This is a genomic window from Sphaerisporangium siamense, assembly GCF_014205275.1.
In the GTDB taxonomy this organism is placed as follows: Bacteria; Actinomycetota; Actinomycetes; order Streptosporangiales; family Streptosporangiaceae; genus Sphaerisporangium; species Sphaerisporangium siamense.
Map to the genome: position 1 here is coordinate 4669277 of NZ_JACHND010000001.1, position 115343 is coordinate 4784619.

Here is a 115343-nt window from a genome sequence, read left to right on the forward strand (position 1 = left end):
GTGGGCCACGCCGACGTGATCTCCACGACCACGCACAAGACGCTGCGCGGCCCGCGCGGCGCGATGCTGATGGCCTCCGACGAGGAGCACGCCAAGGCGCTGAACAAGGCGGTCTTCCCGGGCCTGCAGGGCGGCCCGCACAACCACACCACGGCCGCCATCGCCGTGGCGCTGAAGGAGGCCTCGGGCGACGACTTCAAGGCCTACGCCCACCAGGTGGTCGCCAACGCCAAGGCGCTGGCCGACGAGCTGGCCGCGCGGGGCTTCGAGCTGGTCTCCGGCGGCACCGACAACCACCTGATCCTGATCGACCTGACCTCCAAGGGCGTGGCGGGCAAGCCGGCCGCGCAGGCGCTGGACCGGGCGGGCCTGGAGACCAACTACAACACGGTCCCGTTCGACCCGCGCAAGCCGTTCGACCCCTCGGGCCTGCGCATCGGCACGCCGTCGGTGACCAGCCGCGGCATGGGCGAGGCCGAGATGCGCCAGATCGGCGCCTGGATGGACGAGGTCGTCACCGCCCTGGCCAAGGGCGACGACGCCGAGGACGTCATCGCGCGCGTCCACGGCGAGGTCAGCGAGCTGACCTCGCGGTTCCCCGCGCCCGGCATCGGCTGAGCCGCCCGCCGCGCGCCATGGCGTAAATGTGTTGCCCCGGGAAGCCGGGCCCGCGATACAGTGGGCCCGGCTTCGCCGTCTCGGAGAGAGGCGGCCACGACATCCAGGAGGTGAGGAATATGCGGGTCTTCTTCGTCATGCCCGTGTCCATTTCCTCCTGGGTGCCGTCCGCGCGCTGAAGCCGCGGCACCCGTTCCCGAAGGGTGCCTGAGTTGACCACTCCCGGTCACGATCTTTCTTCTCTGGGCTGGAACGAGTCCTTCGCCGCCGACCTGCCGGCCGGCGCCGTCCCCGCCCGCGTCGCCCGCGTCGATCGCGGCGCCGCCGAGGTCATCACCTCCGGCGGACATCTCCAGGCCGTCTACTCCGCGCCGCTGCGGCGCGCGGCGGCCGAGGACCCCGTGGCCCTGCCCTGCGTGGGCGACTGGGCCGCGCTCACCCTGCTCGCCGAGGGCCGCTACGAGCTGGCGTCGCTCCTGCCGAGGCGCACGGCCTTCGTCAGGGGCGGCGTGCGCCGCGACTCGCGCGGCGGGCTGTCCGGCGACTCCCAGGGCCAGGTGCTGGCCGCCAACGTCGACGTGGTGTTCGTGGCCGAGCCGTCCGTGCACGGCGGCGACTTCGCCGACCTCGGTCGCATCGAGCGGCTGCTCGCCCTGGCCTGGGAGAGCGGCGCCCAGCCCGTCGTGGTGGTCACCAAGGCCGATCTCATCGGCGAGCACCTCGCCGACCTGCTCGCCGACGTCGCCGCGGTGGCGCCCGGGGTGCCGCTGCACGCCGTCGCCTCGCTCCTGGGCGAGGGGCTGGAGGTCGTCAGGAGCCACCTGAGCGGCTCCCGGACGGCCGTGGTGCTCGGCGCCTCGGGCGCGGGCAAGTCGACGCTGGTCAACGCGCTCGCGGGGGAGGCGGTCATGGAGACCCAGCAGGTGCGCGCCGGCGACGGCCGCGGGCGGCACACCACCGTCCACCGCGAGCTGATCCGGCTGCCGGTCGGCGGCCTGATCATCGACACGCCCGGGATCCGCCGCGTCGGCCTGTACGACATGAGCCAGGGCGTCGACATGGTGTTCTCCGACATCGAGGAGCTCGCGGAGCAGTGCAGGTTCGACGACTGCGCCCACGAGAGCGAGCCCGGCTGCGCCGTGCTGGCGGCGCTGGAGTCGGGGGAACTGCCGGAGCGGCGGCTGGCGAGCTGGCGCAAGCTGCAGCGCGAGGCGCAGTGGATGGCCGGCCGCGCCGACGCGCGCGTGCGCGCGGAGCAGACCCGCAAGTGGAAGGTGATCCACAAGTCCATGCGCGGCCGGTCACGGCCGTGACGTGAGGGGGATGTCCCCGCTTGCCACCCAGGTCGAGGGGTACGAAAGGGGCATGAGCGCTAGCCGGCGCCTGTCCCTCCCGTTCGCCGACCGGGAGCAGGCGGGGACACTGCTCGCCGAGATGCTCGCCGACGCGGGCCTGGCCGACCCGGTGATCCTCGCTCTGCCCCGCGGGGGAGTGGCGGTCGCGGTGCCGGTGGCCGAGCGGCTCGCGGCGCCGCTGGAGGTGCTGGTGACCAGGAAGATCGGCCACCCGCTGCAGCCGGAGCTCGGCCTCGGCGCGATCGCCGAGGGCGGTGAGCCGGTGTTCGACCAGGGGCTGCTGGAGCAGCTCGGCGTGGAGGAGGACGAGTTGGCGCCGATCGTGGCGCGCGAGCGCGGGGAACTGGCCCGCAGGGTCCAGGCCTACCGGGGCGACCGCCCGCTGCCCGCGCTCGCGGGACGGGACGTGGTCGTCGTCGACGACGGGCTGGCCACGGGCGGGACGGCACGCGCGGCACTGCGCGCCGTCCGGCGTTCCAAGCCCGGGAGAACGGTGCTCGCCGTGCCGGTCGGGTCGTCGAGGACGGTCACGGCGCTTCGCGACGAGGCGGACGAGGTGGTCGTTCTCGCCACCCCGCCCGGCTTTCACGCGGTCGGTCAGTGGTATGTGCGATTCGGGCAACTGACCGACGCGGACGTCCTGCGCTTGTTGCGGCAAGGACGGTGAAACGGATTTTCGCCTTCATCGGGGCCGGGGGGAATTCGGGTCCCCCGTCGCCGGGAGGAACCCGCACGATCATGCGGCAATTTCGGCCCTGGAGGCGTACAGGAGCGGAAAAGCCGCATGATCATCGCGTGGCGGAAAAGTGCCGGTGGAGGTTCAGGCAGCACTGATGCCGGCGCTTGCGGCACGCCGCATGCGACGACGACGCTCGGACGCGCGCTCGTCCTCGTTGAGCCCGCCCCACGTGCCGTACTTCTCGGGACGTGAGAGGGCGTAGTCGAGGCACTCCGCGCGGACAGGGCACTGGGCGCAGATGGCCTTGGCCTTGCGCTCGCGGATGTCGCGCTCCGGCTGACGCTCGCCGTCAGGACCGAAGAAGAGCACAAGGTCCTCTCCCCGGCACGCGGCATCATCCTGCCAACCCCAGCTGGGGCGCGGGCGGGCGATCTGCCGACGTACCTGAGACATGAGAAACCACCTTAGGTGAGATGTATTCGGTGTTTGTGCCGCTTTGGACGCGTATGACGTCCCTCGTTCCAACGCCGAATAAGCCCGTGGTGTTCCCGGGCCCCTATAGGGCCCCTAGGTCAGCACGGGCGTGCCGCACTGGAGAGGCTCCAGCGCCGCCCGCCTGTAGGTCATGATCGTCTCGGCGCACGCCATGCCGCACGGCGCGAACACCGTGCGTTCGACCACAACCCGGAACCGGACGTCCCCATGGCGCACGATCGCCTCGGTGACGTCACCGTCCGACCTGGTGGATTCCACGGCCACTCCGCCTACCGACAGCTCGCCCGTGTGTGCCCGGACGAAATGCTCGGCGGCCTGCGATGGCTCAGGGATGCCTGCGCGTCCCCGGAAACGATCGAGGACGACCTCGCCGCGCCGGTACGCGTTTGCCGCCGCGATCGCGGCAGCCTGAGACATGCTGCCGTAGTAAAGCCCGTGTGGCAAGCACACGAGGTTGGCGGCGTATCGATCGCCGCCGACATGAGTGGTTTCCCACACTCTTCCCGGCTGGCTCTCACCCAAAACCCGTGCCAGGGGAAGCCCGAGTCGGGCACAGCACGCATTGCGCTTGGCATGCGTGCAGACCAGGAACACCGGCTCCTTCACCAGTATGCAGGACTCAGGCACCACTCCGCGCACGAGAGATCCCAGGTCAAGATCTCGGACGTCCTCGAACCGGCCCTCTGCGGCCCACGGGACCCGGGCCGTGGTATCGGCCACCATCACGTGGCGCGGGACCGGGGTCGCGGTGCGGCGGCCCGGGCGGCGGATGAGCTGCGGGCGGACGCCGAGCTCGGTCGCGCGGCCGATCAGCGCGTGGACGTCCTCGGGCAGGTCGCAGTCGGGAAGGTGGGACGCCCAGGGGCCGGTGTGCTCGATGAGCAGCCAGAACCGGGCGCCGACCGTCGCGCTCGCGTGCGCCGGCACGGCGCCCGAGTGGCATCCGGCCAGGTGGTCGCACCCCCGAGCCCGGTCCTCCGTCACGCGTCCCCCTTCGAACACTTAGGTAAGACTAACCTAAACGGTCGCGACAGTAACCCGGTCCCCGGGACGTCCGTTCCGGCCTCCGCCGGCGCGGTGTGCGCTGCGGCGGAGTGTGTGAGATTAATCACGATCCGTTTTTCCGAGGTTCGCTTGCCGGGCGATCACGCGTTGGCTAGGGGCCGTCACCGGGGCGGACCACCCAGGCCCGCGTGCTCGCGCAGCACCCGCTCGGCGGCCGGCAGCGCCGCGGCCCGGTCCTCCGGCACCAGCCCGACGCGGGTGCGCCGGTCCAGCAGATCGCCCGCGTCCAGTGCGCCCTCGTGCCGCACCGCCCACACGAGCTCGGCCACCGTCACCCCGGTAGGCAGCGTCCCGGCCGCGGCCGGGTCCCGCAGGGCGATCTCGTGCACCGCCGCCGCCTCCGCGCCGTACCGCGCGGCCAGCCGTGCCGGAACGCCCGCGCCGGCCCCGCCGCGGGCGCCCACCAGCGGCAGGCGCGCCGTGCGGCTCGGCGGGGCCGAGGGGAACGCCGCGTCCACGGCGTCGGCCGCCATCGCGCGGTAGGTCGTCAGCTTCCCGCCCACGATCGTCACGACGCCGTCAGAGCCCTTCAGGACCGTGTGCCTTCGCGAGAGATCAGCCGACCGCCCTTCGCCCGCCAGCAGCGGCCTCAGGCCCGCGTAGGCCCCCGCCACGTCCGCGTGGACGATCGGCGTCTCCAGGACGGAGTTCAGGACGCCGAGCAGCGCCGCGACGTCCGCCTCCGGCGCCACGGGGACATCGGGCACCGGCCCGTCCAGGGGCTCGTCGGTCAGCCCGACGTACACGCGCCCGTCGGGCTGGGGGAGCGCCAGCGCGAAGCGCGCCGCCTCGCCGGGGATCGGCACGTGCAGGCCCGCCCGCAGATCGCCCAGCACGCCGGGGCGCAGCACCAGATGCGAGCCCAGGGACGGCCGCAGCTCCACCGACGGCGACAGCGTGCCCGCCCACACGCCGGCCGCGTTGACCACCCGGCGGGCCCGCACCGCGAACGTCTCGCCCGTCAGCTCGTCGCGCAGCTCGGCGCCGTCGCCCGCCAGCGCCAGCGCGCGGCACCGGGTCAGCACGCGCGCGCCGTGCGCCGCCGCCGTCCTCGCGATCGCCACCACCAGCCGCGCGTCGTCCACCACCGCACCGTCGAACGAGACCAGCCCGCCGCGCAGCCCCCGCGCGCGCAGCGCGGGCGCCAGGCCGCGGGCGCGCGCGGCCGTCACGCGGGACGGCCCCGGCAGCGCGGCGCGCGGAGTGCCGGCGCAGGCGCGCAGCGCGTCGCCGAGGCGGTACCCGGCCATCAGCGCCGCCGCCTCGCCCCGGGAGACCTCCGGGGTCAGCGGCAGCAGGTACGGCCGGGCGCGCACCAGGTGGGGAGCCGTGCGGGTCAGCAGCACGCCGCGCTCGGCCGCGCTCTCCCAGGCCACGCCGACCTGCCCTCTGGCCAGGTAGCGCAGACCGCCATGGATCAGCTTGGAGCTCCAGCGGGACGTGCCGAACGCCAGGTCATGGGCGTCCACGGCGGCCACCGACAGCCCGCGCGCGGCCGCGTCCAACGCGACACCCGCTCCAGTGGCGCCGAGGCCCACCACCAGCAGGTCCACCACGCACTCGCGCACCTCGGCCAGCTCACGAGCCCGCCGCGCGGCGTTCAGCGAGGAGCCGGGAAGCGCGGGACGGCCGGTCGGCCGATCGTCACGTCCGATGGGGGAAGTGGAGTGGGGAAGTGCCGGTCGGCCGGTCGGCGGGTCGTCACGTCCGGCGGGGGAGCAGGTCACGGGCTCGCCCCCTTCCGGTGGACGCCCGGCCGGGCCGTCGCGCGCCGGGCGTGTCACAGTTTAGGGCGTGGAGATCCCCGACACCGCGGCCGAACCGATGCTCTGGTCCGGCTGGGGCGACCCCGCCAAGGCCGCCGGCCTGCTGGAACCGGTACGCGGCCTGCTGCGCGAGCTGCTCGGCGTGCGCGAGCCCGCCCGGCCCGCGGCCACGTTCGGCGAGGTCCGGCTGAACGCGCCGGCGCTCACCGCGCCGGCGCTCGCGAGCCTGGGCGCGGCCGTCGGGGACGGGCACGTCCGCGCCGACGACGACGCGCGGATCCGTCACACCCGGGGCAAGTCGACCCCCGACCTGCTGCTGATGCGCGCCGGGGACGGCTCCGACGCCCCCGACGCCGTCGTGCTGCCCGGCTCGCACGCCGAGGTCTGCGAGGTCCTGCGCGTCTGCGCGCGGCACAGGATCGCCGTCGTGCCCTTCGGCGGCGGCACCTCGGTCGTGGGCGGCCTCGTCGCGTCCCGCGAAGGGTACGCCGGGGTGATCGCCCTGGACCTGCGCCGGCTCGACCGGCTGCTGTCGGTGGACGCCGAGTCCATGATCGTCGACGCGGAGCCGGGCCTGCGCGGCCCCCAGGCCGAGCGGCTGCTCGCCGGGCACGGGCTGACCCTCGGCCACTTCCCCCAGTCCTACGAGTACGCCACCCTCGGCGGGTTCGCCGCCGCCCGGTCCAGCGGCCAGGCATCCTCCGGGTACGGGCGCTTCGACGACATGGTGGTGGGCCTCACCGTCGCCACCCCGCGCGGCACGCTGGAGCTCGGGCGGGCGCCCAAGTCGGCGGCAGGCCCCGACCTGCGCCAGCTCGTCCTCGGCTCCGAGGGCGCCTTCGGGGTGATCACCTCGCTGCGGCTGCGCGTGCGGCGGGCGCCGTCCGGGCGGGCGTACGAGGGCTGGCGCTTCGCCTCCTTTCCCGAGGGCGCCGCCGCGCTGCGGCGCCTGGCCCAGGACGGGCCCGCGCCCACCGTGCTGCGCCTGTCGGACGAGACCGAGACCATGGTCGGGCTCGCCAGGCCGGACGAGATCGGCGCCCTCCCGTCCGGCGGCGGCTGCCTGGCCGTCCTCGGGTACGAGGGCGAGCCCGGCGAGGTCGCCGCGTGGCGCGAGCGCACCGCCGCCACGCTGTCCGCCCTCGGCGGCGTCCCCCTCGGGCCCGAGCCGGGCGAGGCGTGGGCGCGCGGCCGGTTCGGCGCCCCGTATCTGCGCGACGCGCTGCTGGAGGCCGGCGCGACCGTCGAGACGCTGGAGACCGCCTGCTTCTGGTCGGGCGTCCCCCGGCTGTACGACGCCGTGCGCCGTGCGCTCGCCGCCGCGCTCACCACGCCCGGCGGCGTCGGGCCGCTGGTCATGTGCCACATCTCCCACGTGTACGCCACGGGCGCCTCGCTGTACTTCACCGTCGTGACCGCGCAGGCCGCCGACCCGCTCGCCCAGTGGGCCGCCGCCAAGCGCGCGGTCAACGAGGCGATCGGCGTGACCGGCGGCACGATCTCGCACCACCACGGCGTCGGCAGGGACCACCGCGACGCCTACGCCGCCGAGATCGGCGCGCTCGGCGTCGAGATCCTGCGCGCGGTCAAGGAGCGCCTCGACCCGGAGGGCATCCTCAACCCGGGCGTCCTGATCCCCTGACACGCGCCCGATCCGTCCGGAAAGCCCGGTGGGTTCGGCGATCCGGTGTGCGGGCGGGGACGATCATGGCGAAGATAGGGGCATGGTCGATGTGGAACGGGCGGCGGAGGCCGGCAGGCGTGGCTCCTCACGGGTCTCCGAAGAGGGGGCCGGCTGGTCATGCGCGCAGGTCGGCACGTTCCAGGACCTGCGGCCGAGCCGCAAGGGCTTCTCCTGGCTGCGGCCCGCCGTGTTATGGCGCTCGCGCAACGAGATCCTGGCCCAGCTCTTCGGGGACCCGTCCAACGAGGTCCGCGCGCGCTGGGTCGCGGCCCGCCGTGCGCAGGGCGCCGACGCGGGCTTCCGCATCCGGCCGCCCGTCGGGGACGACTACAGCTTCCTGATCGTCGGCGACACAGGCGAGGGCGACGCCTCGCAGTACGCCGTCGTCCCCGGCCTGCTCAAGATCGGCGCGGAGACGTCCTTCGCGGTCATCGCCAGCGACGTCATCTACCCCACCGGCTCGGGCAACGAGTACGCCGACAAGTTCTTCCGCCCGTACAAGGACTATCCCGCGCCGATCTACGCGATTCCCGGCAACCACGACTGGTACGACGGCCTCGGCGGCTTCATGCGCGTCTTCTGCGACGCCCCCGCCCTGGAGGCCAAGGCCGCGGGCTTCTCCCTCTCGCCCGCCGGGGTGCGCGGGCTGCTGTGGCAGAAGCCGGAGCCCATCGACGAGGCCCGGCTCGCCGAGGCCCGCGCCCTGCGCCCGCGGCCGGAGCAGCGGGCCGCGCAGCCCGCGCCGTACTGGGTGATCGATCTTCCCGGCCTGCTGGTCGTCGGCATCGACACCGGCATCCGCGGCACCCTCGACCGTGAGCAGGGCGAATGGCTGCGCGAGACGTCGCGCGCCGACCCCCGTCCCAAGATCCTCGTCACCGGCAAGCCGATCTACGACCGCAACACCTACCACCCGTGCCCCATCGACGGCGGCGGCACGGTGGACGAGATCGTCAGGGACCCGGCGTGCAACTACGTCGCGGCCATCGGCGGCGACACCCACAACTACCAGCGCTATCCCGTCGACGTCGGCGGGCGCGTCATCCAGTACGTCGTCTCCGGCGGCGGAGGCGCGTTCATGCACGCCACCCACACCATCCCCCGGGTGGACGTGGGCGGCGTCCACGAGGACGACTTCCGCTGCTACCCGCTGCGCGGCGACTCGCTGTCGTTCTACAGCAAGCTCTACCGCGAGCGCCTGCGCCTGCGCTGGCTGTACCTCACCCCCGACCAGGGCCTGGTCCTGATGTCCCGCCAGATCGGCAACACCCCGCCCCGCCGCCCGGGCACCGGCGAGGCCCCCGCGACCGGCGCGGACCCTCAGAACTCTCAGACCGCCCAGGACGGCGAGGCCCTCTCCGACGGCCGGGCCGCTCAGGCCGGTCAGCCCGGGTCGCCGCCCGCGCGGGGCCCGGTGAAGATCACGACCCGCATGAAATGGGCGGCCCGCGTGCTCGGCGGCTGGCCGATGCCTCTCCGCCTCCCGGTGGGCCGCACCTTCCACCGCTGGTTCTCGGAACTCTCCGACTGGGACACCCCGCCCTTCTTCAAGAGCTTCCTCCACCTCTCGGTAGAGTCGGGCGTCCTGCGCATCCGCTGCTTCGCCGCCACCGGCTGCCTCCCTCAGGAGATCGATCCGCCCGTGGAAGACGAGTTCACGATCCTGCTTTAACGGCGCTCCGCTTATGGCGCGTCCTCCGGCCGCGCGGCGTGAGGGCGCGGGCTCGGAATCGGGAATTAACAGCTGGCCTTGAACTGGGGTGTCAAGAGCCGGCTTTGAAGCTGCTCCATAGGACGGCCATGGTCTGGCGGGTGTCGGGTTCGTCCCATTCGGCGTCCGGGGCGGTGAAGGTGACCTGGTAGGCCGTGTCGCGGTCGACGGCGACGTGCCGGGTGATCGCGTGGGTGGTGACGTTGTTGAGCGCGGTGTAGGTGTACTCCCAGACGCTCGCCTTCCAGGGGCCGTCCCCGAACGGCGAGGACTCCAGCCGGATCTGGCCGTAGTCGGTGAGCGTGGTCTGGTCCTTCATCTGGGTGAGCGCGGCGAGGCCGTCGTCGCCGGTGGCGGGCACCTTCCTGACCTGGACGCGCCGCCCGGAGTTCTTGGGCCCGACGTAGGTCACCGCCTGGTCGGAGGCGGAGGCCGTCCAGTCCTGCGGGACGGCGATCGTCACGCCCGCGGCCGTGCGCGCCTTGAACCCGGCGGGGATCTCGCCCGAAGCGGGAACCTCCTCCGGCGGGGCCGTGGCGCCCGCGTCCGGCACGGCGGTGCCGAACGGGTCGGCGGTGGTGGGCAGCGGGGCGGCCTCCTCGGGAGGCGGTGTCGCGGACGGCCACAGGACGAACAGCAGCGCGGCGATCACGCCGACGATGCCGACCCCGGCCAGCAGGATCAGCACGGGGGAGCGGCCCTCGCGCGCGTCGTCGCCGTTCTCGCGTGCGGCGCGCGTGCGGATGTCGGGGTCGTCCGCGCGGCGGGTGCCGGGGGCGGGCCGCTGCGGCCTGGTGAAGAGGTTCTCGCTCGCGATGTCCTTGGCGAGCCGGTCGGCGAGGTCGGGGGAGGCGGTGGCCGGCCAGATCCGCGAGCCGGTGGTCCCCGCCACGAGCGCGTCGCGGGGCGAGCCGGTGCCGGCGGGCGGGTCGAAAACCGCGTCCGGCCGCGACTCGGCGGGCTTCCTTAGCGCCTCGTGGCGATCCTGCGGCCCCGATTCGTAGGGGTTCGCCGGGTGATCTGAGGGACTTCTGAGCGCGTCGTAGGGGTTCGGCCGCGAGCCCGAGGGGCTTGCGAACGCGTCGTACGAGTCCCCCGGTGGTCTCAGCGCGTCATAGGGATCCGGCTGAGGTCCTGACGAGCTGCGCAGCACGTCATAAGGGCCGGGCTGGGCGCCCGAGGCGCTCCTGAGCGCGTCGTACGGGTCCGGCCGAGGGCCCGAGGAACCGCGCCGGGCATCGTAGGGATTCGGGTCCGTGCCAGAACCGCCGCCGAACGCGTCGTACGGCTCACGCTGCGGCCCCGAAGAGCCGTTCGGACCCTCGTACGGATTCGGCTGCGCTCCGGAAGCGTACGGGTCCCGCGCCCCGGACGGACTGCTCAGTGCGTCGTAGGGATCGGGCCGCGCGCCCGGGGAGTCGTAGGGATCGGGCCGCGACCCGTTCCCCGGCACCTCGTACGGCCCGGCGGCGCCGCGCAGCGCGTCATAGGGGTCCCGGGAGGCCCCGCTCCCCACGGCGTCGTGAGCCCCCCGCCACGCCTCCGTCGCGCCGCCCATCGTGTCGTACCCGGCCCCGGCCTCCGCGGGCAGGCGCACCGGCCCCGACGGCGTCTCGATGACCCGCGACGCCGTCCTCGGAAACGGGTCCGGCGTCGCCGCGGGCGCGGCCTCGCCCCGCGTGGGCAGCGGCGCCGACAGGTGGCGCTCGCCGTCCCGCACCGCAAGCCCGGACCCGTGGTTGCGCAGCACCCGCTCCAGCAGCTCCGCGGCCTGCGCGGCGGGCATGCGGTCGGCGGGGTTCTTGCGCAGCAGTCCTTCGATGACGGGCAGCAGCACCCCGGCCCGCTGCGGCCGGTTGGGCTCCTGCGTGAGGACCGCTCCGAGGACGGCCACCGCGTCGGGCCCCTCGTACGGCGGCCGTCCCTCGACGGCGGCGTACAGCGTGGCGCCGAAGGACCAGAGGTCGGCGGCGTGCGTGATCGGACGGCCCTGCAGCCGCTCGGGCGGGATGTAGGCGGGCGAGCCCATCAGCAGCCCGGTCTGGGTGATCGTGACGTCGCCCTCGATCGCGGCGATGCCGAAGTCGGTGAGCACGACGCGGTCGGCGGTCAGCAGCACGTTGCCCGGCTTGACGTCCCGGTGCAGGATCCCCGCGGCGTGCGCGTGGCGCAGCGCGTCGAGGACGCGGACGCCGATCTCGGCGGCCTGCACGACGGGGAGGGGCCCGCTCTGCAGCACGGCCTGCTCCAGCGACCAGGCACGGACCAGTTCCATGACGATCCAGGGACGGCCGTCCTCCTCGACGACGTCGTGGACGGTGACGATGCCCGGGTGGCTGAGGCGGGCGGCGGACCTGGCCTCGCGCAGCATGCGCCGGTGGGCGACCTGCTTGCCCGCGTGGTCGAGACCGTAGGGGAGGATCAGTTCCTTGACGGCGACGTCACGGTCGAGGAGCACGTCGTGGGCGTGCCACACCATGCCCATGCCCCCGCGGCCGACCGGCGACAGCAGGCGGTAGCGCCTTCCGACCAGCCGGCCCTGGCCTTCCGGGGCGACCCCCGCGCCCCCCAAGGGGTTCGTTCCCTCCGGCATGGAGGGTGGCCTCCCGAGCGCGCGATCCGACGTCATACCGCGGTCCCCAATTCAGGCTCGTCCGCGTCATATCCCCAGTTTGGATCATGTATCGAGGTTTTCGTCACCATGACGCTGACCCACGATATTAGGGTCAATCAAGGGTCAAAGGGAATTCGGTCTTCCTTTACCCGGCGGCCAGCGCGACCAGCGCCGCGGTGAACGCCTCCGCCGGCGGGCTCACCAGACCCGCCCCGACCTGCCCCGTTCCCGCCACCCGGCCGGCGATGCCCGTGTTGACGACCGGCAGCACCCCCGTCCGCGCGACCAATGCCACGTCGACGCCCACCGGCGTCCCCCGGAACCCCAGCCCCGGGATCTGGTACGCGGGGTGCTCGGCCAGCGTGATCTCGTACATCGCCCTGGTCGCGGCCACGGCGTCCGCCACGTCCCCGCCCACGAAACGGACGATCGCCGGGGCCGCCGCCATCGCGAACCCGCCGAGCCCGGACGTCTCCGTGATGGTCGAGTCGCCGATGTCGGGGTTGGCGTCCCCAGGCCCGTACGCGCCCAGATAGAGGCCGTCGGGAACGCCCGCCGGACCGGTGAACCACCGATTACCGAGCCCCGACACCTGGATCCCGAAATCGGTGCCGTTGCGCGCCATCGCCACCACCAGTGAGGACCCCGGCACGTCCCGCGCCGCGTCCGCTCCGACCTTCCCCGCGGCCATTCCCGCGTTCAGGAAGAAATGGTCGTTGCCGTTGATGAAACGCAACACCTCGGCGGCGCGGCCGGGCGCGGCGTCCACGATCGCCGGGGCGAGCTCGCGGACGAGCAGGGACGTCGCGGCCCGGTTGCGGTTGTGCAGCTCGTCGCCCATCTGCAGGGCCTGCGCGATCAGCGCGCGCAGGTCCACCGGCCCGCTCAGCGCCAGCGCGGCGGCCAGCGCCGGGCCGAGCACCTCGCCCATCCAGCGCAGCCGCTCGACCACCTCGGGCCCGTAGGCGCCGTACCGCAGCACCTTGCCCAGGCCCTCGTTGAGCGAACAGTACGCCGTGCCGCCGTGCTCGGCGTCGGCGACCTCGAACATCCACATCGACGGGCTCACCACGCCCGCCATCGGCCCCACCGCCCGGTGGTGGTGGCAGGAGTCCAGCGTGACGCGGCCCGAGGCCAGCAGCCGCGCGGCCTCCTCGGCGTCCCCGGCCAGGCCCTCGAACAGGACGGCGCCGATCAGCGCGCCGCGCATCGGCCCCGACGCCCGGTCCCAGTCGATGGGCGGCCCGGCGTGCAGGAACGTGCCGGACGGCAGGCCGAGCACCTCGCGCGCCGGCCGCACGCCCACCAGGTGCGGCCGTGCGGAGATCAGCCTGCCGACGGCGATCTCGTTCGCCCGCGCCCGCCGCGGATCGGCGACCACCTTGCCCAGCGCCTCGGCGGTCCCCGGCAACGGCGGCCGCCACTCGACGCCGACCCGCGGCACCGCCTGCCGATCGAGCGCCTCGGCCAGCACGGCCACCCCGACGCTGATCACCCGCGGCTCCCCGCCCAGCAGCGCCGCGGCGGGCGTCGCGGACGGTCCGGACGGTCTGGATGACATGAGCGACATCACCCCGCGCTTCCGGCCAGGGCCGCGGCGTGCCGTGCGGCGGCGGCGTTGGAGACGAACACCGACGCTCCGGCCTCCACCAGCGCGTCCGCCTGCCGGCGCAGCCCCTGCGGGTCGGAGTCGGTGCCGACCAGGGCCACGACCACGTCCACGCCGCGTTCCCGCGCCGCACGGACGGCGGGCACGAGCCAGGCGGCCGGGTCGGGGTCGGCGGCGTGGCCGAGCACCACGTCCATGAGCACCACGCCCTCCGCGCTCGCCAGCGCCTCCAGCCGCAGCGACGGGTCGATCATCGGATGCGCCCGCCCACGGGTGTACGCGTCGTCCCCGTAGTCGGTGAACACCCCCGCCCCGGCGACGATCCGCGCCTCCTCGCACAACGTGCCCCCCGAGTAGATGCCCCACAGCCCGCGCCCCGGCCCGGCCCGGCCATCGGGCCCGGCCTCTCCGTCGGGCCCGGCCTGCGGTTCGTCGGGCGCGGTCGCCTGTGCCGCCGTCCAGGACGGCCAGCGCGGGACCGGCACGCCGAGGGCGCGCAACGCCTTCTCGGTGGCCGTGGTCAGGTCGTCCGCGCCGGGGCCGAGCAGGGCGAAGACGACGGGCGTGCGCAGGCCCGCGACGAAGCGGCGCACCTTCTGGGCGATCTCGGGCGCGGGCGGCTTGGAGATCAGCACGATCAGGTCGGTGGACGGGTCGGCGTCCAGGGCCGCCAGCGCGGCCAGCGTCGAACGGCCCCTGACCGCCGCGGACAGGTCCCTGCCGCCGACGCCGAGGACGTGGCTCACCCCGGCGCCCGCAAGGTCGAGCAGGCAGGCGACCTGCTGCGCCCCGGTCCCCGACGCCGCGACCACGCCGATCCGGCCGGGCCGCACGACGTTGGCGAAGCCCAGCCCCGCGCCGCCGACGATCGCCGTGCCGCAGTCCGGGCCCATCACGAGCACCCCGCGCTCGCGGGCGCGCTCCTTGAGCAGGACCTCCTGCGCGACGGGCACGTTGTCGCTGAAGATCATCACTGAGAGCCCGGCCTCGACGGCGTCCATGGCCTCGGCGAAGGCGTGCTCGCCCGGCACCGACACCAGCGCCAGCGTCGCGTCGAAGCCCCGCGCCGCCGTCCCCGTCGTGCGCGGCGCTGCCCCCGCCGTCTCGAAACCGCCGCCCCCGCCGCCGGTCAGCGCCGCGAACTGCCGCTCAAGCTCCTCGGCGGCCTCGTCCAGATCCGCGGCCGACCCCGCGCGGATGGCCACCAGCAGGTCGGCGGGCCCCGCCGCGGGCACGGCGAACCCGGCCTCGCGGGCCAGGCCGACGTTCAGCTCCGTCGCCATGGCCACCACGGCGACGTCCACCCCGGGACGCGCGGTCAGCGCCTGGCTGACCCGCATGAGGCTCACCGAGTCGTGGTAGACCCCGGCGCGCACCTCGACAAGATCGGTGCCCGTGGTCAACGGCCCCCACCGCCCTCCGCCTTCACATCCTCGCCCGCGCGCCGCGGCGCCTCACGCCCCCGCACGCGCCTTCTCGCCCAGGGCCAGCACCGCCGCCACGCCGGTCCGCAGCCCCCAGGCCAGGTCGGCGCCCGAGGTGTGGCCGAGCTGCAGCAGCCGCCGTACGGCAGGGCCAAGGGGATGGTTCCCGGTCACGCCGCGCAGCACCGTCACCGCGTCCGCGCACGCCTCGCCCTGGGCCGCGTAGTGCAGCAGCGTCGCCGAGATCGGCGTCGTGCGGGTGCGGGCGTCGAAGGCCACGGTCGCCGCGAGCCAGTCGGCCAGCCACACGGCCCGGTCCACGCCCGCCGCCTCCCCGAGCCTGCGCAGCGCCACCAGCACGCCGGCGAGCATGTCGTCCCCGCTGGGGGTCAGCCCGGGACCGAGGCCCATGAGCTGCTCGGCCGCGCTGATCGCCGACACCAGGGATCCGTCCGCGCATCCCTGGGCGAGCAGCGCCGGGCACCCGTCGGCATCCAGCCCCGGCCTGCGCGACGAGGCCGCGCACACCTCGTCGAACCGGGGGAGCACGGCGGCCAGCCGCTCCAGGGCCACCGTGCCGAGCGGCGGCGCCGGATCCCACCAGCGGCGCACCCGCACGGTCACGCGGCCGATCTCGATGCCGCCGTCCCCGACCGCCGCCTCGTCGCCCGCCACGGCGCGCGGCAGCGGGTCGGCGAGCACCACGGCGTTCGGCAGCCGCGTCGCCTCGCCGGTGATCACGGCCAGCACGGACGGCTCGACGTCCGTGCGGACCTCCAGGTAGATGCCGAGCGGGAACACCGCCAGCACCCGGGCGGGCCGTCTCGGCGCGTCCAGCGCCGCGCGAAGGGATGCGCTCGCCGCGCCGAACGCCTCGATGTGCGCAGGCGCGTGCGCGCGTGTACGCGTACCCAGAGTCACTCGGCCTCCCGCTGGTCTGGGGAGAACGTAGAACGGTCCCACACACCCCCCGTACGGAGAAAGGTGCCAACAGTTCCCCGGAGAGTTGGCTCTTGTTGACAGAGATGATGTTCCGTCAGAATCACCCAAACGGCGCTTCACCCTGGAGCATGACCATGACTGCGGACCCATCACCCCCGGCGATGCGTTTGGCCTCCACGGGCACGATCATCCACGGCGTGTCCGTGGGGGAGGTGCTCGGCGTCTCCACCCTGGCGGGAGCCCGCCTGATCGGCGGCAGGAGCGGCCTCGGCCGCATCGTCCAGCGGCTCAACGTCATGGAGGTCCCCGACATCCTCGCCTGGGTCAAGCCCCACGAGCTGCTCCTCACCACCGGCTACCCGCTGCGCAACACCCCGCAGTCCCTCGGCAGGCTCGTCGCCGACCTCGACGAGCGCGGCCTCGCCGCCCTCGGCATCAAACTCGGGCGGTACGTCGACGAACTGCCCGCCGAGATGATCCAGCAGGCCGACCGGCTCGGCTTCCCACTCATCCTTCTGCCCAACGACGTCGGCTTCGACGACATCCTCAACCAGGTGCTCACCGACATCCTCAACCGGCAGGCGGCGCTGCTGGCCCGCACCGAGGAGGCCCACCGCGCCCTCGTGCAGATCGTCCTGGCCGGGGGAGGGCTCCGCGAGATCGTCGCCGAGGTCGCCGGGCTGCTCGACCTGGCCGTCGCCGTCGTCGACCCCACCGGCCAGGTGCTGGAATCGTCGGGCGACCCGGCCCGGCTGCGCGCCGCGCCCGCCGTCTCCGGCGGAGACTACACCGTTGTCCCCGTCGTCGCCGGCGGCCACCACCACGGCCGCATCGTCGCCCACAGCCCGGCCGGCGCCATCAGGGACGGCGACATCGGGATCCTCGAACGCGCCGCCACCGTCGCCGCCCTCGTCGTCACCCGCCAGGAGGCCGTCACCGCCGTCGAGAGCAAATACCGCGCCGACTTCCTCAGGGACGTCCTCACCGGCAGAGGCGGCCCCCGGGTCGTCGCCCGCGCCCGCGCGTTCGGCTGGGACCTCGAACGGCCGGTCGGCGTCCTCGTCGCCGAGATCGACCCCGAATGCGACATCCCGCCCGACCGGCTGCTCGCCGCCTGGACCACCGCCCTGCGCCGTCACGACCCGCGCGGCGCCGTCGCCGGGTTCTCCCACGAGGTGGTCGCGGTCGCGGGCGCCGACGTCGACCTGCCCCGCCTGGCCAAGGACGCCGTCGCCGCCTTCGCCGACTGCCGGCCCGCCACCTTCTCCACCGGCATGAGCAGGATCGCGCCCGGCGCCGACGCGCTGCCCGACGCCTACGGCCAGGCGCTCAAGGCCGCCCGGGTCGGCCGCCAGCTCCACGGCTCCGGCGCGCTCGCCCACTTCGACCAGCTCGGCGTCTACCGCCTGCTCTCCCTGGTCAACGACACCGCCGAACTGCACGCCTTCGTCAAGGAGACCCTGGGCACCCTCGCCTCCGACGACGACGCCGAGAACGCCGACCTGCGCCGCACCCTCCAGGTCCTCCTGGAGACCAACCTCAACGTCGCCGAAACCGCCCGCCGCCTCCACTTCCACTACAACACCTTGCGCTACCGCATAGGCAAACTAGAACGCCTCCTAGGCAACTTCACCGAAGACCCCCACCTCCGCCTGAACCTAACCCTCGCCCTCCACGTCCTCCGCATGCGCGGCATCTGACAACCCCCGAGGCCCCCTCGCGGTAACCGCCATGCGCCGCCATGGTCCTCGCTCCGCTCGGGCTGTATTCATCGGCGCTTCGCCCACGCTGGGCATCGGTGTGGTCGTGGCCCGCGAGGTCCTGAGGACACGACGAGAGGACTCAGAACAAAGATGCGCCGGGTCATTGACCGGGGCGTGGAGTCCCCACCGTGAACTCAGGTGATCGTTGCTTTCCACCAGCCGCGTGACAGCATGATCTTCCCGGTGGGATCGATCGATACCTTCGACCCGAGTAGCGGCAACTCACCGTTGCGCATCCAGTGATGCCGGACCTCGTCAAGGGTGTCCCACAGTCGGCGCGGTCCGCCTTGACGCACCGTCGGGAGTTCATCCCATATCGCGCTGGCCCGGGCCCACGAACCGTCAGGATGAGCCATCCATGCCGTTTGCCTGCCGTCGTCGCTGGATTCCCTGTAACGGTGTTCGATACCTGGGCAGACGACTTCGAGCATCGAGCGCAACTCCCACGCGTCCGAGACGTTGACCATGGGATAGCGGCCCGTGGTGACCTCCTCGCCCTCCTGCTCGAACGCGGCGATCCACAATCCGGCCGGCTCAGGCGGATAGTCGGTCCCGTGCCGGGTCTTCATGAACATCGCGCGGTCTCGCTCTACCGTCCCGGTGGCCCCTCCGTCCTCCCGCTTGTTCGCGGTGATGATCAGCGAGGTGCCGCTGATCACGGTGACGAGTCGTCCACCGGGCCTCAACGCGGCCAGCCAACTCGCCGGGACGGGTCTCACCGACACCATCGACACGATCCCGTCGAACTCCCCGGGTAGCGTCCCCGTCGCGTCGCAGGTGACGACCTTGGGACGCAGGTCCATCTGATCGAGGCGTTCTGCCGCCATCTCCGTCAGATACGGATCGACGTCGATGCTCGTGACCAGTTCGTCTTCGAGCAGACGCGACAGAAGCGCGGCGCTGTACCCACTGCCGGTCGCCACGTCAAGGACGGCCGCACCGGGGAAGACCTCCAGGTGCCGCAGCATCCGCACCACAAGGCTCGGCAGCGTGGCGGACGACGTGGGCCACCCTGAGCACCGCTCACCAGGCCGGGCGTGATCGGCGTGGCGATCGCCGGCCTGCGTGACCAAAGTCCGGTCAGAGTAGGCCGCCTCCATCCAGACATTACGATCAGACGGGCCGTCGCGGAGGCCACCCCAGTCGGCTCCCTCTCCGTCAGCCTCCCACCAGCGCGGAACCAGCAGGTGCCGGGCAGTGGCCGCCATCGGCCCACGCCACCGCGACCCTCGGTGAGTCACAGCCGCGGCAAGACCCATGGGCCTCGCTTCGCTCGGGCTGTGTTCATTGGGGCTTCGCCCTCGTTGGGCATAGGTGGGGATGTGGCCCGTTAGGGGGTCGTTGTGATGCCCAGGGAGTGGAGTTGTTCGTCGAGGGTGCGGATGTGTTTGTTGCCGGACCAGGGGTGGAGGTGGGCTCGGGCCTCTCGGATGGAGTCGGCAAGGCGGCCGGAGCTGTGGCCTACGGTGATCTGGGCCGCTTCGCGGATCTTGTCGGCGGCGGCGGGGATTTCGCGCTTCTGGATGAGGGCCTCCGCGTATTCGAGGAGGGTTCTGCCACGTGCGGGCCTGCGCATCTCCCCTGCCAGGGCTCGTTCCGCCGTGTGGATCGCGTCGTCGGGGCGGCCCCAGGCGAGCGTGCAGGCCGCCGTGTGCCTTTCGACTCCCTTGGCGGACCACCAGTAGAGGTAGGAGGGGTCGGCCTCGGTTCTCGGCTGTTCCGCGAAGTGGAGGGACAGGCCGAGCGCCTGGGCGCTGTCGCGGGCGCTTCCGTGTACGGCGAGGATCCGGGCGAGGTCCACGGCGTGCACGGATCGAAGGAGGGGGCTCGGGCTGTGACGCACCCATCCCTCTGCGGCGTAGATGTGGTCGAGGGCTTGCCCGATGTGGCCTTGGTAGCGGGACAGGTTGGCGAGACACGTGTGCAGGTAGGCGATGAGGGTGCGGTCGGCGATCTGGTGGGCGGCGGTCAGCCCCTCCTGATATCGGAGGCGGGCTCCGGCATGGTCCAGCAGATCGTGATGCAGCCATCCGGCGAGCTGGCTGAGTTCCGCGTACGTGCGGGTGAGCCGGTCCCGCAAACCCGGCGGCAAGACCTCGTTGGAGAGGAAATCGGCTACGAGCGAGCGTTGGCCGTCCACGATCGGCAGCACGGTCTCGGGGCCGAAGTCGTCGTCAAGGCGGCGGCAGCGAGCGGTCAGTTTCTCGATCACGTCCACCGTCGCGGCGTCGACGCGGGTGGAGGCTCTGACGGCGGACGCCAGCCGATCCTTCTCGGGCGGCGACAGGTGCCGCAGGAGGACCAGGGCCGGTGCGCCGCCGAAGGCCAGGGTGAGTTCGAAGAGTAGATCGCGACGTTTCACATCGGCCTCCTCGGCTGCGAGAGCACGCAGCAGGGCGGCGCAGTCCTTGGGGGTGAGGACCGGAGCCATCGGGCGTGCCGCTTCCTGACTCATGGTGACATGGCGGGCGGGCGTGGCCGGGGCGCGAAGGGGCCGGTGGGATGGGTGCGAACCGTGGTCCGTGCGGTCTATCAGGTCGCGGTCGGCGGGGGTGTAGGACGCGTAGACGGCGTCGGTGACCAGGCGGCGGGCGGAGGTGCGGTAGACGTGGGCGAACAGGGCTATCGCGCGGGCCGACGGGCGTATGCCGTGGCGCGGCCAGTACTCGAACTCGTACAGCCGCGACTCCCGCAGCGCGGCGGTGCCCGCCGGGTCCACGTCGTTGTACCGCGCGGCGGCCTCGGCGGCGGTGAGCCCGTAGGCGTAGCGGTACAGCCGCAGCGGACTGACATCGTGGTACATCGAGAAGACCTCGGCGATCTGGTCATAGCTGTAGCCCTTGCCGCGCAGCGTCGCGCTGCGCCGCCGGCACTCCATCAGGGGGTGAATGCCTTCGCCCGACATGCCGCGCGCCTCCCAGGTCCTTCGCACAGTCAAGAAATCATCTACGCAGAGTACTCGTTCAACTACTTAGAATGATGTTCATTGCGATATCCGGCCCGCGACCAACTGGGAATGATCTCTTCGCCGCGCGCGTTTCCCCACGTCGCCGTGAGGTTTCCGTGGGAGGTCGCCTGGGGTGAGGGCGGGATCAACGACGTACGCCCGCACGGCCATCGTTTGGCCCGTGTCCATGTCTTCCCATCCTCAGCAGGAACCGTGCCACCCGCAGCCGGAGGAGGCGCCCATGGCGGTGACCAGACCACCCGACCAGGGCGACCAGGCCGACCAGGCCGACCAGGCCGGAGAGCCTGGACGGGAAGGGCGGGGCTCGCTCGATCACGGGCGCGCGTCCCCCTTCGCGCCGCTGGACGAGTCCGTACGGCTCGGCCCGGAGCTCCTCATGTGGAGACGCGCCTACCTCGGTAGGCCCGACCAGGTTTCGCAGAGCAGGAGGTTCGTCCGGTTCCTCCTTGGTGACACCATGTTCGCCATCGACGCCGAGCTGATCGTCGGTGAGCTGGCGGGCAACGCCGTGCGTCACACCCGCAGCGGGGCGTCCGGCGGCCACTTCACCGTGGAGGTCACCTTCACCTCGGCTCGTCAGAGGCCGCTCAGGAGTCCGGCGGCTGCCGCGGGCGTGCTGATCACGGTGTACGACCTCGGCGGGGGAGGAGTCCCCCGGCTGGGGGGCGAGGACCTGCCGGGGAGTCCCCGCGAGGTGGATGGCCGTGATCCCGCGATCGAAGAAAGCGGTCGCGGGCTGACGATCGTCTCCGCTCTCGCCCGCCGATGCGGTCACCAGGGCGGTCCCGTGACCGGCCATCGCGTATGGGCTTATCTGAGCGCGCCCATCGACCACGGCCCTCTGGAGTGGCCGACGTTCGATGGAGGCGGTGCTCCCGTCACCAGAGAGGAGATCACGGAAACGATCTGCCGAAATCTCGCCGGACGCTGAGCATGATCGGGCGGAAGAGGGCCGGTTCCCGGCGAAGCGTCTAGGAACAGAGCCCGAGCGCGGCGTCGTGTAAGGAGATTGCGGGGGCGCGGGGCACGTTTGGCAGGTCCTTACCGTGTCGGTGGCGGGGAACGGGTCTAATCTGCCCGCAGCGGGAGAGGAACCGGGCGGTCACGGTGAGCGCGCGGGGCCTGGACCGGGCGTGGTGGCATGGCACCACGTACGACAGGAAAGCGCCGCGGAGGTCCGCCTGCGGGGTGGCCACCGACCCCCGGCCCGGCTAGCGAAGGGGCTGCAATGGTCTGGAAGGTGCACGGGGACGGGCGGGGGCCGGCGCCCGGAGAGGTGGTCAGGCCGGACGAGCGGCTGAGCTGGCCGCGGATGGCCGGGTTCGGCGCGCAGCACGTCATCGCCATGTTCGGCGCGACGTTCGTGTTCCCGCTGATCATGGGCCTGAACGCCAATGTCGCGATCATGATGTCCGGCGTCGCCACGATCGTCTTCCTGCTCATCGTGCAAGGGAGGATTCCGAGCTATTTGGGCACCTCGGCGTCGTTCGTGGGCGCCGTGGTCGCGATCCGCGCGGCGGGCGGCGACGACGCCACGGTCACCGGGGCGATCCTGGTGGCGGGCGTCGTGCTGGCGCTGTGCGGCGTGGCCATCCACTACCTGGGCGTGCGGTCCATCAACCGCGTCTTCCCGCCGGTGGTGACCGGCGCCGTCGTGATGCTGATCGGGTTCGGCCTCGCGTACGTCGTGGCCGACGTCTACTGGCCGCAGGACCAGTGGATCGCGCTGACCACGATGCTCGTCACGTTCGTCATCATCGTGGCCTTCAAGGGCTTCGCCGGCCGCATCGGCATCCTGCTCGGCCTGGTCGCCGGCTTTCTGCTCTCGGTCGGCGCCGACAAGATCTTCGGGAACATCACGGCGTACAACGCCGCCACCGGCAAGGTGGACACGCACGCCCGCGTGAACTTCCAGCCGGTCGCGGACGCCCCGTGGTTCGGCCTGCCCGACTTCCACGCCCCCGGCTTCACCGGGTCGGCCGTCGTGCTCGTCCTGCCGGCCGTGATCGCGCTGATCGCCGAGAACATCGGCCACGTCAAGGCCGTCGGCGAGATGACCGGCGCCGACGTGGACCCGTACATGGGCAGGGCCGTGCTCGCCGACGGCGTCGGCACGGTGGTGGCCACGGCGGTCGGCGGCTCGCCCACCACGACCTACGCCGAGAACATCGGCGTCATGGCCGCCACCCGCGTCTACTCCACGGCCGCCTACTACATCGCCGCCGTCGTGGCGATCCTGTTCGGCCTGTGCCCGAAGTTCGGCGCGCTGATCGCCGCGACCCCGGGTGGCGTCCTGGGGGGCATCACCGTCATCCTGTACGGCATGATCGGCCTCCTGGGCGCGAAGATCTGGATAGAGAACCGCGTCGACCTCTCCGACCCCGTCAACATGGTGCCGGCCGGCGCGGGGATCATCCTCGCCATCGGCCCGGTGTCGCACCAGATCGGCGAACATTTCTCGCTGGCCGGCATCGCGCTCGGCACGATCGTCGTGCTGGGCGGCCACCACCTGCTGCGCGCCATCGCCGGTACGCCGCGGCCCTCGCCCGGCGCGTCGCCCGCGACCGTGAGGGAGAGCGAAACCGGCACGTGAAGCCACCTCCGTTCGACTACCACGCCCCACGGGACGTGGCCGAGACCCTGGAGGTCCTGGCCGCGTCCGGGGAGGGCGGCAAGGTGCTGGCCGGGGGCCAGAGCCTGATCCCTCTGCTGAACATGCGCCTGGCCGCGCCGTCGTGCCTGGTGGACATCAACCGCGTCGCCGCGCTCGACACCCTGGAGGTCGAGCCGGGCGGGGTGCGCGTCGGCGCGCTGGCCAGGCACGCGGCCGTGGAGAGGTCCCCGGCGGCGGCGCGGGTCCAGCCGCTGCTGCGCGCCGCGCTGCGGCTGGTGGCGCACCCGGTGATCCGCAACCGCGGCACGGTCGTCGGCAGCCTCGTCCACGCCGACCCCTCGGCCGAGCTGCCCGCCGTGCTGGCCGTGCTCGGCGGCTCGGTGCGGCTGGCACGGCACGGCGGCGCCACGCGCGACGTCCCCGCGGAAGCGTTCTTCACCGGGCCGCTGGAGTCGGCCCTGGAGCCGGGGGAGCTGGCCGTCTCGGCGTTCTTCCCGTCCCCGCCGCCCCGCACGGGCTCGGCCTTCCAGGAGGTCGCGCGCCGCCACGGCGACTACGCGATCGCCGGCGCCGCCGCCGTGGTGGGCCTGGACGAGGACCTGCGCGTCACGGCGGCCAGGGTCGCGTGCGTGAGCGCGGGGCCGGTCCCGGTGACGGTGGACGTGACCGACGCCTGCGCGCGGCGCCCGGCCGCGTCGGTCCCCTGGGACGCGGTGGCGGACGCCGTGCGCGGGAACGTGGACCCCGAGGAGGATATCCACGCGTCCGCGCGCTACCGCGGGCACCTGACCGGCGTGCTGGCCGTGCGGGCGCTGCGCCTGGCCGCCGCCGAGGCCGGGCGCGCGGAGGAAAGAGCGGCAGGCGGAGTGACAGGGGGAGCGGAGTGAGCGAGCGGCCGCACCCGATCGCGCTGACCGTCAATGGCGTCGTGCGCGAGGCCGAGGTGCCCGCCCGCCGGCTGCTGTCGGACTGCCTGCGCCACGACCTCGGCCTCACCGGCACCCACGTCGGCTGCGAGCACGGCGTCTGCGGATGCTGCACGGTCCTGCTGGACGGCGCGCCGGTACGCTCGTGCCTGACGCTCGCGGTGACGGCCGACGGCCACGAGATCACCACGGTCGAGGGGCTGGCCGGGCCGGACGGCGCCCTGTCGCCGGTGCAACGGGCGTTCGCCGAGTGCCACGCCCTGCAGTGCGGCTTCTGCACCCCCGGCTTCCTGTGCACGGTCACCGCGCTGCTGCGCGACAACCCCGCCCCGTCCGGCGACGAGGTGGTCGAGGGCATCTCGGGAAACCTGTGCCGGTGCACCGGCTACCAGAACATCGTGAAGGCGGTCCACCGCGCAGCGGAGCTGACCGCGCAGACGGGAGAAGAGCCGGTGACGGGTGAGCGGCCGTGACGACGAAGCTGTTCGGCGAGCCGGTCCGGCGCAGGGAGGACCCCCGGCTCCTCACCGGGCAGGGCCGCTTCCTGGACGACCTCGGGCGCACGGCCCTGGCCGCGGCGTTCGTCCGCTCCCCGCACGCCCACGCCCGCATCCGCGACATCGACGTGTCGGCCGCCCTGGACGTGGACGGCCTGGTCGCCGTCTACACCTGGGAGGACCTGCCCGAGCGGGTGCGCGACCCGCTGCCCCTGCTGATCCCGCACCCCGCGCTGACGCACGGGCGCACCGCCCACCCCCTGGCGAGAGAAGTCGTGCGGCACGTCGGCGAGCCGGTCGCCATGGTCGTGGCGCGCGACCGCTACCTCGCCGAGGACGCCGCCGCGCTGGTCCAGGTGGACTACGAGGTCCTCAAGCCGGTGGTCGGCATCGAGGAGGCTGCGCGGGGCGCCCACCTGGTCCACCAGGACGTCCCCGGCAACGTCGGCGCGCACCTCGTCCAGGAGGTCCCCTCGGCGGCGGGTCTCGGCGCGCGTGACGCGATCGCCGGGGCCCCGCACAGCCTGGAGTTCCGGCTGGACATCGAGCGCAGCGCGTCCATGCCCCTGGAGGGCCGCGGCGTCTACGCCCGGTGGGACGCCGACGACCGCTCGCTGCGCGTCTACTCCTCCACCCAGACCTCCACCAGCGTCCGCATGGCCGTCGCCGCCAAGCTCGGGCTGCCCCTGCCCTCGGTCGAGGTGATCGCCCCGGACGTCGGCGGCGGCTTCGGCGTGAAGATCGTGCACCCCTGGCCGGAGGAGGTGCTGGTGCCGTGGGCGGCCATGCTGCTCGGCCGCGAGGTGAAGTGGGCCGAGGACCGCCGCGAGCACTTCGTCTCCTCGGCGCACGAGCGCGGCCAAGTGCACCACGTGCGGGCGGGCTTCGACGGCGAGGGCCGCCTGCTCGGCCTGGACGTGACGATCCTGCACGACCACGGCGCCTACACCCCGTACGGCATCATCGTCCCGATCATCACCAGCACCCAGATCCTCGGCCCCTACCGCGTGGGCGCCTACCGCGTCGAGTTCTCCTCGATCTACACCAACACCGTGCAGGTCACGCCGTACCGGGGCGCGGGCCGCCCGCAGGCCGCGTTCTGCATGGAGCGCACGATCGACAAGATCGCCGCCCACCTGGGCCTGGACCGGGCGGCGGTGCGCGAGGCCAACTTCATCCAGCCGTCCGAGTTCCCCTACGACCAGGGGCTGATCTTCCAGGACGGCCGTCCCCTCATCTACGACAGCGGCGACTACCCGGCCTCGATGCGCATGCTCAAGGAGATGATCGGCTGGGACGGCTTCGCGGCGGAGAAGGCGCGCGCCGCCGCCGGCGGGCGCCGCATCGGCATCGGCCTCGCCTGCTACGTGGAGGGCACCGGCGTCGGCCCCTACGAGGGCGGCCACGTGCAGGTCACCTCCGACGGGCGGGTGCACGTCTCGACCGGGCTCACCTCCCAGGGGCAGGGGCACGAGACGGTGTTCGCGCAGATCGCCGCCACCGAGCTCGGCGTCCCGCTGGACGCGGTCTCGGTGGTGACCGGCGACACGCGGCGCTTCGGCTACGCGGTCGGCACCTTCGCCTCGCGGGCCGCGGTGATGAGCGGGAACGCCATCGCGCTGGCCTGCCGCAAGGTGCGCGAGAAGGCGCTGCGCGTGGCCGCGGAGGCGCTGGAGGCCGACCCGCGCGACCTGACGATCGAGGACGGCGAGGTGCGCGTGGCGGGGAACCCCCAGGCGTCGATCCCGCTGGCGACCGTCGCCGTGCTGTCCAACCCGCTGCGCTACGCCTTCGACGAGGAGGCCGCGCGGGCCACCCAGTTCTCCGGCGCCGCCTCCCCGGACCGGCCGCCGGTCGAGGAGGGCGAGGAGCCGGGCCTTGAGGGCCGTGACTACTACTCGCCGGTCCGCTCGACGTTCGCCTCCGGCATGCACGCCGCCATCGTCGAGACCGACCCGGACACCGCCGAGATCCGCATCCTGCGCTACGCGGTCGTCCACGACTGCGGCAGGCTCGTCAACCCCATGATCGTCGAGGGGCAGATCCACGGCGGGGTGGCGCAGGGGGTCGGCGGGGCGTTGTACGAGCGCATGGCCTACGACGGGCACGGCCAGTTGCTCAACGCCTCGTTCATGGACTTCCTGATGCCGTACGCCACCGAGGTGCCGCGCATCGAGACCGGGCACCTGGAGACGCCGTCGCCGCTGAACCCTCTCGGCATCAAGGGCGCGGGGGAGGCCGGGGTCATCCCGGTCTCGGCCGTGATCGCCGCGGCCGTCGAGGACGCCGAGGGCATCGCGATCGACCGGATGCCCATTTCGCCCTCCGACCTGCACGACCTGCGGGCGCGCGCCCGGCCCTGACCCCTCGTGTCCATGGCGACACGGTGAGTGTTTTCGGCCCCGCCCGTCCGACTCCTGTGACCACCCGTACAGATCACAGTGTGTCGCGATGTTGCTACAGTCCGTGACGGAAGACGCCGGGAGATCGCCGCCGCCGGCGGCCGGACTCCCGGCACGACCGACACGAGGAGGAAAGCGTCATGAAGCCAGCGTCCTGGAGTGCACGAATCGCCGCGGCGGCCGGTGTCGCCTGCTTGGCCATGGTGGCCATCGCCGGCCCGGCTCCGGCGGGCACGACGGGGGAGAAGGACGCGAACAAGGGGCCCGGCGACATCTGTCTCTGGTCCGGCAAGGACTACGGCGGCACCTCGTGGTGCTGGAACCCGGGGAACGGGTACGTGGACGTGCCGCCCGCCCTGCACGACAACGTGGGCTCGTTCAAGGCCGACGCCGACGGCTGCTTCATCAACTGGATCCACGTGCCCGACCGCAAGGAGACGCGGGTGGTCCGCAAGGGCGACTACCGCAAGGTCTACAAGAACGACTTCGGCGGCAAGATCGACGCCGTCGCCCCCCGCTGCTGAACCGGCGGAGCGCGAAGCGGGCGCGGACCCCACGGTCCGCGCCCGCGGGCGTCTCCGGGGCTCAGGCCGTGACGCGCTTGCGGAACACCCAGTACGTCCACGCCTGGTAACCCAGCACGAACGGCAGCGCGATGAGACCGATCCAGGTGAGCAACCCCAGCGTGTACGGCCCGGAGGCGGCCCCCGCGACCGTCAGGCCCGGCAGGGGAGCCTGCCACAGCACCGCGAACACCGTGGCGGTGAGCAGCGTGATCGACCCGGCGGTCGCCGTGAACGCCCAGCCCTCGCGCCGGCGCCAGACGAGCGCCACCCCGGCGGCCAGCGCGACCATCGCGGCCACCGCCGCCGCCCACACCAGCGGGTGCGCCGTCCAGTCCGCGCCCGCGGCCCCGGCCGGACCGATCGCCGCGGGCACCCCCGGCAGGGCGAGCGCCGCGGCGGGGACGGCGACGGCCGCGGCCGTCAGCGCGGCGCGCCGGGCGCGGGCCCGCAGCGGGCCGGTCGTCTTGAGCGCGAGGAACACCCCGCCGTGCAGCATGGCCAGCGAGAGCGACAGCGCCCCGCCGACCAGCGTGCCGGCGAGCGTGCCCGACAGCATGTGCCCGAAGATGCCGCCCCACAGGAACGCGGTGAGCACGCTGCCGGTGACGATGCCCGCGTCGCACACCGCCCGTTCGCGGCCCTCGACCTTGCCGCGCCACTCCAGGGCGACGCCGCGCACGATGAGCCCGGCGAGCACCATGACCAGCGGCAGGTAGAAGCCGCTGAGGAACCCCGAGTACCAGGCGGGGAAGGCGGCGAACATCGCGCCGACGGCCGTGATCAGCCACACCTCGTTGCCGTCCCACACCGGGCCGATGGTGGCGAGCGCCTGACGCCGCTCGGCCTCGCCGCGCGCGACCAGGGGCAGCAGCGCGCCGACGCCGAAGTCGAAGCCTTCGAGCACGAAGTACCCGGTCCACAGGAACGCGACGACCAGGAACCAGAAGGTGGTGACGTCCATGGGGGGCTCCTAGTACATGAGGGTCGGCGCGAGCCGCGCGGGCTCGGCGTCGTCGGGGACGCGCGGGGCGGGGACGACGGGCTCGGGTCCCGCCTTGACGTGGCGGGCCAGCAGCCATCCCTCGGCGACCGCGAGCGCTCCGTACAGGGCCGTGAACAGCGCCAGGGAGATCGCGACTTCGGTCACGCTCACGCTCGGGGACACGCTCGCCGCGGTCAGCAGCTCCCCCTGGACGGTCCACGGCTGGCGTCCGATCTCGCTGAGCAGCCATCCGGCGACGATGGCCAGCGTGGGCAGCGGCAGGGCGAGAAGGCACGCGCGGGCGAACCAGTCGGGGGTGCCCCGGCGGCGCCGGGTCAGCCACAGCCCGAGCAGCGACAGGCCCACCGTGGCCAGCCCGAACCCGATCATCACGCGGAACGACCAGAACACGACCGGCACGTTCGGCCGGTAGTCGGCCTCCCCGTACCGCTCGGCGTACCGCCGCTGGATGTCCTCGATGCCCTGGACCTCGGCGTTCGGGTCGTGCGCTGCCAGCAGGCTGAGCACGTACGGCACCTCGACGCCGGGGACGATCGAGGCCGGCGCGCCTTTCTGGTCGTGCCGCAGGCCCTCGGCGGCGGCCAGCTTCATCGGCTGCTGGTCGCGCAGCAGTTGCCCGGACATGTCGCCGGTGCCCGCGACGACCGCTCCCGCGATGGCGGTCATCACCAGCGCGGCGCGCAGGCTGGTGCGCCACATCATCGGGTCGGCGGGGCCGCGCCCGCGGGCGGGCCTGGCCATCGGCACGGTGACGTCGCCGTCGGTGATCATGCGGCGTTCGCGGAGGATGCGGTAGCCGCTGACCGCGATCACGAACCCGCCGGCGACGATGAAGGCCGCCGCGACGACGTGCGGCACCTGCGCCAGCGCGGTGGAGTTGGTGAGCACGGCCCACAGGTCGGTCATGCGGGCCTTGCCGTCCACGACCTCGTACCCGACGGGGTGCTTCATCCAGGCGTTGGCGGCCAGGATGAAGTAGGCCGACAGGTTCGAGCCGATGACGGCGGCCCACAGGCACGCCAGGTGGATCCGCTTGGGGAGCCTGTCCCAGCCGAAGATCCACAGGCCGAGGAACGTGGACTCCAGGAAGAAGGCCAGCAGGGCCTCCAGGGCGAGCGGCGCGCCGAAGACGTCGCCGACGAACGTCGAGTAGGCGCTCCAGTTCATGCCGAACTGGAACTCCTGCACCAGGCCGGTCACCACGCCCATCGCGAAGTTGATCAGGAACAGCTTGCCGAAGAACTTGGTGAGCCGCAGGTAGTGCGCCTTGCCGGTGCGGTGCCATGCGGTCTGGAGGCCGGCGACGAAGACGCCGAGGCCGATCGTCAGGGGTACGAAGAGAAAGTGGTACACGGTGGTGACCCCGAATTGCCACCGTGCCAGGTCCAGTGCGTCCATGCGCCCCTCACATCGGAGCTCTACGTCTCGTAGTGCTACCTCTAGTAGTACTACAGGCTGTAGAGCTAATCCTCAGGGGAGGCGCCGCGTGTTCTGCGATCTTCGTCACACCAGGCCGCGCGCCCCTCCCCAGGTTCGCGCGCGGCCCATCGCCCCCTTGGCGCGGCGCCCCCATCATCGTGGGCGGGGACACGCGGCGGCGTCCGCCCACGGGGTGATTCGCCGGTACGCCGTCCGAGGGACGGCCGGGCGCCCCGCGGCCCTCCCCGTGATCTTTCGCGTCCCCCGTTAGCCGTCCGCAAGGACCCCGCAAGGAGTTTCGCCCATAGTTGAAAAACCAACGAACGGCACATCAATCGGCAGGTCGCGGTACACGGATCCTGCCACCAGTACGTCAGCTCTGTGAGGTCGTCCGGCACCCGGTCGTCGGCGCGCGGGACCCTCTCACCACCGACAGCACGGGTGGGGGCCCGGGCTCCGCTCGCCGGCGGACGCCGGCCACGTCGCACTGGAGGATGACCATGACCGGCCCCGAAATCGGGCGGCGCCGTGAGATTCGCAAGGTGGGGGTCTGGCCTCCCGGCAGCCTGCTCGGCGGCCTCGGCGAGGCGGCCAGGGACGGGTTCCTCGCGCTCGGGACGCCCAGGCAACTCACGGCCGGCGAGACCCTGATCGCCGAGGGCGAGACCCCGGCCGAGGTGTTCCTCCTCCTCGACGCCTGCGTCAAGATCACCGCCAGGACGGCGGGCGGCAGGTCCGCGCTGCTCGGGCTGCGCGTCGGCGGAGACCTCGCCGGCGACCTCGCCGCCCGGGACGGCCGCCCCTCGGCGGTCACCGCCACCGCGGCGGGCCACTGCCTCATGCGCGCGATCCCGCGCCAGGCGTTCCTCGGCTTCCTCGCGCGCTGCCCCGAGGCGGCCACGGCGGTGCGGCGCGCCGCCCAGCGCGCCTCCGTCCGGCGGCGCGTCGAGTTCTCCGCCCTTCCCCCGCTCACCCGCCTCACCCGCGTCCTCGCCGAGCTCGCCGACTCCTACGGCACCTCCGTGCGCGAGGGCGTCATGATCGACGTGGACCTCACCCAGCCCGAGCTGGCCGCCCTCGTCGGCGCGTGCGAGCCGACCGTCCACCGGGACCTCGACGTGCTCCGCAGAGGAGGCATCCTCGGCACCGGCTACCACCACCTCGTCGTCCACGACGCCCGCAGGCTGCGCCGCCTCGCCGGGCTCGGCGGCCACTCCTGGGAGTACGAGGTCCCGGCGTGACCGGGGAACGCCGCTGGCGCGGCCTCGGCCCCTGCGTCGCCCGCAAACCGCCGGTCAACGAGCCCGGCGGGCCGGTGCGCCGGCTCTGCATCGCCCTGGACGCCCACGGGCACGGCGCGGCCGGGCGGCCCCTCGTCGGGATCGTCGAGGACGCGAGCGAACGGGCCGGCCTCGACCGGCTCTACCTGGCCGAGCGCGGCGCCCCCGCGGGGGCGGCGCCGCGGCGGTCCGGGGGCCTGCTCCTCCTGCTCCCGCCCGGCGTGGACGAGGCCCGCGTCATCGCCGGGTTCGTCGGCGAACTGCGCCTGGCCCTGGGACGCCACAACGACCGTCCCGGCGCGGACGCCAGGACGCGGGTGCGCGCCGCCTTCCACCAGGGGCCCACGAGCGTCGGCGAGGGCGGCGTCGTCGGCAGGGCCGTGGACACCGTGTGCATGATGCGCGACAGCGAGGCGCTCAAGGACGCGCTGCGGCGCCACCCCGGCTCCGACCTCGCCGTCGCCATCTCGGCCCAGCTCTTCGAGGACGTGATCGAGCACGAGCACCGCGACCTCAGGCGGCACGCCTTCCACCCGCTCACGATCAAGGCGCACGGCACGCCCGCCGAGGCGTGGATCAGCGTCCCTGGCGCCGACCGCCACGTGTTCCGGCGCGACCGGGTGCTCGGCGTCCCCCGGCGGCGGCACGCGCGTCCCGGCCCGGTTCTCAACATCGACGAGTTCTGAGATGGCCGCGACACCTGACGACGAGGAGAGCCGGGAGGCCGGCTCCGAGAGCCGCCCGCCCGGGGAGCGGCGCCGGCCCGGCGAGGTCCACGAGGGTCTCGACGACCTCGTCCGCGCCGTGGAACGGTACAAGCGCGGCGCGGGACGGCGCCCGGCCATGGCCGACGCCGTCCGCGGAGCCTTCTACGCGGCGCGCGACGCCCTCGGCGTCGTAGCCGCCCTGCCCGCCCGCCTGTGGCGCGCCCTGCGCCGCCGCTCCCAGAGTTGAGGGATCGGTCCGGGGACGCGGGTGGGTGGCCGGGTGAGGTGTTAGCGTGATCCGCGTCGCGGGCGTTCGGTTCCCGGGCGAGACCTGACGGGCCGCGCCCCTCTGGCGGGCAGGTGTCGCCCTCATCGGGCCGCCGGCGGGTCTCTGGTCTTACGGCGTCGGAGGTGTCCATGAAGGTCGTCGGCAGTGCCGTGGTGGGGGCCGAGCGCGGCCGCGTCTGGGCCGCGCTCCAGGATCCGGCGGTGCTCGTGCGCACCATCCCCGGCTGCCGCCGCCTGGAGGCCGCCGGCGCCGACACCTACCGCATGACGGTCAGCGCGGGCGTCGCCTCCATCAAGGGCGTCTACGAGGGCGAGGTCGCCCTGTCCGAACCCGACGAGCCGGAGGCGTTCACGCTGCGCGCCCGCGGGACCGGGGCGCCCGGCACCGTGGACGCCACCGTGCGCGTCCGCCTCAGCGAGGTCGAGGGCGTCGACGGCGGCGCGACCCGCGTCGACTACGACGCCGAGGCGGTGGTCGGCGGCATGATCGGCGGCGTCGGGCAGCGCGTCCTCGGCTCGGTCGCCAAGAAGACCGCGGGCGAGTTCTTCACCGCCGTCGACCACCACCTCCGCCGGACCGCCCCCGAGACCGTCCCTGTCACGGCTCCCGCCGCGGGCGAGGTCGTCCCCGTACCGGCCGGGACGGCCCCCGCGCTTGCCGGAACGGCGGATGTCATCGCGCATGCCGCGCCGGGCCAGGTCTTCGAGCGCCCGCGCCCCGAGCGGGCCGGTACGCCGGTCTGGCCGGTGCTGACGGCGTTCGGCATGGGCGCGGGCATCTCCCTTGGCAGCGCCGTCATCGGCTGGCTCCTCGGCCGCTCCGGACGCCGCCGCTGACCCCGTGCCCCGGCCGGCGCGCATCGAGGCTCCTGATGCTCGCCGATCGTGGGGAGGGAGCCAGGGGCACGCCTCTCCGGGCCGTAGATTTTTCCACTGCTCGCGGGGAGGTTCCGGTACGTCGCCGTGCCGGGTTCGCCGCAGCCTTTACCCCCCGCCGGTTGCGCGCCACCGCCCCGCCCCGGCCACGCGAGCGCCGTCCCCCCGGGGTAGATCCCGATCTTGTTACGGTGTCTCGCGGAAGAGGATCTCCCGGCGTAACGTGGTGGGCATGCGAGAGTTCCGTGCGGAAGACGCCCGGACGCAGGCCCGGCGGCTCATCCAAGACCTGCTCGGCGAGGAGCACCCGACGGCGGCGTCCCTGCTGAACGCGGCCGGAGCCGCGCTCGGCGGCGACCGCGCGGCCCGCTGCGCCGAGCTCGCGCAGGGAGCGCCCCTCATCCGGCGCTCCTCCGAGCTGGCCGCCATCGCCGGCCTTCTCATCGGCACGGGCGCGCTCGGCGAGAGCTGGTGGACGTCCGCGCGCGACGGGAAGATCCCCGCCCCCGACGAGGTTCTGGCCGTCGGCACGGCCATCGAGCCGTGGACCGACCTCACCGTCCTGGAGATGCTCGCCTCCTGGATCTCCGAGGACGCCGCCGACGTCGCGTGGAGCCGGCCGATCGCCTCGGTCGACCTCAACTCCTGGCAGGCCGAGGACCGCGTCGAGCTGCCTCCCGACGTGGCCCCCGGCGCGCGCCTCGTCGTCGCCTTCGACGCGGGCGGACGCGTGGACGCCGTCGTCGTCGAGCGGCCGGACGGCTCGCTCGGCTCCAACCTCGACTTCGCGTCCCTGCGCTACTCCCGCCCCGCCGAGGCGCAGTGGAGCTGGGGCGTCGCCGCCGGCCTCGGCCCGCACCCCCTCCCCGGCGAGGACCCGGACCCGTACGCCGTCACCGTCGACCAGCGCGTGGCCGAGACGCTGCGCCACTGGGCCCTGCGCCACGGCGCCACCGCCGGGCAGATCGGCCCGTGGTGGCAGGCCAAGGGCGACGTGGTCGCCGCCGTGGAGCGCTCCGACTGGATGTGGCGCAGCGGCGAGTGGTTCGCCTGGTGGCGCGCGGCCTCCGCCCTGCTCGGCGGCGACCCCGTCCAGATCGCCGCCCGCATGGACGACATCGCCTCCGCCCCCTGACCCGCGCCGCGGGCGGGCCGGAGCCGCCCGTCAGGCCCGCGGGCCATGCCCCGGACGCCGCCCGGTCAGCCCGGGGTGACGGCCGACAGCAGGGGCTGTGCCGCGGGCCCGAGGTCGCCGCTGCGGTAGTGCCGCCGGCACAGCACCCGGTAGTGCACCTGTGCCCCGTCGGTGTCGGCGATCACGACCTGCTCGCCCGTGCGCGCCATCACCCCGTCGACGATGCGCGCGTTCAGCCTGCCCTGCCGCCCGCACCAGCACAGCACCTCGACCTGCAGCCGCATCACCTCGTCGGCCAGCTCGAACAGCCGCCGCGCCGCCGGGAACATGCGCGAGCGGAAGTCCGAGGCCAGACCGAAGGCGTACACGTCCACGCCGTGCCGGTCCACCAGGTCGGCGAGCTGCTCGATCTGGGCGACGGTGTAGAAGCACGCCTCGTCGCAGATCAGGTAGTCGATGCCGTCGCGGGACTGGACCAGTCCGACCAGGTCGAGGTCGTCGTCCACCTCGATCGCCGCGAGCCCCAGCCCGATGCGACTGGTGACCCGCGCGCCGCCGGACCGGTCGTGCTTGGTGAGCACCAGCCCGCGCCTGCCCTGCCGGGCGTGGTTGTAGTTCATCTGCAGGGCCAGCGTGGACTTGCCGCAGTCCATCGGACCGTGGAAGAACCGCAGCACGCCGTCCCGGCGCGCGTCCGATAGGGGCGGGAGGGGGGTTTCGCTCACGGCCCAGCAGCATACAGACGCCCCCCCGCATCCCCTCCCCACCGGGTCACGAGACCGGGTCGGCACGCCGAGCCTCAGGGGTGCCCAGTGGGGCGGGTCAGGAAGCCGGACCTCCGGGGCGCCCGGCGAGGTGAATCCGCGGCCCGGTTCAGACGGCCGGGACGGCGAAGCGCAGGGCCGTCATGCCGACGATCGGCGTGCGGGAGGTCTCCCTCCCACGCGCGCCGTCCCGCGCCTCGAACCGGAGCACGCCGCCGGGCACCCCCGCGTACACGACGCCGTCCGGGCCCGCCGCGATCCCGGCCGCCGCCCCCGGCAGCCGCCACTTCTCGCGCGCCCGGAGCGTCTCGCCGTCCACCACCTGGACCGACGACCCGGCGGCCACGTACAGCCGTCCGCCCGCCGCGACGGCCGAGGCCCTGCCGCCGGCGGCGCCGATCCGCGCCCTGCGCTCGATCCGCAGCGTGCCGGTGTCCGCCCGCACGACCGTCCCGCTCGCCGCGTCGTACACATGCAGCGCCCCGCCGTGGACGGCCAGCGCGTGCCCCCGCGCCGCGCCGCGCCCGAACGGCTCGGGCAGGTCCAGGCAGTACGCCCACCGCTGCTCCAGGTCGAGCACGTGCACGAACGCGTGCACGCCCGTGCCGCGCCCGGCCACCAGATCACGCGTGTGCAGGTGGCCGGGCTGGTGGGTGTAGAGCGTGTACAGGCGCCGGTGGTCCGGCGCGAGCACCGCGACCCGGCCCTCCCCGCGCATCGTCTCCTCCGCGCCCGCCGGCACCGGCTTCTTCTCCCGCGTGAGCAGCGGCCCGAGCGTGCCGGAGTCCAGGTCGTACATGCGCACGCGGTAGCGGTCCGGCCGGGTGGCGGGCAGGTATTCGAGGACGAACAGCGCCGTCCCGCCGAGGCTGAAGGAGTCCGGCTCGAAGTTGCCCTTCAGGCGCAGCGTCTTCGGGGGCCTGCCGCCCGAGGGGTCGGCCACGACGATGGTCGTCTCCCGCCGTCCGGGACCGCCGTACGGGGAGGTGGGCGCGGGGGCGGCCAGGGCCACCGCGGTGCCGGACGGCGCCACCGCCCGCGCCACCAGGCCCGGCGGGACGGAGGTCCGCATCAAGGTTCCGCCGGTCCGGGCGTCCAGCGTGACCAGCGTGTTCGCCGCCGTGACGGTGTGCATGAGCCGCCGATCGGCCCCGGGGGCCGCGTCCTTCAGGGACAGGATGGTCACGCCGGTGGCGGCGTCCACGGCGGACAGATGGGCCGAAACATCGGCGTACAGCACGTCCCCGGCGGGCGGGGAGGCGCCCGCGGCGGCGGGCACCCGGCCCGGGTCCGGGAGAGGGGGATCCGCATCGGGATCCGTGCACGAGGTGAGCAGGGCGGCACCCGCGAGACCGCCGGTGAAACTCAGGAAATGGCGTCGCTCCATGCCCTGCATACCGCCCCCGCCGCCATGGGGTTCCCGGCTTCTCCGCGGCGTTCGGAGATCGGCGCGGCCGGGCACAACTGCCGACGACACGGCGATTCCTTGGCGAACGTTGCTGATTCCGAGGCCGTGGCGCTTCGGTGAACACTGAGAGCATGCGCAACGTCCGTATCGGCGTCGACACCGGGGGCACGTTCACCGACGTGGTCGCGGTGGACGAGCAGACCGGCCAGATCACCACGACCAAGACCCCTTCCACGCCCGCCGACCCCGCGGTCGGCTTCATGAACGGCGTGCGCAAGGTGCTGTCCGGGCTGAGACTCGCGGACGTCGGCGGCGTCGTCCACGGCACGACCGTCGCCACCAACCAGCTTCTGGAGGACCGGCCCCTCGACCTGGGGTTCATCACCACCGAGGGGTTCGCGCACATTTTGGAGATCGCCCGCCAGAGCGTCCCCGACGGCTACGGCAACTCGTACTTCTGGGTCAAACCCCCGCGTATCGTGCCCGTGCACCGGGTGAAGACCGTCGGCGGGCGCCTGGACCACCTCGGCCGCGAGGTGCGCCCCTTCGACGAGGACGAGGCCGCCCGCGCCGCCCGCTGGTTCCGCGACCGGGGCGTCACCGCCCTCGGCGTGTGCTTCCTGCACTCCTACGCCAACCCCGCCCACGAGCACCGCATGCGCGCCGTGCTGGAGCGCGAGCACCCCGCCGCCGTCGTCTCCCTGTCCAGCGACGTGCTGCGCGAGTACCGCGAGTACGAACGCTCGGTCACCACCCTCGTCGACGCGGCGGTCAAGCCCACCATGCGCCGCTACATCGCCGACCTGTCCGGCCGCCTCGGCATGCCGTTCTCGGTGATGAAGAGCAACGGCGGCGTCCTGTCGGCGGCCGAGGTCGTCCACCAGCCGATCACCACCGTCCTGTCCGGGCCCGCCGCCGGAGCCCTCGGCGCGGCCCTCATCGCCGAGACCGCCGGACACCCCTCGGTGATCACCCTGGACGGCGGCGGCACCTCCACCGACGTCGCCGTGGTCGTGGACGGCGAGCCGTCCCTCACCACCGAGGGCTCCATCGGCCGGTACCCGTGCAAGATCCCCATGATCGACATCGTGACCGTCGGCGCGGGCGGCGGCTCGGTCGCCTGGATCTCCCCCGAGGGCACGCTGAAGGTCGGCCCGCGCTCCGCAGGCGCCGACCCCGGGCCGCTGTGCTACGGCAAGGGCGGCACCGAGGTCACCGTCACCGACGCGCACGTCTTCCTCGGCCGCGTCCCCCCGAACCTGCTCGGCGGCGAGATACCCCTGGCCGTGGACGCCGCCCGCGCGGGCGTCGGGGCGCTGGCCGCCCGGCTCGGCCTCGGCCCCGAGCGCACGGCCGCCGGCATCCTGGAGATCAGCGCGTTCAACCAGTCCAACGCGATCCGCCGGATCACCGTGCGGCGTGGCCTCGACGTGCGCGACTTCCCGATGGTCGCCTTCGGCGGCTCCGGGCCGCTGCTGGTGTGCCGGCTCATCGACATCCTCGGCCTGCCCGCGGTCGTCGTCCCGCCCGGGCCGGGCAACGTGTCGGCGTTCGGGCTGCTCACCGTGGACGTCAAGAACGACTACGTCCGCACCCACGTCACCCGCGACCTGCGGCCCGAGACCGCCGCCGCGATCCTCGCCGAGCTGACCGGCCAGGCCGCCCGCGCCCTCGACCGCGAGGGCTTCCCCCGCGACCGGCACGTGTACGCGCGCAGCGCCGACCTGCGGTACTACGGCCAGGCGTACGAGGTCCGCGTCCCCGCGCCCGGGGGGCCGGTGGACGAGGCGTGGCGCGCCGAGGTGCTCGACCGGTTCCACGACGCCCACCAGCGGCTCTACGGGTACGGCTACCGCGACGACCCGCGGCACGCCGTCGAATGGGTCAACCTGCGCGTCTCCGGCGTCGGCCCCATCACCCGCCCCGCCATCCCCGCGCTGCCGCCGCGCGACGGCGGCGCCCCGGTCCCGGTGGGGGAGCGGCGCGTGTACTTCGACGACCCGCCCTCCGGGTCCCCGCCATGGCGGACCACCCCCCTCTACCGGCGTGACGAGCTGCGGTGCGGCGACGTGCTGACCGGGCCCGCCGTCATCGAGGAGTACGGCTCCACGCTGCCCCTGCACCCCGGCTTCACCGCCGAAGCCGACACCCACGGCAACCTCGTCGTACGCCGCGCGGCCGCCCCGCCCCCCGAGGCCCCGGCGAGCCCTCCGGCCGGCGCGGACGCGACCCACCTCACCCACGGAGCAGGCGCATGACGGCCGTCGACCCCGTCCTCGTCGAGATCGTCGAGGGGACCCTGGCCTCGGTCGAGCGGGAGGTCGAGACCGCCATCGCGCGCACGGCCCGCTCGCCGATGATCCGCGACGCGCACGACTTCCGCGCCGGCATCCACGACGCGCGCATGCGCAAGCTCACCGGCCGCTCCTACTCCGCGCTCGTCCAGCCCGTCGTCCGCGACTTCCCCATCGCCGAGATGAACCCCGGCGACGTGTTCTTCCACAACGACGTCTACCTGTCCGAGGGCGGCATCGGCCACCTGCCCGACCTCTGCGTCACCGTCCCGGTCTTCCACGACGGCGACGTGGTCGCGTTCGTCCAGGCGTTCGGCCACCACGACGACATCGGCGGCGCCGTCCCCGGCTCGATGCCCTCGCACGCGCGCAGCGCCTTCGAGGAGGGCCTGATGGTCCCGCCGATCAAGCTGTGGGACCGCGGCGTGCCCAACCGGGCCGCGCTCACCATCATGACCCGCAACTCCCGCATGCCCGACTCCCTCGCCGGGGACCTGGACGCCGAGTGCTCCGCCTGCCTGATGGGCGCCCGCCGCCTCGCCGACCTGTTCGCCCGCTACGGCAGGCCGGCCGTCGAGGCGTGCTTCGACACGATCATCTCGAACACCACCGAGACGTTCCGCCGCGAACTGCTGGCCAAGATCCCCGAGGGCGTCTACGTCTGGGAGGACTACGCCGAGCACGACGGCGTCGACCCGCCCCGCCTGCACGCCCAGCGCATCACGCTCACCGTCCACCACGCCGCCGACCGGCCGCTCGTCATCGACTTCACCGGCACGTCCCCGCAGGCCAAAGGCCCCATCAACCACGCCGGCGACTACGCGGACGGGGTGTTCCTCAAGAAGTGGCTCGCCCCGATCCTGCGCAACCTGGCCGACACGCCCGAGCGGATGGCCGAGCTGGACGTCAACGAGGGCGTCGTCCCGCTCATCGAGATGCGCTTCCCCCCGAAGGGCACGCTCCTGACGCCGGTGTTCCCCGCGCCGACCAACGCCCGCACGTTCGTCATCCTGCGCCTGCTCGGCGTGCTCGCCGGCGTCCTCGCCAAGGCCACCGGCGGGCGCATGCCCGCCGACCAGGAGACCATCCGCTACACCGGCGTCTACGGCGAGGACCACGACGGGCGGCCGTACCTCATGCGCGAGGTCCTCGGCGGCGGCTCGGGAGGCCGCTGGTACGCCGACGGCGAGGACACCATCCACGTCGTCCCCGACTCCCGCAACATCCCCGTCGAGTTCGCCGAGGCCCGCTGGCCCTTCCGCGTCGAACGCCTCGGCCTCGCCCGCGACTCCGGCGGCCCCGGCCTCCACCGGGGCGGCCTCGGCTACGACAAACACATCCGCATGCTCCGCGACGCCTCCTTCATGTCCATCGCCGACCGCTCCATCCTCGCGTGCTGGGGCGTCAACGGCGGCCGCGCCGGGCAACCCTTCCTCGTCACCGTGGACGGCCACGAGATGGACGGCCTGGTCGACGACCACCCCGTAGCCGCCGGCCAGACCATCCGCATCCGCACCACCGGAGGCGGCGGCTGGGGCTCCCCCTACGACCGCGACCCGGCCGCGGTAGCCGCCGACGTCCGCGACGGCAAGGTCTCCCTAGAGTCGGCCCGCACCGACTACGGCGTCATCCTGACCGCCCCCGCCGACGCCCCCACGGCCGACGAGCCCGCCACCGAGGCCCTCCGCGCCACCCTGCGCGGATCCGACCCCCGCCCGTTCTTCGACCGCGGCCCCGGCTACCCCACCCTCTCCAACGGCCACCTTCACGCTGAACCGGACATCCTCAGCGGCCCCACTCATGACTCCGACAGCGCCACATCACGGTGACCGCCGCCGGGATGCCCTGTTCGCGCTCCCGGCGAGCGCCAGCAGAGCGAGTCCCACGACGAGCGCGAACGTTTCGGCGCAGGCGGTCAGAACGGCGGGCGCCGAGGTGAACCGATCCGGCAGCCCGCCGGGTCGGCCGGGCATGTCGGCGAGCGCTTGGTGCAGCCCCATGGTGTCGAGAAAGCTCAGCACCGCCGAGAGGATCGTGCCCAGCACCAGCGGACGGACGGGCCGCAGCGCTGTGAGAAAGGCCAGCGCGAGGCTCAGCAGCAGCATGCCGAGGACGCTGAGGCCGGAATCGCTCATGACCGCGCTCTCGGCACCGGGAAGGTCCCACAGCGTCAACGTGGCCGTGCCGGACCGCGTGCGCCCGTCGCGCACCCACGGACGCACGGTGGTGAGCAGCAGGAGCAGGGACAGGCCGCCACACCACACCGCGTACCGAATCCGCTGGACGGTCTCGAAGGAATCGCGGAGCACCGGGACGTTGGACATGCATTTCTCTCTCTGATCTCGGGGAACTCGAAAGCGTGCGGCCTACTCCACGGGCGGCGGCGGTGGGCCGAGGGTGAACCAGACGACGCAGCGCGGATGCTCCTCGATGAACCCCCACTGATCGGAAAGCGCCCGCAGGAGCCGGATCCCCCTGCCGGACTCCGCCAGATCGCCGCCGCCGGAGTGGCCGCAGACGCACGGCGAGGTCTCCGCGCCCTCGTCGACGACCTCGACCTGAAGGCGGTCGTTCTCCTCGACGAGCAGCACGACGCCGATCGCGGCGGACCGGGTGTGCACGACGGAGTTGGTGAACGTCTCCGACAGCAGCAGTACGGCGTCATCGCAGCGGGGATGGCCGGCGAGCAGCTCGCGCAGCCACCGCCGGGCCTGGGCCACGGAGGTCTCGGCCGAGGGAAAGACGGTCCTATCGACCGACCACGGCCTGGGAATGGTGTTGGCGTCTTCGCGCATGGATGTCCTTCGCGAGGGGGCGTCGCAAGATGCCCGTGACAGACGGACGGCACCGCGGCGACCTTCGCGGCGCGGTCGCCGGTCCACCGCACGGTGAGGCGACGCTAGAAGGCCCGGCAGCCCGGTGAGCAGCACGCGAATGCGCCGCCACCGGCCGTCGAACCGTCGGCCGAGAGGCTTCTCCATGTCCTACGCGACCAGCCCTCGTGACGGCAGGCGCGCGAAACCGCTCGGCCGCCGACGCCGGAGCGGTCTGCGACGCGTCGTCACAGGTCTCCAAGCGAGCGACGAGGTGTCTTCTCCGAGTCGTCCGGAGGAAGCGGGGGCGAAAATGTCGGTCGGCTGGGCTTTACTGTGAGCGATCGATTACTTTGCGTACTCGCATGATCGCGGAGGGTGTGATGTCGATGTCCATGTCCAGCCGGCAGACCTTGCTGAAGGTGTTGCTGATGAAGCGTCACCAGGAGACCCATCGTGCGTTCTGCCTGGAGTACGACAAGGTGGCCCGAAGCATCGACCGCCACCTGATCGGCTCCTCGCCCAGCCGCGAGGCGTACGGACGCTGGCTGAAGGGCCACCTGAAGACCAAGCCCCACGCCGACCACTGCCGGGTCCTGGAACGCATGTTTCCCGGCCACACCGTTGCGGAACTCCTCGCCCCGTACGACCCTGGACTCAAGAACCCCGGCGTTCAGGAAGCGCGCCCCGACCCCCGGGAGGCGGCCACGAACAGGCGAGAGATCTTCCAACTCGGCGCCACCACCATGGCCCTGGGCCTCACAGAAAGCATCTACCGCGGCCCCGACCTCTTCGAACAGGCCCTTGACGCAGGCAATGTCGGCGAGGCCCGTCTCCTCTTCCTGGAGTCTGAAGTCGACCGGCTCGCTCAGGCAATGGAGAAGGCCCCACCCACCAGTTTGCTGTCCGAGACACTGCTGCGCTTGACCAGCGTGCGGGAGCTGCTCGCCCATCGGCAGCCCACCGAATCGCAGCGCCGCCTGGTGCGTATCGGAGCGAAGCTGTCCATTGTGATGGGCGTGACCATGTTCTGTGCCAACCAGTTTCCGCTGGCACGCCGTTGGTACACGGCAGCCACGAGGGCGGCGGACGAGGCCGGGGACCGCTACGTCGCTGATCTCGCACTGGCGAACGCGTTGCTCATCCCGACCTATTCGGGTGATGCGCGCGGCGCGCTGGCCCTGGTCACACCGCGTCTGGACCAGGCGGTTGGCGCCACTCCGGCGATCGCCTGGATGTGGGGCTTCGCCGCGCTAGCGCATGCTGCTCTGGGAGATCGTGTGGCCTTCGAGCGGGCGATCAACAGGTCGCGTACCACGTTGGATCGATGCCAGCAGACTGTGCAACAGTCCGGTGCCCTGTCCTTCCAACAGGAACGGCAGACGTTCTACGAGACGCGGGGCCGGGCCGATCTCGGTGATCTCGAAGGCACCGCGGAAGCCGCGACACGCGCCCTTGCCGCCTACGACCCGACGGACAACGCCGATCCTGCGCTGGTGCGGTTCGCCTACGCCTCCGCTCTCGCCAAGGCAGGGGAGAACGAAGAGGCATGCAGAGTCGCGACGACCGCCATCCGTGACCCGTATGTATGCCACAGCCACGTGGTCGTGGTGCGTGCTCACGAGTTCGACAGCCTCCTCGCCCCTTCAGGTTCAGTGACCGCCGACTGGCGACAGGCACTGTCGGAGATCCATGCGCCTGGTCCGACAATGCTGCAGCCCCCATCGTCATCGCGCACCTAAGGGCTACTTCAGACTGCGGCGCGTACTATGACCAGCCGCTCATGGCGGCAGCCGCTGCCCGTGAAACCTTGCTCGGAGTAGACCGCAGCTCCGCCTCAAGCTCGGCGAGGATGTGCTGAACAGCCGTCTTCATCCGCGCCCTCCGGCCGTTCAACTCCTCACCAAAGGCGCGAGCAGTCGGGCCCACCCACACGGCGTGCCCGCCGAACTGCGCACATGCCGGATCAAGCGCGGTTTCCAGCACACGGACGTGCGCTCGTACGGCGGCAAGAGCTGCATCCAGGTCCTGATGCCGTGGATTCGGCACCAGATCATCATCGATGGGCAACGCCGGACTCCAGTTGCGGTGAAAGCGTCGGTCAAGATGGAGATACTAGGTGGTGCAGCGGTTGGTTCTCCCTGAGATTATGTGGGGCGCTACCGGGTTCCGGCCAGACGTGGAGGCGAAGACGATGCTCATCCTGTCCAGTCCCGTAAAGCTCCGCCGAAAGGGAGCCGTCATTGCGCTGCTCGTACCATTGGCCCTAACCGCCTGTACATCCGACGAAGGCCCCACCGCTGCCCAGGCCGGTCAAACCTTAAAAAATCACATCCTTCAACTGTTGAAGGAGAGGAACGCTCAGAACGTGACTATAACGGAGCCAGGGGGTAGGAATATCCCCTGCGCCGATGGGAGAGCGAAGCAGATTTTTGCAGCTACAGGCACCGATGTAGCAAAAACAACCACTCCTGATAACGTACGTTCGGCTCTGCTGGGGGCACTCAATCGAGTGGCTCCGTACAACGTTGTCGATGCTGGTCCGTTGTCCGCACCGATTCATGTACAGAATGACGCCACCAAGACTAAATTGCTTCTTGATTCTCCTGCTGTGGGAGTTTATGCCGTGAGCGGTGAGACCGACTGTCTCGCCTCGCAGTGACATAAAATCAGCTCTCTGTGCGCGCCTTCGAGTTAACCTTCCGACCGTCGAAGATATCCGCCAGCTTCCTGGAGACCGCACCCAGAGCCGAATCATCGCTGGATCCCATGCCATTCGCGATGAACCATCCGTCCAGAGTGTTCAAGCCCTCTCGCTGCTTCAGGATTTCGCTGAAAGGAAGCAGATCTCCGTTTGAGTCGGTGATGGTGGCGTCAGAGGGGTGTGTAGCCTGATAGTCGCGAGGCGAGATCTTCGGGCTCAATCCAGTATTCATCAGAGACTGGGCGATAGAGTGCTGGCGACCGAGAGTTTCCAGCTTGTCGGCTCTTTTAGCCTTTTCGAGCTCTGAATCCGTTTCGGGCTTGTAGGTGTCGTATGTTGACCAGGCGGTGCTCAAGGCCGTCCACGCTGCGGCACCGACTGGGCCGCCTGGGACGATCAGTCCAACTGCCCCGAGCCCATTTCCTGAGAGCCAACTGAACGCTTTTCCTGCTTCCTTTTCGGCCTGCTCCTTTGCGTTGTCCCACTTATCTCTGGCGGCGAGTTGGAGGCCACGCGCGCTGCCGAGTAAGGCGAAGACGTCATCCAATCGCCTGATGTCCCTAGGCCCTGCCACATTGGGCGATTCCTCACCTGTCAAGCGTCGGGCAAGGTTGCCCATGCCTGCTTGGAACGGCGCCTGATTCTCTAGTTTATTCGTGAAGGTCTGGATGAATCTATACGTGTCTTCTGGGCTGAGGCGGAATGTGGGTCGCAGGCCGGAAACCTGGGACTTGACCTCGCCGAAGGCGCTGGGAAGCAAGTGGTTGGCATCTCCGAAGTTCGCGCCTTGAGCGATCTCGGTGGCGTAGGTGCCGGCGATTTCGGAAAGGTGGATACGGGTAGGTTCGGCGAGTTTGAAGTCGTCTGCTGTGGTGATCAAAGTGAAGGCGAAGCGGGCCGCTGGGTCGCTGTGGTGGCCGTCTTTTTCGTCGTAGGCGCCTGAGGCGGAGGCCAGCAGACGGCCGAAGGCGTCGGCTGAGGTGTCGTTGACTCTGGCTCGGTTGTTGAGGTTGTTCAGGAACGTTGCCAAGTCCGGTCGTTGGTCTTTGGGGATCAGGGACAGTTGGGGTGGCAGGAGCTTGGCGAGGGTGTCTCTTGGGAGTGGGCTGTCGCGGGTGGCGAGGCTGATTGCGAGGCGGGTCGCGGCTGGGTCGTGGGACAGGGCTTTGAGGTACGGCGTCAGGGTTGCACCGACGGATTTGTCGCCGGGGAGGAAGATCTGGGTGGCGACCACCTGAGCAAGCCACTCGGTGGGGAAGCGGCCGGCGGACAGCAGGTCGCCGATCGCTTCCTGGTCGTCGTGGTTCGTGGCCTTCTGCTTCAGGCCGTTGGCGATGGCGGCGAAACCGGCGGCTGCGGCGCCGCCCGCGCTGACGGCCGTCCCGAGGGCTCGACTCACCGTGTCAACCGCCGAATCGTCGCCCTCCTGGAGGGCGTGCCGCAGCCGTTCGGGTAGCTGGAGCGTGCGGTTCAGGCCGAGGCCGGCGAAGAAGGCGGTGGTGAACTCGGGGTCGTGGGCGTGGGCGGCGAGGGCGTCTACGATCTTCTGGTGCTTCTCGTCCAGGCCTGGGTCGAAGAAGACGTCTGGGTTGATCTTTTTGTACTGGGCCGCCAGTTCTGTGCCGAGCCGGCGTGCTTCTGTCGCCGGGAGCACACCCTTCTCCTCGTACGGCACCAGGGCGCCGGCCGCTCCCGGGGACCAGTCGGGGAGTCTGGCGATGTCGTGTGCCATTTTGCTGCGGCGTCTGAGGTCGGGGAGGCGTTCGTCCAGCCAGCGTTCGACCTCTCCTATGGGGTCGAGCGACGTCGCGGGGACGCCGTTGGCGGCGAAGACCCTGCGGATGGCCTCCAGGTTTTCGCCGATGACGCCTCGGGCGTGTTCGACCTCGGTGACGAAGCCGTCCATCAGGCCCGGATCGATCCCGGTGAAGGAAGGGGACAGTGGTCCTGTCCCCGGTGGCACGGTGCCCATGTGGTCACCCCCGTCCGCTCTCGTTTCCTGCGTTCACGCACCTCCGGTCCCGACAACCCGGCCCCGCTGCCTCGGGTGTGTGCGTCATGCACTGAGTCGGTTCCGCGTGTGGTCGTGCTCCGGTGCCCCCTGGTACCGGAGGACCAAAATAACGCAGGCGGCGGGAAAGAGGGATAGTCATAAGTCGGTTGGGGTGGACGAGATGGTAACGGGCGTATGGATGGCGAGGCCCGGCATTTTTGTTCCGGCCGTTTACCGGCACTTTCCGTGGGCCGCGCTTGCCGCGCGTGCGCGCTTTTGCCATGGCTGTGGCCGCAGCCACCTGGAATAGCCTCTGAATTCGTACGTTGCGGTGCTAAACGCTATCTATCATCACTTCGCACGGGTTTGGATGCGAGGGGCGTTCAGTCCGTCGCTAGGTGTTTTGCGGGGTAGGCGGCCTTGCTGATCGTCCGGCAACCGTACGGGTTCCGCCGGGTCAGGAGGGGAGTTCGTCGGCGGAGAGGTCGTCGAGGGTGCGGTCGTTGAGGTCGGCCAGGCGGCCGGAGTGGTGGCCGTTGTGGAAGCCTTCGGGGTGGAGGGGAGTGGCGCGGGCGGGGCGGAGGCCGGGGAAGCGGTGGTTGAACTCGGCTTCGACCAAGGCTGTGCGGTCTAGGAGGATGAGTTCGGCGCCGGTGCCCTTGACCTCGGTGGCTATTTCGGTGACGCGGTCGCGGAGTTTGGTGGCGACGCCTGTGCCGAAGCCGACGTAGAAGGCGCGGCGGAAGTCGGCGGACGCGCGGGCGCGCCGGTCCTTGTCCGTCACGGTGGCGAGCGCCGTTGCGGTGTGGCGGCGCAGGGCGGGTCTGACCTGGTTCTCCATCTGGAGGGTGAGGGACGGCAGCAGGACGCGCAGGCCGTCGAGGACGGGTTCGGCGCCGATGACGGTCATGGTGACGTGGGTGGCTCCACGGATGCCGCGGCCCTTGACGCCCGTCCAGCGGTGGGCGCCCTTGCAGCCGAGCGCCTCGCACACCAGGTGCAGCGCCCAGCAGCGTTCGCGGGCGTGGCCGCCGCGGTTGGAGACCTCGAACTCGATGCCGTCGACCTTCCCGGAACGGCCGGTGGCGTGGCGGCGTACGGCCTCGGCGTCCAGGCCGTGCCGCAGCATGAGTGCCGCGGCGTGGGCGGAGGCCAGTGCGGCCTCCTCTTCGCCGGTGTTGGGATGCTCCGCGAGGTCCAGCAGTCGCCGGACCCGTTCCATGATCCTCGCGTAGGACGTCGCGCCGGTGCCGTTCAGGGGCCGTCCTCCCTTCGCCGGTGCGGGCGGCGCCGTACCCACGCCGCCGAGGCGCTCCAACCTAACGCACGGTCCGACGGGAGGGACGTTATGGTCTGGGCGAGTCGCTCCGCGTCACTGATCGAGCAGCATGCCGGTTCCGACATGGTTTAACGCGATAAAGCGGGAAACCGTCATGAGGTGATCAGCTCTGGGTCGAGGTTGTATCCCACAATCGCCATGCTTGTCCTGTTTTTCCGGCTTGCGTGCAGCGCCGGTGATTAACAGGGGGTGTCGAGGGTAGCCGTTCAGCGAAGACAGTGATCGACATACGGTGGTGAAGCGATGGCTGGCATAGTGGATCGCATCAAGGACTATCTGCGCAGCCCCAAGGGGCAGGAGCATGTCCGGCGGGTGGAGACGATGGCCAAGGACCCGCAGAATCAGCGCAAGTTGCGCGAGTTGCTGGACCGGTGGCGCGGTCGCAGGACGCACCGCTGAAAACGCTGAAGCACCGCTGAAATCCCCCGGAAACCCTTGTTGGAACTGGAACCGGTGAGCGATCCGGGGCGCCCGTCGGGCCGGTGACGCTTGCGCCACACGCGGGCTCGGGGGCTGCGAGGCCCCCGAATCCGCCAGGCGCCGGGCGCCCCGTCCAGGAGACCGCCGCGGTCGGAAAGGCCGCCGTGGCCGTCGGCGGTCTTTCCGCCCTGTGCCGGTCGCCGCGCACGTGCGCCGACGGGGCTGACTCATCGGGCCGACGGGGCTGACTCATCGGCCTGGGGTGATGACGAACCGCCAAGTGACCGTCCGCCGGGCGGCGGCCGAAGCGGTCTGCTGATAGCTCGGGGGCGGACGCCGGCTCGTGGCGGTCTCGTCCAGCCGGCCGGTGATCTGAGCGGCGCCCCGGCTCGTCGGTGCGCGGGTTCGGTCCTCCGCCATTCACCGTCCCACCTGCATGAATCCCTTACCGGCCTGATCTCCGTCGCGAGGTGCGGCCCGGAGCCCGCGGTCACCTGCCGGCCGTCCCGGGTCCCCTCTCCTCGCGCCGGCCCTGGCCGGCATCCTCCCTCGTGCCGGCCATCACGATCACCGCCGGCATCCTCGGCGCGTCGCAGGCCTCAACGTCGATCGACGCCGGTCGCGTCTGAGGCCCCGAAGCGTTCGTACCCGCACAGGCGAGACGGGTCTTCGCACTTCACCGGGCATCGAGCTCTCGGTGGAGCACTGCATGTTGACCAATTGATGTACATCCTCTTTACGCTCGCCGTCATGCTGACTATGATTCACGATTGGTGCACTTCGGGCCGTTCACATCTGTTCACTTTCACGTCAACGCTGCCGTGACATTTCGTTCGAGCGCCATACGGATTTGCAGCACGACCTGATCGATGGCCCCTTCGTCCCCTGATTCATCTGTTCTTTGTCAACGCCTAGGGCTGTTTGTGCCCCGTGGCGCTGTTCCTGTGCGTCCTAAGTTTTTCGCGAGCCAATGTTCTACTATTCGCAGAGGTAGTGAATATGGTCGTGGACCCGGCTGGGTTCGTGTTGAGCGGGGTGTCCCGTCCCACATCCGCGGGCAACGTGGTGGAGCTTGTCGTACGGGCGGTGGCCGAGCACCCCGCGGCCGTCGCCGTCCGTGATGGCGATCACGTGCTCACCTACGCGCAGCTGGCGGGTCGCGCGGCCGGGTTCGGGCGGATGTTGCGTGAAGAGCTCGGGATGGGCGGCATGCGAGTCGGCCTCGCCCTGCAGCGGGGCATCCCGCAGCAGATCGCCGTGCTGTCGGTGCTCGCGGCGGGAGCGTGCTACGTGCCTCTCGATCCGGCGCTGCCCGCCGGGCGACTCGAGATGATGATCGAGGACGCCGGACTCGGGCTGATCGTCGTCGACGAGGCCTACGCGGGGCCGGTCGGCGGCTGCCGGACCGTCGTCGTGCCCGCCGTGGACGCGGCCGGCCCCGAGCTGCTCGGCGCTTGGCCGGCCGATCCCGGGGACACGGCATATGTGCTGTTCACCTCCGGATCGACTGGACGCCCTAAGGGCGTGGCGATGCCGCATCACCCGCTGGTGAACCTCATCGAATGGCAACTGCGTGACTCCCCGGCCGGTCCCGGGGACCGCACGCTGCAGTTCGCGCCCATCGGCTTCGACGTCTCCTTCCAAGAGATCTTCTCCACCTGGGGCTCGGGAGGAGAGCTGGTCCTGATCGGCGAGGAGGATCGCCGCGATCCGGGCCGCGTTCTGGAGCTCGCGCACCGGTACGGGGTCTCGCGGCTCTTCCTGCCGTTCGCCGCCCTGCAGAGCATCGCGGAATGGGCCGTGGCGATGCCGGGCCCGCTGCCGGTGCTGCGGGAGATCATCACCGCCGGTGAACAACCGATCATCACTCCTGCCCTCGAGAGATTCGTCGAGGCCACTGGCGATCCCACCCTGGCAAACCAGTACGGCCCCACCGAGACCCACGTGGTGACGCGGAGCCTGCTGCGTGGCCGGCCGCAGGACTGGCCCAGGGTCCCGCCGCTCGGATCGGTCGTGGACAACTGTTCGGTGTACCTGCTCGACGATGCGATGAACCCGGTCCCGGCAGGCGCGGAAGGTGAGATCTGCCTGGCGGGCTCGGCACTGGCTGACGGCTATGTCGTGGATGACGAGCGGACACGCGGCCGGTTCATCGAGGTGCGGGGGATCGGCCGGGTGTACCGCACGGGTGATTTCGGCGTTCTCGAGGCTGGAACGCTCCTTTATCGGGGCCGCCGCGATGACCAGGTGAAGGTCAGCGGCCATCGCGTCGAGATCGGCGAGGTCGAGGCGGCTCTGTCCGCGAACCGATCGGTTGGCCAGGTGGCCGTGGTCCCGGTCGGGCACGGAGCGACGGACCGGCATCTGGCGGCCTTCGTCGTGCCTCGCGCCGGATCGGTCCTGGTGGTCGAGGAGGTCAGGGCCGCCGCGGCACGGGTGCTCCCGCCCTACGCGGTGCCAAGGCGCTTCGAGGTGCTGGATTCGCTGCCGAGGACCAGGAGTGACAAGGTCGACCGCCGGGCGCTGGCGGAGTCCCTGGCGCCGGAGGGTGTCCAGGACGCCGCGGTGCCCGCGGATCTCCGGGATGCGGTCCGCCGCGTGTGGCAGCGGGTCCTGGGCGTCGTCTCGGTTCCCGACGACGCCCAGTACTTCGACCTCGGCGGCGATTCGCTGACCGCGGTCCGTCTGGTGGTGGAGCTGAACCGTTCCCTCGCCAGGCGGGTCTCGGTGGGAGATCTACTGATGCACCCCCGGTTCGCGGATTTCGTGGAGTTCGTCCAAGGTGGCGCCGGGCGGACGCGCTTCCAGCCGCAGGAGATCGCACCGGCCGCCTCCGACGGCACGTGGTTCGGCGTGGCCGCCACCCAGAGCCATCGGATGAACCGTGAGGCCTGGCGGGCTCGCCATGACCTGCCGAGCATCAGCAACGTGCCCATGGCCTATCACCTGACCGGTCCGCTGGACACCGAGGCGCTGAGTCAGGCGCTCCAGTGGGCGGTGATCGCGCATCCGGCTCTCCGGCTGGAAGTCGATCCCGACGGTCGACGGCAGCGCCTCACAGCCTGGAGTCCCACCTTGCGCGTGGTGGCCGTCACCGCCGGCTTCGATGCGCAGACCGCCCGCGAACAGGCCCTGAGCATCATCCAGCGGGACGCCGAGACACCGTTCGCGCGCTGCGGGCCCGCCTACGACGGCCTTCTTCGTGCGACCCTGGTCAGGGTTTCGGAACGTGAGCACTACCTGTTCCTCAATGCCGACCACATCGTCTTCGACGGCTGGTCGATCGGTGCCCTGAACGATGATCTGTCCCGGTGTTACGCGTCCCTCACCCGTGGCGAGACGCTCCCCGCGCCCGTTCCGGACGACCGTTTCCTGCGCTGGGCGCGGACCGAGCAGGCCTGGCTCGATGAAGAACTGGCCCATGCCCTCGAAGAGGACTGGCGCCGCTCGCCCTGGGCGGTCGCCGACCCGGCGGCGGTCCTGCTCTTCCCCGAACCAGCGCCCGGCCCCGCGGAGGACTTCGCGGCAGAAGAGCTGATTCGGCGACGCCTCGGCCCGGAGCCCACCCGCACGCTCCAGGCGGTGTCCAGGGCCATGGCACAGCCGATGGGCTCCGTCGTCACGGCGCTCTACGCCGAGGCCTTCGCCCGGTGGTCCGGCCGGAAGGAGGTCGCACTGGTCTCCACCTTCGCCAACCGGACGGTTCCCGACGCCGAGAGGTCCGTCGGCTTCTTCGCCAACAACATCCCGGTCTTCCTCGGCAACGTGCACGGCCTGCCGCTCCAGGAGCTGATCAGGAGGTCGGCCCAGGAGGTGGGCCGCGCGGCCCAGCGCGAGGCCGTGCCCCTGCCGTTCTGGTTCGGAACGCTCCTGCCCGGTCATCGGGACCTGGCAGGATACGCCCGATTCCTCTTCCTCAACGTCCGCGGTCAGGACCGCGAGGGATCGGGGGACCTTCGCCTGCCGGGTGTCACCTCGACGCCCGTGAAGATCGACATCAGGCTGACCCCATCCTTCGCCCTCGGATTACGGGTCGGCGACAACGGGGACTCGATCTCGCTCGAACTGGCCTTCCTCCCCGCCTTGGTCCCACGAGAGCGCGCGGAGCTCCTCATGCGGGAGATCGAAGGAGCGATCACCAGAGCGGCGTGCCTCCTTACCACTGGAGCCGCCCGATGAAGCTCCTCACGTTCGACGATCTCGCCGGGCACGAGGACTGGCAGCGTCTGTGGGCCGCTGATCCGCTGCAGCACGCGAATTACACCGTCACCGGCCTGGCCGCGGGATCCAGGCATTACACGCGCCTGTACTACCTTCCCGCGGAACACGACGTCAGCCGGTATCGGGCCTCGGCTGAGGTCTTCCTGCCGCGGCACGCGCTGGTGATGGGCCCCGACGGGCCGGTGGCCGGGACGCCCGTCACCGTCGAGGTCCTGGACGGCCGTACCCGGCTGTCCGCCTACGGGCGCCCGCTCTACCTCGTCCAGGATCCGGCGGCGCCGCCCCGGGCACGCAAGCGCGCCGCCGAGCTGATCTATAGGCATCTCCAGGAGGTGGCCGCGGCCCACGACGCCGAGCGATGGCACCTGCGGGACCACCTCACGGACGGGGCGATCTCGCCGCTGACCGAGGTCGTCCTGAGGAACGGCGGCGTCAGCAGGCATCACCTCACCCAGATGGTCGACCTGACCCTGCCCGAGGAGGAACGCCGGGCGGAGCTGAGGAAGAACTTCCAGCGGATCCTCCGCAAGCCGCCCGCCCGCCTGGACCTCGCGGTGGTGACCGGCGCCGAGGTCACGCCGGACGATCTCGAGCAGTTCGCGCGGCTACAGCTGGCTTTCTACGGCAAGGGGATGCGATCGCAGGAGTCCTGGGACGCCATCCGCGCCTCCGTCCTCGCGGATGAGGCGTTCCTGGTGATCGGGCGAAGAGACGGCCGCGTGGTGACCATCGCCTACTTCGCGGTCTCGCCTGGGTACTGCCTGTACGTGTCGGGGGTGAACGAGAGGGGCGGCGCGGGCGACGGGCTCAGCCACCACGTGCTCTGGCGGGCGATGCGGCACGCGGAGCGGCTCGGCTGCCGGTACTTCGAGCTCGGCGAAGTGCTCCATCCGGGCGACCACCCGGACCTGGACGAGAAGTTCCTGAGCATCGGCCACTTCAAAGCCGGATTCAGCAACATGACGGTGCTCCGTTTGGACGTCTTCTCCGCCCCGCTGGGTCGCGGGTGAGGAAGGGAGGGCCTGAGCGGCTTCTTTATGCCGTCGTCCTGGTCATCGCGCTGGGCACCGGGATGTTCACGGTGGGGAGCACGCTGTTCTTCGTGCAGGTCCTCGGGTTCAGCCCGGTCCGGATGGGTCTCGGACTGACCATCGCCGCCGTGCTGGGGCTGCTGGTCAGCGTGCCGCTGACCCGCCTGGTCAACGGCCGGTCTCTGCGGACGGCTTACCTGCAGCTCCTCCTGGTCCAGGCGGTGAGCTTGTTCCTGCTGCCGCAGACCCGCTCGTTCGGGCTGTTCATCGCGATCATGACGGTGAACGCGATCGGCGCCAAGACCGCACGGGCGGTGAACAACGCGTTGATCGGCCACATGGCCGGCCCCCGCAGGCTCGAAGTGCGAGCGGTGGCCAGGTCGCTCAACAACTTCGGGACGGCCGCCGGTGCTCTGCTGTCGAGCGCCGCGGTCGCCGACGACGGCGACCGCGCCTACGAGCTGCTCATCCTGGCCAACGCCTGTACCTTGCTGCTGGCCGCGGCGCTGGTGCTCGGTCTCCGATCCATCGGCCGGATGTCGCGCTCCGCGACCCCCTCCGGCTCCGCGCTGCGGGACACCCGGTACCGCACGGTGACGCTCATCGACGCCGTCATGTGCCTGGAGTACTTCGTGATCACCCTGGTACTCCCACTGTGGGTCGTCGGGCACACGAACGCGCCGAAGGTCGTCATCCCGTTCCTGTTCGTCCTGAACATGATCATGGTGGCGCTGCTTCAGCTACCGATCTCGAGGAGAGTGCGGGACGTCGCCAAGGCCGCACGCTGCCTGCGGATCTCCGGAGTCGTGTTCTTCGGCAGTCTCGCCCTCCTGGCGGCCGCCGCGTCCGCGGGCCCGGTCCTCGCCGTCGGGCTGCTCTTCCTCGGCGTGGCCGTGCACACGGTCGGCGAGATCTTCCACGCCGCCGGCGCCTCCGAGCTGAGCTACGGCTTGGCCCCGCCCGACCGCCTCACCGAATACCAGGGCGTCTTCGGGCTGGGGATGGGAACCGCCGAAGTCCTCGCCCCCTACGCCTTGGCAGTCGTCTGCCTCCAGGACGGCCGGCTCGGCTGGCTGGGCTGGCTCGGCCTCGGGCTCGTGCTCACCTGTGCCGGGTGGGTCTCACCACTGGTGCTCCGCACTCGATCGCTCCATCCCCCATTGCTGGTCAACGAGGAGAAGTGATCTTTTGGGAACGCTCAAGACCGAAGGTTTCGCCAAGCTCGTCGAGATGGTCGCACAGGAGGCCGCGGCCGAACGCCTTGTGCGCGACGCGGCCATGCACGCCGCGACCCTCGGCGAACGACTTGCCGTAGAGGTGGCCCTGGGCGCGCTCAGCAGGCATGAGGCTTTCGTGCTCCACGCCGCGGAGAAGGCCGGCGCCCAGATGGGCCCCGTGGGTCCGGGAGAAAGCCTGGCACTGACCTCCACCGGCCGCCTGCGGATCCTCCGTGCCGGTGAACCTGAGGAGGAGGGCGTCCTGACGATCGGGCGTATCGAATGGGGCGCCGCCCGGCCCGCCTCGCTCGACCAAGAGTGCGATGAGGCGCTGCGGCGGGACGCCGACGAGATCGGCGCCGTCGCCGACTGGCTGCGATCCCGTCCCGCGGGCGAGGCGCAGCGGATGGTCGCCGGCCTTCAGACGCTGCTCAGCCACGTCGGCCCCATGCGGGTCTACATCGGACCGCACTGCTACACCAACTTGGGAAGGGCGAGCAACCTGGTGGGCAAGTCACTGGCGGTCGGCTCCGACAGGTGCCGGCTGAGTCGGCTGGCCGACGTGCCGGTCGCTCAGTGGCCGCCCGAGGACGCGTGCTTCGTCGTCCTGATGACCGCGCTGATCGGTTCAGGGACGCCGTCGCGTACTGAGGAGATGAGCGGGACCCAGCTGATGCCGGGACGTCTTGAGGCGTTCATCCGCGACCGGATCGCGGCCTATGACGGGTCGGTGCCGCGGGAGACGGATGAACTGGCGCTCGTGGATCGGCTGTTCGCGCTGTCCGCGCAGGCCAGGGAGCTCCGCCCCGGCAAGCTTCGCGGATGGCCGCCGTTCTACCGCACGGTGCAGTCGATGACCATCCACAAGCAGGAGCACTTGTTCACCGTGCCCGTCACCGCCGTGGACCTGCCCGGAGCCTTCGTGGAGAAGCTCATGTGGCTGCTTCCCGGCACCGACGTCGCCGGGACGAGCGACTGGGAGAGCGCCTGGACCGCCCACGCCGTGCGAGCCCACGAGAACGCCCGTGACGCCGCCTTCACCACTCATTTCGAGCAGGTGGTCCATGATCTGGTGGAGGCCGGTACGGAGGCGACGGTCTCACATGTCGGGATGTCGCGGGGGCCCCGCGACATGGCCGAGTTATCGCGGCAGATCGCGGCGGGCAGCACCGTGCCGGGGCACTGGAAGACGAGCGACTACTACTGCTGCGTGGTCCCGAGCCGGGACTTCGGCCGGCGGTTCGCCGACAACGGCGTGCCCGAGGAGCTGACGCAGGTGGTGCGAGCCATCGCGGCCCGCATGCGCTGGAACGGCTGGCATTTCATGCCGCACGCCAGCGGCGTCGGCGACGACCCGAGCTTCGCCGACCGAGACTGGTTCTACGCGCCGACCATGCCGGACGTCACCGAATGGACGTCGCACCACCATCAGGGCCATGTGGCGAACGGGGTACGCCACGCGATCCGCGTCCCGTTCCCGCTGACTCTCGCGGGCGCGTCTCGGCCCGGCATCCACGACTTCAGGCTGATGCGCACGGACGGTGATCCGTATACGCTCCAAGATTTCCGCGCGGCCGTTGCGATCGGTCAGGTACTCCGCGGCCTGTACCAGTCCTACGCCTCACAGGTCGACGCGGGCGGGCGTGCTCTAGTGATCAGCGATTTCGACAACCGGTGGTATCAGAGGCGGTTCACCGCCGCCGCTTTGGTCTGACAGGAAAGGTTCCACCAGCATGACCAGTACCCGGCCGGCAGTCCTCTTCATGGGGCTGCGCCGTCCAAGCCTCGAGTGGAAAGCCGAGATCGAGGCAGCGCTAGGCCGCGACCACGACGTCTTCGTGCACTCGGACGCCTCCCTTGACCGGATCGGCCTCCCGGAGGAGCAGATCGCGAAGTTCTTCATGGCCGACTCCGTCGATGCGATCGCCGCGCAGAGCGTCGAGCGGATGCGCGCCGCCGGCCGCGTCCCGTCCTCGGTCGTCTGCTGGGGCGACCGCTACATCCGCGTCACCGCCCTGATCGCCGAGACCCTGGGGCTGAGGGGCGTGGGCCCGCAGGCCGCGCTCGTCTGCGGGGACAAGGCCGCACAGCGCCACGTTCTGGATCCCCATGGCCTCAACCCCCCCTGGCGGCGTGGGACCACGGTCGAGGAACTGCGGGCGGCGATCGACGAACTCGGCATGCCGCTGATCTTCAAGCCGGCCCACTCCTCGGGCGGCAAAGGCACCGCTCTGATCGACGAGGGCACCGACATGGACGCGCTGCTCGCCGCCACCACGTCCAACTACGTCGAGTCCAGCGCTTTCGTCGTCGAACGTTACGTCGAGGGCAGCGAGCACTCCGTCACCGGTCTCGTCCGCGATGGGCAGGTGGTGACCCTGGCGGTCGCCGACAAGTTCCTGGACGAGGCGGGCCTGAGCACGGTGGCCACGCTGGTCCCGTCGGCGCTCGCCCCCTGGGAGGCGGAGCGGTTGCACGAGGCGGCCAGGACGGCTGTGCGGGCGGTGGGCATCCGGGACGGCGGCTTCCACGTGGACCTCCGCCTCGGACCGGACGGCCCGGTCGTCCTGGAGGTCGGCGCCCGCCTGGGCGGAGACCTGATCAACTCCCATCTCGTCCCGCTGGCGACCGATGGCCGCGTTCAGCCGTACCGGGAACTGCTCGGCGTGCTGAACGGAGAACCTCTGCCGGAACCCGCCCCGGCGACGGCCAAAGCGGCGATGGTCATCGTCCCGGTGCCCGACGGAGGGGTGGAGCGCTCGCTGGAACGCGTGGCCGGGCACCCACTCGTCACCATGGCCACGGATTGGACGAATCCCGGGAAGCCCGCGATCGCCGTTGTCACCATGCTGGACGACCATGAGGTACCGGTCGTGGCCAAGAGCCTGCGCGCCTGGATCGAAGCGTAGATGGGCCGGCCGATCGTCGGGGTGCTGGCCTGCCGCAAACGACGCCCCAACGGGACCAGTTACTCACGGGTCAACGACGTGGTGACCGCCGGCCTGCTCGAGCACGCCGGGGTACTCCCCGTGCTCATCCCCGCGGTCGGTGCGGAGGTCATCGGCGGGGTGGTCGCCGGCCTGGACGGACTGGTGCTGCCCGGGAGCGGGTCCTATGTCCATCCTGCGTTGTACGGTCGCCCGGACGCCGAGGTCCCCGGCCGTGAATACGACCTCGGCCGGGACGAGGTCGCCATGGCGCTTCTGCGCGCCGCACACGAGGTCCCCGGTCTCCCGGTCCTCGGCAGCTGCCGGGGCATGCAGGAGCTCGCCGTTCATGCGGGATGCGTCCTGGAGGACCTGGCCGGCGAGTCGGCGGGCGTACACAGGCACGTACCCGCGGAGGGCGGCGACCGGTGGGCCGAGGCGCACCTCGTCGAGTTCCGTCCCGGCGGGTTGTTCCAAGACGGGTGCACCGCCCAGGTGAACTCGCAGCACTCCCAGGCGGTCGCCGCCGCGACCGGGAAGGTGCGGGTCGAGGCCGTGGCACAGGACGGTGTGATCGAGGCGCTGAGCATCGACTGGCCGGAACGCTTCGTCGTGGGAATCCAGTGGCATTTCGAGCAGCACACGGCGGACGGCCCGCTCAACCAGAGAATCCTGCAATCGTTCGGTCGCGCATGCGAGCGGCACCAGGAAGGACGACGACATGCTGAACCTGACTGAACCGTCCATCGCGGCAGCGGTCGAGGCGGCATCGGTGGCGGTGGAAGCCGGGGCGGACGACCTGCTCTTCGTGGCCGGCTCGGTCGTGGACGGGCTGGCCAACGACAACTCCGACCTCGACCTCTATTTCCTCGGCCGGGACGGTGACGCCGTGATCGGCGCGGAGACGACCGTCCGGAAGGGAGAGAAGAGCGGGACGATCGGGGTGATCGGCGGCCGGGAGGTCAGCGTCTCGATCATCGAGCCGGCCGGGCTGTCCCGCTTACGTGCCGACTTCGGCGACTGCCTGGGCGCGCTCGGCCAAGGCGACGGCATCGTGCAGCTGGAGAGCCAGAACGACCTCAAGTTGTTGCACCGTGTGCGCACCGGCGTTCCAGTCCGGGGAGAGACGCGATTGCACTCCCTGCGTCAGGAGCTGGGCACGGACCGGCTGGCGGAGTACCTGGTCAACGTGCACGGAGTCGCGGCGGTGAACCGGCTCGTCGACGTCGAAGGCGAACTCGCCGAAGGCGGCGAGGACTCGGCGTCGTGGATGCTCCGCGAGGCGAGTTCGCATCTCGCACGGTTCGCGCTGGCACTCGAAGGGCAGACCAACCCGGCCCCCAAGTGGCTGGTCAAGCTGCTCGGGCGGGCGCGACTCGCCCCTGCTGACCGTGCCCTCCTCCTCCGCGGCCTGCTGGAGCCGGGGCGGGAGACCAAAACGCTGCTCGACACGGTCAAGATCCGGTTGAGGGAGATGGTCCTCACGGCGCCCGATGAACTGGTCGGCCCCTATCTGCGCCGTCAAGCCGAGCGGAAACTGCCCTGAGATGGCCCAGGGATTCGAGCTCCGCGACCTGCCCGACCGGCTGCTGCCCCGAGAACCACGGCTGGGCGGCGCCTGCGCGCCCGTGCCGGCCGACCGGATCGACGCGCTGCACAGTTCGGGCGCCGTCCTTCTCGGCCGGCTTCCCGACGACCCGCAGGTGGTCGCGTTCCTCGCCTCGGTCGTCTCCGAGGTCAGGGCCCTGTTCGGTGTTCCGGACGGCCATGCCCTCCACGTGGTCGCCGTCCGGCCCGAGCACATGAGCAGGCTGGCCGGGTGGGCCGAGACGCAAGCCGGTGGCTGGTCGACGGCGGACCTCTCCCGCTCCGCGGCGCTGCTCACCGGACCTGTCGTCCAGAACCTGGACCTCGCCCTCGTTCACATGGACGCCCTGCTGGGCATCGGCAGCGGTCTGAGCGTCGTGATCGTCTCGCCGCGGCTCGCAGCCGCGGTTCCCGCGCTGGTACCCGCCCTGGCCGAGGCGTCCGCATCGGTGGCGGTCACCGACTGGGTGATGCTGGCGAAGGGGGTGCGGCGCACCGCCGAGACCGATCTCGCGCGGGCGGAGGAGGATCGGGCCGCCAGGTTCGGGACGGTGGCCGCATGGGCACGGGGCAAGGCCTGGCTCCGGCCGCCGGCCTCCCGGGACGCCGGTGCGCTGACGGTCCATCTCGTCACCACGCTGCCACCCGGCACCGTCTCCCGAATCGCGGGCTTCCTCGAAGCGTCGCACCTCGCCTACGGGCTGATCGATCCGGCCGCGCCGGGCTCGTTCCACATCGGGCTGCATCCGGTCGTCCCGCTCTCCGACCTGGAGCGGCTCCTCGACCTGTTGGACCTGCTGGTCACCCGCGGCGCGGCGAGCGAGGACGAGCCTCAGCAGGCACCCGCCTCGGACGCCCTGATGATCCTCAAACCGGACATCCTGAGCGGACCGTTCGCGACCTGCTCCCGGCCGACCGCAAGGGACGTCATCCGCGGGCTGATCGAGGTCTACACCGGCCGGCCCCCGAGCCCCTATGAGACCGGCACCTCCGCCGCGGCCGTCGGCTGGGGGATCCGCAACATCGCCCGTAAGGTCGCCGCCAGGTCCTGGTACACGAAGGACCTGCGGGATCCGGAGGGCTGTCTAGAGGGGTTGCTCGCCCATCTCGCGGGCGCGGAGCTCGCAGGCGAGGGGGCCGTCGCGACGGCGGCTCTCGTCCACGATGTCGTGCGGGTACTCGGATTCAAGGTCATGGTCCGGAGCAGGCGACCGCTCACCTACCGCGATTTCCTGGGGCTGTACGCCCACAACACGCACTACACCCGGCTCGCCGGTGACCTGCGCGGATACCTTCTCGGCCGAGAGGCGGAGATCACCATGCTCGAGGCCGACCAGGAGCTGAGCAGCCTGCACCTGTTCAAGGAGATCTTGAGACGGGTAATCCGCTACCCGACCACCCACTACGACGCGCTCGAGAACCTGATACACATCTCCGACCCCGGCGCCGACGACTGGATCTACTTCGAACGGACATTGACGCAGGAGGCCTGATCGCGTGGTGATGGTCGCCGGCCGGCGGCGCGGATGGTCGCGGAGGAGGGTGATTCGGGTGTATTTCGAGGCGCTTCCTGGGTGTCGCAGGGTCGGTCGGACCTGGCAGGCTGGCTAGTGGACCGACGCGTTCTCCTCGCGACACCCCGGAGGTCGACCTTGCAGGGACCGCTCAGCGACATCGTGGTCCTGGACCTGTCCCGGGCGCTCGCCGGGCCGCACGGCGCGCAGATGATGGGCGATCTGGGCGCGACGGTCATCAAAGTGGAGCATCCCGACGGCGGAGACGAGTCGCGGGGCTGGGGTCCGCCCTTCGTGGGCCCGTCGGGTGACGTCTCGACGTACTTCCTGGCGGCCAACCGCAACAAGAGGTCCGTCACCCTGGACCTGAAGTCCGAGGAGGGCGCCGCCCTGCTGACCCGCCTGGTGCGGCAGAGCGACGTGCTCGTCGAGAACTTCCGCACCGGCGTGCTCGACCGGCTCGGCTTCCCGGTGGAGCGCCTGCACGAGCTGAACCCGCGCCTGGTGATCCTGTCCATCACGGGCTTCGGCCACGACGGCCCCGAGGGCGGCAGGCCGGGGTACGACCAGATCGCCCAGGGCGAGGGCGGCCTGATGAGCCTCACCGGCCCGTCGCCCGCCGAGCCGTATCGCGTCGGCGCCTCGATCGCCGACCTGCTCGCCGGCATCCACGGCGCGTACGGGGTGGTGGCCGCTCTGTACGAGCGGGAGCGCACCGGCAGGGGGAAGGTCGTGCGCACGTCCCTGCTGGCCTCGGTGGTCGGCGTGCACTCCTACCACGGGACGGCCTGGACGGTCGCCGGCAAGGTCCCGGCGGCGGCCGGCAACCACCACGCCTCGATCGCGCCCTATGGGGCGTTCCGCTGCGCGGACGGCATGATCCAGATAGCCGTCGCCAACGACGTCCAGTGGCGCAGGCTGGCCCCGGTGCTCGGCATCGACCCCGCCGACCCCCGCTACGAGGACAACCGGCGGCGGTTCGCCAACCGCGACGCGCTGATCGCCGACATCGAGCGCGCGCTCGCCCGCCACGACCGGGCGCACTGGCTGGCCGTGCTGGCCGGGCTCGGCATCCCGGCCGGCGCCATCCGCTCGCTGGACGAGGTCTACGCCTGGGCGCAGACCCGCTCGCAGGGCCTGGTGGTCACCGTGGACCATCCCGACCTCGGGACGATCGAGCTGCCCGGGTCGCCGCTGAGGTTCGACGACGCCCCGCCCGCCGAGCACACGCCCCCGCCACGGCTGGGGCAGGACAACCAGGCCGTGCTGTCTTGGCTGGCAGAGCGCGAAGGGTGACCACGCCCGACGGGGCCGCACCCAAGAGGCCCGACGCCCGCACGCTCATCGACACCGTCCTCGACCCCGGCTCGTGGAAGTCCTGGGACGAGCCACCGCGGGACCCGGTGTCGCCCGGGTCCTCCTACGCCGACGAGCTGGCCGCGGCGCGCGCCAGGTCCGGCTACGACGAGTCGGTCGTCACCGGGGAGGGCCTGCTGGAGGGCCGCCGGGTTGCGGTGATGGCCTGCGAGTTCTCCTTCCTGGCCGGGTCCATCGGCGTGGTGGCGGCCGAACGGCTGGTGAGAGCCGTGGAGCGCGCGACGGCCGAGCGCCTGCCGCTGCTGGCCGCGCCCGCCTCGGGCGGCACCCGCATGCAGGAGGGCGCGCTCGCCTTCGTCCAGATGATCAAGATCGGCGCGGCCGTGGCGGGCCACCGGGCCGCGGGCCTGCCGTACATCGTGTACCTGCGCCATCCGACGACCGGCGGGGTGTTCGCCTCGTGGGGGTCGCTCGGCCACGTCACCGCCGCCGAGCCCGGCGCGCTGATCGGCTTCCTCGGCCCCCGGGTCTTCGAGTCCCTGTACGGCTACCCGTTCCCTGAGGGGGTGCAGGTCTCGGAGAACCTGTTCCGGCACGGCCTGGTCGACGCGGTGGTGTCGGCGGAGCACGCCCGCGCGATCGCGGCGCGCGCCCTGGCCGTGCTGTGCGCGCCGACGCGCGGGCTGGAGCGCGGCCCCGAGCCGGTGGAGCGGCCGGTGGAGGTCGAGGCGTGGGAGGCGATCAGCCGGTCGCGCCGCGACGACCGGCCGAGCGTCAGGGCGCTGCTCAAGCTCGGCGCCTCGGACGTCACGCCGCTGAACGGCACGGGCGTGGGCGAGAACGACCCGGGGCTGTTGCTGGCGCTGGCCCGGTTCGGCGCGGCGCCCGCCGTCGTGCTCGGCCAGGACCGGCGGCGGCAGCGGACCGGCCGCCAGCTCGGCCCCGCGGGGCTGCGGGTGGCGCGGCGCGGCATGCACCTGGCCGCCGAGCTGGGCCTGCCGCTGGTCACCGTGATCGACACGGCGGGCGCCGAGCTGTCCAAGGCGTCGGAGGAGGGCGGGCTGGCGGCCGAGATCGCCCGGTGCCTGGCCGACCTGGTGGCGCTGGACGCGCCGACGGTGTGCCTGCTGCTCGGCGAGGGGGCGGGCGGCGCGGCCCTGGCGCTGCTGCCCGCGGACCGGGTGCTGTGCGCGCAGCACGGCTGGCTGTCGCCGCTGCCGCCCGAGGGCGCCTCGGCGATCCTGTACCGGACGATCGACTTCGCCCCGGAGATCGCCAAGGCGCAGGGGGTGCGGGCCGCGGATCTCCAGCGGGACGGCATCGTTGACCGAATAATTCCGGAATTCCCGGACGCCGCCTACGAGCCGCGCCCGTTCTGCGAACGGGTGGCCAGAACACTCGAATACGAGATCATCGGCCTGCTCGACCGCCCCGCCGGCGACCGCCTGTCCGCCCGCCTCGCCCGCTACCGAGGACTCGGCCTGCGCCCGGACTGAGAGCGACTTTCGGCACGACACGGAGGCCGCGTCGCTCGCGTCTTCGGCGCAGGCGGCGAACACCTTCGCGCGATGCCCTCGGGGGCGGTTCGCGCCGGGCGGCCCAGCAAGCCGGTCCGTCGCCGGGTAGTGCACGGCGAAGAAGAGGTCGGTGAGCGCGGGTGCGGGCGGGAGGTCACGTGCCGGAGATGCTCGCGCTCTGGGGTGGGTGGCTTGGGATGGGGATGCGTTCGACGCGGATGGAGTGGACCTCGTCGTGGGGGACGACGACCTCGTAGGCGCCGTGGTCGACCATCCAGTAGCCGAGGGCCTCGGCCTTCGGGCCGCTGTGGCCGGTGTAGGCGATGTGCAGGCCGTCGTCGTCCTCGTCCAGGACCACGCAGGGTTCGCCGCCGAACGCGCCGACCGTGCGCAGCAGCACCAGCCACTGCAGGTCGTCGCGGTGGACCCGGCGGCGCCAGTAGCCGCCGGCCCGCTCGAACCCCTCGCGGGGCTCCTCGCTGAACAGGACGACCTCGCCGGGCCCGGGGCCGAGCGCGGCGGCGTAGGTCTGGTCGTGCTGGCGGGCGATGAAGCCGAGGCCCACGGGCTCGATGTCGCTCATGCCGCCCGCCGCCAGGTCAGCCCGTCGTAGTCGGCGAAGCGCCGCTGGCTCTTGGCGGTCATGTGGTGGATCTCGGCGCCGGCCGGGATCGGCATCGGCGTGGTGTGGAACTGGGGGACGACGTGCTGGCGGGAGGTGGTGAACCCGTTGCCCGCGAACGGGGGCGAATCGTTCCAATCTCCGCCCATGTGCGGGCCGTAGGGGACGACGTAGGCGTCGGACTCGCGGGCCTGCCACCGCAGGATGTACAGCTCGGGGACCGCGGGGGTCAGCTCCGAGCCCTCGAAGGTCAGGTCGAGGGCGGAGACGAGCTGCTCGGGGGTCGACAGCCGTGAGCAGTCCTGGACGCGGTAGACGTAGCCCGAGATGATCGTGCGCTGGCCCGCGAGGTAGGGCACCAGCAGCCGAGGGGGGATGACCTTCTGCATCTGGGTGCTTGGCGCCGGCTCGCTCACACCCGGTATTTTACGATCTGGCGACCTCCGCTTTCCGCACGGTGCCGTAAATATCCGCGCGGCGGTGCGCGAGGCTCGGCAGGGTGGCCCGCACCCGCTCGGTCTCGGCGGGGTCGATCTCGACGACCTGGACGCACGGCGCGGGCCCGAGGTCGGCGCGTACCACGCCCATGGGGTCGACGAGCATGCTCCTGCCCACCCCGAAGCCGTCCCTGGCCTCGGGGTTCGGGGCCTGGCCCACGGCGATGGTCCAGGTGGTGTTCTCGATGGCGCGGGCCTTGACCAGCGTGGTCCAGTGCTCTTCCTTCATCGGCCCGGAGCCCCAGGCGGCGATGACGGCGAGGGCGTCGGCGCCGAGGTCGACCAGGGCGCGGGCCAGCTCGGGGAAGCGGACGTCGTAGCAGGTGACGAGCCCGAGCCGCAGCCCGGCCAGCTCGGCCACGACCGGCTCGGCGCCGGGGGCGACCAGGTCGGACTCGCGGGCGCCGAAGGAGTCGAACAGGTGGATCTTGCGGTACGCCGCGACCCGCGCGCCGTGGCGGTCCAGCGCGACGGCGGTGTTGTACACCCGGCCGTCCGCCGGCTCGAAGGTGCCGAGCACGACGGCCACCTCGTGCGTGCGCGCGGCGGCGGCCACGGCGGTCAGGAACGGGCCGTCGAGCGGCTCGGCGTGGTCGGCGACGGCCTTGCCGAACCGGGTGAGCGTCGCCTCGGGGAAGACGGCGAGTGCGGCGCCCCGCGAGGCGGCCTTGCCGAGCGCGTCGCGCACGCGTTCGAGGTTGGTCTTCGGGTCGTCGGACACCGGGATCTGGCACAGGGCGATGCGGGTCACCCGACCAGCGTAAGCGCGGGCGGGGTCAGTTGCCGAGATCCCCGGCCGCGTGGTCGGGGAACGGGCGAGGCGCGGGGGAGGGGCGCCGGTTGGGCACCACCTCCCACCAGGTCAGGCAGCGCCACGCCCACTCCAGGGGCCCGTAGCGGAAGCGCGCCAGCCACCAGTGCGCGAAGGCGGCCGGCACGGCGACCAGGGCGGCGCCGAACCCGATGACGGCGAGCCGGGTGGGGTCCCGGGCCAGCAGCGGCGCGGCGACGACGGAGCAGAGGCTGCCGAACAGGTAGGCGGTGAGCGTGATCCGCCCGAGCGGCCGGAGGAACGCGGCCGGGGCGGGACGCGCGCGGACGAGCAGCAGCACCCCGGCGCAGTACGCGGTGGCGGCGGCCAGCCCGGCCAGCGGGTACACGGCGGGCGTGTAGGGGAATTCGAACGTCTCCGGGTGCGTCCACAGGTAGTTCCAGCCCCAGGTGAGCGCGACGGCGAGCGGCGCGCTCACCGCGAGCGTGGGCAGGAGGGCGCGCGGGCCGGGCGCGTACTCGATCATGGCCATGCCGAGCAGGAAGAGCCCCGGGATTATCCATATGCCGCCGAACTGGATGAACGTCCCCCACGCGGTGGCGGCGATCCCGGCCGCGAGGACCAGCCATCGGGGCAGGAAGGACGCGGGCAGCAGCACGACCGCCCCGGTGATCGCGTACGGCAGCAGCACCTCGCCCGGGCTGGCGAGCCTGTGCAGCAGCCCGAGGCAGGCCAGGACGGCCAGCCTGCGCGGCAGCGGCCACCACGGGCGGGGCGTCCTGCGGGCCGCCGAGCGCAGGAACAGCACGAAGCTCACGCCGAAGAGAAAGGAGAAGATCGGGTAGAAGCGGCTTTGCAGGAGGTTCTCGAAGACCCAGTCGGCGGGCGCCGGAGGCCGGCCCGCCAGTTCCCCCATGGTGTGCTGCCAGGTGTTCACCAAGGTGATCCCGCAGACCGCGAAACCGCGCAGGGCGTCCAGCTCGTGGATGCGCGTCACCGGGACGGCCTCGCTGTGCATGCCCTATATATACGGCTATTTCAGGCATTCGCCCGAGGGGGTGACGCCGGAAGGCCCGATAGGCTGCTGCGCGTGAGCGAACCTCTGGTGGCGCGCATGCGCGAGTTCGGCACGACCGTCTTCGCCGAGATGACGGCGCTCGCCGTCCGGACGGCCTCGATCAACCTCGGGCAAGGGTTCCCCGACACCGACGGCCCGGAGGCCATGCTCGAACGGGCCGTGGCCGCGATCAGGCAGGGTCTCAACCAGTACCCGCCCGGCCCCGGCGTCCCCGAACTGCGGCAGGCGGTCGCCGAGCACCGCAAACAGCACTACGGCCTCGTCTACGACCCCGACGGCGAGGTCCTGGTCACCGTCGGCGCGACCGAGGCGCTGGCCGCGTCCGTCCTCGCCCTGTGCGAACCCGGGGACGAGGTCGTCGTCTTCGAGCCCTACTACGACTCCTACGCCGCCGCGATCTCGCTGGCCGGCGCCGTGCGCAGGCCGGTGACGCTGCGGCCGGTGGAGGGCCGGTTCACCTTCGACCCCGCCGAGCTGCGCGCCGCCATCGGCCCGCGCACCCGGGCGATCCTCGTCAACTCCCCGCACAACCCGACCGGCACCGTCTTCACCCTGGACGAGCTGGCGGCCATCGCCGCCGTCGTCGAACAGCACGGCCTCATCGCGATCACCGACGAGGTGTACGAGCACCTGACCTTCGACGGCGTCCGGCACATCCCCCTCGCCACGCTGCCGGGCATGCGCGAGCGCACCGTCATGATCTCCTCGGCGGGCAAGACGTTCTCGGTGACCGGCTGGAAGACCGGGTGGGTGTGCGCGCCGCGCGAGCTGGTGACGGCCGTGCAGACCGTCAAGCAGTTCCTCACCTTCACCTCCGGCGCCCCCTGGCAGCTCGCGGTCGCGCACGCGCTGCGCGAGGAGCTGCCCTGGGTCGGCGGCATGCGCGACGGCCTCGCCGCCAAGCGCGACCGGCTCATGGCCGGCCTGTCCGCCGCCGGGTTCGAGGTCTACCGCCCGGCGGGGACGTACTTCGTGCAGACCGACATCACGCCGCTCGGCTTCACCGACGGCCTGGACCTGGCGCGGCGGCTGCCCGAGCTCGCCGGCGTCGTCGCCATCCCCACGCAGGTCTTCTACGACCGCCGCGAGCTCGGCGCGCGGTTCGTCCGCTTCGCCTTCTGCAAGAAGGACGAGATCATCGACGAGGCCGTGGCCCGCCTCGGCCGCCTGCGCGGGGCCGTCTGAGGCGCCAAGGGTGAAGACGGCGGCGGCCCGTCCAAGGCCGCCGCCGCGCTCGGGCCGGATCAGTTCTGGACGGCGTACGCCCGGGTGATCGTCTGCTGCACCTGGATCCCGGCAGGGCCGGTGGCGGTGGCGCGCAGGGTGACGTGGCCGGGGGTGGCGGGGTTGGTCACCGAGGTGGTCCAGCCCGTGCCGGCCCGGCGGACCTGGAGCGCCTGCCAGGTTCCGCCGTCGTCGAAGGAGGCTTCGACGACAGGGGTGTTCAGCGCGCGGCCCTCGGCGGTGATCGGTATCCGGGTCACCGTGCCGGGCCTGGTCCGGTTGTAGGCGTCCAGCCCCTGGGGGGCGTACCGGATCGACGGCAGCGCGAGGGGCGTGGCGTCGTCGGTGTGGGCCGAGGTGAACGTCCAGGAGGCGTCGATCGCGGTGGACAGCGCGGCGTAGGGGACGTCGCGCTGGGCCGAGAAGCTCGCCGTGTAGGTGCCGTGGTCGGCGGGGAGGTCGGCGACCAGGCACGCCCGGCCGAGGTGACAGTTCTCCAACCTGCTCCGCTTCAGCACTTTGCCGTCCCTGACCAGGGACGCCGCGCCGGTGACGTCGCCGTCCCAGCCGGCGCGGCCGGTGCCGGCGTCGGTGAACAGGCCCTCCAGGCCGAAGGTGAGCCGGTCACCGGACCGTGTCACGGACGGCGCGGTGGGGCCGGTCACCGCCGCGTTCCACAGCTCGGCGGACCTCCCGCGCCGCACGGTGCGCTGGCCGAGGTCGGTGAGGACGTATTCGCCCTGAGCGAGGCGGCCGGACCAGCGCAGGTCATGTCCCGGCGTCAGATAGTTTGTGAGCGTTCCGGGAGTCGTGACGGCCGTCGCGGAGGAGCCGACGAGGACGCCGTTCTCGCCGGGCAGGGCGACGTACCTGTCGAATTCGGCCGGCGCGTCGGTGTTCTGCGCCCGGAAGGTCACGGCGGCCTGGGCGAGGCCGGCCTTTCTGAACTTCCTGTCCGGGTCGGAGGGGATCCGACCGGCGCGGTAGTCGGCCAGGTCGTACCGGACCGCCGCCGCGCCTCCCGCCGTCAGGACCTGATGCGCCAGGTACTCCAGCCCCGGCTGGCGGGAGGACAGCACGTACACCTCACCCCTGGGTATGTCGTATCGGACGACGAACTTCTTGTTCCCGCCGGTATTGCGCAGGGAGATCTGGGAGGCCCCGGTGGGTTCGGCGGCGGGGTCGTCCACCGTGAGGCTGATCCGTCGGCCCTGGCGGGCGTCGAGCGTCACGCTCACGTCCTGGCGGCCGACCGGGACCGCGCGGTGGCTGACGGTGATCCCGCCGTTCTCGCCGAACATGTCGGCGAAGAGGTTCCACGCGCCGGGTCTCACCCGGGCCTCGGCGACACCCTTGAAGAAGTTCAGCGGTATGCGCTCATCGGTCTCGAAGTTGTACAGCGTGGCGCGGACGGCCAGGAGAGGATCGTCGTCCCTGCCGATGGCCGTCACGGTCACGTAGGAGGACTCGGGTTCGATGAAGGCGCCGGCGAGGCCGCGGACGGTGACCTCCCCCGTAGTGGCGGTGACCGTCCCCGGGTAGACGCCCGTCTGGAGGGTCGCGTCCAGGGTAAGGGTCACCGACGCGCTGCCCCCGGCGGGAACCGCCAGGTGGTCGGCCGACAGCGTGTAGGGGCCGTCTTCGGTGAGCTTCAGCTCCACCGGCTCCTCGGAGGTGTTGGTGTAGGTGACCTCCTTGGTGACGTCCTCGTCGTCGCGGGGCCCGGTGAGGTAGGTCCAGACGTTGGGGGTGTCGGTCACCACGGTCTGGGCGACCGCGCGGGCCACGTCGACCCGGCCGGTGCCCTGCCGGTAGGGGGTCAGGCCCTCGCCCGGCTCGGCCGAGGCCATCAGGGCGGCCTTGAGCCGGCTTCCGTCCCAGTCGGGGTGCCGCTGGGCGAGGATGGCGGCGGCGCCGGCCACGTGCGGGGTCGCCATCGAGGTGCCGCTCTTGGCGATGTAGGAGTCGCTCGTGCCGCCTCCGGCGCTTGCCGCGACGATCTCCACGCCGGGTGCGGTGATGTCGGGTTTGACGGCTTGGTCGGCCACGCGCGGGCCCTGGCTGGAGAAGTCCGCCAGCGTGTCGTTCTTGTCCACGGCGCCGACCGTCAGCGCGGCGTCGGCGCTGCCGGGACTGTCGATGGACTGCCTGGCGCCGCCGTTGCCGGCCGCGACGACGAACAGGGTGCCGGTCTGCTCGCTGAGGATGTTCACCGCCTGCTCGAGCGGATCCAGCGCGCGGGTGTCCCGTTCGCCGAGGCTCATGTTGACCACTCGTGCCTTGACCTCGGTGGCGGCCCACTGCATGCCGGCGATGACGGCCGACTCCCGGCCGTCATCGAGCCCGAAGACCTTGCCGACGGCGATCTTGGCGTCGGGGGCGACGCCCTTGTACCTGCCGCCGGAGGCCGCGCCCGAGCCGGCGACGGTGGAGGCCACGTGGGTTCCGTGGCCGTCCGGGTCGCGGGTGTCGGGGTCGTCGGAGAAGTTGGCGGCCTGGGTGACGACGCCCTTGAGGTCGGGGTGGCCGGGGTCGTAGCCGGAGTCGAGGACGGCGACCGTGACGCCCTTGCCGGTCAGTCCGTTCTTCCACGCCTCGGGTGCGCCGATCTGCGGGACGCTCCTGTCCAGGGCCGGGGACACCCTGCCGTCCAGCCACAGCTTGGACACGCCTGACGCGAGCGTCCTGGCCTCAGAGGCCGGGCGCAAGCTGTTCCACGCGGTGGTGGCCCGCGCCTTCGGCACCCGGGAGGCGGTCAGACCGACGGAGTCCAGGCCGCGCCCGGCGGTGGCGGCTCTGGGCGGGGCGCCGCCCTCGGTCATGATGGGGATGTCCGTGCGATGGGCGTCGTCGTACTCCCACTCAAGAAGCTGGGTCACGTCGAACAGGCGCTCGTCCACCAGGCCCTTGCCGATCAGCGGCGCCGCGTCGGACGGCAGCACGAGGGTGTGCCCGGCGAACGTCTGGATCGCGAAGGAGACCTGGCGCCCGGGGCCCGGGGTCACCTGGTATCCCTGCGGGCCGTCTGCTTCGCCCGTCACGGTCACCCGGTCTCCGGTGATCAGCGTGACACTGCCGAGCGGACCCGTGGAGGACGGGCCGGGCCGTGCCGGGGCCGTCCCGGCGGCCGAGGGCGCCGCCACCACGCCCAGCACGGATAGCGCCGCCAGGGTAAGTGCTGTGACTCTTCGCTTCATCGCGGTCCTTTACGGTTCGCTTACTATCGGTCAATCAAGTAGTAAGCGGTAAAAGCGCTAGATCAACACCTAAGCCGTATCAACCCGTTCGAGAAATCGGACTTTGGCATTTATCAGACGCGGCGGCGGTCCGGGCTGCTCCCGGTCCGCCGCCGCGCGCGGGTTCAGATGGTCAGTTCTGGACGGCGTACGCCCGGGTGATCATCTGCTTCACCTGCACACCGCCGGGCCCGGTGGCGGAGGCGCGCAGGGTGACGTGGCCGGGGGTGGCGGGGTTGGTCACCGAGGTGGTCCAGCCCGTGCCGTTCTGGCGGACCTGCAGCGTCTGCCAGGTGGCGCCGTCGTCGAAGGACGCCTCGATCGCCGGTGTCGTCAGCTCGCCGCCGTCGGCGGTGATCGGGATCTCGGTCACCGTGCCGGGCCTGGCCCGGTTGTAGGCGTCCAGCCCCTCGGGGGCGAATCGCACCGACGGCACCGCGAGTGGCGTGCTGTCGCCGGTGTGGGCCGAGGTGAACGTCCACGAGGAGTCGATCGCCGTGGCCAGCGCGGAGTGGGGGACGTCACGGCGGGCCGAGACGTTCACGGTGTAGACGCCCTCGCCGGCGGGGACCTGCGAGGCGAGGGAGCACCAGTCGGGGACGAAGCAGTCTTCCAGCTCGATCCGCTCCAGGACCTCGCCGTCCTTGGCCAGGGACACCGTGCCGGTGACGTCGCTGTCCCAGCCGGTGTGGCCGGTGCCGGCGTCGGTGAACAGCCCCTCCGGCGTGTAGGCCAGTTCGTCGCCGGTCCGCGTCACGCGTGACGCGGAGGGGCCGGTCACCGCCGCGTTCCACAGCTCGGCGGACTGCCCGGCGGCCACGGGCCGCTGCTGAAGGTCGACGAGGGAGTAGCCCCCCTGCGTGAGCCGGCCGGACCAGAGCAGGTCCTGTCCCGGCGTCAGATAGTTGTCGACCGTGCTGGGAATCGTGACGGTGGTGGGATCACTGCGCAGATCCTTGTCCTTGCCGCGAAGGACGAACCACCTGGCGAACTGCGCCGTGGCGTCCACGTTCTGGGCGCGGAAGGTCAAGCCGACCTTGGCGAGGTCGGCCCTCGCGAATCGCCTGCCGGGGTCGGCGGGGATCTGGCCGGTGCGGCGGTCGACCAGGTCGTACCGGCTCGGTGCCGCGCCACCCGCCGTCAGCACCTGGTATGCCAGGTATTCCAGGCCCGGCCGGCTGGAGGGCAGCGTGTACGCGGCCTCCCCCTGGGGGATCAGGTATTCGCGCACGTACCCGTTGCTCCCGGTGTCGCTCAGATTGATCGTGAGCTGGCCGGTGGGTCCGGCCGCGGGGTCGTCCACCGTGAGGCTCACCCGCTTGCCCAGGCGGGCGTCGAGCGTCAACCTCACGGCCGCGGGGCCGATGGTGAACGTGCGGTCGGTGAGCGTGTGTACGCCCTGCTCCGACAGTTGGGCGTTGAGATTCCACTCGCCGGGCCCCAGACGGAGCTCCGCGACACCGTCGACGAACCGCGGTCGGGCGCGTTCACCGGTCTTGAGGTTGATCAGCGCCGCGTCGACCGCCTGAACAGGACTGCCGTCCCTGCCGATGGCCCTGATCGTCAGGTCGTAGGACTCGGGTTCGATGTAGGCGCCGGCCAGGCTGCGTACGGTGAGCTCGCCCGCGGTGGCGGTGAGCGTGCCGGTGTAGACGCCCGGGCGCCGGCCGGAGTCCAGGGTGAGGGTCACCGAGGCGTCGCCGCCCGCCGGGACGGTGAGGTGGTCGGCGGACAGCGTGTAGGGACCGTCTTCGGTCAGCGCGAGTTCCACCGGCTCCTGGGAGGCGTTGGTGTAGGTGACCTTCTTGGCGACCTCCTCGCCGTTGTGGGGCCAGGCGAGGTAGGTCCAGAGGTTGCCGGTGTCGTTCGTCACGCTCTGCGTGACCGCGCGGGCCACGTCGACCCGGCCGGCGCCTTGCTCGTAGGGCGTCATGCCGTCGCCCGGCTTGGCCGTGGCGATGAGCGCGGCCTTGAGCCGGTCGCCGTTCCAGCCGGGGTGCTGCTGGGCGAGGATGGCGGCGGCGCCGGCCACGTGCGGGGTCGCCATCGAGGTGCCGCTCATGGCCACGTACGGGTCGCCGGGGCCGGTGGCTCCGCTGCGTGCCGCGACGATTCCCATGCCTGGTGCGGTGATGTCCGGTTTGACGGCTTGGTCGATGATGCGCGGGCCCGTGCAGGAGATGGGGGCCAGTTTGTCGTTCCGGTCCACCGCCCCCACCGTGAGCGCGGCATCGGCGCTGCCGGGACTGCGGATGGGCTCATTGGCTGTTCTCAGGTTGCCGGCCGCGACGACGAACAGGGTTCCCGTCTGCTCGCTGAGGGTGTTGACCGCCTCTTCGAGCGGGTCCAGCCCGCGGGTGTCCGGGATGCTGAGGCTCATGTTGACAACCGGCGCCTTGATCTCGGTGGCCGCCCACTCCATGCCGGCGATCACGTCGGACACCTGGTTGTTGCCGCCGGCCCCCATGACCTTGCCGACGGCGATCTTGGCGTCGGGGGCGACGCCTTTGTACTTGCCGCCGGAGGCCGCGCCCGACCCCGCGACGGTGGAGGCCACATGGGTGCCGTGGTCGACCAGGTCCCTCATGTCGGGCTCGTCGGTGAAGTTTGCGGTCTGCGAGACGACGCCCTTGAGGTCGGGGTGGTCGGGGTCGTAGCCGGTGTCAAGGACGGCCACCGTGACGCCCTTGCCGGTCAGTCCGTTCTTCCACGCCTCGGGGGCGCCGATCTGCGGGACGCTCTTGTCCAGGGCCGGGGAGACCCCGCCGTCCAGCCACAGCTTGGACACGCCGGACGCGAGCGTTCTGGCGCCCGCGGCGGGGCGCAGCTGCCGCCAGACCGTGGCGGCCTGCGCCTTGGGCACCTCGGCGGCCTTCAGGCCGACGGAGCGCAGGGTACGCCCGGCGGCGGCGGCCTTGGGGGCGCTGCCGCCCTTGGTCATGACGGGGATGCCGGCGCGGTGGGCGTCGTCGTAGCCCCACTCCAGCAACTGCGTCACGTCGAACAGGCGCTCGTCCACCAGGCCCTTGCCGATCAGCGGCGCGGCGTCGGAGGGCAGCACGTAGGTGTGCCCGGCGACCTCCTCGATCGAGAAGGAGACCTTGCGCCCGGCGCCCGGCGTCACCTGGTATCCCCGCGGGGCGCCGGGCGTCTCCGACACGGTCACCCGGTCGCCGGTGATGAGGGTGATGGTGCCGACCCCCCGCGAGGGGCCAGGCCGTGCCGCGGCCGTGCCGGCGGCCGAGGGTATCGCCGGCACCGCCGACGCGGTCAATGCCGCGAGGGCGAGTGCTGCGGTTATTCGTTTCATCGACATCCTTTGTGAATGGTTTACTCACCGTCCTTTCAATTTGTATGTGCAAAGAGTGATAAATGGCGATCTAATTTGACGGAGTTCTTTCCGAATAAGCCGGACGCACGTCAACGGCGGTCAGCGGGCGGCCCCGATCGGGACGCCGCCGCCCTTGTCGCCGCGCCCGCCGCTCCCGGCTCTCCGGACGCCGGGCGGATATGACGCGGCGGCGGCCGGTGTCCCGGTCCGCCGCCGCGCCGTCGTCAGATCATCGATGGACGGCGTACGCCCGCGTGATCGTCTGCTTCACCTGGAGGCCGTCCGGGCCGTCCGCCGAGGCCCGCAGCGACACGAAGCCGCGCGAGGAGGGGTTGGTCACCGTGGTGACCCATCCCTCGCCGTCCTGGCGCACCTGCAGCGCCCGCCAGGTCCTGCCGTCGTCGAAGGACGCCTCGATCTTCGGCGTGGAGATCTCGCCGCCCTTGGCGGTGATCGGGATCGTGGTCACCGAGCCGGGCAGGGCGCGGTTGTAGGCGTCCAGCCCCTCGGGGGCGTAGATGATCGAGGGCACCGCGAGCCGCTCTCCCAGCGGCGTGTGCGCCGACCTGAACGTCCAGGTCGAGTGGACCGCGGTCGACAGCGCGGCGTAGGGCGTCCTGCGGCGCGCCGACACGTTCAGCGTGTAGGTCTCCGCGCCGGCCGGGACCGGCGTCAGCAGGACGCACTGGCCGGCGTGGTCGCAGATCTTCAGGTCGGCCCGCTGCAGCACCGTGCGGCCCTTGGCGAGGGTGGCCGTCCCCGTGACGTTCCCGTCCCAGCCGGGACGGCCCTGCCCGCCGTCGGTGAACAGCCCGTCCACGATGTACGCGATCTCGTCCCTGTATCGCAGCACGGGAGGCGCCGCGGGGCCGGCGACGGCCGCGTTCCACACCTCAGACGTGTGACCGGGCTGTGCCGGGCGGCCTGCGCCGTCGAGCAGGACGTAGGCCCCGTCCTCGTGCGTGAACTCCGCGTACCACGCCAGGCCGTGCCCCGGCGTGACGTAGTCGGTCAGCGTGCCGGGGACCTTGACGTCGGACGAGCCGACGCCGAGCACGAAGGCACCGAAGCGGGGCAGGCCCGGCGCGCGGTCGAACCGGGCGGGGGCGGACACGCCCTGCGCCCGCAGGTCCGTGGTGACCTGGGCGAGCTCGGCCTTTCTGAATTGAGCGCCCGGGTCGGCGGGGATGCCGCCGGCCCGGTAGTCGGCCAGGTCGTACCTGACCGTGTCGTTCCCCCCGTTCCCGTCGCTCTCCCACACCGCGCGCAGCAGGTACTCGAGGCCGGGCTGGCGGGACGGCAGGGCGTACAGCTCGCGCCCGGGGTCGGGGCCCTGGGCGGTGACGCTCTCGAACAACGATCCACCGTCGGTCAGGCGCAGGCTGAGCTGGAACGCCCCTGTGGGCCCGGCCTGCGGGTCGTCCACGGCGAAGCGGACCGGGGCGGCCCGGCGCGTGTCCAGGGCCAGGTCGACGTCCGCCTTGTCGATCTTCACCGGTTGGTGGGTGAAGGTGTACGCGCCCGGCTCGTACAGGTCGGCGATCAGGTTCCAGTCGCCGCGCGGCAACCGCGTCGCGCCGGCCCCGCCGGAGAACGGCACCTCCTCCATCTCGCCGGTCTTGACGTCGTAGAGCAGCGCGGCGACGCCGTCGAGGGGCTTGCCGTCCCTGCCGGTCGCCGTCAGTCTCAGGTCGTAGGACTCCGGCTCGACGAAGGCGCCGGCCAGGCTGCGCACGGTCACCTCGCCCGCGGTCGCGGTGACGACGCCCGGGTGGCCGCCCACATCCAGGCCCGCGTCCAGGGTGAGGCGCACCGACGCCGTGCCGTGCGCGGGGACGGTGAGACGGCCGGCGGCCAGGGTGTACGGACCGTCCTCTGCCAGGGCGAGGTCCACCGGCGCGGCCGAGGTGTTGGCGTAGGTGATCTCCTTGGTGACGGGCTCGGTGCCGCCGCCGGGCCAGGGGATGAAGGTCCAGACGTTCGGCGTCTCGGCCACCACGGTCTGGGTGAGCGCGCGCGCCACGTCGACCCGCCCGGCGCCCTGCTGGTACGGCGTCAGCCCCGCGCCGGGCCTGGCCGACGCCATGAGCGCGGCCTTGAGCCGGGCCCCCTTCCAGTCCGGGTGCTGCTGGGACAGGATCGCGGCCGCGCCCACGACGTGCGGGGTGGCCATCGAGGTGCCGCTCTTGGCGACGTAGCGGCCGGTCGTGGTGCCCTTGGCCCCGGCGGCGACGATACCGGCGCCGGGGGCGGTGATGTCCGGCTTGGCCGCGCCGTCGTTCATGCGCGGGCCCTGGCTGGAGAAGCCGGCCAGGGCGTCGGCGCGGTCGACCGCGCCGACCGTCAGCGCGGCCTCGGCGCTGCCGGGGCTGTTGATGGACTTGGCCTTGCCGGAGTTGCCGGCCGCGATGACGAACAGCGTGCCGGTCCGCTCGCTGAGGGTGTTCACCGCCTCCTCGACCGGGTCGAGGCCGCGGGTGTCCGTCCCGCCGACGCTGATGTTGACCACGGGGGCCTTGACCGTGTTCGCGGCCCACTCCATCCCGGCGATCAGGTCGGACTCCTCGACGCCGTAGACCCCGCCGACCTTCCCGAGGGCGATCTTGGCCCCCGGCGCGACGCCCTTGTACCTGCCGTCCGAGGCCCGCCCCGAGCCCGCGACGATGGAGGCCACGTGGGTCCCGTGGCCGACCAGGTCCTTCGTGTCGGGCTCGTCGGAGAAGTTGACCGCCTGGGTGACGACCCCCCGCAGGTCCGGGTGGCGGGCGTCGTAGCCGGAGTCGAGGACGGCCACCGTCACGCCCTTGCCCGTCAGCCCCCTCTTCCAGGCCTCGGGGGCGCCGATCTGCCGCGTGCTCTTGTCGAGCGTGAAGGAGAGCTTGCCGTCCAGCCAGAGCTTGGTGACCCCGGCCGCGAGCGTCTTGGCGGTGGTGCCGGGGCGCAGGTCCCGCCACACGCCGGCGGCCTGGGCCTTCGGCACCCGCGCCGCGGACAGGCCCATGCCGGTCAGGGCGCGCCCGGCCGTCGCGGCCTTGGGCGCGGCGCCGCCCTCGGTCATGATCGGGATGTCGGCGCGGTGGGCGTCGTCGTAGCCCCACTCCAGCAACTGCGTGACGTCGAACAGGCGCCGGTCGACCAGGCCCCTGCCGACGAGCGGGGCCGCGTCCGAGGGCGTCACGTACGTGTGGCCCGCGAACGTCCGGACGGAGAAGGAGACATCACGCCCGGCGCCCGGCCTGACCTGGTAGGCATGCCGGCCTCCGGGGGGCGCCGACACCGTCACGCGGTCGCCCGTGACCAGCGTGACGGTGCCGATCGGGGCGCCTTGTAAGGCGCCGGCCTGTGCCGTGGCCGTCGCGCGGGCCGACGGCACCGCCATCACACCCAGCGCGGTCACGGCCGCGAGGGCGATTGTTGCGGCTTTGCACGTCATCTTCGTCCCTTTGCGGTTCGCTTAACTACGGGTCAATCAAGTAGTACGCGAATAAAAGGGACGAATGGATATCCTGTGCGCAGAAATATTTACGGAAAAGTCGGATTTGGATGGCTTTAAGGGATGCGGAATGCTGTAACACTCGGCGGCGCCGGGAAGCGGAAGGGCCTAATCGGCCCCGGCGGTCACTCTCTGTCGTTCCGCCCGCTCGTCCGCGTGATCGCGCAGCCGAAGCCGTCCGGCGCGGCGGCGGGCCGGGACGCCGGTCCGCCGCCGCGCCGTTCTCAGATCAGCGCTGGACGGCGTACGCCCGCGTGATCGTCTGCTTCACCTGAACCCCGTCCGGGCCCTCGCCCGTGGCGCGCAGGGACACGAAGCCGGGGGAGGAGGGGTTGGCCACCGAGGTGGACCATTCCTTGCCGTCCCGCCGCACCTGCAGCGCCCGCCAGGTCTTGCCGTCGTCGAACGACGCCTCGACCTTGAGCGTGGTCAGGGTGGTGCCGCCATTGACGGTCACCGGGATCCTGGTCACCGAGCCGGGCTTGGCCCGGTTGGAGGCGTCCAGCCCCGCGGGGGCGTACCGCACCGCCGGCAGCGACAGCGTCGCGAAGTCGTCGGTGTGCGCCGAGCGGAACGTCCAGGAGGCGTCGACCGCGGTCGCGAGCGTGGAGTAGGGCACGTCGCGGCGGGCCGACAGGTTCACCGTGTAGCTCGCCGCGGCGGCGGGGACCGTCGCCTGCAGGGCGCACTGGCCGGGGAAGTCGCACTGGTCCAGCGCGGTCTCCTGCAGCACCTTGCCGTCCCCGGACAGGGACGCCTTGCCCGTGATGTTGCCGTCCCAGCCGGACCGGGGCGCGACGTCGCTGAACAGGTTGTCCACGATGTAGACCAGCTCGTCCTGGAACCGCAGCGCGGTCTGCGCGGACGGGCCGATCACCGCCGCGTTCCACACCTCGGAGGTGTGCCCGCGCCGTACGGTGCGACCGCTGAAGTCGAGCGAGGTGTAGTAGTCGCCCACGGTGTGCGCGAACCCGGAGAACCACAGCAGGTCATGGCCCGGCGTCACGTAGCTGCGCAGCGTGCTCGGGAGCGTGACCGGTGCGGCGCTCCCGCCGAGGATGGCGAAGGTCGTGTCAGGGAAGCCGACCGACCGGTCGAACTCGGCGGTGGCGTTCACGTTCTGCGCCCGCAGGTTCGTATCGATCCGGGCGAGCTGGGACTTCTTGAACCGCCCGCCGGGGTCGGCGGGAATCTGGCCGGCCCGGTAGTCGACCAGGTCGTACCGGCTCGGCGCCGCGCCGCCGCTCGTCAGCGTCGTGCGGACCAGGTACTCCAGGCCGGCCTGGCGGGAGGGGATGACGAACACGCGCAGCGACGGCTGCCCGGAGGTGCTCAACCCGGTCTCGAAGGAGTTCTCGCCCTCCGTCCTGCGCACGTCGACCTGGTAGGTCCCGTCACCCTTGGCCGCGGGGTCGTCCACGGAGAAGCGGACCTGCCTGCCCTGGCGGGCGTCGAGCGGCACGGTCAGGTCCCGCGCGCCGACGGTGAGCGCACGATGGGCCAGGGTGTAGTCGTCGCCCTCGAACAGGTCGGCGACGAGGTTCCACTCGCCACGCGGCAGGCGGGTCTTCGCGACGCCGCCCGAGAAGATCAGATCCTCGAACACGCCGGACTTCAGGTCGTAAACCGTCACCCACGCGTCGTCCAGAGGCGCCCCGCTCCTGCCGGTCGCCGTCACCGTGACGTCGTAGGACTCCGGCTCGATGTAGGCGCCCGCCAGGCTGCGCACGGTGACGCCGCCCGCGGTCGCGGTGACGGTGCCGGGGTAGGCGCCCGGCTTGAGGCCGGAGTCGAGCGTGAGCGTCACCGACGCCTTACCGCCCGCCGGGACGGCGAGGCGGCCGGCCGAGAGCGTGTACGGGCCGTCCTCGGCCAGCGCCAGGTCCACCGGCGCGTCGGAGGTGTTGGCGTAGGTCAGCTCCTTGGTGACGGCCGGACCGCCGCCGGGCCAGCGCACGACCGACCACAGGTTCGGCGTGTCGGCCACGACGGTCTGGGTGACGGCGCGCGCCACGTCGACGCGGCCGGCGCCCTCCTCGTAGGGGGTCAGGCCCGCGTGCGGCTTCGCCGTGGAGATCAGCGCGGCCTTCAGCCGGGCCCCGTTCCAGTCCGGGTGCCGCTGGGCCAGGATCGCCGCGGCGCCGACCACGTGCGGGGTCGCCATCGAGGTGCCGCTGTGGGAGGCGTACGGCGTGGCCGGGGCGCCTCCGGCGTTGGCCGCGTTGATCTCCACGCCGGGCGCGGTGATGTCCGGCTTGACCGCGGAGTCGCCGACGCGCGGCCCCTGGCTGGAGAAGTCCGCCAGCGCGTCGTTCTTGTCGACCGCGCCGACCGTCAGCGCGGCGTCGGCGCTGCCGGGACTGCCGATCGACCGCGGGCCGTCGTTGCCCGACGCGATGACGAACAGCGTGCCGGTCTCCTCGCTGAGGGTGTTCACCGCCTGCTCGACCGGGTCGAGGTCACGGCCGTCCGGCCCCCCGATGCTGACGTTGACCGCCCGCGCCTTGACCTCGGTGGCGGCCCACTCCATGCCGGCGATCAGGTCGGACTCCCCGACGCCGTACTGCCCGCCGACCTTGCCGAAGGCGATCTTGGCGTCCGGGGCGACACCCTTGTACTTGCCGCCCGAGGCCTGGCCCGAGCCGGCGACGATGGAGGCCACGTGGGTGCCGTGGCCGACCAGGTCGTCGGTGTTGGGCTCCTCGGAGAAGTTGGCCGACTGGCTGATCACTCCCTTGAGGTCGGGATGGTCGGGGTCGAACCCGGAGTCCAGGACGGCGACCGTCACCCCCTTGCCGGTCAGGCCCTTCGCCCACGCCTCCGGCGCGCCGATCTGGGGAACGCTCTTGTCGAGCGAGAAGGACAGCTTGCCGTCCAGCCACAGCTTGGAGACGCCCGTGGTGAGAGACCTGGCCCCCGCGGCCGGTATCAGGTCCTTCCACACGGAGGCGGCCTGCGCCTTGGGCACCCGGGCCGCCGACAGGCCGGCGGCGTCCATGGCGCGCCCGGCCCTCGCGGCCTTGGGCGCGGCGCCGCCCTGCGTCATGATCGGGATGTCGGCGCGGTGCGCGTCGTCGTAGTTCCACGCCAGCAGCTGTGTCACGTCGAAGAGGCGGCGGTCCACCAGCCCCCTGCCCACGAGCGCCGCCGCGTCCGACGGCACCACGTAGGTGTGCCCGGCGATCTCACGGATCGAGAACGAGACCTTACGCCCCGCGCCGGGCGCGACCTGGTAGGCCCTGCGGCCTTCCTTCGCGCCCGACACGGTCACACGGTCGCCCGTGATGAGCGTGACGGTGCCGAGCCCCCCCGAGGGCCCGGGTCGTGCCGCGGCCGTGGCGGCGCCCGAGGGCACCGCCATCACGCCCAGTGCGGTCGTTGCCGCGAGGGCGATTGTTGCGGCTTTTCGCTTCATCGTCGTCCTTTGCGGTTCGTTTACTACCGGTCATCCCAGTAGTACGCGCCAAAAACGACGGATGGTTGTCGGCGATGCAGAAATATTTTCTGAAAAAGTCGGACTTTGGCGACATTGAAGGATGAAGAACGTTTTAATAGTCGCTAGTTCCCGAGGGGGCGGCGCTTCCGGCCAGGGCGTCCCGTCACCCTCTGTTGTCGCGGCCGCCCGTTCTCGTGATCGCGTAGGCGAGGTTCACGGCGGCGATGACCGCGAACACCAGCAGGATCGGCACGGTGGTGTGATCCATGTTCGCCGCCACGATCGCCACCAGGGGCACCGACAGCGCGAGCGACCCGAGACCCAGCGTCATCTGCGCCCAGTCGGGGCCCTGACGCCGGGGGGACGCGGCCAGTCGCTGGTCGATCACGGCGTTCACCCGGTCGACCAGCGACTGGGCGAGTTCGAGCTCGTACTGGGGGCCGAGCTCGCGGCGTGCGGACATGGCGGCGGCGACCTCGTCGCGCTCTAGTTTCTGGGGTTCCACGCCCCGATTCTGCCCCGCGGCGCGGCGGGCGCGGCGGAAAACCCTTCGATCATCCTGACAGCGTTATGAGGAATATGCCGGGAACGGCATTCCGGTAGTGAGACAGGCGGGCATGGGGCCTTTGTATCGGCGAGATGTTCCTAAAGAACGCGGTTTCATGGGCAATGATGGCCAATGAGGTGAACGTCGGGAGGGGATAGCTTCGCGCTCATATCAGCATCGTGATGGGCCGTGGGAGCGGACGGCGAGGGGTGCGGGAGGCGCCGCCGGGGAACGTCCGGCCGGTGAAGGACGACCGGCCCGCGGCGCGGCCGGGCGGTGACGTGAGAGGTGGAACACATGCCGGATCCGATCGAGGTGCGCAAGGTCGCCATCGAGAGCGTCACCGACGCCTCCGGGCTGGAGAGGCTCATCGACGACGGCGTGATCGAGGCCGACCGCGTGCTCGCCGTGATCGGCAAGACCGAGGGCAACGGCGGCGTCAACGACTACACGCGCATCCTCGCCGACCGGGCCTTCCGCGACGTGCTGATCGCCAGGGGCACCCGCTCCCCCGAGGAGGTGGCGCAGGTGCCGCTGGTGTGGTCGGGTGGCACCGACGGCGTCCTCAGCCCGCACGCCACGATCTTCGCCACCCTCGACCCGGCCCGCGTGACGCCCTCCGAGGAGCCGCGCGTCTCGGTCGGGGTCGCCATGAGCGACGTGATCCTCCCCGAGGACATCGGACGTCCCGCGATGGTCGAGAAGGTCGCCGCCGGCGTGCGCGAGGCCATGAAGATCGCCGGGATCGAGGACCCGGCCGACGTCCACTACGTCCAGACCAAGACGCCGCTGCTCACCCTCGCCACGATCGGCGACGCCAGGGCGCGCGGGCAGGACGTCGTCATCGAGGACACCGGGCCCTCGATGGACATCTCCAACTCCACCACCGCGCTCGGGATCGCGGTCGCGCTCGGCGAGATCGAGACCCCGCGGGCCGAGCAGATCCACCGCGACCTGTCCCTGTACTCCAGCGTCGCCTCCTGCTCCTCCGGCGTCGAGCTGGACCGGGCGCAGATCGTCGTGGTCGGCAACGTCCGCGGCATCGGCGGCCGGTACCGCGTCGGGCACGGCGTCATGAAGGACGCCCTGGACGCCGACGGCATCTGGGACGCCATCCGCGGCAGCGGCATCGGCCTGCCGGAACGCCCACACCCGAGCGACCTCGGCGGCAGGCTCGTCAACGTGTTCCTCAAGTGCGAGGCCGACCCGGGCGGGCGGGTGCGCGGACGCAGGAACATCATGCTCGACGACTCCGACGTGCACTGGCACCGCCAGATCAAGGCCGCGGTCGGCGGCGTGGCGGCGAGCGTCACCGGCGACCCGGCGGTCTTCGTCTCGGTGGCCGCCGTCCACCAGGGCCCCTCCGGCGGCGGCCCGGTGGCCGCCATCGCCGACCTCGGCTGACCGCCGCGCACCTCGGCTGACCGCCGCGTCCGATCACCGGGGCCGGCGGCCCGGGTGTCACCGGAGGGCGGCGGCCACCGCGCCGAGCAGGATGAAGGGACCCAGCGGGAACTGGGTCTTCGCCGTCGCCCTGCGGGTCAGCAGCAGCGCCACCGCGTACAGGGCGCCGAGGAACTGGCCCGCCAGCGCGCCGGTCACCCACGCCTCCAGGCCGAGCGACCCCATGAGCATGCCGGTCAGCCCGGCCAGCTTGACGTCGCCGAACCCCAGTGCCTCCGGGCGCGCGAACCACAGCACCGCGTAGGCGCCCGCCAGGGCGAGGCCGCCCAGCAGCCCGCCCGGCAGGTGCCCCGCCGGGACCAGGAGCACCGCGAGGATCGGGTAGGACGGCAGCGTGATCGCGTCCGGGAGCCGCCGCGTCCGCCAGTCGATCATCGCCAGGGCGCAGCCCGCGACCGCCGCGTACAGCCAGGCGGCCAGGTCGGCCGAGCCCGCGAACCTCCAGGCGGCGAAGGCGCACGCGGCGGCCACCGCCGTCTCCCCCCAGGGCGGCCACCCCGGCCACCGGCCGCGCCGCACCGCCCCCCGGAACGCCGCCCGCGCCTCTTCCCGGTAGGCCCGCCGCGTCTCTTCCTCGGCGGGGGAGAAGCCGCTCGCCAGGGCGCGGACGTAGGGCCCGGCCAGGAAGCCGAGCAGCGCGGCCCCGGCGACGATGACGCTCACGTGCCGACCCTAGCCGTCCCGATCGGGCCGCCGGCGGCGAACGGGCCGCCATCCGGCTCCTCCCGGCAAGGGCGGGGGCGGGGTGGAGGGAAGGTAGGCTCGCGGATCGTGCCGAGCATTCCGCAGCCGCTCCTTCCCGAGGACGACGGCGCCGCCGACCCGGCGGTGGCCGCCGCGCTCGCCGCGTTCGCCGCGGGCACGGGCGACGTGGCGCGGGTGGCGGCGGCGCTGAGCACGGCGAGGCTGCTGGTCCCCGTGGTGGCGGTGCTGACCTCGACCGAGATCGGGGAGAACGGGCTCGCCCGCGAGAAGGAGAGCGAGATGGCGCTGCCGGTGCTGGTCGGCGCCGACGGCAGGAAGGCCGTCCCCGCCTTCACCGGGTCGGAGCCGCTGCGGCTGTGGCGCGCCGACGCCCGCCCGATCCAGGCCCTGACGCCGCAGGTCTGCCGGGCCGCGCTCGGCGAGGGCGCCGAGGCCGTGGTGGTCGACGTGGCCGGGCCGGCGCCGTTCGCGATCGAGGGCGGCGTGCTGCGCGCCCTCGCCTCGATCGGCGGAGCCCCGGCCGACGGCGACGGCGTCCAGGGCCTGCTCCAGGGACTCGCGCCGCACGCCGAGGTGACCGTCGCCCGCGTCCGCGAGCCCCGGCGCGGCCTGTTCCGCCGCCGCCGCTGACACCCCCGGCCCTCCCGCCGCCCCCCGCGGTGGGGTCGAGGTCCCGGGGGTACGGGGAGAGGTCTTCGCGCAGGTGGGGGTGGGTGGACCGGTGGCCGGGTGCGGGGCGGGCGTCGGCAGTGGGCGGCGCATGGAAGACTTGTCACCATGTTGCGCTGGTTGACCGCGGGCGAGTCGCACGGCCCCGAACTCGTCGCGATCCTCGAAGGGCTGCCCGCCGGGGTCGGGGTGACGTCGGCCGATGTGCGGGAGGCCCTCGCCCGGCGCCGTCTGGGCTACGGCCGGGGCGCGCGCATGAAGTTCGAGCAGGACGAGGTGACCATCGTCGGCGGCGTCCGCCACGGCCGCACCCTCGGCAGCCCGGTCGCGATCCGCGTCGGCAACACCGAGTGGCCCAAGTGGGAGACGGTGATGGCCGCCGACCCGGTGGACCCGGACGTGCTCGCGGCCCAGGCGCGCAACGCCCCGCTCTCGCGTCCCCGCCCCGGCCACGCCGACCTGTCGGGCATGCAGAAGTACGGCTTCGACGACGCCCGTCCCGTGCTGGACCGCGCCAGCGCCCGCGAGACCGCGGCCAGGGTCGCGCTCGGCCAGGTCGCCCGCAACTTCCTCAAGCAGGCCCTCGGCGTCGACATCGTCAGCCACGTGATCGCCATCGGCGCGGTGGAGGCCCCCGGCGACGTGATCCCGGGCCCCGGCGACCTCGCGGCGGTCGACGAGCACCCGGCGCGCTGCCTGGACGCCGACGCGGGCGCGGCGATGATCGAAGAGATCGACACCGCCAAGAGGGAGGGCGACACGCTCGGCGGCGTCGTCGAGGTCGTCGCCTACGGCCTGCCGCCGGGCATCGGCAGCTACGTCCACTGGGACCGCCGCCTCGACGCGCGCCTCGCCGCCGCCCTCATGGGCATCCAGGCCATCAAGGGCGTCGGCGTCGGCGACGGCTTCGAGACCGCGCGCCGCCGCGGCTCCCAGGCCCACGACGAGATCGAGAACACCGCCGCGGGCGTGCGCCGGGTCACCAACCGGGCCGGCGGCGTCGAGGGCGGCATGACCAACGGCGAGCCGCTGCGGGTGCGCGCCGCCATGAAGCCGATCTCCACGGTGCCCCGCGCGCTGTCCACCGTCGACGTCCTGACCGGCGAGCCCGCCAAGGCGATCAACCAGAGGTCGGACGTCTGCGCGGTCCCGGCGGCGGGTATCGTCGCCGAGGCGATGGTCGCGCTGGTGCTCGCCGACGCGGCCGTCGAGAAGTTCGGCGGCGACTCGGTGGAGGAGGTCGCCCGCAACGTCTCCGGCTACCTGTCCTCTATGGTGATCAAGTGAGCTCTCCTGCGCAAAGCCCCCGCGACGTCCGGGCGACGCCGCGGGCGGTGCTGATCGGCCCGCCGGGCTCGGGCAAGTCCACGGTGGGCACGCTGCTGGCCGGGCGGCTCGGCGTGGCCTTCCGCGACACCGACGCCGACGTCGAGGCCACGGCCGGCAAGCCCGTCTCCGACATCTTCGTCGACGACGGCGAGGAGCGCTTCCGCGCACTGGAGGCCGAGGCCGTGCGCCGGGCGCTCGCCGAGCACGACGGCGTGCTGTCGCTCGGCGGCGGCGCCGTGCTCGACGCGGGCACCCAGGCCCTGCTGGCCGGGCATCCGGTGGTCTACCTGCGGGTCGGTCTGTCCGACGCCGTGGCGAGGGTGGGGCTGGCGCAGGCGCGCCCGCTGCTGGTGCTGAACCCGCGCAGCCGGTTGAAGAAGCTCATGGACGAGCGCCGCCCCATCTACGAGCGGCTGGCCACCATGATCGTCGACACCGACGGCCGCGATCCCGAGGACATCACCGACGAGATCGTCAAGGGGCTCCCGGCGTGACAAGCACCCGCATTCCGGTCAAGGGGGAGCGCCCCTACGACGTGGTCATCGGCACCGGCGTGCTCGCCGAGCTGCCCGGCCTGCTGAGCGAGCGCGTCCGCACGGTCGCCGTGGTGCGCCCGGCGGGCCTGCCCGAGATCGCCCGCCCGGTCTGCGAGGCGCTGACCTCCGCCGGGTACGCCGTGGTCGAGCTTCCCGTCCCCGACGGCGAGCACGCCAAGTCGGTGGAGGTCGCCGCCGAGCTGTGGTCGGCGTTCGGCCGCTACGGCGTCACCCGCTCCGACGCCGTGGTCGGCGTGGGCGGCGGGGCGACCACCGACCTGGCCGGGTTCGCCGCCGCCACCTGGCTGCGCGGCGTCGAGGTCGTCCAGGTGCCCACCACCCTGCTCGGCATGGTGGACGCGGCGGTCGGCGGCAAGACGGGCATCAACACCGCCGAGGGCAAGAACCTCGTCGGCGCGTTCTACCCGCCCGCCGGGGTGCTGTGCGACCTGGCGACGCTGGCGTCGGTCCCGCGTGACGACTACGTGGCCGGGCTCGCCGAGGTCATCAAGGGCGGCTTCATCGCCGACCCGACCATCCTGCTGCTGGTCGAGGACGACCCCGAGGGCGCCCGGCTGCCCGAGGGCCGCCACACGCGGGCGCTGATCGAGCGCAAGATCCAGGTCAAGGCGGACGTCGTCGGGGCCGACCTGCGCGAGTCGGGCGTGCGCGAGATCCTCAACTACGGCCACACGCTGGCGCACGCGATCGAGCGCGTGGAGAACTACCACATGCGGCACGGCGAGGCCGTGGCCGTCGGCATGGTGTACGCGGCGGAGCTGTCGCGGCTGGCCGGGCACGCGAGCGCCGCCCTGGTCGAGCGCACCCGCGCGATCCTCGACGCCGTGGGCCTGCCCACCGCCTACCGCGGCGACGCCTGGCCGGACCTGCGCGACCACATGCGGGTCGACAAGAAGAACCGGGGCGAGACCCGGCGCTTCGTGATCCTGGACGACGTCGCCCGGGTCACCCGCCTGGAGGATCCTCCCGAGGAGTTGCTGGAGGCGGCCTTCCGCGAGGTCGCCCGGTGAGGTGGCAGGTGGCGGAGCGCGCACAGGGGCGCGGGGAGCAGCGCAGGGAAAGGACGACGACACCGCGATGAGGACCGTGTTCGTGTTCAACGGCCCCAACCTCTCGCGGCTCGGCACCCGCGAGCCGGACGTCTACGGCGCGCAGACCTTCGCCGACCTGGAGGCCCTGTGCCGGGGCGTCGGCAGGGAGCTCGGGCTGTCGGTGGAGGTCCGCCAGACCGACGACGAGGCCGAGCTGGTCTCCTGGCTGCACGAGGCGGCCGACGGCGCGATCCCCGTCGTGCTGAACCCCGCCGCGTTCACCCACTACTCCTACGCGCTGCGCGACGCGATCTCCCAGCGCACCGCCCCGCTGGTCGAGGTCCACATCTCCAACCCCGCGGCCCGCGAGGAGTTCCGCCACACCTCGGTGGTCGCCGCCGTGGCCACCGGCACCATCGCCGGGTTCGGCCTGCGCTCCTACGAGCTGGCGCTGCGCGCGATCGCCGAGGAGGCGGCGTGAGCGGGCCGTACACCTCGTTCGTCGCGATCGGCGACAGCTTCACCGAGGGGCTGAACGACCCGGGCGCCGACGGCCGCTTCCGCGGCTGGGCGGACCGGGTGGCCGAGCGGCTGGCCGCGCTGACGCCGGGGTTCCGGTACGCCAACCTGGCCGTGCGCGGCAGGCTGCTGGACCAGATCGTCGAGCGGCAGGTCCCCCTGGCGATCGACCTCAAGCCGGACCTGGTCAGCCTGTGCGCGGGCGGCAACGACCTGCTGCGGCCGGGCGCCGACCCCGACCGCATGGCCAAGACGCTCGCGGGCGCCGTCCGCGAGCTGCGGGCGACCGGGGCCGAGGTCCTGCTGTTCACCGGGATCGACCCGCGCGACACGCCGCTGATGCGCCGCGCCCGTGGCAGGACCGCGGTGTTCTACCTGCACGTCCGCTCCATCGCCGACGTGTACGGCTGCCACCTGGTCGACCAGTGGTCGATGCACTCGCTGCGCGACTGGCGCGCCTGGAGCGAGGACCGGCTGCACATGAACGCCGAGGGCCACCGGATGGTCGCGGCGAAGGTGTGCGAGGTGCTCGGCGTGCCCACCGAGGACCGCTGGCGGTACACCTGGCCGCCCCGCGAGCACGTCGACCGCAGGGCCAAGCTGCGCGAGGACCGGCTCTGGGTGCGCGAGCACCTGCTGCCCTGGGTGGGCCGCCGCCTGCGCGGCACGTCCTCGGGCGACGGGGTGGACCCGAAGCGGCCCGCCCTGGCGCCTTATCTCGCCGAGGTCGAGCCGCCCGCCGACGCGCCGCGCCGCCCGTAGGGCGTCAGCCGGCCTGGACGGCGAGGTCGAGGAAGAGCGCCGCCGACCAGCCGAAGCTCCGCGCCGCGCGCCGCCCCGGCCGCCCGGTGAGCGGGTTCCAGTACTCGTACAGGCCGCCGCCGTCGCGCACCATGGCGAGCGTGCGCTCGGCCAGTTCCCCGGCGACGTCCAGGCGGCCGGAACGGCGCAGCCCGTCGGCCAGCATGTGGTTGACGTTCAGCCACACCGGGCCGCGCCACATCGCCTCGGGGTCGAAGTCGGCGTCGTCGAACGCCACGCTCGGGACCGGGCGCTCGCCCCAGAAGCCCGGCGAGCGCAGGTCGGCCACCAGCGCCGCGGCGATCTCCGCGGGCAGCCTCCCGGTGAACAGGGGCATCAGGTCCAGCGCGGTCCGGGTCCGCGCCGCGACGGGCGGGCCGCCGGAGGCGCCGCCGACCAGGGTCACGAAGCGGGCGCCGTCCCAGCGCAGGCGGACCATCAGCGCGACGTGGGCGCGGGCCTTCTCCCGCCACTCCCGCGCCTCCCGCGCGCGGCCGAGCACGTCCGCGATGTCGGCGAGGCGGTCGTACTGCAGGGCCAGGTAGGAGTTGAGGTCGGGCGGCTCGGCGCGCGGGCCGTGGTCCCAGATCGGGCTGTCGTCCAGACCGGAGGAGTAGGGGTGCAGGTACTCGGCCAGGCCGTCGCCGTCGGGGTCGGAGCAGGCGAGCCACCAGCGCTGCCACCGGACGAGCGGCTCGTACACCTCGGCGAGGAAGTCGCGGTCCGGCGCGGCCTCGTGGACCTTCCACACCGCCCAGGCGGTCACCGGCGGCTTGGTCACCGGGACCAGTCCGCCCACGATCCCGCCCTCGGCCGCGCCGCCGACGTGCCGGGCCAGGCGCAGGTGGTCCGAGCGGGGCAGGTCGGTGGTCTCGGCGAGCACCCCGTGGTCGTGGACGACGTCGGGCAGCCGCCCGTCGGGGAGCTGGTGGCCGAGCAGGATGCGGATCTGCTCGCGGGCCAGCTCGGGGTCGCCGTGCCGCAGCCCGACCGCGTGGAAGCAGGCGTCCCAGTTCCACAGGCCGACGTACCCGGCCTTGGACGGCACCAGCGCCTCGCGGCCCCCGATGGAGACCACGTTGGCGGCGAGCGTCCACCACGCCTCCTTCGCCCGGGCGCGCAGGTCGGCCCGTACGGCCGGCATGCGCGCGAACCAGGCGTCCCAGCGGCCGGCGGCGCGGGCCAGGACGGCGGCCGGGTCGAACGACCCCGCGCCGGTGAGCGTGCGGCAGCCGGAGACCTCCGCCGCGCCGCCGTCCCACACCGCCCGCAGGCCGTCCCCGGTCAGCACGAGCGTCTCGGGGCCGGCGAAGACCAGGCAGGCCCCGCCGTCGAACTCCACCCGGTCGGGCAGGGCGGCGCGGACCGGCAGCGGCCGGTCTTCCGACAGCACCCGCAGGCCGGACAGCACGGTCTCCGGTGCGGCCTCGTAGGCGGCGCGGGAGACGCGCAGCGCGCCGTCGGGGCCCGTGGTGACCATCAGGCGAGAGCCTCGGTCGGTGAAGGGGCGTTCGCGCAGGTCGAGCACGTTACCGTCCTCCCAGGCCGGACGCGGCCATAGCGTTGATGATCTTCTTCTGGCCGATGAGGAACGCGATCAGGGTGGGGATCACCGAGATCGCCGAGGCGGACAGGATGAGCCCGTAGTCGATGGCGCTGTGCCCTCCGGCGAACTGGCTGAGCAGCAGCGGCACGGTCGCGAGCTCGGAGGAGTTGAGGAACACGAGCGGGAAGAAGTAGGAGTTCCAGGAGGCCAGGAACACGATGATACCGAGGGCCCCGAGGCCGGGCCTGATGTTCGGCAGCACGATCCGCCAGAAGATCGTCCAGCGGCCGGCCCCGTCGGTCCTGGCCGCCTCTTCCAGCTCGATCGGCACCGCGCGGATGAACTGGCGCAGCAGGAAGACCGCGAACGGGTTGGCGACGGTCGGGAAGATCAGCGCCAGGTGCGAGTCGACCCAGCCGAACTTCGCCAGGATCAGGTAGAGCGGCACGATCGTGACCTGCACCGGCACCATCTGGGTCGCCAGGAACAGCACGAACAGCACGCCCGACCCGCGGAACCTGATCCTGGCGAAGGCGTACGCCGCCATGGCGGAGGTGAGCAGCGTGAGCGCCACGTTCAGCGCGGCGATGTACAGGCTGTTCCAGTAGGCGAGGCCGAACGGCATCTTGGCCAGCGCGTCGGGGTAGTTCTGCGGGCGCCAGGGACTGGGCAGCCAGGCGGTGGGGTCGTTCAGCATCTGGTGCACGCCCTTGAAGGACGTGAGCAGCATCCAGGCGAACGGGAACAGCATGAGCAGGCCGCCGAGGGCCAGGGAGGCGTGCAGCGCGAGCTGCCGCGCGGCCGGACGCGAGCGCATCGAGGCCCCCTAGGAGTCGTAGTGGACGAAGCGCTTCTGCGCCGCGAACTGGACAAGGGTGACCAGCAGCGTGAGCACGAGCAGGATGAGCGCGGCCGCGCTGCTCATGCCGAACTGGAAGTCCTTGAAGCCGAGCTTGTACACCTGGTAGACGATGGTCCGCGCGCCCTCGTTGTGCGCCGGGTTGACCAGCACGTAGATCTGGTCGAACGCCTGGAACGAGCTGATCACCGCGACCACCGTGGAGAAGAAGATCGTCGGCGACAGCATCGGCAGCGTGATCGACCGGAAGATCCTCGCGCTGGAGGCGCCGTCGATGCGCGCCGCCTCGACGATCTGCGGCGGGATGGTCTGCAGCCCGGCCAGGAAGATCACCACGTTGAGGCCGAGCGACGACCAGACCGTCACGATCGCGATGGCGACGATCACCCAGCCCGGGTCGCCGAGCCAGTCGGGCCCGTCCAGGCCGAACCGCCGCAGCGTGGAGTTCAGCACGCCGTTGTCGTCGTCGGCCAGGATGACCTGCCAGATCAGCGCGACCGCGACCGAACTGGTCACGACGGGCATGAAGTACAGCACCCGGTAGAAGTTGCTGCCCTTGATCCCGGCCAGCCCGGCCGCGATCAGGACCGCCAGGGCGAGGCCGACCGGCACCGTGATCAGCGCGAGCTTGGTCGTGTTCCACACCGCGCGCAGGAAGTCGGCGTCGGTGAGCTGGGCGGTGAAGTTGCCGAGGCCGACGAACGTCTTCGGGCCGAAGCCGTCCCACTGGACCAGGGACAGGTAGACGGCGTAGCCGAGCGGGAGGACCAGGAAGACGAGCAGGAAGGCGACCTGCGGGCCGAGGAAGAGACCGGCCCACCAGCCGTCGCGGGTGCGCACCCACCGGCCCGCGCGGGCGGGCCGGGCGGGCGCCTTGGCGATGGCGGCCACGGTCAGCTCGTCATGCCGTCGACGGCTTTTTGCAGCTCGGTCATGCCCTGGTCGAACGGCACCTTGCCGGTCCACACCTTCAGCAGCTCGTCGTTGATGGCCGCGGTGAGGCCCGGCACGGCGACCTCGTCCGGGTAGTTGGCGAAGCCGGTGTCGCGCACGTCGAGGAACGTCTGGGCGTGCTGGGGATAGCCGTCGAGCACGACCTGCTCGGCGCCCTTGATCGAGGGGACGGCGCCGCCGCCCTTGAGCCGCAGGAGCTGCCCCTCCTTGCTCACGAACTCGGTGAGGAAGGTGAACGCCTCCTTCGGGTTCCTGGCGTCCTTGTTGATCGCCATGTAGGAGGCGGCGACCGCGCCGGGCATCGGCTTGCCGTCGGGGGAGGGGAACGGGACGATGTCGTAGTCGTCCAGCTCGCCGCCCTTCCTGAGGCTGTCGATCACCCACCGGCCGCCCGCGTAGAAGCCGGCGTCGTGCTTGAGGAACCGGGTCGAGGCGCTGTTGCTCTCCGGCAGCACGTCGGCCGACAGGAACGTCTTGTCCTGGTAGCCCTTGGCCAGGGTCTGCAGGGCCTTGCGCGCGCCGGCGTCGGTGGTGGCGACGAACCGGCCGCCGTCCCACACCTTGCCGCCGAACCCGTTGATCACGCTGTAGGTGGAGCCGTACCAGTTCCAGAAGATCGACCCGGCCTTGCCCGCCGCCTTGAGCTCGGCGTTCATGTCCAGGTACTTGTCCATGGTCCACTGGCCGGCGGCGTACAGGTCGGCGGGGTTCTCGCCGATCCCGGCCTCCTTCAGCGCCTTCTTGTCGAACCAGAGCACCTCGGGGTTGGTGTCGTTGGGCACGCCGTAGATCCGGCCGTCCTTCTTGGCGCCGCCGTAGATGCCCTCGAAGAAGTCCTCGGGCCTGCTCTTGGAGTCGGGGCCGGCGAGCAGTCCCTCCAGCGGGGTGAGGACGCCCGAGGAGACGAACTTGCCGATGTTGTCGTCGCCGACGAAGAACACGTCGGGCGCGGTCTTGCTGGTGAGCTGGGTGAACAGCTTGGGGTGGTAGTCGGCGTAGTCCGACACCGACTCCAGCTTGAGCTTGATGTTCGGGTGGCGCTTCTCGAAGTCCCGGGTGAAGCCCTCGTAGAGCTTGATGTCGTCGGCCGTGCCCCAGGTGGACCAGCGCAGGACCACCTGACCGTCTCCGGCGGCCCCGGGGGCGGCGCCGCCGCCCGAGCCGCTGCACGCGGCCGTGGCCGCCGTCGTCGCCATCAGGGCCAGTAGGGCTATTGCGCGCTTCATGCTTCGTTCCTTGCGGTGGGGGTGCGGGTGGTGCGTCAGGCCAGGCCGCCGCCGTCGACGACGAGGGCCGTGCCGGTGATGTAGGAGGAGGTGTCCGCGGTGAGGAAGAGAACGGCCTGGGCGATCTCCTCGGGGGTGCCCGCGCGGCCCATCGGACGGTCGGCCGCGTCGGCGGCGAAGGCCGCCCAGTCCTCCTGGAGCTGGCGGGCTTCGTCCCGCAGCATGGGAGTGTCGGTGTCGCCGGGGTTGACGGAGTTCACCCGGATCCCGGCTCCGGCGTGGTCGATGGCCAGGGCCCGCGTCATGTTGACGACGGCGGCCTTGGATGCGCAGTACGACACCGCGTTCCCGCCGCCCTTCAGGCCCCACCCCGAACCGGTGTTGACGATCGCGCCGCCCTCGGTCATGGCGGGGATCGCGTACTTGCACATCAGGAAGACCGAGCGGACGTTCACCGCCATGACCCGGTCCCATTCGTCCACGCCGAGGTCGAGCGCCGTGCTGCGGCGGATGATCCCGGCGTTGTTGAACAGCGCGTGGAGCCCGCCGAAGCGCTCGACGGCGGTGCGGACGACGCGCTCGCAGTCGGCGGGGGAGGAGACGTCGGCCCGGACGGCGATCGCGTCCGCGCCGCCGGCGGCGATGCGCCCGGCCGTGTCCTCGGCGCCCGGGCCGTCGATGTCGGCGACGACGACCTTGGCGCCCTGGGCGGCGAACAGCAGCGCCGTCGCCCTCCCGATGCCGGAGGCGCCGCCGGTGACGATCGCGACCCTGCCCTTCAGAGCGTCCTCCAGAGTCTTCACTGCGCGTACTCCTCACTCGCGGCCGCGATGCGGTAGACGGTGCTCTCGTGATGTCCGGTGATCACCTGGACGTGCCCGGCGAGCCCGAGGTCGGTCTCGGGGTCGCCCGTGTCGGCGAGCAGGGGCCGTCCCCGGAGTCCCGCCAGCTTCTGCCGGGTCGCCAGGACGACCAGGGCGCGCCGCCCGGGGCCGCCACGCGCGACGGCCCGCAGGACGCGGGGGGAGATCTGCTGATTGCCTCGGCCGAGCACGAAGCCCTGACCGCCGATCACCGAGAGCACCAGAAGCGCCTCATGCCCTCTGACCAGGTCGAACAGCCTAGCCTCCGTCACGTCCGCCCCCAGCAGGCGGGGCCGGGGACCGGCCTCGACCACGTCCACGCCGAGCAGCGTGGTGGCCAGCCCCAGCTCCCTTCCGACGGCCATGGTCGTCGCGCCGGGGCCGAGCGCGTAGCGCACCCCCGGCCGCATCCGGGAGACGACCTCCCGGGCCACGCCCTCGGCGGAGCCGGGCCCCGTGGCCGAGGAGCCGGTCTTCCTGCCCGACAGCCGGCGCGCGTCGGCGGGCACCCGCACGGTGCCGTACAGCCGAGGGCCGACCAGCCCGTTCCGGTACAGCTCCTCGTCCAGGTCCACCACCTCGGCCTCGGCGACCGCGCCGGGCGTGTACCCGGCCGCCACCAGGCCCGCGGCGGCCGGGCTCACCGCGAAGCAGCCGGAGTAGACCTTGACGCCCGCGGGCACGCCGAGCACCGCCGGGGCGTCCGCGCCGAGCGGGCGCAGCGCGTCCAGCACGTCGCGCGCGGTGCCGTCCCCGCCCGCGAAGAGCACCAGGTCCGCGTCCGCCATGGCGGCGACGGCGGCCCTGGTGTCGGCCGCCGACGTCGCCCCCGCGGACGGCGCGCCCCCGGTCAGCAGGGGCGAACCGCCGGCCGCGCGGACGCTGTCCTCGCCCATCGCGCCCGCCACCGTGACCAGGCGGACGCCGGGCGCGGCGGCGATCAGGGCGCGCACGGCCCGCGCCGCCCTGGCCCCCGCCCGCGGCACCGAGCCGCGGGCGAGTGCCTCACGCTGGACGTCCGCGCCGTCGCTGCCCTTCAGCCCCGCCGGGCCGCCGAGCCCGGCGACCGGGTTGACGACGAGCCCGACCGTGAGACCGGCGTGCGTGCCGGCCGTCGCGGGGATGCGGTGCTCCATCGCCGGTCAGGCCAGGTGCTTGCGGACGTAGGCGCGCCAGGTGGGCGCCCACTGCCGGGGGTCGTCCAGCGGCGTCGGGTCGATCTTGTGGATCGGGCTGTTGTACGGGGCGCCCTTGACCAGCTCCGGATCGGTGCGGGCCTCGGAGGCCACGTGCGCCAGGATCGCCGCGTACTCGTCCAGGTCCTCCTTGGAGTAGGACTCGGTGGGCTCCAGCGTGAACGGCTCGGGCACCAGGTACGGGTGGTGGCTGGTCCAGTAGTGGACCCCGAAGTCCGACGCGCGCACGCCGATCTCCTCGGAGTGGACGCCGGTCTCCTCCGACAGCTCCTGCCAGGAGTAGCGCACCTGCTCGATGCGGCGGCGGTCCCACGGCGCCGACGCGCCCGGAATCCGCAACACCTTGTGCATCAGGTAGTTGTTGTTCAGCGCCGCGGTCTCGGCGACCTGGCGCAGCCCCTCCGCGCCGAGCGTCATGATCCAGGCGTAGGCGCGCACGACGTTCGGGGTCACGCCGAGGAACGGCCGGATCTTCCCGATCGAGTGCGGCGGCGTGACCAGCGAGAACCGCCCGTCCTCCTCCGCGACCACCGGGCCGGGCAGGAACTCCGCCAGCGCCTCCGACACCCCGCACGCCCCCGCCGCCGGGCCGCCGCACGCGTGCGGGGTGGAGAAGGTCTTGTGCAGGTTGAAGTGGCACAGGTCGAACCCGGCGTCGCGGGCCCGCGTGATGCCGAGGATGCCGTTGGCGTTGGCCTGGTCGTAGCACGCCAGCCCGCCCGCCTGGTGGACCAGTTCGACGAACTCGGCGATCCGCGGGTTGAAGATGCCGGTGTCCTCGGGGTTGGTGATCAGCAGCGCGGCCGTCCGCGGGCCCACCGCGGCGCGCAGCGCCTCGATGTCGGGGTAGCCGTCGGCGTCCGGCATCAGCGTGATGACCTCGTACCCGGCGGTCTTGGCGCACGCGGCGTTGGACGGGTGGGAGAACATCGTCGTGATCACCTGGTCGCGCCGCTCGTCGCCGCGCGCGGCGTGGTAGGCGCGGATCATCGCGATGTTGGCGTAGATCGCGGCCGACCCCGAGCCGGGCTGCAGCGAGACCCGCGCCATGCCGGAGACCTCCGCCAGCATGCGCTCCAGCCGCCAGTAGATCTCCAGCACGCCCTGGAGGGTGTCGGGGTGCTGCAGCGGGTGCAGCTCGGCGACGGCCCTGGCGAAGGAGTCGTTGACCTTGGGGCTGTACTTCATCGTGCAGGTGCCCTGGCCCACGTCGACGTTGAGGTCCACGCCCAGGCTCTCCTGCGACAGCCGCACGTAGTGCCGCAGGACGTGCAGCTGCGACATCTCCGGCAGCGCGGGCGGCGCGGCCCGCCGCACCGAGTCCGGCAGCTCCACGGCGGGCGCGCCCGGCCCGGGCACCGCGATGCCCCGCTGCCCGGGCCGCGACTGCTCGAAGATGATCGGCTCGTCCCAGCGGGCCTGGTGGAAGCGGCGCAGCGGCGGCTTCGGCCCCACCGGCAGCTTGGCGAACGGTTCCGCGGCGTGCCCGCTCATCGCCGGCCTCCCTCGTCGTCGGCGCGCCGGGCGGACGCCACGGCCGCGGCCAGCCTGTCGATGTCGGCGATCGAGTGCCGCTCGGTGACGCAGACCAGGATCGTCCGGTCGTCCAGCGGCACGCCCCCGTAGATCCCCTGCGCGCGCAGCCGGTCCAGGAGCGCGGCTGCGTCGGCTGCGTCGTTGAGCTCGACCGCGAACTCCCGGAAGTGCACGGCGCCGTCGTGCAGGACCCGCAGTCCCGCGCCGGCCAGCGCGTCCATCGCGTAGCGGGTGCGGGCCAGGATCGTCTCGCCCACCTCGCGCATGCCCTGCGGTCCCATGAGGGCCAGGTAGACCCCGGCGGTGATGCCCCACAGGGCCGCCGCCGTGCCCACCCATTCCTTGCCCTCCTCGCGCAGGGCGAAGGAGGTGCGCTCGTAGAACACGTCGCCGAAGCCGTACTCGCCGGGCACCGTGGTCGGCGCGATGCCGAACAGGCGCGAGGGGAACTGGGCGACCAGCTCGTCGTCGTGCGTGGCGATGTACCCGGCCTGCCCGCCGCCGTGGTTCTGGTGGACGCCGAGTGACTGGATGTCGCCGCAGGCGATGTCGGCGCCGTAGGCGGCCGGCGGGGCCAGCACCCCGAGCGAGATCGGGTCGGCGCTCACGACCAGCAGCGCGCCGTGCGCGTGTGCCAGCTCGGCCAGCTCACGGCCCCGGGTCTCCACCACGCCGTAGACGTTGGGCGTCTCCAGGTAGATCGCGGCGAACGTGTCGTCCAGGACGACCTCGCCCATCTCGCCGCCGGAGTCCACCGGCGCCTGGACGATCTCGATGTCCGGGCTCAGGAAGTCGCGCAGCTTGCTGAGCTTGTCGGCCGCGACCGCGCCGCTGACCAGCACCTTGGCGCGGCCGGTGTGGCGGCAGGCCATGCGCAGCGCGGTGCCGGCCGCCTGGAATCCGTCGTAGGTCGGGACGTTGACGACGTCCATCTCCAGCAGCTCGGCCATCATGCTGACGTACTCGAACAGCGCCTGGAAGCGGCCGTGGTCCTCGTACGGCTCGCCCGCGTAGGCGGTGAGGAACTCGCCGCGCGAGTTGACCTCGTCGCAGACGGCGGGCACGTGGTGCGGGTAGCAGCCGTGGCCGAGGAAGCTGAGCGCCTCGTCCGTGCCGGTGTCGCGGCCGAGCAGGGAGCGCATGTGGCGCACCAGGTCGTGCTCGGCCACGAACGGCTCCGGCAGGTCGAGCGGGCGGTCCAGGCGCAGCTCGGGCGGGATGTCGGCGTAGAAGTCCTCGACGCTCGCGGCGCCGATCGCCGCCAGCATCTCCGCCCGCACGCCCGGCTCGGCGTTCGGGATGTATGGGTGGGTCACTGGTCTCCTTCGATCCTCAGCACGACGGCGTCGCGCGCGGCGAGGGTGATCTCGCCGCGCAGGCGCCGTCCGGTGAGCAGGTCGGTGCCCGGCGCGGGCAGGGTGAGCGCGGCCGGGGAGGTCGTGTGGTTCAGCAGGAACAGGTGGCGGCCACGGCGGGTGGCCTCGACGCCGGGCGGGACCTCGGCCGCGGGCCGCACCCCGGCGGCCGCCAGCTCGGCGCGCAGCACGGGCGTCACGTCGTCGAGCAGGCAGCTCACGTACGTGGCCCGCCCTCGGCGCACGATCGCGGGCCGGCCGTCCAGGTCGCCGCCGGCGTAGCGGGCCAGGGGCTCGGCGTCCAGCGGGGTGATCCACTCGGCCCACGTGGACGCGGTCGCGCGCTCCCCGCCGGGCAGGACGACCTCCTGGCGCGCGCCGTCCGGCAGCGGCCAGAACTCCTCCACGCGCACGCCGAGCAGCTCGCGCAGCGGGCCGGGCGCGCCGCCCTCATGGATCTGGTCGGCGGCGTCGACCACCCCGCTGAACGGGCCGACGACCAGCCGCCCGGGGGCCGCGGCGAGCGCGGCGGCCTGCTCCTCGGTGCACATGTAGAGGTTCGGGGCGATGACCAGCCGGTGGCCGGACAGGTCGCGGCCGGGCGGGACCAGGTCCACGGCGATCCCGGCGGCGTGCAGCGGCGCGTACCAGGCGAGCAGCATCTTCTTCAGGTCGAGCCGGTCGGACGGCATCGACTCCGGCGCCTGGAGCCCCCACCAGGAGTCCCAGCCGAGCACGAGCGCCACCTCGGCGGTCGTGGCGCTCCCGGCGACCTCACCGAGCGCCCGCAGGTCGCGGCCGAGCCGCACCGTCTCGTCCCAGGTGCGCGTCCGCGTGCCGCCGTGGGGGAGCAGCGCCGAGTGGAACTTCTCCGGGCCGTACTTCGCCTGGCGCCACTGGAAGAACATCGCGCCGTCCGAGCCGTGCGCCACGGCCTGCAGGCTGTGCAGGCGCATCACGCCCGGCGGCTTCGGCGCGTTGACCTCGCGCCAGGAGACCGCCGAGGGGGCCGACTCCAGCAGCAGCCAGGGCCGGTTCTTCAGCGAGCGCATCAGGTCGTAGCTGAGCGCGGTGGCCACGTGCGCGTCCGGGTCGGCGGGGTCGGGGTAGGCGTCGTCGCTGACCAAATCCTCCTCGGCGGCCCACTTCCAGTAGTCGAGCCCGTGCAGGAGGCTCATGAAGTTGGTGGTGACCGGCACCTCGGGGGTGGTCTCGCGCAGCGCGTCCCGCTCCAGCACGAAGCACTCCAGCAGCGCGTCGGAGCAGAAGCGCCGCCAGTCGAGCACCTGGGCGGGGTTGAGCGGGCCCGGCGCGCGGCGGGGCGGCTCCACCTGGTCCAGGCTCGTGTAGTGCTGGCCCCAGCAGGAGGTGCCCCACGCCGCGTTGAGCCCGTCGGCGTCGCCGTACCGGCCGGCGAGCCAGCGGCGGAAGTGCGCGGCCGAGACCGGGCAGAAGCATTCGAGCGTGTGGTCGGCGTACTCGTTGCCGACGTGCCACATCGCGAGCGCCGGGTGGGCGCCGTAGCGGGTGGCCATCGCGCGGGCCAGGCGCACGGTGTGCTCGCGCCAGACCGGTGAGCTCGGGCAGTAGCCCTGGCGTGAGCCGAAGTCCAGCCGGGTGCCGCCGGCGTCCACCGGCATGACCTCCGGGTGCTCGCGCACGAGCCACGGGGGCGGGGTGGCGGTCGCGGTGGCCAGGTCGGCGGCGACGCCCTCGGCGTGCAGCAGGTCGAGCACCCGGTCCAGCCAGCCGAAGTCGAAGGCGCCCCGGCGCGGCTCCAGGCGCGACCACGAGAACACCGCGACGGTGACCAGGTTGACCCTGGCCTCCTTCATCAGCCGCACGTCCTCGGCCCACACCTCCTCGGGCCACTGCTCGGGGTTGTAGTCACCGCCGAACAGCAGGCCCGGCACCCGGGTCAGCACACGCTTCTCCTGTCATGTCCGGAAGGCCCGTTCTGGTCGGGCCGCATCAGTAATATTTTGTGTTCAGAATTCATAGTGCATTATTTTGAGTGCCGTCAACGGGTAAGATTCGGTAAAGATCACCCAGGTCGTCGGGGAGGACAGACATGCCGATCGAGCGGCGTCCGCTGCGGGAGCAGATCAGAGAGGAGCTGCTGCTCAGGCTCGATCGAGGCGACTTCGCCGCGGGCACCGACGTCAACGAGGCCGCGCTCGCCGCCGAGCTCGGCGTCAGCCGCACCCCGCTGCGCGAGGCGCTCATCACGCTCGCGGGCGAAGGGGTCCTGGAGAGCAACCAGGGGCGGGGGTTCCGGTTCGCGCCGGTCAGCCGCAAGGAGTTCCGCGAGCTGTGCGCGATCGTCGCCGCGCTGGAGGCCCTGGCGCTGGAGACCTCCGACGCCGACCACCTGCGCGCCATCGCCCCCGAGCTGCTGCGCATGGCGCGCGAGTTCCCCGACGCGGTGGCCGAGCAGCAGGTCATCGAACGCCACGACGACGAATGGCACGATCTGCTGCTCAGCGGCTGCCCCAACGAGCGCCTGCTCGACCTGATCACCAGCGTCAAGGCCGGCATGCGCAGGTACGCCCACCTGCTCGCCGGCGACGACGCCCCCTTGGAGCGCGAGGCGGCCGAGCACCGCCGCATCGCCGAGCTGCTTCAGGCCGGTGAGCTGCCCGGCGCGATCGGCGCCCTGCGCGACAACTGGGTCAACGGCATGGAACGCATGATGGCCCGCATCCCGGAGTAGCCGCGGGCGGGTCCCGGGGCGGGTGCGGCAGGAGGCCGCGCCACCTGGCGGGCGCCCGCGGGCCGGCTACGAGGCAGGCGTCACGGGCGTCCGGCGGGATGGGCTACGAGGCGGTCGTCACGGGCGCGCGGCGGGATGGATCACGAGGCGGGCGCGGTGAGGCGTCGCAGGGCGGCGCGGACCTTCTGGGGGTCCGTCGTGGTCCAGAACGGCGGCAGCGAGTCGAGCAGGAAGCTCCCGTAGCGCGCCGTGACCAGGCGCGGGTCCAGGACGGCCACCACGCCCTTGTCCTGCTGGCTGCGCAGCAGCCGCCCGGCGCCCTGGGCCAGCAGCAGCGCCGCGTGGGTCGCGGCCACCGCCATGAAGCCGTTGCCGCCCTTGGCGGCGACGTGCCGCTGCCGGGCCGAGGCCAGCGGGTCGTCCGGCCGGGGGAACGGCACCCTGTCGATGATCACCAGGCTCAGCGACGGGCCCGGCACGTCCACGCCCTGCCACAGCGACAGCGTGCCGAACAGGCAGGTCGCGGGGTCCTCGGCGAACTGCTTGACCAGCAGGGAGGTCGAGTCGTCGCCCTGGCACAGCAGCGGCGTGGAAAGACGCTCGCGCAGCGCCTCCGTCGCCGCCTTGGCGGCGCGCATCGAGGAGAACAGGCCGAGCGTGCGCCCGCCCGCGGCCTCGATCAGCTCGGCGATCTCGTCCAGGTACTCCTTGGGCAGGCCGTCGCGCCCCGGCTGGGGGAGATGCTTGGCGACGTAGAGGATGCCGCTGCGGGCGTGGTCGAACGGCGAGCCCACGTCCAGGCCGGTCCACGGCTTGCGCTTGTCGCCGGCGGCGTCCTCGCCACGTGCCGGGCCGAGGCCCCACTGGCGGGCCATGCCGTCGAAGGTGCCACCGAGGGCCAGCGTGGCGCTGGTGAGAACCACGGTGCGGTCGGCGAAGAGCTTGTCGCGCAGCATGCCGCCCACGCTCAGCGGCGCCACCCGCAGCACGGGCGGGCGGCGGTCGGTCGCCCCGTCGAGCCACACCACCTCGGCCCGGTCCACCTCGGAGTCGCCGCCGAACGCCTCCAGGATGCGCACGGCCGTGTCGTGCACCTCGTCCAGCGCCGTGAACGCGGCCTTGCGCTGCCCGGCCTTCTCGGGGTCGTCGTTCTTCCCGCCGCCCCAGGACTCGCCGCCGCGCCCGCCCATGGCGGTCAGGCACGCCGCCGCGGCGTCCCGCACCAGCGCCAGCGTCATGCCGAGCACCTGGGGGAGCTGGTCGACGCGGCCGGGCGGCGCGACGGCGAGCAGCGCCTTCAAATCCTCGCCCGCCTCCTGGAGCCGGTCGGCCACGGCCTGCTCGATCAGCCGCCCGACCCGGCGCACGGCCGTCGTGACCGACGCCTCCGACAGCTCGTCGGTGACCACGCTCGTGACCCGGTCGACCAGCTCGTGCGCCTCGTCCACCACGACGACGTCATGGTCGGGCAGGACGGCGAACTCCTCCATGGCGTCGATGGCCAGAAGGGCGTGGTTGGTCACGACGACGTCCACCTGGCCGGCGCGCTCGCGGGCGCGCTCGGCGAAGCACTCGGCCCCGCTCGGGCAGCGCTGCGCGCCCAGGCACTCGCGGGCGCTGACGGAGAACTGCCGCCACGCCTGCTCGTTGACGCCCGGCACGAGCTCGTCGCGGTCGCCGGTCTCGGTCTCCTCGGCCCATTCCTGGATGCGCTGGACCATGCGGCCGGTGGCGCTGACCTCGCGCGGGTCGAAGAGCTGGTCCTCCTCCTCGTCCGGCCAGACCGCGGTGACCTTGTAACGGCAGAGATAGTTTCGCCTTCCCTTGAGGATGGCGAACTGTGGCTCGTGGGGTAGGTAGTCAGCGAGGGCCTCGGCGAGGCGGGGCAGGTCGCGATCGACGAGCTGGCGCTGGAGGGCGATGGTGGCGGTGGAGACGACCACGGCGCTGTCGGACTCGATGGCGTGCCGCAACGCGGGCACGAGGTACGCCAGCGACTTCCCGGTGCCCGTGCCGGCCTGGACGGCGAGGTGCTCGTCGTTGTCGATGGCGTGCCGGACGGCCTGCGCCATCTTCACCTGGCCCGGACGCTCGGCCCCGCCCACTCCCGCCACGGCGGCGCCGAGCAGTTGCTCGACCGAGGGCAGCTCCTCCTCCTCGCCGGGCGCGTCGTCTTCCTCGCCGGGCACGTCGTCCTCCTCGCCCGAAAATTCGCGGGGAAGGTCGCCGGGGAACCGCTCGCGCGTGTCGAGGGCTTCTGCGGTGGGGTCGAGAGAGTCGTCGAGCACGACACGCAACGCTACCCGTCCCGGAGGGGTCGCCGTGCCGGGGACGTGCCCTGGCGCGCGGTGCGTTCCGGGTGCATCTCGGCATTCCGGAACCCGGACGGCGCTTCGCGTGGCAGACTTGCGACACCGGTTCCGGGGGGTCAACGACGATCTGCCATCCGCCCCTGCCCGTTCCGGGGCTCATGTGCCACGAGGGGCCGAAGGGGTCGGCCATGTCGATGGCGTCGACGGTTCGGTAGGGTTTCCTGAGGTTGAGTGGACGAATAAAGGCTGGTTAAAGCACGATGTCTGTACGGCCTGAATAGTGCAACTTACCAACCTCTTTCTTGGCTCTGACCAGGCGTGATATCCAAAAAGTAGTTTGGTAGCTCGACGAGATGGTGCAGTTTCGGACTGCTGCCAACCTACTTCCAAACTCCTGTTTAATCGGACATTAGGCGCTTTCGGATCTTGGCGACTTTCTGTTGCACCACGACTGCACCGCCAGCTCACCCATGATCACCACCCTCCGTAGCGACTCAACCAAGAGATTGGCAGCGGGTGTCCCGTGGTGCTAGGGTCCGATTGGCGCTCCGCCGGTACTCCCGGCCGGCCTCCGACCCTGCAACCTGTCCAAGCCCTGAGGGCGGGGCGAGTTGCCACCACAACAAGAGTTTGGTAGCTTTGGAAGAGAAGGGCCGCCGAGGTGACGAAGTGGCCCGGACCCAGGTTGACAGCCTCACAAGAGGTTGGTAACTTGGAACTAAGCGCACCACCGCCGAATGATCGCAAGATCAGGGGGCAGAGTGGACACGTGCTCGACTGTTGATAATCTATGGGCACCGTCGCCAGAAGAACGGTCCGGGGCAGGTAGCTAAGCGGAGAGCGAACCGCCTAGCCTCGTGAGGTGGAGATATAAAGACGGCTGTCATTCGCCGCGCCCCAGTCATTGAAGGTTCCGTGAAAGTTCCCGAAAACCGTGGCCCGCTCGGGCGATACCGGCTCTGGGTTGGAACCTGAAAGTTTCGACTTTCCCTAAGCGCACGGCCGACGTTCCCCAATACATCCGTGCGTTTAGATGATTTGCCGAAACCGCGAGAAATGAAAAGAGATCTTATGGGCCCTGCTAGCTTATTGCCTTGGACCCCCCATCTCGCGTCCAGTCCCAAGGAGCCCCCCTATGTTGTAAGTGTGACCGGAACTGCCACCAAGGACGTGACAGTAAATGGCGAATCGCCGAATTGACCCGCTTGAGCTGCGCCGTATGGTCGAGGCTGGCAAGACGTACAGAGAAATCGCTCACCACTTTAACGTTTCCGTGAGCGGCGTCCAGCAGGCAGTTGAGCGCATCGGGATGCAGAAGAAGGCCCTCTCCCACAAGAAGTTCATCCCGTGGACTCTCGACAAGGAACACGTCCACACCGGCCCGGCCACCTCTCTGCGCAACCTCAGCAAGGTTGCCCAAGGGGCGCAGGTTCCCATGGCGAAGCTCAACACGGCGCTTCGCTGGGCCTACCGACTGGAAGAAGCCGGGCTGGATATCGACTACACCCCGGAGGCCGGCTTCTTCGAGAAGCCTGCCAAGGAGCCCTCGCACATCCACATGGTTCTCCAGGACGTGCAGAGGGTCACCGGAGAGTGATACGAGCAGAATGGCGACCCCTCCCCGCGGGGTCGCTTTTCTCAACCACAGACACAGGAGTTTGGTAGCCCATGAAGCCCGGCCCGCTGGACCTCATCGAAGAACTCGATGCCCCCGAGGTCATCTACTCCAACAGCGGCATTCAGGTCGCCCGTGCCACTGGAGTCAAAGGCAGCCTGTACGAGGTGACCCCCAGCAATCGCGCCACGGCGGCCGAGTTGGCGGACGGATTCGCCCATATCCCGCCGAACGCTGTTGTCAGAGACGCCTTCAGCGACGAAGGCGAAGTCTGCATCAACTTCTGGGACGCGGCCTGATATCGCTATGCCCAGATACAGGAGTTTGGAAACGGTAATTGAGTAGACGTACCTCAGTCTCACGGCTGACCAGCATCGCCCGGTGCGGCACGGCCTACGAACTGGAGCGCGTGCAGCGCCTCCCCTCCACGCCGGCCGGATGGACCATCCAAGGCGTCGCCATTCACGACGCGGCCGACGCCTGGGAGAAGTCCGGGCGCACGATGGACGTGCTCAACGCCCAGGAGGTCTTCAAGAGGTCTTGGCGGGCCGAGATCGCCAAGGCCGACGCTAAGCACCCGGAACGGTCCAAGTGGCTCGTAGGGGGCCGCAAGAAGGTCCAGAACGACCTGGTGGATCGTTACAACGGCGGCCTGGAGCAGGTCGCCAACTACATCGAGTACAACAAGGCCGACGACACTCTCCGGCCGTTCACCATGCCTGACGGATCGGTAGCCGCCGAAGTCGGCTTCGAGATCGAGTTCGGCGGGGTAGCCGTGCTCGGCTACCTGGACCTCCTGATGGAGAACACCCGAACCGGAGAGCTGCTGGTCCGCGACATCAAGAGCGGCAGCAAGGTCCCGGCAGTGCCATTCCAGCTCATCGTCTACCGCATGGCCGTCGCCGACGTGCTCGGCCTGGACGTGCAATGGGGTCACTTCTTCATGACCCGCGACGGCAAGCCCACCAGGGACATCGACCTCACCACGCTCGACGTGGAGTACATCCAGCGGTGGTTCGTCCGCCAGGTCGAGCTGGCCGAGCGCGGCCTGTTCCTGCCCAACCCCGGGGACGCCTGCCGCACCTGCGGCGTCGCTCCCCACTGCCCCCTCATGAAGTAGGAGCCACGTGACCAACGAGATCGCGATCTTCAACCACTTCGACGTAGGTGTTCGCGTCATCAAGCAGGGAGACACCTTCAAGATCGTGGCCAGTGACATGGCCAAGGCGTGGGGCTACCGGGATGCCGCCGCCATCACCCGTGGGCTGGACGACACCGAGAAAGGGTACGCAATTGTGAGTACCCCTGGCGGACAGCAGAACATGCAGGTCATCACCGAGAAGGGCCTCCACCGCCTGGTCTCCACCCTGCGCCGGCCCGAGCTGAAGGAGTGGCAGGACAAGCTCTACGGCGAGATCATCCCGACCTACAACCGGACCGGGATGGCCATCGACAGCGACCGGGTGGACCTCAGCGACCCGGAGACCATCCTCGCGCTGGCGGCCAAGGCCGGCGAGCTGGCCCAGAAGTACAAGGCCGAACGGGACCTCGCCAAGGGCAAGGTCATCGAGCTGTCGCCGAAGGCCGACCGCTACGACCACTTCATGAGCACCGAGGAGAGCAAGAGCATCCGCGAGGTCGCTCGCATGCTCAAGCCGTACGGCATCCGCGAGCGCGAGTTCATCGAGGACCACCTTCGCGACCTCTGGGGCTGGATCGACCGGTACGGCACGGCCGCCAAGGTCTACCCCGTCGACCAGGGCTACATGGAGAACCGGATCGTCTACAAGCCGAACGGCGAGACCGTCACGCAGGGCCGCTTCACCAAGAAGGGCATCGACCGTGTCTTCGCCAAGCTCGGGCTCGGCCTGGCCGAGGTGGTCTAGATACTTCTTCTTTCTCATGCCAAGCGGAAGGCCAAGGCCGCGGGTGCCCCCATCCCCACGGTGTGGAAGTCCCTGGCTGACGCCACAGTCCACTTCCGCCGCTCGCAGGTCGCCATGGTGGCCGCAGCGCCGGGAGTGGGCAAGTCGGCCTTCACGCTGAATCTGGCGATCCGCTCGGGCGCCCGAGGCATCTACATGAGCGCCGACAGCGACGAGGTCACCCAAGCCTTCCGGGCCGCCGCGATCCTGACGGGAGACCGTGTCCAGGAGATCGAGGCGGCCTACAAGGTCGGCAAGGGTGAGCGCTACGACAAGGTGCTGCGCGAGTTCACCAACGTGTGGTTCGACTTCGACGCCTCCCCGAACCTGACCCACATCGAGGAGGAGGTGCTGGCCTACGCCTACATGTACGGACGTTGGCCAGAGCTGCTGGTCCTGGACAACCTCGTCAACGTCTTCGACGAGAGCGGAGGCGAGGGCTTCGCCGGCCACGAGAACACCATGAGCTTCCTGGTGGACCTGGCCCGCAAGACCGAGGCTCAGGTGACCGTCCTGCATCACGTGGTCGGCGAGGCCGAGTCGGGCGACCAGCCGCTCAAGCTCAAGGACATCCGAGGGAAGATCACCAAGCTCCAGACCCTCGTGCTCGGGCTGGCCTACACAGACACCTACACCCCTCAGGGCCGCGCCCTCGGGGTGTACGTGCTGAAGAACCGCTCCGGTAAGGCTTCGGCCTCCGGAGACCTGTCGGTCGAGCTGAACGCCGACCTGGACCGGATGCTCATCAACGACATGGAAGCCCCGGCAGGGGGTGACCTGCCCGATGCGGTCTGGGAGGACTTCAAGCAGGACTTCGAGGCGGCCGAGGGAATCCGAGAGCGCGAGATCCATGAAGCGCTGTGAGAGGTGCCAGAAGAACCGGCAACTGCGCTTCTTCACTGGACCGCGAGGGCGGATCTGCACCACCTGCCAGCGCAAGGCACGTAGCGACGCCACCCACCGCAGGCGGGTCGGCAAGACCTACGGATTGGAGGCCGGCGAATATGACGCCCTCTTCAAGGCCCAGGGCGGTGCTTGTGCCATCTGTGGAGGCACCCGCAAGCAGCGACTCAGTGTGGACCACTGTCACAAAAGCGGAGTGGTTCGCGGCCTTCTTTGCAGGTTATGCAACTCCCGCCTGCTCACAGCAGCGAGGGACAGCCCGGATGTCCTGCGTAGGGCCGCCGCCTACCTTGAGGCTCCGCCAGCCGTAGATGTTCTCGGCCCCCGCTACGCCTCCGAGGAAGCCAACAACAGCCGCCAGAGGAAGAGGAAGCGATGAAGAAGCACCGCGAGTCCAAGCCTCCGACCGACCTGAAGCGACCGGCCCCCAAGGACCCCCGGCCCGGCAACCCGGAGATCATGAGGGCTCTCCAGAAGGCCATTAACGCGCGCTGATACAAGAGGTTGGTAACTGTGGATCTTCCCATCGCCCCGCTTCTGGAGCACTTCGGCGCGGACGTCCCCCATGTGGAGGAAGGGGGGCGGTGGCGCGCGATGCGCTGTCCGTTTCCATGACGACCGGCACTCTTCCGCCAGCGTCCGCTTCGAGGCGTTCAAGTGCCAGGCGTGCCCCGCCTACGGCAACGCCTACACGCTGCTCAGGAGGGTTGAGCTAGATGAAGGCTGTAGTCCCGAGTCCGTCTTCCAGGAGGTTTACGGAGACGGCATCCAGGGCGTACCACGACCAGCTCGACGACGAGGCTTTGGCGTATCTGACAGGCCCGGAACGGCTCCTCAGCGAGGACATCATCAAGGAGCACCGGTTCGGCGTCGTCCGTTCACCTGAGCCCGGCCACGAGCACGTCCGGGGCTACCTCTCCATCCCCTACCTCACGCCGGACGGCGAGTGCATCAGCATCCGCTTCCGCAGGCTCGGGGAGGGAGACGGCCCCAAGTACCTCTCGATCGCAGGCGACATCCCCCGCCTGTACGGCACCGAAGCGCTCCAGCGCGGCACCCGCAACATCTGCCTCACCGAGGGGGAGTTCGACCGGGCCGTGGCCACCATGTGCGGCCTGCCAGCGGTGGGCTGCCCTGGAGTGCAGGCGTGGGAGAAGGTCTGGGCCCGGCTGCTGGTCCAGTTCGACGCCGTCTTCATCCTCCACGATGACGACGAGCCCGGCCGCGAGTTGGTGGCCAAGGTCGCCAACTCCGGCCTGGACAATGTCCGCCCTATACCTATGCGCGGAGGGGACGTTACTTCCTTCTTCCGCGACCACGGACGCGAGGGCCTTCGAGCCAAGCTCGGTGCCTGACTTTCGCACGCACTCATACAAGAGGTTGGTAGCACGTGACCAGTGAAGAACTCGCAAACGAGGTCATGGCGGCCGTCGTCGCCGTCCAGGGCCGCATCCTCGGCGTCGGCCAGGAGCAGTACGACGAGGGCTCCCAGCAGAAGTTCGAGCTGATGAGCCTCCAGCAACTCGTGGACTACGCCATGGAGGAGGCCGAGGACGGCATCGCCTACAACGTGATGCTCCGCTACAAGCTCAAGCAGCTCAAGGCCGCCATCAACCAGGCGTTCGCCGGATACACCGCCAACGCCGCCGCCCGGCACGCCAAGCCGGCCCCCTCGCCTGCGCCGGATGTCTACCAGATGCCGGCCAATCCGCCCAAGGTTGTGGGCCCTGACCCCACCGACATCCTCTACCGCATCCCCGGCCACCCGGCCGCCGACAACTTCGGGGGTTTCTCCCGTTGAAGCTCGATGGAGAGTGGGAGCTGGACCCGCAAGAGCTGGCGGCCCTCTTCAAGGCCAAGGGCTGGTGCTACAGCACCAGCGAGGGGCTGATCATCCCCAACGCGCGAGGGGTGGAGAACCAGCTCGCCACGCTCATCAAGGAAGCGCTCGACCGCCGCTGTGACGAAGTCCAGGGCGGACGCTTCCTGGTCTGGAAGGACCCCGACCTTCCCCACGCCTATGACCTGTTCCTGAACATCGGCTTCATCTGGGACGAGAACGCCCTGGACGAAGACCAGGAGGCCGCAGCTTGACCCCAGTCCTTTCCCCCCAGTTCCGAAAGGCCCTGCTGAGGCGGCACAAGAAGCGCCAGCGCAACGGCCTGTGGTGCGAGAAGGGCTGCCCCTTCCACCGCCAGGTCACCGCCGAGGAGGTCTGGAACACCCACATCGGCGGCTGGACCTTCATGTACGTGGACACCGTGGACCGCATGGCCAAGGAGGGCCAGTTCGATTGAGCACAACTCAGCGTGTCGTCGTCATCAGCGACACCCAGCTCCCCTTCGAGGACAAGCGGGCACTCCGCAACGTCCTGGCCTTCATCGGTGACTACCAGCCCGACGCCGTCTACCAGATCGGCGACTTCATGGACTACCCGACCCCGAGCAGGTGGTCCAAGGGCACCCGCTCGGAGTTCGAGCAGTTGGTCATCAAGCACAGCGACTACGGCAAGCGCAACTTCCTGGAGCCCCTGAGGGCCGTCTACAGCGGCCCGGTCGGCATCCTGGAGGGCAACCACGACGAGCGCCCCAGGGTGTACCTGGCGCAGTCAGCGCCCGCGCTGGCCGAGTTCTCCGATGCCTTCCACTTCTCCAAGCTGCTGGACTTCGACGGCTTCGGAGTGGACCTCATCAAGCCCTTCTTCAAGGTCGGCCCGGAGACGGTCCTGATCCACGGCCACGAGATCAAGGGCATGTCGCAGATCGCCGGGACCAGCGCCTACAACCACGCCACCAAGGCCGGCGCGAACATCATCATGGGCCACACCCACCGGCTCGGCATCCGCCGCCACACCGCCCAGTACATCGGCGGCAAGCCCGTCCGCAGGTGGGGCTTCGAGGTCGGCAACCTCATGGACGTCCGCAAGACCCAGTACCTCGGGGCCGGGGGAGTGGCCAACTGGCAGCAGGGCTTCGGCATCCTCTACGTCGGCAAGTACGACGTGAGCCCGGTGGCGATCGACATCTGGGGCGACGGCTCCTTCGTCGTGGAGGGCGAGCGCTACGGCGCGCTCAAGCGCGACCAGACCGGCAAGTTCAAGGCGGCTGCATGACGCATGCCCAGATACAGGAGGTTGGCAACTCGTTGATCAGCGATGAGCACACCGAACTGCTCATGCAGGTCGCGGCACACGTCGGCCGCAAGCTCGCCTACCAGTACCCGACCGAGAACGCCGAGGACATCGCCTCGGAGGTCACCACCCAGGCCATCGCCGAGTGGAAGCACAACGCCGCCCAGTTGGCCAAGGCCGCCAACTACGGTCGCAGCGAGTACGAGGTGCTGTTCTTCCTTCTTTCTCGCCGGGCCAACGAGTACTGCGGCAAGCGCCACTACGCCTACATGCTGGAGAACCCGCAGGCCGCGGTCTACACCCCGCGCGAGGTCAGGGCCCTGCTCAAGGAGTTCTACTTCAACCCCGACGCGTGGGAGACCCCCAGCAAGGACACCGAGCACGGCGTAGCCGTGGACGCCAAGAGCCTGTGGGTCAACCTGGCCGACCTCAAGAGCGCCCTGGAGCGCGTCTCCGATCGAGTCCACGAGACCATCCTGGCCGCCTTCGGCCCTGAGGATCTGAACCTCCCCGAGCCCGACAAGCGGCGCGTCAGCGACGCCGTGGGCGCCGTCACCCGCGAGCTGAACCGCCACCTCAACCCGCAGCTCACCAGTCACGAGGGGCCTGGCCGGCGCAAGGCCATGCCCACCGAGACCGCCGTCTACATCACCCACAAGCAAGGGGTATGACTTGACCGACTTCACCTTCGGCCCGACCGGACAGACCGTCTACGAGCGGACCTACAGCCGGACCAAGGCCGATGGGAGCAAGGAGACCTGGCCCGAGACCGTCGATCGGGTCGTCCTCGGCAACCTGGACCTCGTCCCCACCAAGAACCCCGAGGAGTACGTCCGGGAGAGCGCCGAGCTGTACGACCTCATGAGCAGCTTCGCCGTCCTCCCGGCCGGCCGGCACCTGTGGGCCAGCGGAGTCCGCGGTCGCCAGTACCTCTTCAACTGCCACACCTCCGGCTGGACCGACCGCTTCTCCGAGCACTTCGAGTTCACCTTCCTCCGGCTGATGGAGGGCGGCGGGGTCGGCTCGAACTACGCCAGCGCCTACCTCGGTCAGTACGGGCCGGTGCAGCACGGGCTGAGGGTCCACATCGTGTGCGACCCTGCTCATCCGGACTACCAGGCCATGAAGGACGTCGGCCTGCTGTCGGAGGAGTTCTCCCACGAGTGGGACTGGCCGCTGGTCGTGGAGGACTCCCGGGAGGGCTGGGCGGACGCTCTGTCCGACCTTCTGGACGCCTTCATGCGCGAGGACACCGAGCACGAGGACCGCGTCTTCGACGTGTCGAACGTCAGGGCGGCCGGTGCGCGCCTGAAGACCTTCGGCGGAACCGCATCGGGCCCGGCACCCCTGGCGAAGATGCTGCTCGACGTGGCCGCCGTCCTGGGGAAGCGGGTGGAAAGCCCGGTAAGCCCGCTGGCGGCCATGGAGATAGACCACGCCATCGCGCAGTGCGTCGTGGCCGGTGGTAACCGGCGGTCGGCCCGGATGGCGATGCTGCCCTGGGACGACCCTTACATCTTCCAGTTCATCGCCTGCAAGGCCGGCGGGATGAACCACTGGACGACCAACATCAGCGTCATCATCGACGACCGCTTCAACGAAGTGCTGGCCGGAAACAGCCCGGCGTCGGCGCGGGCGAACCAGATCTGGGCCGAGCACGTCCTGGCGGAGATCTCCAAGGGCATGCTGGCGAACGGCGAGCCAGGCATCTGGAACAAGTCCCTGAGCCAGGTGGGCGAGACCGGCGAGGTCTTCGCGACCAACCCCTGCGGTGAGATCGCCCTGGAGCCGTTCGAGAACTGCAACCTCGGCCACATCAACCTGGCCGCGTTCGCCCCGGACCACAGGGGTGACGCCTTCGACATCGAGGGTGCGATCAAGGCTGCCCGGCTGATGACGCGCTTCCTCATCAGGGCAACCTTCGGTGACGTCCACGACGAGCACCAGGCGTCGATCCTCGCCAAGAACCGCCGCATCGGAGTCGGCCTCTTCGGTGTCCAGGAGGCCCTGGCCCTCATGGGCATCCGGTACTCAGAGGCCCCCGAGTGGCTGTTCCCGAAGAAGCTCTTGAACTGGCTCCGCGAGGCCATCCGAGATGAGGCCCGCAAGTACGCCTTCCAGCTTCGCATCCCCGAGCCGGTCAAGGTCACGACCGTCGCTCCGACCGGGAGCATCGCCAAGCTCCCCGGAACCACCGAGGGTATTCACCCGATCTTCAGCCGCTACTACATCCGCCGCATCCGCTTCTCGACCCTGGACGAGTCGCAGCAGGCGACCGTCGAGGACTACCGGGCCAGGGGCTACAACGTCCTGCCCGATCCGCAGGCGGCCAACACCGTCGTGGTGGAGATCCCCTCCAAGGAGTCCGTCGTGGAGCGGGTAGAGGCCGCGGGCTGGCCGGCCGAGATCGTGGAGTCCGCGGACGAGCTGACCCTGAGCCAGCTCCTCTCCTTCCAGGAGATGGTCCAGGCCGAGTATGCCGACAACGCGGTGAGCTTCACCGCCAACATCGACCCCACGGCGTACACCGCCGAGAAGCTGTCGAGGATCATCCGGAACTACTCCCGCACGCTCAAGGGCACCACGATCTTCCCCGAGCGCGGATTCGAGCTGGCCCCCTACGAGCGGATCACCCGCGAGCAGTACGAGGAGTGGGTGACCTCTACCGGCCTGACCAACGTCGAGGACGGCACCGACGAGGACTGCGCCAACGGCGCATGCCCCATCCGCTAGCCACGCCCACATACAAGAGATTGGTAACTGAATGAGCTTCGACCAGGACCCCTGGGCCACCGACACGCCTGCCCAGGACCCATGGGCGGCCGAGGCCGCCTACGCCGACGAGCCCCGCGATGAGGGCCAGGCCGCCGTCCCCCCGACCAACACCCCCACCCCGAGCAAGGAGCGCTCCGTGTCCGAAGGCAAGATCGTCACCACCATCAAGTACGGCGCTGGCTTCGACGCCCCGTGGACGGTCATCCACTCCGACTCGGTGGCGGAGGCCGAGAGGGCCCTCAACGAGGCGAAGAACCTGCTGGAGCTGACCGCCCGCGTCGCCAAGTACGCCAAGACCCTCGACTCCGGCACCGCGCCGGCCGCCCAGCGAGGCGGCAACGGCGGCGGTGGCCAGGCCCGCCAGGCGTCCACCCCGCCCGGCATGCCGAGCAAGAGCTGCGCCCACGGCGAGATGACCTACCGCACCGGCAACAGCGCCAAGGGTGCCTGGGCGGGCTACTTCTGCCCGCTGGAGAAGGGCGACCCCGACCAGTGCAAGCCCGTCTTCGTCAAGAGCCGCTGACACGCGCCTAGATACAGGAGGTTGGTAGTGCGGATTCACGAGATGCGGCTCTCGGGCCGCACTGTCACCGGCCACGTCATCGAGTCCGAGGAAGACCTGCCCGCGTTCGCCGCGTGGGCAGGCTCCCGGACCGAGTTCGGTTTCGACACCGAGGCGACCGGCCTGGATGTCTACCAGTCCCGGTTCCGGCTGAGAACCGCCCAGTTCTCGGCCGGGGACCAGACCTGGTTCCTGCCCGTCGAGCAGCACCCGCGCTTCGCCTGGTACACCGCCACCACCCTGCGCCACGCGAAGAAGCTCTACATCCACAACGCGGCCTTCGACCTCCAGGTGGTTGACCGCCACCTGGGGGTCCCCCTCGCCAAGCTGTACCCCAAGACCATCGACACCAGCATCATCTCCCGCCTGGTGGATTCCCGGGCCCGCCGAGAAGGCGGGACGGGCCACACCCTGGAGGAGCTGGTCGAGGTCTACATCGACCCGGTGGCCGCCAAGGAGATCAAGGGCTCGGTCCGCCAGCAGTGCAAAGACCTCAAGCTCAAGAAGGCCGACTACTTCGAGAAGGTCCCCATCGGGGATGAGATCTACCAGATCTACGCCCTGATGGACCCCGTGCTCGCCTGGGTGCTGGCCAAGACCCTCCTCCCGAGAGTCCCCGACAGCGCCCGGCACCTGATCTCCTACGAGCACGAGGTGGCCCGGATCTGCTCGGAGATCAGCAAGAAGGGCTTCCTGCTCGATCGGGAGTACACCACCGAGCTGGCCGGCCGACTGCGCGGGGAAGAGGCACACTGGCTGACCGTCATCAAGGAAGAGGTCGCCAAGCTCGACGTCTTCGACGGCGACCAGTTCAACCCCGGCAGCACCGACCAGGTGGCCGCGGCCCTGCGCTGCATGGGCCACACGCAGTTCCAGAAGACGCCCACCGGCAAGGACAAGGTGGACGATGCCCTCCTTGAGGGCCTGGAGAAGGACGGCCTGACCTTCGCCAAGGCCATCCGGGAGTACCGCAAGGCCGGAAAGTGGGCGAGCACCTGGCCCGAGAGCTTCCTGGCCAACGCCGACGAAGACGGCCGATGCCACGCATGGATCAACACCATGCAGGCTCGCACGGCCCGCATGTCCATCA

At 71.5% G+C, this 115343-nt stretch carries 94 protein-coding genes (2 of these 94 running past the window's edge); 57 read left to right on the forward strand and 37 right to left on the reverse strand.

Annotated features, from left to right (window positions below; genetic code table 11):
* The 3 genes from glyA to BJ982_RS21655 form a co-directional block, all read left to right on the forward strand.
* A protein-coding gene (glyA, locus tag BJ982_RS21645; protein WP_184882808.1) for a serine hydroxymethyltransferase crosses the window boundary here: on the forward strand, positions 1–618 show its 3' portion. 639 nt of this gene lie to the left of the window's left edge; 618 of the gene's 1257 nt are visible here — the last part of the coding sequence; the start codon falls outside the window, past its left edge; it ends in the stop codon at positions 616–618.
* A 203-nt stretch (positions 619–821) separates the two neighbouring features.
* Positions 822–1931 carry a ribosome small subunit-dependent GTPase A gene (gene rsgA, locus BJ982_RS21650; protein ID WP_184882810.1) on the forward strand — a complete coding sequence of 370 codons (1110 nt, stop codon included), beginning with the start codon at positions 822–824 and terminating at the stop codon, positions 1929–1931.
* A gap of 52 nt (positions 1932–1983) precedes the next feature.
* Positions 1984–2640, forward strand: coding sequence for a phosphoribosyltransferase (locus BJ982_RS21655; protein WP_184882811.1), 657 nt, complete (start codon positions 1984–1986; stop codon positions 2638–2640).
* 153 nt (positions 2641–2793) lie between these two features.
* Here the strand turns inward: BJ982_RS21655 and BJ982_RS21660 are convergent, their stop codons facing one another.
* From BJ982_RS21660 to BJ982_RS21670, 3 genes are all read right to left on the reverse strand, one after another.
* Positions 2794–3105, reverse strand: a complete 312-nt coding sequence (locus BJ982_RS21660) for a WhiB family transcriptional regulator (protein ID WP_093171423.1) — start codon at positions 3103–3105, stop codon at positions 2794–2796.
* 114 nt (positions 3106–3219) lie between these two features.
* Positions 3220–4131: a sucrase ferredoxin gene (locus BJ982_RS21665; RefSeq protein ID WP_184882813.1), complete on the reverse strand. Its 912-nt coding sequence runs from the start codon at positions 4129–4131 to the stop codon at positions 3220–3222.
* 182 nt (positions 4132–4313) lie between these two features.
* The gene (locus BJ982_RS21670; protein WP_184889122.1) at positions 4314–5867 is read right to left on the reverse strand and encodes a glycerol-3-phosphate dehydrogenase/oxidase; all 1554 of its coding nucleotides are present in this window, start codon (positions 5865–5867) and stop codon (positions 4314–4316) included.
* A 169-nt stretch (positions 5868–6036) separates the two neighbouring features.
* On the opposite strand from BJ982_RS21670, the gene BJ982_RS21675 reads away from it, so the two are divergent.
* Entirely contained in the window at positions 6037–7620 is a 1584-nt protein-coding gene (locus BJ982_RS21675; protein ID WP_184889124.1) for an FAD-binding oxidoreductase, read from the forward strand.
* A gap of 82 nt (positions 7621–7702) precedes the next feature.
* Entirely contained in the window at positions 7703–9334 is a 1632-nt protein-coding gene (locus BJ982_RS21680) for a metallophosphoesterase family protein (RefSeq protein WP_203958914.1), read from the forward strand.
* Between the two features lie 91 nt (positions 9335–9425).
* On the opposite strand, the gene BJ982_RS21685 is transcribed toward BJ982_RS21680, so the two are convergent.
* The 4 genes from BJ982_RS21685 to BJ982_RS21700 all read right to left on the reverse strand — a co-directional run bounded on the left by BJ982_RS21685 (position 9426) and on the right by BJ982_RS21700 (position 15941).
* Complete coding sequence (locus BJ982_RS21685) at positions 9426–11966, reverse strand: serine/threonine-protein kinase (RefSeq protein ID WP_184882815.1); 2541 nt, start codon at positions 11964–11966, stop codon at positions 9426–9428.
* Between the two features lie 166 nt (positions 11967–12132).
* Positions 12133–13548: a YlbE family protein gene (locus tag BJ982_RS21690; RefSeq protein ID WP_184882817.1), complete on the reverse strand. Its 1416-nt coding sequence runs from the start codon at positions 13546–13548 to the stop codon at positions 12133–12135.
* An 8-nt stretch (positions 13549–13556) separates the two neighbouring features.
* A complete protein-coding gene (locus tag BJ982_RS21695) occupies positions 13557–14999 on the reverse strand; it encodes an AllF/FdrA family protein (RefSeq protein WP_239122797.1) in 1443 nt (480 codons plus the stop codon).
* A 51-nt stretch (positions 15000–15050) separates the two neighbouring features.
* Complete coding sequence (locus BJ982_RS21700) at positions 15051–15941, reverse strand: oxamate carbamoyltransferase subunit AllH family protein (protein ID WP_239122796.1); 891 nt, start codon at positions 15939–15941, stop codon at positions 15051–15053.
* Between the two features lie 155 nt (positions 15942–16096).
* Here BJ982_RS21700 and BJ982_RS21705 point away from each other — a divergent pair, with 155 nt between their 5' ends.
* The gene (locus BJ982_RS21705; RefSeq protein WP_184882821.1) at positions 16097–17662 is read left to right on the forward strand and encodes a PucR family transcriptional regulator; all 1566 of its coding nucleotides are present in this window, start codon (positions 16097–16099) and stop codon (positions 17660–17662) included.
* Between the two features lie 197 nt (positions 17663–17859).
* On the opposite strand, the gene BJ982_RS21710 is transcribed toward BJ982_RS21705, so the two are convergent.
* Both BJ982_RS21710 and BJ982_RS21715 read right to left on the reverse strand, forming a co-directional pair.
* Positions 17860–18933 carry a methyltransferase domain-containing protein gene (locus BJ982_RS21710; RefSeq protein WP_239122795.1) on the reverse strand — a complete coding sequence of 358 codons (1074 nt, stop codon included), beginning with the start codon at positions 18931–18933 and terminating at the stop codon, positions 17860–17862.
* Positions 18934–19055: 122 nt separating this feature from the next.
* Positions 19056–20657, reverse strand: a complete 1602-nt coding sequence (locus tag BJ982_RS21715) for an NsdA family TPR-like regulatory protein (RefSeq protein WP_507763462.1) — start codon at positions 20655–20657, stop codon at positions 19056–19058.
* 256 nt (positions 20658–20913) lie between these two features.
* Here BJ982_RS21715 and BJ982_RS21720 point away from each other — a divergent pair, with 256 nt between their 5' ends.
* From BJ982_RS21720 to BJ982_RS21745, 6 genes are all read left to right on the forward strand, one after another.
* Positions 20914–21624 (forward strand): ATP-binding protein, encoded by a 711-nt coding sequence (locus tag BJ982_RS21720; protein WP_203958913.1) that lies wholly within the window; start codon positions 20914–20916, stop codon positions 21622–21624.
* A 297-nt stretch (positions 21625–21921) separates the two neighbouring features.
* Entirely contained in the window at positions 21922–23286 is a 1365-nt protein-coding gene (locus BJ982_RS21725) for a uracil-xanthine permease family protein (protein ID WP_184882827.1), read from the forward strand.
* Positions 23283–24194, forward strand: coding sequence for an FAD binding domain-containing protein (locus tag BJ982_RS40540; protein WP_184882829.1), 912 nt, complete (start codon positions 23283–23285; stop codon positions 24192–24194). Before BJ982_RS21725 ends, BJ982_RS40540 begins: the two co-directional genes overlap by 4 nt.
* Positions 24191–24706 carry a (2Fe-2S)-binding protein gene (locus BJ982_RS21735; protein ID WP_184882831.1) on the forward strand — a complete coding sequence of 172 codons (516 nt, stop codon included), beginning with the start codon at positions 24191–24193 and terminating at the stop codon, positions 24704–24706. The genes BJ982_RS40540 and BJ982_RS21735 overlap by 4 nt, the downstream gene beginning before the upstream one ends.
* Positions 24703–27093: an aerobic carbon-monoxide dehydrogenase large subunit gene (gene cutA, locus BJ982_RS21740; RefSeq protein ID WP_184882832.1), complete on the forward strand. Its 2391-nt coding sequence runs from the start codon at positions 24703–24705 to the stop codon at positions 27091–27093. Before BJ982_RS21735 ends, cutA begins: the two co-directional genes overlap by 4 nt.
* 179 nt (positions 27094–27272) lie before the next feature.
* Entirely contained in the window at positions 27273–27656 is a 384-nt protein-coding gene (locus BJ982_RS21745; RefSeq protein ID WP_184882834.1) for a hypothetical protein, read from the forward strand.
* A gap of 61 nt (positions 27657–27717) precedes the next feature.
* Here the strand turns inward: BJ982_RS21745 and cydB are convergent, their stop codons facing one another.
* The gene (cydB, locus tag BJ982_RS21750) at positions 27718–28659 is read right to left on the reverse strand and encodes a cytochrome d ubiquinol oxidase subunit II (protein ID WP_184882836.1); all 942 of its coding nucleotides are present in this window, start codon (positions 28657–28659) and stop codon (positions 27718–27720) included.
* 9 nt (positions 28660–28668) lie between these two features.
* Complete coding sequence (locus BJ982_RS21755) at positions 28669–30099, reverse strand: cytochrome ubiquinol oxidase subunit I (RefSeq protein WP_184882838.1); 1431 nt, start codon at positions 30097–30099, stop codon at positions 28669–28671.
* Between the two features lie 521 nt (positions 30100–30620).
* Here BJ982_RS21755 and BJ982_RS21760 point away from each other — a divergent pair.
* From BJ982_RS21760 to BJ982_RS21780, 5 genes are all read left to right on the forward strand, one after another.
* Complete coding sequence (locus tag BJ982_RS21760; RefSeq protein ID WP_184882840.1) at positions 30621–31361, forward strand: Crp/Fnr family transcriptional regulator; 741 nt, start codon at positions 30621–30623, stop codon at positions 31359–31361.
* Positions 31358–32086, forward strand: coding sequence for a hypothetical protein (locus BJ982_RS21765; protein WP_184882842.1), 729 nt, complete (start codon positions 31358–31360; stop codon positions 32084–32086). Before BJ982_RS21760 ends, BJ982_RS21765 begins: the two co-directional genes overlap by 4 nt.
* Position 32087: 1 nt before the next feature.
* Positions 32088–32354, forward strand: coding sequence for a hypothetical protein (locus tag BJ982_RS21770; protein WP_184882843.1), 267 nt, complete (start codon positions 32088–32090; stop codon positions 32352–32354).
* 170 nt (positions 32355–32524) lie between these two features.
* Positions 32525–33232, forward strand: a complete 708-nt coding sequence (locus BJ982_RS21775) for an SRPBCC family protein (protein ID WP_184882845.1) — start codon at positions 32525–32527, stop codon at positions 33230–33232.
* Positions 33233–33503: 271 nt separating this feature from the next.
* Positions 33504–34406, forward strand: coding sequence for a hypothetical protein (locus tag BJ982_RS21780; RefSeq protein ID WP_184882847.1), 903 nt, complete (start codon positions 33504–33506; stop codon positions 34404–34406).
* Between the two features lie 65 nt (positions 34407–34471).
* Here BJ982_RS21780 and BJ982_RS21785 read toward each other — a convergent pair whose 3' ends face one another.
* Positions 34472–35131, reverse strand: a complete 660-nt coding sequence (locus BJ982_RS21785; protein ID WP_239122794.1) for a thymidine kinase — start codon at positions 35129–35131, stop codon at positions 34472–34474.
* A 148-nt stretch (positions 35132–35279) separates the two neighbouring features.
* Positions 35280–36557: a YncE family protein gene (locus BJ982_RS21790; protein WP_184882849.1), complete on the reverse strand. Its 1278-nt coding sequence runs from the start codon at positions 36555–36557 to the stop codon at positions 35280–35282.
* A 152-nt stretch (positions 36558–36709) separates the two neighbouring features.
* Here BJ982_RS21790 and BJ982_RS21795 point away from each other — a divergent pair, with 152 nt between their 5' ends.
* Both BJ982_RS21795 and BJ982_RS21800 read left to right on the forward strand, forming a co-directional pair.
* Positions 36710–38836, forward strand: a complete 2127-nt coding sequence (locus BJ982_RS21795; protein WP_184882851.1) for a hydantoinase/oxoprolinase family protein — start codon at positions 36710–36712, stop codon at positions 38834–38836.
* Entirely contained in the window at positions 38833–40701 is a 1869-nt protein-coding gene (locus BJ982_RS21800) for a hydantoinase B/oxoprolinase family protein (protein WP_184882852.1), read from the forward strand. The genes BJ982_RS21795 and BJ982_RS21800 overlap by 4 nt, the downstream gene beginning before the upstream one ends.
* On the opposite strand, the gene BJ982_RS21805 is transcribed toward BJ982_RS21800, so the two are convergent.
* Together BJ982_RS21805 and BJ982_RS21810 are read right to left on the reverse strand one after the other, a co-directional pair.
* Positions 40693–41196 carry a hypothetical protein gene (locus BJ982_RS21805; RefSeq protein ID WP_184882862.1) on the reverse strand — a complete coding sequence of 168 codons (504 nt, stop codon included), beginning with the start codon at positions 41194–41196 and terminating at the stop codon, positions 40693–40695. The two genes, BJ982_RS21800 and BJ982_RS21805, sit on opposite strands and share 9 nt — an antisense overlap.
* Positions 41197–41238: 42 nt before the next feature.
* Complete coding sequence (locus BJ982_RS21810) at positions 41239–41667, reverse strand: ATP-binding protein (protein WP_184882864.1); 429 nt, start codon at positions 41665–41667, stop codon at positions 41239–41241.
* Between the two features lie 383 nt (positions 41668–42050).
* Here BJ982_RS21810 and BJ982_RS21815 point away from each other — a divergent pair, with 383 nt between their 5' ends.
* The 3 genes from BJ982_RS21815 (at position 42051) to BJ982_RS21825 (ending at position 44347) form a co-directional block, all read left to right on the forward strand.
* The gene (locus BJ982_RS21815; protein WP_184882866.1) at positions 42051–43427 is read left to right on the forward strand and encodes an NsdA family TPR-like regulatory protein; all 1377 of its coding nucleotides are present in this window, start codon (positions 42051–42053) and stop codon (positions 43425–43427) included.
* 196 nt (positions 43428–43623) lie between these two features.
* Positions 43624–43830, forward strand: coding sequence for a hypothetical protein (locus BJ982_RS21820; RefSeq protein ID WP_184882870.1), 207 nt, complete (start codon positions 43624–43626; stop codon positions 43828–43830).
* Positions 43831–43879: 49 nt separating this feature from the next.
* Positions 43880–44347, forward strand: a complete 468-nt coding sequence (locus tag BJ982_RS21825; RefSeq protein ID WP_184882871.1) for a hypothetical protein — start codon at positions 43880–43882, stop codon at positions 44345–44347.
* 7 nt (positions 44348–44354) lie between these two features.
* Here BJ982_RS21825 and BJ982_RS21830 read toward each other — a convergent pair whose 3' ends face one another.
* Together BJ982_RS21830 and BJ982_RS21835 are read right to left on the reverse strand one after the other, a co-directional pair.
* Positions 44355–46361, reverse strand: coding sequence for a hypothetical protein (locus tag BJ982_RS21830; protein WP_184882872.1), 2007 nt, complete (start codon positions 46359–46361; stop codon positions 44355–44357).
* A 478-nt stretch (positions 46362–46839) separates the two neighbouring features.
* The gene (locus BJ982_RS21835; RefSeq protein WP_184882873.1) at positions 46840–47604 is read right to left on the reverse strand and encodes a DUF2786 domain-containing protein; all 765 of its coding nucleotides are present in this window, start codon (positions 47602–47604) and stop codon (positions 46840–46842) included.
* A 360-nt stretch (positions 47605–47964) separates the two neighbouring features.
* On the opposite strand from BJ982_RS21835, the gene BJ982_RS21840 reads away from it, so the two are divergent.
* The 11 genes from BJ982_RS21840 to BJ982_RS21890 all read left to right on the forward strand — a co-directional run bounded on the left by BJ982_RS21840 (position 47965) and on the right by BJ982_RS21890 (position 63451).
* Entirely contained in the window at positions 47965–48120 is a 156-nt protein-coding gene (locus BJ982_RS21840) for a hypothetical protein (protein ID WP_184882874.1), read from the forward strand.
* Positions 48121–49071: 951 nt separating this feature from the next.
* On the forward strand, positions 49072–52320 hold the full coding sequence (locus BJ982_RS21845) for a non-ribosomal peptide synthetase (protein ID WP_184882875.1): 3249 nt from the start codon (positions 49072–49074) through the stop codon (positions 52318–52320).
* Complete coding sequence (locus tag BJ982_RS21850) at positions 52317–53372, forward strand: GNAT family N-acetyltransferase (protein ID WP_184882876.1); 1056 nt, start codon at positions 52317–52319, stop codon at positions 53370–53372. Before BJ982_RS21845 ends, BJ982_RS21850 begins: the two co-directional genes overlap by 4 nt.
* Complete coding sequence (locus tag BJ982_RS21855; protein WP_184882878.1) at positions 53369–54577, forward strand: MFS transporter; 1209 nt, start codon at positions 53369–53371, stop codon at positions 54575–54577. Before BJ982_RS21850 ends, BJ982_RS21855 begins: the two co-directional genes overlap by 4 nt.
* Before the next feature lie 4 nt (positions 54578–54581).
* Positions 54582–56324, forward strand: a complete 1743-nt coding sequence (locus BJ982_RS21860; protein WP_184882882.1) for a hypothetical protein — start codon at positions 54582–54584, stop codon at positions 56322–56324.
* Between the two features lie 19 nt (positions 56325–56343).
* Complete coding sequence (locus BJ982_RS21865; RefSeq protein WP_184882884.1) at positions 56344–57519, forward strand: ATP-grasp domain-containing protein; 1176 nt, start codon at positions 56344–56346, stop codon at positions 57517–57519.
* Positions 57520–58275, forward strand: coding sequence for a gamma-glutamyl-gamma-aminobutyrate hydrolase family protein (locus tag BJ982_RS21870; protein WP_184882886.1), 756 nt, complete (start codon positions 57520–57522; stop codon positions 58273–58275).
* On the forward strand, positions 58259–59083 hold the full coding sequence (locus BJ982_RS21875) for a hypothetical protein (protein WP_184882888.1): 825 nt from the start codon (positions 58259–58261) through the stop codon (positions 59081–59083). The genes BJ982_RS21870 and BJ982_RS21875 overlap by 17 nt, the downstream gene beginning before the upstream one ends.
* Position 59084: 1 nt before the next feature.
* Complete coding sequence (locus tag BJ982_RS21880) at positions 59085–60617, forward strand: hypothetical protein (RefSeq protein ID WP_184882890.1); 1533 nt, start codon at positions 59085–59087, stop codon at positions 60615–60617.
* A 159-nt stretch (positions 60618–60776) separates the two neighbouring features.
* Positions 60777–61934 carry a CaiB/BaiF CoA transferase family protein gene (locus tag BJ982_RS21885; protein WP_184882892.1) on the forward strand — a complete coding sequence of 386 codons (1158 nt, stop codon included), beginning with the start codon at positions 60777–60779 and terminating at the stop codon, positions 61932–61934.
* Complete coding sequence (locus BJ982_RS21890) at positions 61931–63451, forward strand: carboxyl transferase domain-containing protein (protein WP_184882894.1); 1521 nt, start codon at positions 61931–61933, stop codon at positions 63449–63451. The genes BJ982_RS21885 and BJ982_RS21890 overlap by 4 nt, the downstream gene beginning before the upstream one ends.
* Before the next feature lie 175 nt (positions 63452–63626).
* On the opposite strand, the gene BJ982_RS21895 is transcribed toward BJ982_RS21890, so the two are convergent.
* From BJ982_RS21895 to BJ982_RS21910, 4 genes are read right to left on the reverse strand one after another with little or no spacing between them, the layout of a single operon-like run.
* A complete protein-coding gene (locus BJ982_RS21895; RefSeq protein WP_184882897.1) occupies positions 63627–64055 on the reverse strand; it encodes a UCP033725 family protein in 429 nt (142 codons plus the stop codon).
* Entirely contained in the window at positions 64052–64510 is a 459-nt protein-coding gene (locus tag BJ982_RS21900) for a hypothetical protein (protein ID WP_239122792.1), read from the reverse strand. Before BJ982_RS21900 ends, BJ982_RS21895 begins: the two co-directional genes overlap by 4 nt.
* A 10-nt stretch (positions 64511–64520) precedes the next feature.
* Complete coding sequence (locus BJ982_RS21905) at positions 64521–65342, reverse strand: carbon-nitrogen hydrolase family protein (RefSeq protein WP_184882898.1); 822 nt, start codon at positions 65340–65342, stop codon at positions 64521–64523.
* 25 nt (positions 65343–65367) lie between these two features.
* Complete coding sequence (locus BJ982_RS21910; protein WP_184882900.1) at positions 65368–66381, reverse strand: DUF418 domain-containing protein; 1014 nt, start codon at positions 66379–66381, stop codon at positions 65368–65370.
* A 72-nt stretch (positions 66382–66453) separates the two neighbouring features.
* Here BJ982_RS21910 and BJ982_RS21915 point away from each other — a divergent pair, with 72 nt between their 5' ends.
* Complete coding sequence (locus tag BJ982_RS21915) at positions 66454–67626, forward strand: pyridoxal phosphate-dependent aminotransferase (RefSeq protein WP_184882902.1); 1173 nt, start codon at positions 66454–66456, stop codon at positions 67624–67626.
* A gap of 59 nt (positions 67627–67685) precedes the next feature.
* Here the strand turns inward: BJ982_RS21915 and BJ982_RS21920 are convergent, their stop codons facing one another.
* The 5 genes from BJ982_RS21920 to BJ982_RS21940 form a co-directional block, all read right to left on the reverse strand.
* On the reverse strand, positions 67686–70862 hold the full coding sequence (locus tag BJ982_RS21920) for a S8 family serine peptidase (RefSeq protein WP_184882904.1): 3177 nt from the start codon (positions 70860–70862) through the stop codon (positions 67686–67688).
* Positions 70863–71034: 172 nt separating this feature from the next.
* Positions 71035–74211 carry a S8 family peptidase gene (locus tag BJ982_RS21925; protein WP_184882906.1) on the reverse strand — a complete coding sequence of 1059 codons (3177 nt, stop codon included), beginning with the start codon at positions 74209–74211 and terminating at the stop codon, positions 71035–71037.
* A gap of 250 nt (positions 74212–74461) precedes the next feature.
* Positions 74462–77665: a S8 family serine peptidase gene (locus BJ982_RS21930; RefSeq protein ID WP_184882908.1), complete on the reverse strand. Its 3204-nt coding sequence runs from the start codon at positions 77663–77665 to the stop codon at positions 74462–74464.
* 289 nt (positions 77666–77954) lie between these two features.
* On the reverse strand, positions 77955–81140 hold the full coding sequence (locus BJ982_RS21935; protein WP_184882910.1) for a S8 family serine peptidase: 3186 nt from the start codon (positions 81138–81140) through the stop codon (positions 77955–77957).
* A gap of 184 nt (positions 81141–81324) precedes the next feature.
* On the reverse strand, positions 81325–81666 hold the full coding sequence (locus BJ982_RS21940; RefSeq protein ID WP_184882912.1) for a hypothetical protein: 342 nt from the start codon (positions 81664–81666) through the stop codon (positions 81325–81327).
* Positions 81667–82005: 339 nt separating this feature from the next.
* On the opposite strand from BJ982_RS21940, the gene bar reads away from it, so the two are divergent.
* Positions 82006–83112 (forward strand): barbiturase, encoded by a 1107-nt coding sequence (gene bar, locus BJ982_RS21945; protein WP_184882914.1) that lies wholly within the window; start codon positions 82006–82008, stop codon positions 83110–83112.
* Positions 83113–83169: 57 nt separating this feature from the next.
* Here bar and BJ982_RS40545 read toward each other — a convergent pair whose 3' ends face one another.
* Positions 83170–83835 (reverse strand): prepilin peptidase, encoded by a 666-nt coding sequence (locus BJ982_RS40545; protein WP_184882916.1) that lies wholly within the window; start codon positions 83833–83835, stop codon positions 83170–83172.
* A gap of 108 nt (positions 83836–83943) precedes the next feature.
* Between BJ982_RS40545 and BJ982_RS21955 the strand changes: the two genes are divergently transcribed.
* The 6 genes from BJ982_RS21955 (at position 83944) to BJ982_RS21980 (ending at position 88744) form a co-directional block, all read left to right on the forward strand.
* Positions 83944–84507 (forward strand): SseB family protein, encoded by a 564-nt coding sequence (locus BJ982_RS21955; RefSeq protein WP_184882918.1) that lies wholly within the window; start codon positions 83944–83946, stop codon positions 84505–84507.
* A gap of 147 nt (positions 84508–84654) precedes the next feature.
* Entirely contained in the window at positions 84655–85833 is a 1179-nt protein-coding gene (gene aroC / locus BJ982_RS21960) for a chorismate synthase (protein WP_184882928.1), read from the forward strand.
* Entirely contained in the window at positions 85830–86369 is a 540-nt protein-coding gene (locus BJ982_RS21965) for a shikimate kinase (protein ID WP_239122791.1), read from the forward strand. The genes aroC and BJ982_RS21965 overlap by 4 nt, the downstream gene beginning before the upstream one ends.
* Positions 86366–87442, forward strand: a complete 1077-nt coding sequence (gene aroB, locus BJ982_RS21970) for a 3-dehydroquinate synthase (RefSeq protein ID WP_184882930.1) — start codon at positions 86366–86368, stop codon at positions 87440–87442. The genes BJ982_RS21965 and aroB overlap by 4 nt, the downstream gene beginning before the upstream one ends.
* A gap of 67 nt (positions 87443–87509) precedes the next feature.
* Positions 87510–87944 carry a type II 3-dehydroquinate dehydratase gene (aroQ, locus tag BJ982_RS21975; RefSeq protein WP_184882932.1) on the forward strand — a complete coding sequence of 145 codons (435 nt, stop codon included), beginning with the start codon at positions 87510–87512 and terminating at the stop codon, positions 87942–87944.
* A complete protein-coding gene (locus tag BJ982_RS21980) occupies positions 87941–88744 on the forward strand; it encodes an SGNH/GDSL hydrolase family protein (protein ID WP_184882933.1) in 804 nt (267 codons plus the stop codon). The genes aroQ and BJ982_RS21980 overlap by 4 nt, the downstream gene beginning before the upstream one ends.
* A gap of 4 nt (positions 88745–88748) precedes the next feature.
* Here BJ982_RS21980 and BJ982_RS21985 read toward each other — a convergent pair whose 3' ends face one another.
* Genes BJ982_RS21985 through BJ982_RS22025 form a run of 9 tightly spaced genes read right to left on the reverse strand, consistent with a single transcriptional unit; the run spans position 88749 to position 100243 of the window.
* Positions 88749–90311, reverse strand: a complete 1563-nt coding sequence (locus BJ982_RS21985; protein WP_239122790.1) for an amylo-alpha-1,6-glucosidase — start codon at positions 90309–90311, stop codon at positions 88749–88751.
* A gap of 1 nt (position 90312) precedes the next feature.
* Positions 90313–91146, reverse strand: a complete 834-nt coding sequence (locus BJ982_RS21990; RefSeq protein ID WP_184882936.1) for a carbohydrate ABC transporter permease — start codon at positions 91144–91146, stop codon at positions 90313–90315.
* Positions 91147–91155: 9 nt separating this feature from the next.
* Positions 91156–92079, reverse strand: a complete 924-nt coding sequence (locus tag BJ982_RS21995) for a carbohydrate ABC transporter permease (protein WP_239122788.1) — start codon at positions 92077–92079, stop codon at positions 91156–91158.
* 2 nt (positions 92080–92081) lie between these two features.
* The gene (locus BJ982_RS22000) at positions 92082–93368 is read right to left on the reverse strand and encodes an ABC transporter substrate-binding protein (RefSeq protein WP_184882938.1); all 1287 of its coding nucleotides are present in this window, start codon (positions 93366–93368) and stop codon (positions 92082–92084) included.
* 35 nt (positions 93369–93403) lie between these two features.
* The gene (locus BJ982_RS22005) at positions 93404–94171 is read right to left on the reverse strand and encodes an SDR family NAD(P)-dependent oxidoreductase (protein WP_239122787.1); all 768 of its coding nucleotides are present in this window, start codon (positions 94169–94171) and stop codon (positions 93404–93406) included.
* Positions 94168–95367, reverse strand: a complete 1200-nt coding sequence (locus BJ982_RS22010) for an ATP-NAD kinase family protein (RefSeq protein ID WP_184882940.1) — start codon at positions 95365–95367, stop codon at positions 94168–94170. Before BJ982_RS22010 ends, BJ982_RS22005 begins: the two co-directional genes overlap by 4 nt.
* Before the next feature lie 6 nt (positions 95368–95373).
* Positions 95374–96921 (reverse strand): aminomethyl-transferring glycine dehydrogenase subunit GcvPB, encoded by a 1548-nt coding sequence (gene gcvPB, locus BJ982_RS22015; RefSeq protein WP_184882942.1) that lies wholly within the window; start codon positions 96919–96921, stop codon positions 95374–95376.
* Entirely contained in the window at positions 96918–98279 is a 1362-nt protein-coding gene (gene gcvPA, locus BJ982_RS22020) for an aminomethyl-transferring glycine dehydrogenase subunit GcvPA (RefSeq protein ID WP_184882944.1), read from the reverse strand. Before gcvPA ends, gcvPB begins: the two co-directional genes overlap by 4 nt.
* Complete coding sequence (locus BJ982_RS22025) at positions 98276–100243, reverse strand: beta-galactosidase (protein WP_239122785.1); 1968 nt, start codon at positions 100241–100243, stop codon at positions 98276–98278. Before BJ982_RS22025 ends, gcvPA begins: the two co-directional genes overlap by 4 nt.
* A gap of 146 nt (positions 100244–100389) precedes the next feature.
* On the opposite strand from BJ982_RS22025, the gene BJ982_RS22030 reads away from it, so the two are divergent.
* Positions 100390–101031, forward strand: coding sequence for a GntR family transcriptional regulator (locus BJ982_RS22030; protein ID WP_184882946.1), 642 nt, complete (start codon positions 100390–100392; stop codon positions 101029–101031).
* Between the two features lie 140 nt (positions 101032–101171).
* Here BJ982_RS22030 and BJ982_RS22035 read toward each other — a convergent pair whose 3' ends face one another.
* A complete protein-coding gene (locus tag BJ982_RS22035) occupies positions 101172–103220 on the reverse strand; it encodes an ATP-dependent DNA helicase (RefSeq protein ID WP_275411668.1) in 2049 nt (682 codons plus the stop codon).
* 1303 nt (positions 103221–104523) lie between these two features.
* Between BJ982_RS22035 and BJ982_RS22040 the strand changes: the two genes are divergently transcribed.
* The 15 genes from BJ982_RS22040 to BJ982_RS22110 form a co-directional block, all read left to right on the forward strand.
* On the forward strand, positions 104524–104940 hold the full coding sequence (locus BJ982_RS22040; protein WP_184882948.1) for a hypothetical protein: 417 nt from the start codon (positions 104524–104526) through the stop codon (positions 104938–104940).
* Between the two features lie 71 nt (positions 104941–105011).
* Positions 105012–105257 (forward strand): hypothetical protein, encoded by a 246-nt coding sequence (locus tag BJ982_RS22045; protein WP_184882950.1) that lies wholly within the window; start codon positions 105012–105014, stop codon positions 105255–105257.
* Positions 105258–105295: 38 nt separating this feature from the next.
* The gene (locus BJ982_RS22050; protein WP_184882952.1) at positions 105296–106078 is read left to right on the forward strand and encodes a PD-(D/E)XK nuclease family protein; all 783 of its coding nucleotides are present in this window, start codon (positions 105296–105298) and stop codon (positions 106076–106078) included.
* 7 nt (positions 106079–106085) lie between these two features.
* Positions 106086–106844, forward strand: coding sequence for a phage antirepressor KilAC domain-containing protein (locus BJ982_RS40550; RefSeq protein WP_184882954.1), 759 nt, complete (start codon positions 106086–106088; stop codon positions 106842–106844).
* A 60-nt stretch (positions 106845–106904) separates the two neighbouring features.
* A complete protein-coding gene (locus tag BJ982_RS22060; RefSeq protein WP_184882957.1) occupies positions 106905–107747 on the forward strand; it encodes an AAA family ATPase in 843 nt (280 codons plus the stop codon).
* Positions 107734–108165: an endonuclease VII domain-containing protein gene (locus tag BJ982_RS22065; RefSeq protein ID WP_221482356.1), complete on the forward strand. Its 432-nt coding sequence runs from the start codon at positions 107734–107736 to the stop codon at positions 108163–108165. The genes BJ982_RS22060 and BJ982_RS22065 overlap by 14 nt, the downstream gene beginning before the upstream one ends.
* Before the next feature lie 337 nt (positions 108166–108502).
* On the forward strand, positions 108503–109141 hold the full coding sequence (locus BJ982_RS22070) for a toprim domain-containing protein (protein ID WP_203958911.1): 639 nt from the start codon (positions 108503–108505) through the stop codon (positions 109139–109141).
* 35 nt (positions 109142–109176) lie between these two features.
* Positions 109177–109587 (forward strand): hypothetical protein, encoded by a 411-nt coding sequence (locus BJ982_RS22075; RefSeq protein WP_184882959.1) that lies wholly within the window; start codon positions 109177–109179, stop codon positions 109585–109587.
* Positions 109584–109880, forward strand: coding sequence for a hypothetical protein (locus BJ982_RS22080; protein WP_184882961.1), 297 nt, complete (start codon positions 109584–109586; stop codon positions 109878–109880). The genes BJ982_RS22075 and BJ982_RS22080 overlap by 4 nt, the downstream gene beginning before the upstream one ends.
* A complete protein-coding gene (locus tag BJ982_RS22085; protein WP_184882964.1) occupies positions 109877–110083 on the forward strand; it encodes a hypothetical protein in 207 nt (68 codons plus the stop codon). Before BJ982_RS22080 ends, BJ982_RS22085 begins: the two co-directional genes overlap by 4 nt.
* Positions 110080–110898, forward strand: a complete 819-nt coding sequence (locus BJ982_RS22090) for a metallophosphoesterase (protein WP_184882965.1) — start codon at positions 110080–110082, stop codon at positions 110896–110898. Before BJ982_RS22085 ends, BJ982_RS22090 begins: the two co-directional genes overlap by 4 nt.
* The gene (locus BJ982_RS22095; RefSeq protein ID WP_184882967.1) at positions 110895–111587 is read left to right on the forward strand and encodes a hypothetical protein; all 693 of its coding nucleotides are present in this window, start codon (positions 110895–110897) and stop codon (positions 111585–111587) included. The genes BJ982_RS22090 and BJ982_RS22095 overlap by 4 nt, the downstream gene beginning before the upstream one ends.
* 1 nt (position 111588) lies before the next feature.
* Positions 111589–113649 carry a ribonucleoside-triphosphate reductase, adenosylcobalamin-dependent gene (gene nrdJ / locus BJ982_RS22100; protein ID WP_184882969.1) on the forward strand — a complete coding sequence of 687 codons (2061 nt, stop codon included), beginning with the start codon at positions 111589–111591 and terminating at the stop codon, positions 113647–113649.
* A 31-nt stretch (positions 113650–113680) separates the two neighbouring features.
* A complete protein-coding gene (locus tag BJ982_RS22105; protein WP_184882971.1) occupies positions 113681–114214 on the forward strand; it encodes a D29-gp49 family protein in 534 nt (177 codons plus the stop codon).
* A 27-nt stretch (positions 114215–114241) separates the two neighbouring features.
* Positions 114242–115343 carry the 5' portion of a DNA polymerase gene (locus BJ982_RS22110; protein ID WP_203958910.1) on the forward strand. The gene runs 707 nt beyond the window's last position, so 1102 of the gene's 1809 nt are visible here — the first part of the coding sequence; its start codon is at positions 114242–114244; its stop codon lies off the right edge, out of view.

Excerpts from the sequence above, each read along its gene's own strand:
- BJ982_RS21910 (WP_184882900.1), bottom strand. The coding sequence starts at position 66,381 with ATGCACAGCGAGGCCGTCCCGGTGACGCGCATCCACGAGCTGGACGCC.
- BJ982_RS21770 (WP_184882843.1), top strand. The coding sequence starts at position 32,088 with ATGGCCGCGACACCTGACGACGAGGAGAGCCGGGAGGCCGGCTCCGAG.
- BJ982_RS21935 (WP_184882910.1), bottom strand. The coding sequence starts at position 81,140 with ATGAAGCGAAAAGCCGCAACAATCGCCCTCGCGGCAACGACCGCACTG.
- BJ982_RS21925 (WP_184882906.1), bottom strand. The coding sequence starts at position 74,211 with ATGAAACGAATAACCGCAGCACTCGCCCTCGCGGCATTGACCGCGTCG.
- BJ982_RS21690 (WP_184882817.1), bottom strand. The coding sequence starts at position 13,548 with ATGTCATCCAGACCGTCCGGACCGTCCGCGACGCCCGCCGCGGCGCTG.
- BJ982_RS21815 (WP_184882866.1), top strand. The coding sequence starts at position 42,051 with ATGATCGCGGAGGGTGTGATGTCGATGTCCATGTCCAGCCGGCAGACC.
- BJ982_RS21685 (WP_184882815.1), bottom strand. The coding sequence starts at position 11,966 with ATGCCGGAGGGAACGAACCCCTTGGGGGGCGCGGGGGTCGCCCCGGAA.
- BJ982_RS22095 (WP_184882967.1), top strand. The coding sequence starts at position 110,895 with ATGACGCATGCCCAGATACAGGAGGTTGGCAACTCGTTGATCAGCGAT.
- aroC (WP_184882928.1), top strand. The coding sequence starts at position 84,655 with ATGTTGCGCTGGTTGACCGCGGGCGAGTCGCACGGCCCCGAACTCGTC.
- BJ982_RS21710 (WP_239122795.1), bottom strand. The coding sequence starts at position 18,933 with ATGGCGGCCACTGCCCGGCACCTGCTGGTTCCGCGCTGGTGGGAGGCT.
- BJ982_RS21775 (WP_184882845.1), top strand. The coding sequence starts at position 32,525 with ATGAAGGTCGTCGGCAGTGCCGTGGTGGGGGCCGAGCGCGGCCGCGTC.
- BJ982_RS22045 (WP_184882950.1), top strand. The coding sequence starts at position 105,012 with ATGAAGCCCGGCCCGCTGGACCTCATCGAAGAACTCGATGCCCCCGAG.
- gcvPB (WP_184882942.1), bottom strand. The coding sequence starts at position 96,921 with ATGAGCGGGCACGCCGCGGAACCGTTCGCCAAGCTGCCGGTGGGGCCG.
- BJ982_RS21660 (WP_093171423.1), bottom strand. The coding sequence starts at position 3,105 with ATGTCTCAGGTACGTCGGCAGATCGCCCGCCCGCGCCCCAGCTGGGGT.
- BJ982_RS21830 (WP_184882872.1), bottom strand. The coding sequence starts at position 46,361 with ATGGGCACCGTGCCACCGGGGACAGGACCACTGTCCCCTTCCTTCACC.
- BJ982_RS21805 (WP_184882862.1), bottom strand. The coding sequence starts at position 41,196 with ATGTCCAACGTCCCGGTGCTCCGCGATTCCTTCGAGACCGTCCAGCGG.
- BJ982_RS21790 (WP_184882849.1), bottom strand. The coding sequence starts at position 36,557 with ATGGAGCGACGCCATTTCCTGAGTTTCACCGGCGGTCTCGCGGGTGCC.
- BJ982_RS21705 (WP_184882821.1), top strand. The coding sequence starts at position 16,097 with ATGACTGCGGACCCATCACCCCCGGCGATGCGTTTGGCCTCCACGGGC.
- BJ982_RS22040 (WP_184882948.1), top strand. The coding sequence starts at position 104,524 with ATGGCGAATCGCCGAATTGACCCGCTTGAGCTGCGCCGTATGGTCGAG.
- BJ982_RS21795 (WP_184882851.1), top strand. The coding sequence starts at position 36,710 with ATGCGCAACGTCCGTATCGGCGTCGACACCGGGGGCACGTTCACCGAC.
- BJ982_RS21835 (WP_184882873.1), bottom strand. The coding sequence starts at position 47,604 with ATGGAACGGGTCCGGCGACTGCTGGACCTCGCGGAGCATCCCAACACC.
- BJ982_RS21870 (WP_184882886.1), top strand. The coding sequence starts at position 57,520 with ATGGGCCGGCCGATCGTCGGGGTGCTGGCCTGCCGCAAACGACGCCCC.
- BJ982_RS21810 (WP_184882864.1), bottom strand. The coding sequence starts at position 41,667 with ATGCGCGAAGACGCCAACACCATTCCCAGGCCGTGGTCGGTCGATAGG.
- BJ982_RS21675 (WP_184889124.1), top strand. The coding sequence starts at position 6,037 with ATGCTCTGGTCCGGCTGGGGCGACCCCGCCAAGGCCGCCGGCCTGCTG.
- bar (WP_184882914.1), top strand. The coding sequence starts at position 82,006 with ATGCCGGATCCGATCGAGGTGCGCAAGGTCGCCATCGAGAGCGTCACC.
- BJ982_RS22010 (WP_184882940.1), bottom strand. The coding sequence starts at position 95,367 with ATGGAGCACCGCATCCCCGCGACGGCCGGCACGCACGCCGGTCTCACG.
- BJ982_RS21850 (WP_184882876.1), top strand. The coding sequence starts at position 52,317 with ATGAAGCTCCTCACGTTCGACGATCTCGCCGGGCACGAGGACTGGCAG.
- BJ982_RS21920 (WP_184882904.1), bottom strand. The coding sequence starts at position 70,862 with ATGAAGCGAAGAGTCACAGCACTTACCCTGGCGGCGCTATCCGTGCTG.
- BJ982_RS22000 (WP_184882938.1), bottom strand. The coding sequence starts at position 93,368 with ATGAAGCGCGCAATAGCCCTACTGGCCCTGATGGCGACGACGGCGGCC.
- BJ982_RS21865 (WP_184882884.1), top strand. The coding sequence starts at position 56,344 with ATGACCAGTACCCGGCCGGCAGTCCTCTTCATGGGGCTGCGCCGTCCA.
- BJ982_RS21930 (WP_184882908.1), bottom strand. The coding sequence starts at position 77,665 with ATGACGTGCAAAGCCGCAACAATCGCCCTCGCGGCCGTGACCGCGCTG.
- BJ982_RS21880 (WP_184882890.1), top strand. The coding sequence starts at position 59,085 with ATGGCCCAGGGATTCGAGCTCCGCGACCTGCCCGACCGGCTGCTGCCC.
- BJ982_RS21720 (WP_203958913.1), top strand. The coding sequence starts at position 20,914 with ATGGCGGTGACCAGACCACCCGACCAGGGCGACCAGGCCGACCAGGCC.
- BJ982_RS21800 (WP_184882852.1), top strand. The coding sequence starts at position 38,833 with ATGACGGCCGTCGACCCCGTCCTCGTCGAGATCGTCGAGGGGACCCTG.
- BJ982_RS21760 (WP_184882840.1), top strand. The coding sequence starts at position 30,621 with ATGACCGGCCCCGAAATCGGGCGGCGCCGTGAGATTCGCAAGGTGGGG.
- BJ982_RS21895 (WP_184882897.1), bottom strand. The coding sequence starts at position 64,055 with ATGAGCGACATCGAGCCCGTGGGCCTCGGCTTCATCGCCCGCCAGCAC.
- BJ982_RS21875 (WP_184882888.1), top strand. The coding sequence starts at position 58,259 with ATGCTGAACCTGACTGAACCGTCCATCGCGGCAGCGGTCGAGGCGGCA.
- BJ982_RS21825 (WP_184882871.1), top strand. The coding sequence starts at position 43,880 with ATGCTCATCCTGTCCAGTCCCGTAAAGCTCCGCCGAAAGGGAGCCGTC.
- BJ982_RS21745 (WP_184882834.1), top strand. The coding sequence starts at position 27,273 with ATGAAGCCAGCGTCCTGGAGTGCACGAATCGCCGCGGCGGCCGGTGTC.
- BJ982_RS22070 (WP_203958911.1), top strand. The coding sequence starts at position 108,503 with ATGAAGGCTGTAGTCCCGAGTCCGTCTTCCAGGAGGTTTACGGAGACG.
- BJ982_RS22105 (WP_184882971.1), top strand. The coding sequence starts at position 113,681 with ATGAGCTTCGACCAGGACCCCTGGGCCACCGACACGCCTGCCCAGGAC.
- BJ982_RS21655 (WP_184882811.1), top strand. The coding sequence starts at position 1,984 with ATGAGCGCTAGCCGGCGCCTGTCCCTCCCGTTCGCCGACCGGGAGCAG.
- BJ982_RS21780 (WP_184882847.1), top strand. The coding sequence starts at position 33,504 with ATGCGAGAGTTCCGTGCGGAAGACGCCCGGACGCAGGCCCGGCGGCTC.
- BJ982_RS21680 (WP_203958914.1), top strand. The coding sequence starts at position 7,703 with ATGGTCGATGTGGAACGGGCGGCGGAGGCCGGCAGGCGTGGCTCCTCA.
- aroQ (WP_184882932.1), top strand. The coding sequence starts at position 87,510 with ATGAGGACCGTGTTCGTGTTCAACGGCCCCAACCTCTCGCGGCTCGGC.
- BJ982_RS22030 (WP_184882946.1), top strand. The coding sequence starts at position 100,390 with ATGCCGATCGAGCGGCGTCCGCTGCGGGAGCAGATCAGAGAGGAGCTG.
- cydB (WP_184882836.1), bottom strand. The coding sequence starts at position 28,659 with ATGGACGTCACCACCTTCTGGTTCCTGGTCGTCGCGTTCCTGTGGACC.
- BJ982_RS21840 (WP_184882874.1), top strand. The coding sequence starts at position 47,965 with ATGGCTGGCATAGTGGATCGCATCAAGGACTATCTGCGCAGCCCCAAG.
- BJ982_RS21725 (WP_184882827.1), top strand. The coding sequence starts at position 21,922 with ATGGTCTGGAAGGTGCACGGGGACGGGCGGGGGCCGGCGCCCGGAGAG.
- BJ982_RS22065 (WP_221482356.1), top strand. The coding sequence starts at position 107,734 with ATGAAGCGCTGTGAGAGGTGCCAGAAGAACCGGCAACTGCGCTTCTTC.
- BJ982_RS21755 (WP_184882838.1), bottom strand. The coding sequence starts at position 30,099 with ATGGACGCACTGGACCTGGCACGGTGGCAATTCGGGGTCACCACCGTG.
- BJ982_RS21990 (WP_184882936.1), bottom strand. The coding sequence starts at position 91,146 with ATGCGCTCGCGTCCGGCCGCGCGGCAGCTCGCGCTGCACGCCTCCCTG.